General features: G+C 42.2%; 81 protein-coding genes and 10 pseudogenes (1 of these 91 only partly in view). 50 read left to right on the top strand and 41 right to left on the bottom strand.

The window, feature by feature from the left end:
- Positions 1-64: pseudogene (locus ACYRY3_RS30710) on the bottom strand (translation initiation factor IF-3); the annotation flags it as partial.
- 532 nt (positions 65-596) lie between these two features.
- Here ACYRY3_RS30710 and ACYRY3_RS30705 point away from each other — a divergent pair.
- Positions 597-1,529, top strand: a complete 933-nt coding sequence (locus ACYRY3_RS30705; protein WP_460205458.1) for an alpha/beta fold hydrolase — start codon at positions 597-599, stop codon at positions 1,527-1,529.
- A 79-nt stretch (positions 1,530-1,608) separates the two neighbouring features.
- On the opposite strand, the gene ACYRY3_RS30700 is transcribed toward ACYRY3_RS30705, so the two are convergent.
- From ACYRY3_RS30700 to ACYRY3_RS30690, 3 genes are all read right to left on the bottom strand, one after another.
- Positions 1,609-1,974, bottom strand: coding sequence for a BON domain-containing protein (locus ACYRY3_RS30700; protein ID WP_460205450.1), 366 nt, complete (start codon positions 1,972-1,974; stop codon positions 1,609-1,611).
- Positions 1,975-2,143: 169 nt separating this feature from the next.
- A complete protein-coding gene (locus ACYRY3_RS30695) occupies positions 2,144-3,061 on the bottom strand; it encodes an ion channel (protein WP_460205457.1) in 918 nt (305 codons plus the stop codon).
- A 124-nt stretch (positions 3,062-3,185) separates the two neighbouring features.
- Positions 3,186-6,797 carry a WD40 domain-containing protein gene (locus ACYRY3_RS30690; RefSeq protein WP_460205449.1) on the bottom strand — a complete coding sequence of 1,204 codons (3,612 nt, stop codon included), beginning with the start codon at positions 6,795-6,797 and terminating at the stop codon, positions 3,186-3,188.
- A gap of 619 nt (positions 6,798-7,416) precedes the next feature.
- Here ACYRY3_RS30690 and ACYRY3_RS30685 point away from each other — a divergent pair.
- Positions 7,417-7,938 carry a hypothetical protein gene (locus tag ACYRY3_RS30685; protein ID WP_460205448.1) on the top strand — a complete coding sequence of 174 codons (522 nt, stop codon included), beginning with the start codon at positions 7,417-7,419 and terminating at the stop codon, positions 7,936-7,938.
- A gap of 196 nt (positions 7,939-8,134) precedes the next feature.
- Positions 8,135-8,362 (top strand): hypothetical protein, encoded by a 228-nt coding sequence (locus tag ACYRY3_RS30680; RefSeq protein ID WP_460205447.1) that lies wholly within the window; start codon positions 8,135-8,137, stop codon positions 8,360-8,362.
- A 68-nt stretch (positions 8,363-8,430) separates the two neighbouring features.
- On the opposite strand, the gene ACYRY3_RS30675 is transcribed toward ACYRY3_RS30680, so the two are convergent.
- From ACYRY3_RS30675 to ACYRY3_RS30650, 6 genes are all read right to left on the bottom strand, one after another.
- On the bottom strand, positions 8,431-9,225 hold the full coding sequence (locus ACYRY3_RS30675; RefSeq protein ID WP_460205446.1) for an MOSC domain-containing protein: 795 nt from the start codon (positions 9,223-9,225) through the stop codon (positions 8,431-8,433).
- A 52-nt stretch (positions 9,226-9,277) separates the two neighbouring features.
- Entirely contained in the window at positions 9,278-10,225 is a 948-nt protein-coding gene (locus ACYRY3_RS30670; protein WP_460205445.1) for an FTR1 family iron permease, read from the bottom strand.
- 72 nt (positions 10,226-10,297) lie between these two features.
- Positions 10,298-11,335: a ComEA family DNA-binding protein gene (locus ACYRY3_RS30665; protein WP_460205444.1), complete on the bottom strand. Its 1,038-nt coding sequence runs from the start codon at positions 11,333-11,335 to the stop codon at positions 10,298-10,300.
- Between the two features lie 378 nt (positions 11,336-11,713).
- Positions 11,714-11,905 (bottom strand): hypothetical protein, encoded by a 192-nt coding sequence (locus ACYRY3_RS30660; protein ID WP_460205443.1) that lies wholly within the window; start codon positions 11,903-11,905, stop codon positions 11,714-11,716.
- Positions 11,906-12,477: 572 nt separating this feature from the next.
- Positions 12,478-12,951 (bottom strand): transposase family protein, encoded by a 474-nt coding sequence (locus tag ACYRY3_RS30655; protein WP_460205442.1) that lies wholly within the window; start codon positions 12,949-12,951, stop codon positions 12,478-12,480.
- 519 nt (positions 12,952-13,470) lie between these two features.
- Positions 13,471-14,499 (bottom strand): multicopper oxidase domain-containing protein, encoded by a 1,029-nt coding sequence (locus ACYRY3_RS30650; protein ID WP_460205441.1) that lies wholly within the window; start codon positions 14,497-14,499, stop codon positions 13,471-13,473.
- 398 nt (positions 14,500-14,897) lie between these two features.
- On the opposite strand from ACYRY3_RS30650, the gene ACYRY3_RS30645 reads away from it, so the two are divergent.
- The 4 genes from ACYRY3_RS30645 to ACYRY3_RS30630 are packed head-to-tail and all read left to right on the top strand — an operon-like array spanning position 14,898 to position 17,626.
- A complete protein-coding gene (locus ACYRY3_RS30645) occupies positions 14,898-15,635 on the top strand; it encodes an energy-coupling factor ABC transporter permease (RefSeq protein ID WP_460205440.1) in 738 nt (245 codons plus the stop codon).
- A 57-nt stretch (positions 15,636-15,692) separates the two neighbouring features.
- Positions 15,693-16,022, top strand: coding sequence for an energy-coupling factor ABC transporter substrate-binding protein (locus ACYRY3_RS30640; RefSeq protein WP_460205439.1), 330 nt, complete (start codon positions 15,693-15,695; stop codon positions 16,020-16,022).
- Entirely contained in the window at positions 16,006-16,821 is an 816-nt protein-coding gene (cbiQ, locus tag ACYRY3_RS30635; RefSeq protein WP_460205438.1) for a cobalt ECF transporter T component CbiQ, read from the top strand. The genes ACYRY3_RS30640 and cbiQ (ACYRY3_RS30635) overlap by 17 nt, the downstream gene beginning before the upstream one ends.
- Positions 16,796-17,626: an energy-coupling factor ABC transporter ATP-binding protein gene (locus tag ACYRY3_RS30630; protein WP_460205437.1), complete on the top strand. Its 831-nt coding sequence runs from the start codon at positions 16,796-16,798 to the stop codon at positions 17,624-17,626. The genes cbiQ (ACYRY3_RS30635) and ACYRY3_RS30630 overlap by 26 nt, the downstream gene beginning before the upstream one ends.
- On the opposite strand, the gene ACYRY3_RS30625 is transcribed toward ACYRY3_RS30630, so the two are convergent.
- The 4 genes from ACYRY3_RS30625 to cbiM all read right to left on the bottom strand — a co-directional run bounded on the left by ACYRY3_RS30625 (position 17,617) and on the right by cbiM (position 20,455).
- Complete coding sequence (locus tag ACYRY3_RS30625; protein ID WP_460205436.1) at positions 17,617-18,429, bottom strand: energy-coupling factor ABC transporter ATP-binding protein; 813 nt, start codon at positions 18,427-18,429, stop codon at positions 17,617-17,619. The genes ACYRY3_RS30630 and ACYRY3_RS30625 overlap by 10 nt on opposite strands.
- Before the next feature lie 81 nt (positions 18,430-18,510).
- Positions 18,511-19,287, bottom strand: coding sequence for a cobalt ECF transporter T component CbiQ (cbiQ, locus tag ACYRY3_RS30620; RefSeq protein WP_460205435.1), 777 nt, complete (start codon positions 19,285-19,287; stop codon positions 18,511-18,513).
- A gap of 40 nt (positions 19,288-19,327) precedes the next feature.
- On the bottom strand, positions 19,328-19,690 hold the full coding sequence (locus tag ACYRY3_RS30615; protein WP_460205434.1) for a PDGLE domain-containing protein: 363 nt from the start codon (positions 19,688-19,690) through the stop codon (positions 19,328-19,330).
- A 27-nt stretch (positions 19,691-19,717) separates the two neighbouring features.
- On the bottom strand, positions 19,718-20,455 hold the full coding sequence (gene cbiM / locus ACYRY3_RS30610) for a cobalt transporter CbiM (RefSeq protein ID WP_460205433.1): 738 nt from the start codon (positions 20,453-20,455) through the stop codon (positions 19,718-19,720).
- 200 nt (positions 20,456-20,655) lie between these two features.
- Between cbiM and ACYRY3_RS30605 the strand changes: the two genes are divergently transcribed.
- The 4 genes and pseudogenes from ACYRY3_RS30605 to ACYRY3_RS30590 all read left to right on the top strand — a co-directional run bounded on the left by ACYRY3_RS30605 (position 20,656) and on the right by ACYRY3_RS30590 (position 24,486).
- A complete protein-coding gene (locus tag ACYRY3_RS30605) occupies positions 20,656-21,132 on the top strand; it encodes a hypothetical protein (RefSeq protein ID WP_460205432.1) in 477 nt (158 codons plus the stop codon).
- Positions 21,133-21,485: 353 nt separating this feature from the next.
- A pseudogene (locus tag ACYRY3_RS30600) lies at positions 21,486-22,007 on the top strand (iron uptake porin); the annotation flags it as partial.
- Positions 22,008-22,687: 680 nt separating this feature from the next.
- Positions 22,688-23,284, top strand: a complete 597-nt coding sequence (gene ndhI, locus ACYRY3_RS30595; protein WP_460205431.1) for an NAD(P)H-quinone oxidoreductase subunit I — start codon at positions 22,688-22,690, stop codon at positions 23,282-23,284.
- A 17-nt stretch (positions 23,285-23,301) separates the two neighbouring features.
- Positions 23,302-24,486, top strand: a complete 1,185-nt coding sequence (locus ACYRY3_RS30590; RefSeq protein WP_460205430.1) for an NAD(P)H-quinone oxidoreductase subunit H — start codon at positions 23,302-23,304, stop codon at positions 24,484-24,486.
- 301 nt (positions 24,487-24,787) lie between these two features.
- On the opposite strand, the gene ACYRY3_RS30585 is transcribed toward ACYRY3_RS30590, so the two are convergent.
- Positions 24,788-24,940 (bottom strand): hypothetical protein, encoded by a 153-nt coding sequence (locus ACYRY3_RS30585; RefSeq protein ID WP_460205429.1) that lies wholly within the window; start codon positions 24,938-24,940, stop codon positions 24,788-24,790.
- Positions 24,941-25,345: 405 nt separating this feature from the next.
- Between ACYRY3_RS30585 and ACYRY3_RS30580 the strand changes: the two genes are divergently transcribed.
- The 6 genes and pseudogenes from ACYRY3_RS30580 to ACYRY3_RS30555 all read left to right on the top strand — a co-directional run bounded on the left by ACYRY3_RS30580 (position 25,346) and on the right by ACYRY3_RS30555 (position 29,637).
- On the top strand, positions 25,346-25,747 hold the full coding sequence (locus tag ACYRY3_RS30580; protein WP_460205428.1) for an AbrB family transcriptional regulator: 402 nt from the start codon (positions 25,346-25,348) through the stop codon (positions 25,745-25,747).
- Between the two features lie 165 nt (positions 25,748-25,912).
- Positions 25,913-26,173 carry a hypothetical protein gene (locus ACYRY3_RS30575; RefSeq protein ID WP_460205427.1) on the top strand — a complete coding sequence of 87 codons (261 nt, stop codon included), beginning with the start codon at positions 25,913-25,915 and terminating at the stop codon, positions 26,171-26,173.
- Positions 26,174-26,208: 35 nt separating this feature from the next.
- Positions 26,209-26,403, top strand: a pseudogene (locus tag ACYRY3_RS30570) (DUF892 family protein); the annotation flags it as partial.
- A 420-nt stretch (positions 26,404-26,823) separates the two neighbouring features.
- Entirely contained in the window at positions 26,824-27,051 is a 228-nt protein-coding gene (locus ACYRY3_RS30565) for a hypothetical protein (RefSeq protein WP_460205426.1), read from the top strand.
- Positions 27,052-27,056: 5 nt separating this feature from the next.
- The gene (locus ACYRY3_RS30560; RefSeq protein WP_460205425.1) at positions 27,057-28,049 is read left to right on the top strand and encodes a fatty acid desaturase family protein; all 993 of its coding nucleotides are present in this window, start codon (positions 27,057-27,059) and stop codon (positions 28,047-28,049) included.
- Between the two features lie 28 nt (positions 28,050-28,077).
- Positions 28,078-29,637 carry a B12-binding domain-containing radical SAM protein gene (locus ACYRY3_RS30555; RefSeq protein ID WP_460205424.1) on the top strand — a complete coding sequence of 520 codons (1,560 nt, stop codon included), beginning with the start codon at positions 28,078-28,080 and terminating at the stop codon, positions 29,635-29,637.
- 39 nt (positions 29,638-29,676) lie between these two features.
- Here the strand turns inward: ACYRY3_RS30555 and ACYRY3_RS30550 are convergent, their stop codons facing one another.
- Both ACYRY3_RS30550 and ACYRY3_RS30545 read right to left on the bottom strand, forming a co-directional pair.
- Entirely contained in the window at positions 29,677-29,937 is a 261-nt protein-coding gene (locus ACYRY3_RS30550; protein WP_460205456.1) for an SDR family NAD(P)-dependent oxidoreductase, read from the bottom strand.
- A gap of 164 nt (positions 29,938-30,101) precedes the next feature.
- Positions 30,102-30,218 (bottom strand): annotated as a pseudogene (locus ACYRY3_RS30545) (SDR family oxidoreductase); the annotation flags it as partial.
- A gap of 512 nt (positions 30,219-30,730) precedes the next feature.
- On the opposite strand from ACYRY3_RS30545, the gene ACYRY3_RS30540 reads away from it, so the two are divergent.
- Positions 30,731-31,582, top strand: a complete 852-nt coding sequence (locus ACYRY3_RS30540; protein ID WP_460205423.1) for a vitamin K epoxide reductase family protein — start codon at positions 30,731-30,733, stop codon at positions 31,580-31,582.
- Between the two features lie 155 nt (positions 31,583-31,737).
- On the opposite strand, the gene ACYRY3_RS30535 is transcribed toward ACYRY3_RS30540, so the two are convergent.
- The 5 genes from ACYRY3_RS30535 to glf all read right to left on the bottom strand — a co-directional run bounded on the left by ACYRY3_RS30535 (position 31,738) and on the right by glf (position 39,654).
- The gene (locus tag ACYRY3_RS30535) at positions 31,738-32,418 is read right to left on the bottom strand and encodes an RNA-guided endonuclease InsQ/TnpB family protein (RefSeq protein WP_460205455.1); all 681 of its coding nucleotides are present in this window, start codon (positions 32,416-32,418) and stop codon (positions 31,738-31,740) included.
- Positions 32,419-32,755: 337 nt separating this feature from the next.
- Entirely contained in the window at positions 32,756-33,493 is a 738-nt protein-coding gene (gene nuoB / locus ACYRY3_RS30530; RefSeq protein WP_460205422.1) for an NADH-quinone oxidoreductase subunit NuoB, read from the bottom strand.
- Between the two features lie 224 nt (positions 33,494-33,717).
- Positions 33,718-34,704, bottom strand: a complete 987-nt coding sequence (gene galE, locus ACYRY3_RS30525) for a UDP-glucose 4-epimerase GalE (RefSeq protein WP_460205421.1) — start codon at positions 34,702-34,704, stop codon at positions 33,718-33,720.
- Between the two features lie 92 nt (positions 34,705-34,796).
- Positions 34,797-37,022, bottom strand: a complete 2,226-nt coding sequence (locus ACYRY3_RS30520; RefSeq protein WP_460205420.1) for a family 1 glycosylhydrolase — start codon at positions 37,020-37,022, stop codon at positions 34,797-34,799.
- A gap of 193 nt (positions 37,023-37,215) precedes the next feature.
- A complete protein-coding gene (gene glf / locus ACYRY3_RS30515; RefSeq protein WP_460205419.1) occupies positions 37,216-39,654 on the bottom strand; it encodes a UDP-galactopyranose mutase in 2,439 nt (812 codons plus the stop codon).
- A 1,173-nt stretch (positions 39,655-40,827) separates the two neighbouring features.
- Here glf and ACYRY3_RS30510 point away from each other — a divergent pair.
- Positions 40,828-42,285: an MFS transporter gene (locus ACYRY3_RS30510; RefSeq protein WP_460205418.1), complete on the top strand. Its 1,458-nt coding sequence runs from the start codon at positions 40,828-40,830 to the stop codon at positions 42,283-42,285.
- Between the two features lie 49 nt (positions 42,286-42,334).
- On the opposite strand, the gene ACYRY3_RS30505 is transcribed toward ACYRY3_RS30510, so the two are convergent.
- A complete protein-coding gene (locus ACYRY3_RS30505) occupies positions 42,335-42,811 on the bottom strand; it encodes a hypothetical protein (RefSeq protein WP_460205417.1) in 477 nt (158 codons plus the stop codon).
- 703 nt (positions 42,812-43,514) lie between these two features.
- Positions 43,515-43,856, bottom strand: a pseudogene (locus tag ACYRY3_RS30500) (SagB/ThcOx family dehydrogenase); the annotation flags it as partial.
- A 489-nt stretch (positions 43,857-44,345) separates the two neighbouring features.
- Here ACYRY3_RS30500 and ACYRY3_RS30495 point away from each other — a divergent pair.
- The 11 genes and pseudogenes from ACYRY3_RS30495 to ACYRY3_RS30445 all read left to right on the top strand — a co-directional run.
- Complete coding sequence (locus tag ACYRY3_RS30495; RefSeq protein WP_460205416.1) at positions 44,346-46,226, top strand: isocyanide synthase family protein; 1,881 nt, start codon at positions 44,346-44,348, stop codon at positions 46,224-46,226.
- Between the two features lie 382 nt (positions 46,227-46,608).
- Positions 46,609-46,833, top strand: a complete 225-nt coding sequence (locus ACYRY3_RS30490; RefSeq protein WP_460205415.1) for a peptidoglycan-binding domain-containing protein — start codon at positions 46,609-46,611, stop codon at positions 46,831-46,833.
- 489 nt (positions 46,834-47,322) lie between these two features.
- Positions 47,323-50,676, top strand: a complete 3,354-nt coding sequence (locus tag ACYRY3_RS30485) for a ferritin-like domain-containing protein (RefSeq protein ID WP_460205414.1) — start codon at positions 47,323-47,325, stop codon at positions 50,674-50,676.
- 18 nt (positions 50,677-50,694) lie between these two features.
- The gene (locus ACYRY3_RS30480; RefSeq protein ID WP_460205413.1) at positions 50,695-52,290 is read left to right on the top strand and encodes an FAD-dependent monooxygenase; all 1,596 of its coding nucleotides are present in this window, start codon (positions 50,695-50,697) and stop codon (positions 52,288-52,290) included.
- A gap of 2 nt (positions 52,291-52,292) precedes the next feature.
- The gene (locus ACYRY3_RS30475; RefSeq protein ID WP_460205412.1) at positions 52,293-52,970 is read left to right on the top strand and encodes a glutathione S-transferase family protein; all 678 of its coding nucleotides are present in this window, start codon (positions 52,293-52,295) and stop codon (positions 52,968-52,970) included.
- 88 nt (positions 52,971-53,058) lie between these two features.
- On the top strand, positions 53,059-54,306 hold the full coding sequence (locus ACYRY3_RS30470) for a cytochrome P450 (RefSeq protein ID WP_460205411.1): 1,248 nt from the start codon (positions 53,059-53,061) through the stop codon (positions 54,304-54,306).
- A gap of 30 nt (positions 54,307-54,336) precedes the next feature.
- The gene (locus ACYRY3_RS30465) at positions 54,337-54,711 is read left to right on the top strand and encodes a VOC family protein (RefSeq protein ID WP_460205410.1); all 375 of its coding nucleotides are present in this window, start codon (positions 54,337-54,339) and stop codon (positions 54,709-54,711) included.
- A 100-nt stretch (positions 54,712-54,811) separates the two neighbouring features.
- Positions 54,812-56,140 carry a cytochrome P450 gene (locus tag ACYRY3_RS30460; protein WP_460205409.1) on the top strand — a complete coding sequence of 443 codons (1,329 nt, stop codon included), beginning with the start codon at positions 54,812-54,814 and terminating at the stop codon, positions 56,138-56,140.
- A gap of 280 nt (positions 56,141-56,420) precedes the next feature.
- Complete coding sequence (locus tag ACYRY3_RS30455; protein WP_460205408.1) at positions 56,421-58,061, top strand: MFS transporter; 1,641 nt, start codon at positions 56,421-56,423, stop codon at positions 58,059-58,061.
- 288 nt (positions 58,062-58,349) lie between these two features.
- On the top strand, positions 58,350-59,585 hold the full coding sequence (locus tag ACYRY3_RS30450) for an MFS transporter (RefSeq protein ID WP_460205407.1): 1,236 nt from the start codon (positions 58,350-58,352) through the stop codon (positions 59,583-59,585).
- Positions 59,585-59,738, top strand: a pseudogene (locus ACYRY3_RS30445) (helix-turn-helix domain-containing protein); the annotation flags it as partial. The gene ACYRY3_RS30450 and the pseudogene ACYRY3_RS30445, both read left to right, overlap by 1 nt.
- A gap of 238 nt (positions 59,739-59,976) precedes the next feature.
- Here ACYRY3_RS30445 and ACYRY3_RS30440 read toward each other — a convergent pair.
- Positions 59,977-60,291: pseudogene (locus tag ACYRY3_RS30440) on the bottom strand (NACHT C-terminal helical domain 2-containing protein); the annotation flags it as partial.
- A gap of 633 nt (positions 60,292-60,924) precedes the next feature.
- Between ACYRY3_RS30440 and ACYRY3_RS30435 the strand changes: the two are divergent.
- Positions 60,925-61,212 (top strand): hypothetical protein, encoded by a 288-nt coding sequence (locus ACYRY3_RS30435; protein ID WP_460205406.1) that lies wholly within the window; start codon positions 60,925-60,927, stop codon positions 61,210-61,212.
- A 4-nt stretch (positions 61,213-61,216) separates the two neighbouring features.
- Positions 61,217-61,645: a type II toxin-antitoxin system VapC family toxin gene (locus ACYRY3_RS30430; RefSeq protein ID WP_460205405.1), complete on the top strand. Its 429-nt coding sequence runs from the start codon at positions 61,217-61,219 to the stop codon at positions 61,643-61,645.
- A 47-nt stretch (positions 61,646-61,692) separates the two neighbouring features.
- Here the strand turns inward: ACYRY3_RS30430 and trpD are convergent, their stop codons facing one another.
- The 5 genes and pseudogenes from trpD to ACYRY3_RS30405 form a co-directional block, all read right to left on the bottom strand.
- A complete protein-coding gene (gene trpD, locus ACYRY3_RS30425) occupies positions 61,693-62,787 on the bottom strand; it encodes an anthranilate phosphoribosyltransferase (protein WP_460205404.1) in 1,095 nt (364 codons plus the stop codon).
- Between the two features lie 300 nt (positions 62,788-63,087).
- A complete protein-coding gene (gene trpB / locus ACYRY3_RS30420) occupies positions 63,088-64,317 on the bottom strand; it encodes a tryptophan synthase subunit beta (protein ID WP_460205403.1) in 1,230 nt (409 codons plus the stop codon).
- Between the two features lie 36 nt (positions 64,318-64,353).
- The gene (gene trpA, locus ACYRY3_RS30415; protein WP_460205402.1) at positions 64,354-65,145 is read right to left on the bottom strand and encodes a tryptophan synthase subunit alpha; all 792 of its coding nucleotides are present in this window, start codon (positions 65,143-65,145) and stop codon (positions 64,354-64,356) included.
- Between the two features lie 168 nt (positions 65,146-65,313).
- Positions 65,314-65,625 (bottom strand): annotated as a pseudogene (locus ACYRY3_RS30410) (hypothetical protein); the annotation flags it as partial.
- Between the two features lie 78 nt (positions 65,626-65,703).
- Positions 65,704-66,534, bottom strand: a complete 831-nt coding sequence (locus ACYRY3_RS30405) for a dienelactone hydrolase family protein (RefSeq protein WP_460205454.1) — start codon at positions 66,532-66,534, stop codon at positions 65,704-65,706.
- Positions 66,535-66,643: 109 nt separating this feature from the next.
- Between ACYRY3_RS30405 and ACYRY3_RS30400 the strand changes: the two genes are divergently transcribed.
- The 5 genes from ACYRY3_RS30400 to ACYRY3_RS30380 all read left to right on the top strand — a co-directional run bounded on the left by ACYRY3_RS30400 (position 66,644) and on the right by ACYRY3_RS30380 (position 73,166).
- The gene (locus ACYRY3_RS30400) at positions 66,644-67,048 is read left to right on the top strand and encodes a TMEM165/GDT1 family protein (protein ID WP_460205401.1); all 405 of its coding nucleotides are present in this window, start codon (positions 66,644-66,646) and stop codon (positions 67,046-67,048) included.
- A 63-nt stretch (positions 67,049-67,111) separates the two neighbouring features.
- On the top strand, positions 67,112-67,405 hold the full coding sequence (locus tag ACYRY3_RS30395) for a TMEM165/GDT1 family protein (RefSeq protein WP_460205400.1): 294 nt from the start codon (positions 67,112-67,114) through the stop codon (positions 67,403-67,405).
- A 35-nt stretch (positions 67,406-67,440) separates the two neighbouring features.
- The gene (locus ACYRY3_RS30390) at positions 67,441-69,423 is read left to right on the top strand and encodes a S9 family peptidase (protein WP_460205399.1); all 1,983 of its coding nucleotides are present in this window, start codon (positions 67,441-67,443) and stop codon (positions 69,421-69,423) included.
- A gap of 220 nt (positions 69,424-69,643) precedes the next feature.
- Positions 69,644-71,455: a hypothetical protein gene (locus ACYRY3_RS30385; RefSeq protein ID WP_460205398.1), complete on the top strand. Its 1,812-nt coding sequence runs from the start codon at positions 69,644-69,646 to the stop codon at positions 71,453-71,455.
- 79 nt (positions 71,456-71,534) lie between these two features.
- Positions 71,535-73,166, top strand: a complete 1,632-nt coding sequence (locus ACYRY3_RS30380) for a hypothetical protein (protein WP_460205397.1) — start codon at positions 71,535-71,537, stop codon at positions 73,164-73,166.
- Between the two features lie 30 nt (positions 73,167-73,196).
- Here the strand turns inward: ACYRY3_RS30380 and ACYRY3_RS30375 are convergent, their stop codons facing one another.
- The 4 genes from ACYRY3_RS30375 to ACYRY3_RS30360 form a co-directional block, all read right to left on the bottom strand.
- Positions 73,197-73,445 carry a DUF4926 domain-containing protein gene (locus ACYRY3_RS30375; protein WP_460205396.1) on the bottom strand — a complete coding sequence of 83 codons (249 nt, stop codon included), beginning with the start codon at positions 73,443-73,445 and terminating at the stop codon, positions 73,197-73,199.
- A 19-nt stretch (positions 73,446-73,464) separates the two neighbouring features.
- The gene (locus tag ACYRY3_RS30370; protein ID WP_460205395.1) at positions 73,465-73,818 is read right to left on the bottom strand and encodes a DUF6883 domain-containing protein; all 354 of its coding nucleotides are present in this window, start codon (positions 73,816-73,818) and stop codon (positions 73,465-73,467) included.
- Positions 73,819-73,939: 121 nt separating this feature from the next.
- Positions 73,940-75,541, bottom strand: coding sequence for a hypothetical protein (locus ACYRY3_RS30365; protein ID WP_460205394.1), 1,602 nt, complete (start codon positions 75,539-75,541; stop codon positions 73,940-73,942).
- A 488-nt stretch (positions 75,542-76,029) separates the two neighbouring features.
- The gene (locus ACYRY3_RS30360; protein WP_460205393.1) at positions 76,030-77,400 is read right to left on the bottom strand and encodes a lipid-A-disaccharide synthase-related protein; all 1,371 of its coding nucleotides are present in this window, start codon (positions 77,398-77,400) and stop codon (positions 76,030-76,032) included.
- A gap of 152 nt (positions 77,401-77,552) precedes the next feature.
- On the opposite strand from ACYRY3_RS30360, the gene ACYRY3_RS30355 reads away from it, so the two are divergent.
- The 3 genes from ACYRY3_RS30355 (at position 77,553) to ACYRY3_RS30345 (ending at position 80,421) form a co-directional block, all read left to right on the top strand.
- Positions 77,553-79,652 (top strand): BamA/TamA family outer membrane protein, encoded by a 2,100-nt coding sequence (locus ACYRY3_RS30355; protein WP_460205392.1) that lies wholly within the window; start codon positions 77,553-77,555, stop codon positions 79,650-79,652.
- 134 nt (positions 79,653-79,786) lie between these two features.
- The gene (locus tag ACYRY3_RS30350; protein ID WP_460205391.1) at positions 79,787-80,038 is read left to right on the top strand and encodes a type II toxin-antitoxin system Phd/YefM family antitoxin; all 252 of its coding nucleotides are present in this window, start codon (positions 79,787-79,789) and stop codon (positions 80,036-80,038) included.
- Complete coding sequence (locus ACYRY3_RS30345) at positions 80,035-80,421, top strand: type II toxin-antitoxin system VapC family toxin (RefSeq protein WP_460205390.1); 387 nt, start codon at positions 80,035-80,037, stop codon at positions 80,419-80,421. Before ACYRY3_RS30350 ends, ACYRY3_RS30345 begins: the two co-directional genes overlap by 4 nt.
- 92 nt (positions 80,422-80,513) lie before the next feature.
- Here ACYRY3_RS30345 and ACYRY3_RS30340 read toward each other — a convergent pair whose 3' ends face one another.
- Positions 80,514-80,720, bottom strand: coding sequence for a DUF433 domain-containing protein (locus ACYRY3_RS30340; protein ID WP_460205389.1), 207 nt, complete (start codon positions 80,718-80,720; stop codon positions 80,514-80,516).
- Positions 80,721-81,177: 457 nt separating this feature from the next.
- Here ACYRY3_RS30340 and ACYRY3_RS30335 point away from each other — a divergent pair, with 457 nt between their 5' ends.
- Entirely contained in the window at positions 81,178-82,830 is a 1,653-nt protein-coding gene (locus ACYRY3_RS30335) for a protein kinase domain-containing protein (RefSeq protein ID WP_460205388.1), read from the top strand.
- Between the two features lie 233 nt (positions 82,831-83,063).
- Here ACYRY3_RS30335 and ACYRY3_RS30330 read toward each other — a convergent pair whose 3' ends face one another.
- The 3 genes and pseudogenes from ACYRY3_RS30330 to cynS all read right to left on the bottom strand — a co-directional run bounded on the left by ACYRY3_RS30330 (position 83,064) and on the right by cynS (position 85,235).
- Entirely contained in the window at positions 83,064-84,068 is a 1,005-nt protein-coding gene (locus tag ACYRY3_RS30330; protein ID WP_460205387.1) for an SGNH/GDSL hydrolase family protein, read from the bottom strand.
- A gap of 351 nt (positions 84,069-84,419) precedes the next feature.
- Positions 84,420-84,734: pseudogene (locus ACYRY3_RS30325) on the bottom strand (site-specific DNA-methyltransferase); the annotation flags it as partial.
- A 60-nt stretch (positions 84,735-84,794) separates the two neighbouring features.
- On the bottom strand, positions 84,795-85,235 hold the full coding sequence (cynS, locus tag ACYRY3_RS30320) for a cyanase (protein ID WP_460205386.1): 441 nt from the start codon (positions 85,233-85,235) through the stop codon (positions 84,795-84,797).
- 130 nt (positions 85,236-85,365) lie between these two features.
- Between cynS and ACYRY3_RS30315 the strand changes: the two genes are divergently transcribed.
- Positions 85,366-85,515 (top strand): hypothetical protein, encoded by a 150-nt coding sequence (locus ACYRY3_RS30315; protein WP_460205385.1) that lies wholly within the window; start codon positions 85,366-85,368, stop codon positions 85,513-85,515.
- Positions 85,516-85,668: 153 nt separating this feature from the next.
- On the opposite strand, the gene ACYRY3_RS30310 is transcribed toward ACYRY3_RS30315, so the two are convergent.
- Positions 85,669-85,887: a hypothetical protein gene (locus tag ACYRY3_RS30310; protein WP_460205384.1), complete on the bottom strand. Its 219-nt coding sequence runs from the start codon at positions 85,885-85,887 to the stop codon at positions 85,669-85,671.
- 456 nt (positions 85,888-86,343) lie between these two features.
- Here ACYRY3_RS30310 and ACYRY3_RS30305 point away from each other — a divergent pair, with 456 nt between their 5' ends.
- Positions 86,344-87,399 carry an RNA-guided endonuclease InsQ/TnpB family protein gene (locus tag ACYRY3_RS30305; RefSeq protein ID WP_460205383.1) on the top strand — a complete coding sequence of 352 codons (1,056 nt, stop codon included), beginning with the start codon at positions 86,344-86,346 and terminating at the stop codon, positions 87,397-87,399.
- Here ACYRY3_RS30305 and ACYRY3_RS30300 read toward each other — a convergent pair.
- Positions 87,313-88,401, bottom strand: a pseudogene (locus ACYRY3_RS30300) (amidohydrolase family protein); the annotation flags it as partial. The gene ACYRY3_RS30305 and the pseudogene ACYRY3_RS30300 overlap by 87 nt on opposite strands.
- An 80-nt stretch (positions 88,402-88,481) precedes the next feature.
- Here ACYRY3_RS30300 and ACYRY3_RS30295 point away from each other — a divergent pair.
- Complete coding sequence (locus ACYRY3_RS30295) at positions 88,482-89,270, top strand: cysteine hydrolase family protein (protein WP_460205382.1); 789 nt, start codon at positions 88,482-88,484, stop codon at positions 89,268-89,270.
- Positions 89,271-89,274: 4 nt separating this feature from the next.
- Positions 89,275-89,733: a cupin domain-containing protein gene (locus ACYRY3_RS30290; RefSeq protein WP_460205381.1), complete on the top strand. Its 459-nt coding sequence runs from the start codon at positions 89,275-89,277 to the stop codon at positions 89,731-89,733.
- A 118-nt stretch (positions 89,734-89,851) separates the two neighbouring features.
- Here ACYRY3_RS30290 and ACYRY3_RS30285 read toward each other — a convergent pair whose 3' ends face one another.
- Positions 89,852-91,909, bottom strand: a complete 2,058-nt coding sequence (locus ACYRY3_RS30285) for a CHAT domain-containing protein (RefSeq protein ID WP_460205380.1) — start codon at positions 91,907-91,909, stop codon at positions 89,852-89,854.
- A gap of 190 nt (positions 91,910-92,099) precedes the next feature.
- On the opposite strand from ACYRY3_RS30285, the gene ACYRY3_RS30280 reads away from it, so the two are divergent.
- The 5 genes from ACYRY3_RS30280 to ACYRY3_RS30260 all read left to right on the top strand — a co-directional run.
- Positions 92,100-93,500 carry a hypothetical protein gene (locus ACYRY3_RS30280; protein WP_460205379.1) on the top strand — a complete coding sequence of 467 codons (1,401 nt, stop codon included), beginning with the start codon at positions 92,100-92,102 and terminating at the stop codon, positions 93,498-93,500.
- A complete protein-coding gene (locus ACYRY3_RS30275) occupies positions 93,497-94,642 on the top strand; it encodes a DUF1822 family protein (protein ID WP_460205378.1) in 1,146 nt (381 codons plus the stop codon). Before ACYRY3_RS30280 ends, ACYRY3_RS30275 begins: the two co-directional genes overlap by 4 nt.
- 34 nt (positions 94,643-94,676) lie before the next feature.
- Complete coding sequence (locus ACYRY3_RS30270; protein ID WP_460205377.1) at positions 94,677-97,103, top strand: CHASE2 domain-containing protein; 2,427 nt, start codon at positions 94,677-94,679, stop codon at positions 97,101-97,103.
- A gap of 324 nt (positions 97,104-97,427) precedes the next feature.
- Positions 97,428-98,201, top strand: a complete 774-nt coding sequence (locus tag ACYRY3_RS30265) for a hypothetical protein (RefSeq protein WP_460205376.1) — start codon at positions 97,428-97,430, stop codon at positions 98,199-98,201.
- Between the two features lie 131 nt (positions 98,202-98,332).
- Positions 98,333-100,723, top strand: partial view of a CHAT domain-containing protein gene (locus ACYRY3_RS30260; protein WP_460205375.1) — the 5' portion only. 426 nt of this gene lie beyond the right edge of the window; only the first 2,391 of its 2,817 coding nucleotides appear in the window; it begins with the start codon at positions 98,333-98,335; its stop codon lies off the right edge, out of view.

Genomic DNA, 100,723 nt, shown 5'->3' with positions numbered 1-100,723 from the left:
GGAAGCGAATTCGTTCGTTAATTTGGGGCAGATCGCGATTTCTTTTCTTTTCAATCACAGGCATTGGATTTTGTGGGAGCTGTTGTTAAGAAATTGGTTAGGTTTTGAGTGGTATGCCTCAGAGTAGAATACTAACAATAACTGAGGACTGAAAAAGAAAGCCATAGTTCTAGAGTAACTAATCCATAGGGCAATTTCATTGTCGTCCTTGTATCTGTCATTCTACTCACTCTGAGACGATTTCTGTCCAATAGTTAATCTAAATTACATAACAGTATTATTCTTTAACCATTGTAACAGTTTTTGTCAAGTCATTGACACTTTTCATCTTCCGCATATTTACGGTATCATATAGTTTTTACAATACATTCCAATTGTTTGATTGATGTACTGTAAATCACATTAAGATTTTTTAAATTAAGTAAATATTTGGTTAAGAGTTCGGGTGTGAATTCACCTAATCTAGAATATATATAGAAACTACCTTTTGTCAGCATCTTGTAGCTATCGCTTTGCACGACTTTGGCATAAGGCAATGTGATTCATCAAGAAAGAGGATGAAAAACGTTTTTGCACTGATAAAGTAGAATAGAATTATTGTGGAACACTGGCAGCAACGAGTAGGAAATCAAAGAGATTGGGTTTGGCGGGGTTGGCAAACTCGTTACACTTATATTCGTCACAAGCATAGCGATCGCAAAACAGCGCCTTTAATTTTGCTACATGGGTTCGGTGCCTCTATTGGTCATTGGCGACACAATTTAGAGGTGCTTGGGGAACACCATACAGTATACGCTCTTGATATGCTAGGGTGGGGTGCTTCTGAAAAAGCTCCAACCAAGTACAGCATAAAGCTTTGGGTAGACCAAGTTTACGACTTTTGGAAAACGTTTATTCGTCAACCAGTCATACTAGTGGGTAATTCCCTTGGCTCACTGGTGTCTATATCCGCAGCTGCCACCTATCCCGATATGGTTCAAGGCGTGGTCATGATGAGTTTACCCGATCCTTCATTGGAACGAGAAGCTCTTCCTCCTTTTTTACGACCCATCGTTTCGGGAATCAAAAGTTTTGTCGCGTCCCCACTGTTACTCACACCTCTGTTTAACGTCCTACGCAGACCAACTGTAGTACGTCGCTGGGTTAGTCTTGCCTATGCTAACCCAGAGGCAATAACTGATGAACTCGTAGAGATTTTAACTGGACCGCCGCAAGACAGAGGTTCTGCCCGTGCTTTTACTGCCTTATTCAGAGCAACCATTGATGCCAACTTTGGTCCTAGCGTCAAAACAGTTTTACCTACCTTAACCGTCCCAATGCTGCTGATTTGGGGACAAAAAGATAGGTTTGTACCGCCTGCACTAGCCCGTCAATTTGCTCAGTATAACGAGAAATTAGAAGTGCTAGATGTAGAAAACGTGGGGCATTGCCCTCATGATGAACAACCAGAATTGATCAACCAAGTCATTTTAAATTGGCTTAACAGATGTTCTGGTGAAACTCAGAAGTTTGTTTCTCGAGAACCGTAGAACCGTAGGGTGGGCACTGCCCACCATTCCAGCAATTTTCAAAAACCGTATCACTGCCTACCTGCATTCTTGAGATAGTTTAGCCAAATGTTACTTGGCTGGTATCAACAGCTGTTGCACCGTTTACCGAACGTGCTACAGAAACCATTTTATTCAGAATGTTTTGGTTGGGAACTTTGCCCTTCAATACTACAGTGCTACCAGTCTGAGCAACCCAAAGAGTGTCTACATCATCAAGTTGGGGATCTTGGTCAAAAGCAAGAGCTACACGCTTAGCCAAACCGCTTTGATCGTATTCCCCATTTAATCCCAGGCGTTCAGGAGCAATTGTCTGAGTCGCAGAGGGTGCAGACGCTTGTTGCGCTGGTTGTGCTGGCTGTGGAGTAGGGTTTACTTGTGCATTATGTGGTTTTTCTAATCCAAAAAGTCTTTTTAGCCAACCCATATATTTTTCTCCCATCTATAATTCCTAGTTTTCAAGGATAAAAGGTTAACTATAGAGTATCCTCTGCCTTGGAAGTGAGATTGCTCTGGGCAGTTTATGCATTCAGTATGATTTCGCCTTTTGTCATAAATAAAGCGTATCAGGCATGGAGATTGCGACTATCAGTTAACTAACAACCACCTATTCCATTGCTGACTTCATCCAAAGCCACAACATCATGAAACCGGGCGTAGTTGATGCAGCGCTTACCATTTTTTGTCTTCCCTAAAATATCCACAAATCGCATATTCCAAAAAATTTCCTCACTAATGTAGGAGTGACGGGCATGGATAGTTTGAGATACGGTTTCATCCAGCCCCGTTAGCGTTACCACAACTTCCATCTCATCCTCAACCATGTCCTCTGGTGTGACTCCGTAAAGGGGGCTATTCTCATCAATCGGGTGCATTACTGTCCAAGTCAGGGCAAACAGTGGCGATTGGCTGCGTACCAAGGACATATCGTAGAAACGACGCATAACGTCTCCTTCTTTGGTAATTTCGCTGCGTGCCAGAGTGACTCGGACTTGTGCCTCTAAAATCCAGTTTTGCCGTTCGTTTGCAACCCGAAACATGAAAGTCGGTACACCATTATGGGGTGTAATAACCGCGACATGACTAAACATGACTCGTGCTTTGGGAAGAGAAAATCGGGCGAACATCAGCCCACTCCCCATTGCTAACCCTATCAGCCCTAACACTGATTCAATGGTGACTAAGACATTTGCATAAGCTGTTTTGGGATACATTGCCCCGTAACCAATTGATGCCATTGTTTGGACACTGAAAAAAAAGGCATCGAAGAAATTACCCGGACGTGCATTTGCTATACCATCACCGGCAAGCATATATGCCAAGGCAAACAAAGCATTGGCTGTAATATAACCCAGGCTGATAAGCGCTAAGGTGTAATACCAAGGAAGAGTTAGTAGCAAATGGTACGGATCGTGCCAATGTTTGTGAGAGATTCCTTTACGCACGACATTAAAGCCTCCATGCCGATTAACCATCCGGCGGCTAGTTGGAGCTTTTCGAGGGTTTGTTTTCATTAATTGAGTTACGGTAGCAGGAAACCAAGGATAGGCAATTTCATTATCCAATTAAATTCCAACAAAATTTTCTCAAAGTACCCCCATACCTTGGGGCTACCGTGGTGGTGTACAAGATGGATTCTCAAAGAGAGGAATTATCAGCCTCAATAGCACCCAAAGCCTTTAAGGTCGCTTTTTCAGCATCTGTCAGACCAGTAACGCCTGTGATTTCCATTCCTTCATAAAGTCGAGGGGATTTGAGCAATTTCTGCCGGATACATTTTTGTACATCCCAAAGTTGAATATTTTCATCTTCGCTACCACTAGCGAGTAGCCGACCATCAGCACTAAACGCTACAGTACGAATTGCCGCCGTGTGCCCTGTAATTGTGTCAAAACATCTGCCTGTACTGACTTGCCACAACTTAACGGTTCCATCACCACTTCCACTAGCAAGGGTCTGACCATCAGGACTAAAAGTAACCGAGTAGACTTGTTTGCTGTGACCTTCAAGTATATTTAAACACTTTCCGCTATGGAAATTCCACAATCTGATAGTTTGGTCTTCACTACCACTTGCTAGCATTTTTCCATCAGGACTAAATGCGAGCGATCGCACTGCATCTTTATGGTCTGCCAAGGTTTTGATACATTGATACGTAGGAATATCCCATAATTTAATTGTATTATCAGTATCACCACTGGCAAGGATACTACCATCAACACTCAAAGCAAGGGTCCAAGCAGTATCATTTTGTGCTTCTAATATCTTGAGGCATTCCCCTGTCTTGATACTCCAGACCCGAATCGTTTGGTCTTCGCTAATGCTAGTAAGGGTTTGACCATCGGGACTGAAAACTACTGCCCACACCCAGTTTGTATGCCCTGTTAAGGTCTGAATGTATTTGCTCTGACTAATGTCTCTGATATCCCAAAGCTTGATAGTATTATCACCACTGCTACTGGCAAGAATTTCCCCATTGGGACTAAAAGTAACGCAGCGAATACGTCCTTGATGCCCCCTGATAGGGTAGCATTGATAGGTCTTCAAATCCCATAATCCGATGCTATGGTCATCACGACCACTGGCAAGGATTTGACTGTGGGGACTAAATGCCACCGAGTAAACACCACGGGTATTCCCTTGCAGTATATTTACGCAGTTGCCTATTTCTACATCCCAAAGTCTTGCTGTTTGGTCATCACTGCTACTTAGTAACAAACGTCTATCATGACTAAAGGCAATATCCCATACTTGGCTATTATGCCCCTGTAAGGTTCTCAAACATTGACCTGTTTCGATGTCCCATAACTTGATTGTCCGATCTTCGCCGCAACTGGCAAGTGTCTTGCCTTTAGGATTGAAACGCACGTTATAAACTTTTTCGCTATGACCTTTAAAAGTGAAAAGACATTTTTCTGTCAAAATATGCCATAGTTTTACAGTTTGGTCTTCGCTACAACTGGCCAGCATTTCTCCATTGGGACTAAAGTCAACGGAGTAAACTTGGCTGGTGTGGGCTTTGAAGGTTTTCAAACATTCACCTGTCACAATGTCCCAAAGTTTGATTGTGCCATCACTACTTCCAGTAGCAAGGAGATGGTGGTCAACAGGGCTGAAGATGACTGACTTTACCCACTCGGTATGTCCCTTAAGGGTTTTGAGGCAGTTTCCTGTATTCGCATCCCATAGTTTAATTGTTCGATCTGCACTGACGCTTGCCAAAATAGTCCCTTCAGGGCTAAAGGCAACCGAGTAAACTCTATTGGTGTGTTCGGTGAGCGTTTGGCAACACTCACCTGTACGAACATCCCATAATTTAACGGTGTGGTCTGCGCTTCCACTTGCTAAAAGTTGGTTGTTCGGACTAAAGGCCAATGCCCACACAGAGTTAGTATGTCCTCTGTAAATACCAAGTTGTTTAGTATCGGAAGTTTGCCATAAACGAATTTCTCCATTAATGAGACCTGTAGCGAAGTACTCTTCATTAGGGCTAAAACCCACTGATACCATGCTTGACATTGTCTCATTAAATACAGAATCACTTAAATCGGCGTTGCTAAAGCTTGTATCCTGTAACTTGACATCTTTGAAATAAGCTTGCCAAATAGTTAGGCTGGAAAAATTATGCCCACTTAAGTCAATTTGAGATTGACCAAGCTGAAGTTGACGCAGTAAATTTATCAGGTTCCCAGCAGCGAATCCTTTTTTGAAGCCAGCCTGCTGCCGTAAATTCCCCAGCAATCGACGTAACTGGGATTCGAGTTCATCACCGAAAACATTCCTTAGCTTATTTTTCAAAGGTTCAAGAATATGTCGTTCTTGTGCTTTGCGAATGCGGTCGAGGGACCTCGCCTTCATTAACGGATAGGTATTGACAAATTCCAAGCTTTTTCCTTGGCTGATTTCTTGAAAAACCTGTTCTATCAATCGTTCTGTAACATACTCCATGACGACGGATTGTTGTCGAAACCCACCACAACAACCTGCGTCTTTTTCAATTAAAGAACGGCGTAATAAGGACTCTACAGCTTCTAGTACACTAATTGCTGGTTCTGTTGTACTGAGAATGTCTTTCAATTCTTTTAATGAAACGTACTCCCGATGTATAGCCAACCAGTACATCAGTTGTTTCTCCAATTCTGACAAGCGATTAAATTGTTGGGCTAAAAGAGTCCTGATATCTCCATAAATTGCTGTTTCTTGGCTAATTTGATGCAAAAATTCCACGACATTATTATCAAACAAGTCGTAGAGCGTGGTGGCTACTATCTTTAACGCCAAGGGGTTGCCCGAGTACCGTTTAACTAATTTGCTCAGCTGGTTAGTTGAGCACTCACAACCCTTGTCTTTGAGAATTGCCCTCGCTTCTTCTAAATTTACGCCTGAAAGATACAATACCTTGACTGGCAAATTTTTGCCTTCTAGCGCTGCAACTTCCTTTGGCTTTTCACGGCTAGTTAATAACAAACAACTTTGATGTCCGGCTTCTGCTACCTGTTTAAACAAATAACCGTAATTCTGATATTTTTCTTGATACTCACCTGCTTGCTCATAAGCTCTACCCTGACCACTGCGAAGCACTGATTCTACGTTATCTAAAATCACCAAGCAACGGTGTTTCCTCAACGTCTCAATCAATCGCAGTATCTTGCTGTTATCGTTTTCTGATACATCAGGTTCTGTATCATGAGGTAAAAACCGCAGCAGTTGTGTGAGAATATCCCCTAACGGTGGCGCATTGCGAAGACTGCGCCAAATCAAATAATCAAAATCTGTTTGTACTTTTTTCGCAACCTGTGTTGCTAGCACTGTCTTGCCAATTCCCCCCATACCCAATACAGCTACCAACCGACAGCGCTGAGAATTAATACCTATAATCCATTGTCTTAAGTCTTTGAGTTCCCCTTCTCGACCCCAAAAACCTCCAACATCAACTGCCTCTCCCCAGTCCTCCTGCAGTGTACTGTTACTAATTTCACTCGTTTGTTGGAGTAGGGCTGATAGCTTTTGCCTGAGGTCATGGAGTTTTTTATTGCTACTGCCCGATATCCCAAATTTGCGGTAACTTTCTCCCAATCTTTTTCTCACTGCTGGTTGAGAAATGTTCAGCTTTGTCGCTATTTCGGCACCCGAACAGTTATTCAATGCTAAAAGCAGGGCTTCTAGCTCTGTTTGTGTAACACCATGCTTGGTCGCTACCTTTGTAATGAAACTTTCTGAAAGTTGAAACATATCGGTAGCACTCTCCATTTCACGTTAGCTCCACACAAAATATCGGTATGTGAGACAATCACTTACACATAACATGGTTCACTAACTGAGAAAAGGGTATTTATTACGAACTTCACAGTAACTACATATTGCGTTAGCGATTACTAACAATTCTGAAACAATTCGTTGTTTTCTCTTTTTGTTTTTCTCACATAAGTGAGGAAAATTTACAACTGGTAGATAGAAGTAAAAAACGCATAATGTGGTGACAGCATCCCTGGTACACCAAAACTAAGACAAGCTAGTTAAGATATTTTTTCTCAGGAGCCAACCGAGGTGGGTGTTAGTTTCAATTTTTACGTATCAACTTTATACACGTATTTTTTCAGCCACAAGTCTTAACTAAGGAACTAAATTCTTTTCCAAACAATGTTTTTCTTCTGATTTTTCCTCTCTTTGTACTAGATTTAATACTCATTAGATTTTCAAATTTTATGTATAAAGATTTACTTTTATTTTAGCAATGTGAGAAAACCTTATGTTATCAAATACAAAATAATTTACATAGATTTAGAACTATTGCAAAAAATTCTTGCAAAAGTACTTGCTATTAAAAGCCAGTCATAGTTATATATATGTATAGGTATATGTGAGATAGGTGGCGGTAAGCGACCGTGTTGCCGCGAGATATCAGTCAGACGTGTTTGCAGCTTTCCAGCACCACTCAGGGTACTTGCTATCAGTCAAGGCTCACACTCAAGCTCATGGAGAAACAGATATGACCTTCTCGTCATTTCCTGAATTTTTCAGCACTTCCAATGTCAAAATGTACTTGAAGATAGGAGATCTACCTCTAGACAGCCTACCCGTGGTTAAGCTGCAGAACAAAGAAATGCAAAGCACTTTGCCATATCAACCCTACTTAATTGAGTTACACCCAGTTTTTTCTCACATGAGTATACTACTGATAGAATCTTTAGTACAAACTGGGCATGGTGAGTTCATCACCCGTAGCAAGCAGGAAAAATACCAAACTACCGTTGACTTATCCGGGCATGTTAGTTATCGCTACCGTTTAGATAAACAGCAAGTCGAGGAAATTCAACAGGTTCATGAAAAAATGATTGAAAGTTGGATGGATTGGTGGAGGCTTCACAAAAAGTCATACAAAAATACCTAAAAACTAAAATCTATCATCCCAACCTCAAAGCCGTTTCAGAGTTGAGAAAACCGATGGTGCGATGAGGTGGCTTGCACAATTAAATACCCCTTTTGAACATGAGGCTTTCGATAAATGAGAAGTTTACAAGCCGGTGAAGTGATGAAATTGCTTCCCGGCTTTTTGTTGAGATTTTTTAAAACAAGGAGCAATTACTATGAAATCAGGTCAAGATAGTCGTTTACTCCAGCTAGTTTGCCATTTTCTCAAATATTTTTTACTGGCTTTATTTGGATTTGCGATCGCCTATGTTTTATCAATCACTTTTGGTATAGGGAGTTTCAGTATTCTTGTAATAGAATTTGTAACTTTTTGTATTTCGCGCTTGGGACTTCTCTTATTGTGTCTGATGGCTACAACAGTTGTTTTTGAGTCATTGCGTTAGTTCAGCGCCTCCGTAGAGTGGTTAGTTGTTCTCCCTGTCACTACTAACCACCAACAGTGATAACGAGTTTATATCGATTTACTCAACACATCACCAATCGCTACATTACCACTGGTAATAACCTGTGCTAAAACACCCGTTTGTGTATGTTGAAAATGCTTTTGTAGTAGGGTCAGTAAGGCGATATCCCTTTCTCCCGTCTCTGGATTGACTTCTATATTTAAGCAACGGTTAATTCGGGCTGTAACAGCAATTCGGGCTGTACCTAGTTGCACTTCTTGCCCTACCCAATCAAATTCTCCCCAAGCAGGAACACCTTCTAAAACAATATTGGGGCGAAAGCGCCGTACATCTACCGTACATCCTACCAATTCACTTAAGTCCTCAATAGTCGCTTTACTGACCAAGGAAATATGTACGCTTTCTCGGTCTGGATAGCGAGTTTTGCTAAACTCTCCTACTAGCTGTAAAGGTGCGCGATTTCGATGTCTGGCAGTTTGAGTGGGGTAAATTCCTGCTAAGTACCCAGTAAAAAAGGTAGCAATGCGATCGCGCCCGGTATGGCTATGAGTATCGGCTACTAATAACTCGACTCCTTTGCGTTTCACAGTCAAAATGCCTGTAGTTGCTTCATAACAACAATCCAATGCCGCTAGCCCCGACCAATCATTTTGCATTGCAAAGTGTTGCTTCTTCATCCACGGTACAGCGACCGTGTTCGCATATTGACCGTTTTCATCGAACATCAAAGCAAAAGCTCTATCACCTGGTATACCATGCCCCGATAGTAAGTCAACGCGATCGCACTTTTGAGGGCTCAAGCCTTTAAATGGGTGGATGAATAACTGTTCGACACGAATCATAATTGTTAGTGGTTAGTGGTTAGTGGTTATTCTACTAACTACTAACCACCAACTACTTTTGTGTAACTGCCTGATTTTTAGTGGGTGTATCAGCCGAACCTGCGATACTGCGGAAATACAAACCTCCCACTGTCACTAAAAACACAACATATCCAACTGCTTGCACAAGATAGAGATGTTCTCTATAACCAAATAAAGCTTTGAGAACAACACCAGGAAATTCCTGGTCGGGAAGGATTTTGGAAGTATTCCAAACCATTGGACCCAAGATGCAAGAGTGGATTTTGGTAAAGTGTTCGTAGTAAAAGCAAAGACTTTCTGAAGCACGATTGCTCAAGGCAAGAGTAGCAGTAGCTTGGTCAAACTTATGCAAAGCTGTAACCACTAGCCCAGCCACAATTAACACCAGTAAAACACCCATGACCTGGAAAAACTGCCTGATGTTAATGTTAACACCCAACCTAAATAAAAGCACACCTATGAAAACTGCCACTACAATACCCGCAATAGCCCCAAAGCTGGGAATTAGACCCTGTTGAAAGTTGGCAGCAATAAACAGAACAGTTTCAAAGCCCTCACGTACAACAGCAATCAGTATGAGAGTAAAAACACCCCAACCAGCATTGGAGTTCTGTTTTAAGGCATCTGTGAGTGTACCTTCAACTTGAGCTTTCATGAATCTAGCTTGTTTGGTCATCCAAATTAGCATCCAGCTGAGCATGACGATTGCTAAGACGCTAAAAACCCCTTCCATTAATGGCTCAACGACAGAGGTATATTGAGGATTAATTGCAGTGAGGGCTTGGATAATCCAAGTGAACAGAAAACCTATCAGCGCACTGATAGCAACACCAGCAACGACGCCAGCGTAAACCCAGGAATTTAGGCGGGATTGCTTGGCTTTGTTGAGCAAAGCTAGGACAATACCGACGACAAGGGCGGCTTCCACTCCTTCTCTAAGTGTAATGACAAAAGTAGGTATGGCAGAGCTAAAATTCATTGTTTGTCCTTTGTCCTTTGTCCTTTGTCATTTGGTTTTACTAATGAATTATGACTCATAACTTAATGACTATTATCGTTGTGCTTGGGTATTAGAGGTTTGAATAACTTTTTGAGAGTTTTGCTCAATAGTTTTTACCAGTTTAGTGACATCTTCTGGTGTTTTAACTAGTTTTGTCGGTGGGATGGCGCTGGGCCAAACTGTTGTTAGTTCAGCCATACTAGTTTCAATTGCTTTGTGTTCTGAGGGATGGGCTTGAGCCATTTTGCTCGCAATACTTTTGTATAGTTCGTTGGCGTAATTGACAAAGCCTCGTGAGTCTTGATATTCAATTTCTGCAGATACTTTTCCATTTGCAATTGCTGCACTATACTCTGAATTAGCTGCGTCTAGTAAACCATTGATGACTTGCAGCACAAATTTTGGTTCAGTTCGTTGCTCTGTGTTTAATGATGCTATTGCTGTATCAACAGATTGCATGGAAGAAGTAAAGTCAGTTTTAACCTTGGGATTTTTAGGATTGGATTTGACAAAGTCTTGTAAGCTCACCAAACTTGTCTTAAATTCTTTAACTTTCCGTTCATTTAATTGCTCTTCTACATCAACATAAATCTCTTCTACAGGGTGACCTATGTGAGGTTCTGCTTGCTTAGGCTGGTTTTGATCTAACAATTCTTTCGCAACTAAAAGATGTCCCTTCATAAGACCTAATTTGGTCATGTAGTCTACATCTTTTGCTTCTCCTGTTAAAACGACTTCCCGAACAGTCACTTGGTCTTTAATTTGGTCAAATTGCTCCTGAGAAATCACTTTTTTAGAAACTAATTCCTCAGGGCTAGCGTAGGGACGGTTTGCTTGTATTTTGTGTGACAATGCAGGAACTCCAAGTTGTCCCTCAAACTTATCTAACTCTGACAAGATACCTGTATTAATATTTATTTGCTTTTTGCTACTGTGTCCCCTATGGCTAACTGCTTCAGTGGCTTGAGTGTTGTTGCTTGCAGTTGGTACAGATGGATTTTCTGTGGTTGTCGTTGTATTGTTACAGGAACTGAGACCAATAATTAACGCCGTAGCAAGGGTTAGACAAATGTAGCGAAATCTTAACATTTTGGCTCCTAGAGACGCTTAAAAAGCAGTTGTTAAATCCAAGCGAGCGGCTCGGGAATTTGACAGTGCATAACAGATTTTGCTATGCTACTTTTGCACATAATGATATTTTTTTGCAACTACTAGCAGAAATTTTAACTATAATTCAAAAACTTATGTCAATTACTGGGTAAAACAAAAGCCATTCTATACACAAAAGTTCTAAGTGTTCAGCCATATATTATAGGGTTGACAGTGTCTGGCAACACCTGAGGAAGGAGGGCAATGCCTACCCTAGAAAAGAAAACCCCCTTGCAAGCAACCGAATTTGGTACTTCAAGGGGGAACAATCAAAACTGGGAGAAATAAAATGGCAAATGTTGTGCCAGTTAAAGAACGTTATTTAAAAGAGGGTTGTTCGCTCACCTCCTCTTTTGTCAAATATTTAACATGAGGGCTAAAAAAGTCCTCCTGGTTAACACGAACTGTGGCAAGATAATGAATGCCAGGGATCAGCGCACAAATCCCCATTAGTATCCACATATTTTTTTGCATTTTTCTGACTAGAGTCTCTTTTTTGTGTCTGTGCATTCCTCAAACCCCTCATATAGTTTCATTGAGCTATTTGTAGAGATTGCAATAGAGGATGCCAACTTATAGCGGTGGCAACAGTGATTAGGAGAAACATCCAAACAAATATCGTTTTGGCTTTAATGAGTTTGTTCCTCCATATAAAACAAAGAACTGCCCAACTAAGAAACCAGCCCACAAGAAACACCGTTTCTTTTCGGCAGGAAACAAAAACCTTGGCAAGACGTATATGTTTTGGAAACTCCCCAAAACCTGAATCAACACGCGAATCTCGCACCATTATAAAACCTCATCTGGTGTTCAAGAAACAGCTATTGATCGTGGGTGAAAGTTTTAATCAGCGCTCGGGAATCAGTTATGCTTGAATAACTGTTAACTGTTAACTGTTTAAAAAAGCTCTCTCCCATTAGGTAAATGGGTGCCCTGATACTTAAGAGAAACTTCATTTAAAACGCATGCACTTTACATACGCTTTACATACTTCTTACAGCATACAGACTTTTACAAAAAAAATCTACAGTCGCAGAATTAATACCTTTATTCTTCTGCGTATTGGTGATAACTTTTTTTTATTACCCATGCTTCTCCTGCCAAAACATTCCTTTACTTAACTCATAGCGGGTTTGCTTTTTGTGCTTTAGATTTATGTGGTTAAAAATGTTCTTGACCTGTTCAGTACCAAGGTGTTGTTGTTTGCTAACTTGTTCGATGTTAGAACGATTGACTTGAGAATGAATACTCTCCTCGTATCTTTTCGTGTATTTCCTACGCCAATCAATAAACTGCAATTTTTCAGTTATGTAGCGCTGGCAAACTCGGCAATAAAACTGACGGCGGGGAACTTTCAAGTAAACATTTTTACCACAAAAGGGTACATCTCTAACGACTATCGATCTCTTTTGATGTAACTCTTCTGTGTATCTACAGCAATGCAGGCAACGTGTCCCTTTCGCTGAAATACTTAACTGAAAACACACCGAATCATGAGAAGAATCGCAAGATTCTACAGTTACGCCAGGTAAATCTAGCACGTTTGTTAATTGCATATTCATTTGCAAATGTGAGAATAGCAGTACATTAAGCACCATCCACTTTTTACTGAATGGTGGCATTATTGTCCGCACTAAATCATGAAGAACTTGGATAGGGAACCGATATGCAACCTGTATGTGGCGATGCATCAGAAAATCGTCTTTGCTCCTCACAGGAGTTAAAGACACACGCAGTCTCTATGACTCCTTGGCTTAACACATCGCTTAGAAGTAATAAGCGATAGTACCAAATCTTTTTCTACCACATCACATGGTGAAAATTATCTTAAATAAAAAAAAATGATAGATTATTACATTTAGAACGAAACTAGAAATATAAGATTTTAAAAATTACATTTTGAAGCTAGTACAAAAAGGCTGTTCGCGTAGCCTCTGAGGAAGAGAAGTATAAAGGCTAAAGGATAAAAGTAACAGATTTGTACTGCAAGATTTATTCTGAAACCCTTACTAATGACCAATGAAAAATGACTGAGGACAATCCTTACGAGTTACTTTTCTTCTTAGCGACCTAACTTAGGCATTTTTTTTCGTCTTCTGAGAATCACGATTTGAGACAACTTCAAATTGACCCATGCATCCGTGCTCTGCGATCGCATCCTGATGGGGATGAAACATATACTTACCAGGATAGGGGCAAGCAAATTCTAGAATATGTCGTTCGGCTGTCCCCATAGTAATGACATCACTTTCAAAAGCAGGAGTGCTCGTCATACCTGTAGGATAGACTTTGAAAAAGTTGGCGTGCAAGTGAAACGTGACAGCCGGGTCTAATTCAATCAAATTGGCGATATACAGCCGCACCAATTGGTTTTGGTAAATCTGGATTGGATGATGCATATAGTGGTCAGGTACACCGTTGAAGGCGTAGAATTCGTTGCGTTTGTCATCATTGATGTCATACCCTGCCATAATCAGCACCATTTCATCAGCAGGCGCACGAGGCGTAGGTGGATCGATGATAAACATACCATACAAACCCTTACCAATGTGACGAGTCACTGGCTCAACATGACAGTGGTAAAGGTGAACTCCATAAGGTTTGGCATCAAATTCATAGATAGTTGCTTTACCGTGGCGAACGGGACGAACACCATCCATCTCTGAAATGTGAGTTCCGTGAAAGTGCATTGAGTGGGAATGCCCGCCTTGATTAAAGAACACGACTCGCACCCGTTCTCCCTGCTTGACTCTCAAAGTTGGTCCGGGTACGCGGTTGTTATATACCCAAGTGTTAAAGGAGACAGCATTATTGAGTTGAACTAGTGAATTGCCTGCCGTAATCCGAAATTCTCTTACGATCCGCCCATTTTCTCGCTTGATGGTGCCATAATCAAAATCTCGTAGCACCTTCATGGGAGTCACTAAGGTATCAGTTGATGCCATTGCCTCTATGGGTGGCACTCTGACCTGCGATCGCCTTTGAAAGTTAAATACTTGCCATAATGCCGCACCAGTCACACCAGTACCTGCTAATAATCCCAGCTTGAGTAGATGACGACGATTGAGGAGCTGTTCTGTTTGTACGGTAAAGTGGTTGGGCATGATGACGCGTCAGCTTTACAGCAAAAGAAGTTGCAAATTCTTTGCAATTACAACGTGAATGTTACAAGAATCGAGAATTATTGTCAATAATTTCTAAGATCGTTGACCCTGTACCCAGCTATAAGAAGCATGAAGTTTTACAGTGATTGTGATAAAAAATTTTAATAATTTTTTTGCTGCCTATTTAATTGACGTAGATTTAATTATTCCTAAAGTACATATTACTATACTGATGCTCTCACGCAGGAAGAAGGAACCTTTGCTGTTCAAGATTCTTCTTGAGTCAAAACCTCCAACGATTTAAACTTAAAGCTTTAGCAATGCATCTGCAGGTACCTATTGTGTCGAGAATTTTTTTGAAGTTAAGAAGCTGTCTAAGGTTAGTCAATTTAATATCAATGGCAGCCGTAAGCTTCTACTTAATTGTGTGTCTGCCCAAACCCGCTTATGCCATGCATATTATGGAAGGTTCTTTACCACCAGGTTGGGCGATTTTTTGGTGGGTAGTCGCATTACCCTTTTTTGCTCTGGGATTGCGTTCCCTGACTCGCATTACTAAAGCAACTCCTGAGCTAAAATTACTTCTGGCATTAGCTGGAGCTTTTACCTTTGTGCTATCCGCACTAAAAATGCCTTCAGTCACGGGAAGCAGTTCCCATCCTACAGGTACGGGATTGGGGGCGGTACTCTTCGGACCATTAGCCATGTCCGTACTTGGTAGTCTAGTACTGTTGTTTCAAGCAATTTTGCTAGCACACGGTGGTTTAACTACCCTGGGAGCTAATGCATTTTCAATGGCGATCGCCGGACCATGTGTCGCTTTTTGGGTATACCGCTTGGTCATGGGAACTGGTCAGCAAAGGTTAGCAATATTTCTGGGAGCATCTCTGGCTAATTTGGTCACTTACCTTATCACTTCGGTGCAATTGGCTTTAGCATTTCCCTCGGCTACAGGTGGTTTTATCGCTTCATTTGTTAAATTTGCCGGAATCTTTGCCGTCACACAGGTACCTTTGGCAATTAGTGAAGGCTTTTTGACAGTCTTGGTATGGAATTGGCTCGCTAATTATGGTCGTCAGGAACTGGAAATGTTAAACCTGATTAAACCAAAAAGTTCGTACTTGGTCGATAAGTAGTTATTTCTACTTTTTAACTACCAACTACTAACTACTAACTACTAACTCTATAATCTAATGACTCATTCAAAATCCAAACTTCAAAATTTGAAATGGAATAACTGGTTATTGATGTTGGCTGTCGTTGCCTTAATCACCACCCCTCTTATAGTAAAAAAAGGTTCAGAGTTTAGTGGTGCAGATGGTCAAGCTGAAGAGGCAATTAAAGAGTTACAACCCCATTATAAACCCTGGTTCAATTCCTTAATTGAGTTGCCTGGTGGAGAAGTTGAAAGTCTATTATTTGCGACACAAGCAGCCGCAGGTGCTGGTGTTATTGGGTATGTTATTGGCTTGTATAAAGGGCGTTTTGAGCATAGAAATAACGAGAATGAAAATTCAGATTGATACCCTAGCCTACACGAATCGCTTACGCTGGATACCACCGGAGCAAAAACTCCTATTTTCGACTGTCCTGCTAGTTATTGCTGCTTTTGCCCATCCGCTTGTTCAAGTTTTGATTGCTCTTTGGCTTGGGGTTTGGACAGTTGTTTATGCAGCAATTCCTCTGAAAACTTATCTTAAACTCATCTATTTTGCGGCTTTATTTTGGGTGACCAGTCTCCCAGCGTTACTTATTAGTGGAGTAGACATTTCTCAAGTACACTTAGTGCCACAAAATGACATAGCATGGGGATTAACTTTTGGCTCTTATTACCTATATATCAGTCATCACGGTATTGAACAGGGATTAACTATTTTATCCCGTGCAATAGCTTCCCTGTCCTGTTTGTACTTTGTCATGCTGACTGTTCCCTTTACCGAACTTTTACAAATCCTCCGTCGTATTGGAGTTCCAGTACTTTTAACCGAGCTTTTATTGCTGATGTACCGATTTATTTTCGTTCTATTAAATACAGCTACCGAATTATGGGTTGCCCAACAAGCTCGTGGCGGCTACCGCAATTTTACTGTAGGAATGAAAAGTTTAGCACTGTTGATTGGACAGTTGCTCCAGCGAACAATAGAAAATTACCGTCAAGTTTCTCTAAGCCTTGCAGCACGGGGTTTTAGTGGAGAATTGAGGGTTTGGCATCCCCATCGGTATCATCAATCCAAACGTTACGTTTTGGAAGCAACTTTTGGCTGTGGATTATTAATAAGTTTGGAATGGGGTCACTATGCAGGAATGGTTACTCGAATTTGAACAAGTCTACTACACCTACCCTGGAGCACAACAATCTGCCTTAAATGGTCTCACATTACGAATTCCTGCTAATAAAAGATGTGCGTTAATTGGTCAAAATGGTTGCGGTAAAACAACATTGTTTTTATTAGCTAATGGTTTATACAAACCTGAGAAAGGAAACATATTTTGGAAAGGTAAGCATCTGAAATACGATCGCAACTTCTTGATGAAGTTAAGACAAAAAGTTGGGCTAGTTTTTCAAAACCCAGAGCAACAAATAGTAGCTTCTACTGTGGAAGAAGATATTTCCTATGGTTTGTGTAATTTAGAGTTACCAGAGGCAGAAATTCAACAGCGAGTTGAACAAGCTCTAGTACAATTTGGGCTGACCGAACTTGCAGAAAGACCCGTACATCACCTTAGTTTGGGTCAAAAAAAGCGCGTTTCCATAGCAGATGTTATGGTGTTACAACCTGAATTGCTATTGCTCGATGAACCTACTGCCTATCTCGATAGATTACATACCCGTAACTTAATGGCAACTCTCAAAAAGATTCATGCCTCTGGAACAACAACACTTATGGCAACCCATGACCTCGATTTAGTTTACCGTTGGGCAGACTGGATTTTTGTCATGGATAAGGGGCAACTTGTGTTAGAGGGTAAGCCACAAGATGTATTTGCCAAACAGGATATTTTAGAAGAGTTACAGTTAGGAATACCACTTATATATGAAATGTTATTTGCTAATCGGATCTTTGAAGAAGAACCCGCTTTAGAACAGTTGCGACAACGAATATTAAAGTCGTTTCGTTACCTATGATACTCCCGCCACCCTGGCGTAATACTACTATTGAGAGCAATAGGTGCGTGTTCAAGGAGGCAATAAGGGCGACTGTAACTCAGAGGTGCTTCTAAAGCATGATCTCGCAAAAATTCTGAATCGTTCATCACCTGCTCAGTCTTACCATCAAACACAATTTGTCCTCTACTCAGTACAACAGTGCGGGAACACAGCTCTAATGCTAAATCTAAATCATGGGTGGCAATCAGTTGAGTAAGAGGCAAAGTTTGTAATAAATTAATTAACTGACGACGCGATCGCGGATCTAATTGAGCAGAAGGTTCATCAAATACCAAAACTTGGGGGTTCATAGCTAAAACACCTGCGATCGCAATACGTTTTTTTTCACCCCCAGACAAATTATCAGTATTGCGCTGTCCATACCATTCGGAATCGATATCAACTGCTGCCATTGCTTGAAGAACTCGCTCTTTGAGTTCCTTACCTCGCAATCCCAAGTTCATTGGACCAAAAGCAACATCTTCCCATACAGTTGGCATAAAGAGCTGATTATCTGGATTTTGAAACACTAGCCCCACAAAATTCCGAATTTCTTGCAAATTTTCCGGTTTGACAACCCACTCACCAATCATTACCTCTCCTTCCTGAGGCAAGATAATCCCATTAAGGTGATACTGCAGTGTGGATTTTCCCGAACCATTCGCCCCAATTAAGGCAACGCGTTCTCCTGGTTGGATAAATAGATTAATTCCCTTAAGGGCTTGAGTTCCATCTGGGTATGTATAGCTCAGATTTGTAATAGCGACTGGATTATGATGCATTATTAATAGTTAATAATTTAGTGGTTAATGGTTAATAGTTAGTGGTTAGTGGATAGTGGTTAACTACTAACTACCAACCAATTACAAAAACAAATAAATTGCTTGCCCAAAAAGTGACAAAATCAGGGTCAAAGTTAGAGCGATCGCATCACGTCTTCCACCCTGGGGTACTTGTTCTATCGGTGGGACTCCTTGATAACCGCGTGACAGCATTGCTTGATGGATGCGGTTACCTCGGTCGTAGGTGCGGATAAACAGCGCCCCAATTGTGTTGCCAACGACTAACCTGATAGTACGGTTGCTGTTCATTAGGTTGCGAGAGGCTGCTGCTCGCCGCATGGTGTTAAACTCGTTAATCAAAACGTTAATGTAGCGATACATTGATGCCAAAATTGCCACTAACAAGGGTGGAGTTCGCAGTTGAATCATGGCATTTAACAGTGATGGTACTGAGGTTGTTAAAGTCAGTAAATTCAACATCAATAGTGACAGCAATGCCTTGAACGTTACACTACCCAAAACAATCAGCCCCACGGTAGTGATTTGTAACGGACCCCAAGCCCAAAGTACTCTTCCACCACTTCGGAATAAAGTACCTAGAAGTACGACACCAATGAACCCGAACTCGACGGCTAACCGTTTCAATAGCGCGCTGAAGGTAACTTGACTGAGTATTATGACGCTTACCACAGTCAAACCATAAATTGACCAAGTCCACCAATGTCCATTGGGGGTAATAGCGGTGGCAAAAACGAGGATTAACGTACATAGGATGCGAGTACGGGGAGCAAGTTGGTGCCAAGGTGTGAGTTTTTTACTATCGAGATCGACAACTATTGCCCCAATATGCAGCAGCATCTAACGATTTTTACTTCCTTCATCCATCAAACTTTATACTTCATACTTCGTTGGAATCATCATACTCAGGGTGAGATGAACTCGAATTACGCACAACAAGTTTGCCAATTCCCCAAGCTAAGCCAAAAGTTGCTAGAGTTCCCACTAGCCCAGCTATAGGGGTAGCGATGCCTTCCGGGACACTTTTTAGAGCGTATTCGTCGAATAAAGCGTGGAAGGGAAGCTTTTTAGCTGGTGCATCCTCAACTGCTTTATCTTCAAATTTGAGATCTTGCGAGACTCGATCCAACCCATCGGGGTCTTGGCTGGCAAAAGGAGAGAGGAAAATTGCAATCAGTAGGGCAACACCCAGACCTGCGATGACAAAAGCACGATTGCGATCGCGCATCGTATTATGATTCATAAGATTTCTCAAATCACTCCTTAATCTTTATTGATGTGGAGACAAAGGTCGAGAGACAACGGATTTGCGTGGGGGATCGTAGAACATATCCGGTCGAGTCCGCCAAATAAAGGAAAGTGCGATGACAGTGATTGCGGCTTCACCTATACCAATAAGCACGTGCCAAGTTGTCATTGCCGTCAGCGCCACCGATAACGGAACTGTTCCAGATACAGCCAGTTGCACTGCACACACAAGTGCGGCAACAACTACACTTGTCCAAGCAGCAACTGCCGACCCAATGACCATTGCCGACAATCTATTGCGACCTATAGCAAATCGCATAGCCTTGTATAGGTAATAACCAGCAAATGTGCCAATTAATCCCATATTCAGGATGTTAGCTCCCAACACTGTCAAACCGCCATCTTGGAAAAAGACGCTTTGGACAATGAAGACAGCTACCATTACTAAGGAACCAGCCCACGGACCTAGTAACGCTCCCGCTAAAGTTCCACCTAAAAGGTGACCGGAAGTGCCGCCAGGAATAGGGAAATTAATCATTTGAGCAGCAAAGATAAAAGCTGCACACACTCCCATTAAGGGTACAGCTCGTTCCTGGTATTCTGACTGCGCTTTTGACAGTGAAACCGCAATTAAAGCGATCGCGATCGCCCACGTGACAAGAATAACAGGTAGATTCAAAAAGCCATCTGGAATATGCAATGCTAGATGGAGTTGAAATATTCCATGCATCCATCCTGAGTATGAAATAAAAGCCAACACGATTGTGTATCCGTAATTCAACGATTTCTTTAGTCAGATTATGCGAGATCTCTAAAATTCTAGTTAAGCTTAGAGTTTCTTTAGAATTCAATGCAATGGGGGGGCATTTGGAAGGAGAAAAGGATAAAGCAGGAACAATAGTAAGAACCGTGAAATTTTTGGGTACTATTATGTGGGTTTGATATATAACGAGACTGAATATGTTTATCTTACGTAAATATACGGTTATTGTTCCTGTTTCCTTGAGTGTTGCATTTCTAATGACTGCTTGTAATAACAGCAAAGTTAGCCAGTGCCAGCGGTTGATGGAAGTGGTCAATAAAGGAACCGAGCTTATTGAAAACAACAAAGGTCAGCAAGTCACAACAAGCATACAACTATCAAAAGATTTGGAAGGTGTTACCAAAGAGATTAAGGAACTGAACTTCAAAGACCCAAAAATACAGGAATTTCAAAACCGTTTTGTCAAGTTATTTGAGACTGTTAGCAAATCGATTGCTAAAGCAAGTCAGGCGCTGGGTTCAGCTAAGACAGCACAACCCTCATCAGAAGGTAGGGTAAAAATCCAAAAGGCGAGAGGCGATATCGATACAGCCCTAACAGCCGCTGCAAATGCTGCTAAGCAGTCAGATGCTGTAGCCTCAGACTTGAATAAGTACTGCAACCAGCCAGAGTAGTTCAAACCCAAAAATTTCTTGTGGGACGCACAGCAGTACGTTGCGGGGGTCTCTCCATCCCCACAGGGAACCCCAAAGCCCCCCGTTGTTCGCGTATAGCCCTTGCGGGCATAGCCTACGGCAACGCGGAGCGTGTGCGCTTAGCGTCTGGGCGCTTGAGATAGCAACTGCGAGGAGTCTCGCCCGTTCAGCCTCTCAACCTATACACATAGCTGTTGTAACTTTTGAATGCACCTCCATAGTTTGTCCAATTTTATGAGTAATTATTAATACTTTTTAATAAGCAATATTCCGGATTGACAAAGATTACATCTGTCAAAAGAGATGTAAATCTTAATTTATATCTAAATACAATGAGCGATATTGGTCTGCTAATGGCAGGCGTGTTGGCAGCAGGGCAACCATCTGCCCTAAAATCGCCAGAGCAGCTACCAGTTAAGGCAAAGAATGGAGTGCAGGAATCAGCAATCGGTCAGGTAACTCAAGTTATTCCACCTGCTGAAATAACACCACCTGAATTTATGCCACTGGATGAGAGCCCTCAAGCTACCCCATTAGCCAAAAAAGTAGTCAGTAAAAAACTATTCAGTAATTACACGGAAAAAAAACATCCTCAAACCCCCTATAGTTTAGTAAAAGCAGTAGAAGCACGGAGAGACCAGGAGACAGGTGGACGAGAGGAGAAGGATAACAAGGAAGACAAAGAAGACAAAATAGATTCTCCCACTCCTCCCTACCTCACCCCCTCCCCAGAAGACAATCCCATGTCCCAAGTCACATCTGTGTCGCAACTTGGTGATGTTCAACCCTCTGACTGGGCTTTTAGTGCTTTGCAATCTTTGGTGGAACGTTACGGTTGTATTGCGGGATATCCTCTGAATTAAAGCATAGAGGTTTTGCAATACGAGACTCTCTAAGTTCTAGAAGACAACTACGCCTCCCTGACTTTAACATAAAGGACTTTCCTAACAAAAACCCCCATCAGCTAGGTGGGGGCTAACTTTTATGACTGAGACAGTCATTTATTTGCCAACTTACTTAATTAGATGTTAGCGCTGTTCATTTTGCAGCCATATCCTTCTTTAGTTACAATCATGATTAAATTTAATTGTCTTGATTAATACATTATAAAGTCAATTGTTTGAAGCGTCTTGAGAGAATGAATTAGTACAGTTAAAGAGGCATTTTTTTATTGTAGCTATTGACACAAATATTTTCATGTAAAATCTGAATTTTGTATGACTCTTCAAAAACAGCAAAATAAATCTTAAGGAAGGGGTTAAGCATCCTTTTATCGAAATATTAAATTTATAAATAAATACATTCTGTTCTTGATATCAAAAATTAAAATAATTCTGCCTACTTAACAGAATCTGAATATATTTTGCTGTAAATAATTCAAGCTATAGCTGGTTTTAGCGTATGACGACATTGTAATTATTATCACAATCAAACTTAACTCTCAAGCCTTTCTTGAGACAGAAGTTCCAGATAATAGCAGCCATTACTATTACACTTTGGATTAAAGCTTCTGAAAATTGAGACGGCTTTACTAATGTTTAACTTCCTCAAACAAGTTGGTGATTACACCAAACAAACTGTTCAAGCAGCTAGATATATTGGGCAAGGGCTTTCAGTAACTTTCGACCATATGCGCCGTCGTCCGATTACGGTTCAATATCCTTACGAAAAACTCATTCCCTCCGAACGCTATCGAGGTCGGATTCATTTTGAGTTTGATAAGTGTATTTCCTGTGAAGTTTGTGTTCGTGTATGCCCAATTAACCTCCCAGTTGTAGATTGGGAATTTGACAAACAAACTAAGAAGAAAAAACTTAAGCACTACAGCATTGACTTTGGTGTTTGTATTTTTTGTGGCAACTGTGTTGAATTTTGTCCCACAAACTGTTTGTCATTCACTGAAGATTACGAAATTAGCGTTTATGACCGCCATCAGTTGAACTTTGACAATGTGGCAATGGGAAGACTACCTTACAAAGTGACTCTAGATCCAATGGTGACTCCGCTGCGAGAATTAGTGTATTTACCTAAAGGCGTGATGAATCCTCATGAAACACCGCTTGATGCTCGTCGGGCTGGTAGGCAGCCATCTGAAATTTTGGAGCAAGCACAAGAAGACGGCAAAGATTAGGTAAGGAGACATTTTTTATGCCAAGAATTGAAACCAGAACAGAACCCATGACGATTAACATGGGTCCCCATCACCCTTCAATGCATGGTGTTTTAAGGTTGATTGTGACATTAGACGGAGAAGATGTCATTGACTGCGAACCCGTTATTGGCTACCTGCACCGGGGAATGGAAAAAATTGTTGAAAACCGCACTATTCAAATGTATATCCCCTACGTTAGCCGTTGGGATTACGCTGAGGGAATGATGAATGAAGCTGTTACGGTTAATGCTGTAGAACGGCTGGGTGATATTCCGGTTCCCAAACGTGCTAGCTACATCCGTGTCATCATGTTAGAGCTAAATCGCATTGCCAACCACTTACTATGGTTGGGACCGTTTGCAGCAGATTTGGGTGCTCAAACTCCCTTCTTTTATATTTTTCGCGAAAGGGAAATGATTTATGACCTGTGGGAAGCTGCTACAGGCTACCGTATGGTGAATAATAACTACTTCCGCGTTGGGGGTGTTGCGGTTGATTTACCTTACGGTTGGGTAGATAAGTGCGAGGACTTTTGTGACTACATGATACCCAAAATTGATGAGTACGAGCGCTTGATTAGTGACAACCCTATCTTCCGCCGTCGAATTGAAGGTGTTGGCACCATTACTCGTGAAGAGGCAATTAACTGGGGTCTTTCTGGTCCCATGTTACGAGGATCTGGAGTCATATGGGATTTGCGAAGGGTTGACCATTACGAGTGCTATGACGACTTCAATTGGGAAATATGTTGGGAAACTAGTGGTGATATCTTGGCGCGTTATTTTGTGCGGATGCGGGAAATGCGAGAGTCAGTGAAGATTCTCCGTCAAGCACTCAAGGGGCTACCTGGAGGACCTTATGAGAATCTGGAAGCCAAACGTATGGCAGCCGGACGCAAATCGGAATGGGATGCATTTGACTATCAATACATTGGTAGAAAAATTGCTCCTACTTTTAAAATTCCTAAAGGAGAACACTACGTCCGCTTGGAGTGTGGCAAAGGTGAGTTAGGCATTTATATCATCGGAGATGATAGTGTCTTCCCTTGGCGTTGGAAAATCCGTGCCCCCGATTTTGTAAACCTGCAAATCCTACCCTACTTGCTAAAGGGCGTAAAGGTTGCGGATGTTGTGGCAATTGTGGGTAGTATTGACATCATTATGGGTTCGGTAGATCGTTAAACGAATTCCCTGATTTCTTTCAGAAGTCAGGGAGTTAACTACCGTAATTCGTGATACCTAACTTCGTGGGTGTAAAGTCATGAAAATACCATTACGCGGTCGTAAAGTTATCATGGGTAATTGTAGAAATTTCGTTGACACTAAAAATTTAGGAATACATCAATATTTAACTTGTCTTTTGCTGTTTATTTCCTAGGGTAAATGCATCAAATTATATTTAACAAATAAATCTAATTCCACTATAACTCTAGCTCAACTAGTCAGTTCAATGGCGCTCTGCGCCCGCTTCGGGATGCTCCCTTCAGGAGAGATCTTCATCAAAATAATCATCTTGCTGTTCTTGATTGAGATACTCGTCGTTCACAGTACTTTCTTGGGGGGCATGAGCTGCTGTGGTAAGGTCTTGGTTAAAGTAATCATCTTGTTGTCCTTGATTGAGATACTCGTCGTTCATAGCACTTTCTTGGGGGGCATGAGCTTGGCGTCATCTGGAAGCAAAGCCTCTTCCTCAAAATATTTTGTGTTGTTTGATACTTTTCGGATTAACACAAATGCCCATCTTCAGATAGGCACAAAGCAACTCAATAACACGCTATTCTTTCTTCTATGTGAGGAGCAAAACGCGAACGTTACAATGGAAAAGCTCTTGATGTCGAAACTCGGCAAGACTCCCAAGAGCTTTTTGACCTGTGAACCTATCGAAAAAAGATTAACTCAAATCGGATATTTTACTAGCCGTGTTTGATTCGGATAACCGCCAAAAAAGGCTTGGGTTTCAATCATGAAATTTTTGAAGCTTTTATCTACAATAAGAAATAAGAATCTTAATAATTTTATTGCATAATTAGACCTGATTTTTATGATGAGAAAGAAAGTACAGATACCCTTAGAGGGAGAGGCATTAATTCATAAAGTCAAAGCGCTGTCTCACTTGAGCAAAGAAGAAAAAGCTAGAGCCTGCGGCTACTATACCGTCACCAAAAATGGGGTAGAGCGGGTTAATATGATGAAGTTTCTCAATGCTCTGCTTGACGCAGAAGAGATTTCATTAGATGCTCAACATCAAGGCAATGGTCATGTGGGACGCAGCCCTAGCTTTCGGATTACAGTACAGTCCAATGGAAACCTGCTGGTTGGTTCAGCTTATACAAAACAATTAGGCTTAAAGCCAGGGGATGAATTTGCCATTGCTCTGGGACGAAAGCACATTAAACTGATACCAATTTCGGAACAAGAAAACGAATCCGTTAAAGCTGCCTAACTTGACTGAGTAACACTCTTTAAGTAGCAAGAAAACTGTCACAGGCAGGATGTTCTGCCATAACGCATTCAATCAGCCCGTAGCAAAGTAAACTCATACATCTGACAGAAGTGGCTAGAACCAGAGCTTTCTATCGTTGATATATCCCTTACCGAGGAACAGGTTATGGCAAAAAAAGAATCGTTTTCTCCTATCGAAGACCAGTTGACGTCAATCTCAGATTCTCCCGACACCAGTTCAACAGACTTGGATATGCAAGACGATAGCTCAGATCCTACTCATGTACGAGATACAGGTTTGCATGTCACTTTAGGCGATTCCGCAAGCGATCCTCTAAGCACTTTTCCGCTATCAGATAATGAAACGACCGCAGAACTACAAGCAGCTGAGGATACTGAACAAGCTCAAGACCCAGAAATGGACTAAGGCTGCTAGGAGATTTGTAGTCTCTACGGGATGGCGCGATCGCAGCAGGACAGGTTGCCGTTGAGTATGCAGAAATTGCTAGCTACGGAGCTTTGATTACCACTGCTATACAAATGGGACACAAAGAAATTCTCAATGTGCTGGAGAAAAACTGTCTGCAAGAGGAGAAGGCGTCTAAAGATTACGAGCTATGTCTGCTAGAGTTATCGAAGCAAGCAATGTCTAGCTGAGAGAGCGAACTTTACCTCTCTTCGAGATCTTAATCTTTGCGATCTATGCCAACGAGCGTCGGCATAGATCGCGAAGAAAATAAACAACTCTGCGTTTGTTCGCTGAACGCAGAGTTTTTAATGGTATCTTGTGCTTGGGAGGCAAATGCTTAAATTTGTTCTTCCTTCTTTACTTCTTTTTACTAATTTATATTAATACGTATACTAAATACTTTTGCTTTTTCTTTTTCTGTCTTTTCCCTAGCTTTATTGGATATCTTTAACTTATGTTACGTAAATTCTAACTCATACAAAGGGTGTTCACCTAATAAAACTTTAAGACTTTCTTTAAAATGTACACTTGATAGACATGATAAAATTTATGGAGATATTGGTTCTGATAAGCATTTAAGTTTTTTAAGTTAGCGAGCGACTGAAAATATGAATAACAAAGACACCAATAATACTGATACCGCCGCAGATAACGATAATCATTATAAATCAATTCAGCTACCTCCATTGCTTATGTTTATGGTTATAGCTGTAAAACGTTCTTTGTTTCCTTTGAGTGCAGTGGTAATTATTCTAAGCACTATTTGGTGGGGACCGTGGATGAGTTTTATCTTAGCGTTTACTTGGTTTTGTGTTGTGTTGATGTGGATAGGTTAACAAATATGAATACCGAAAAACAAAACACCACGACTGATAGAAAATCTATTTTAACCAATCCAGAAGACATCCATTGCCTGATTTTTCATATAATGTGTTTAATAGCCTATGGACTGGCTTTTTGGCTTTACCTGCATCCGGAAATTGCTCATATTAACAACTTAGGGTCACGTCTTGCTTTTGTTGGAGCATCAACACTAATGTTGGGCTGGATTTCTGGAGTTGATGTTGGAGTTAATTTTCACAATCACGTTCATCGCAAAATTTTCCATAATCAATGGCTCAATCGTTGGGTGAGCCGATTATGGGCTTTCTCTGGTGGTTGGCCTGGTTTTTTTTGGGAGTATCACCATTTAATCGTTCATCATCCCAACTTTATGCGCTCTTCTGACTGGACTGGACCTCACTTTCGTACTGCAGAACATTTTGAAAACATTTATCGATTTGCTTTCCTTCATTGGCCGTGGCGTTATGCATATCATCTGTGGCAAGATTTCCGCAAAGGGAGTAAAGGAGGTTACACTGGGCAACAAGCAATTGAAGAACTGGCAATTTTTTTAGTTCTGTGGTCAATTCCTTTCTTTATAGACCCATTGATGGCATTAAGTTTATGGGTTTTGCCTCATTATTTCGCTAACGTTGTCATTATCGCAACAGGTATGTACGTCCAGCATATTGGTTGTATGGAACCTTCAAAGGATCATCCTTACAGACACTCAGTCACCTTTTTATCTCCATTCTTCAATCTAACAATGTTCAATATCGGGTATCATATCGAACATCATACTACACCTTCCTTACATTGGACTTTGTTACCTGCGTATCACGCACGTTTAAAACCTGACCTAATTAAAGATGGTGCCCATGTAGTGCCTTTCGGTTACTACTACTGGGGTATTCGACTCTTGTTAGAGCCAGAAAAATCTGCTCAAGTCTGCGGAAAGTTTGCCGCAGCCCAACACCCAGATTATGTTTTAAATGCTGGAGATCAAACATAAAACTCTTGAAAAAAATCTTTTAGTGCATATGAAAGCTTTATTAATCTGGCCTATCCTGCCAAATTCCTTTTGGTCTTATCAAGAAACATTAAATATGGCAGGTCTTAGGTCAACCAATCCTCCCTTAGGTCTGATTACGGTTGCAGCATTGCTACCAAATGATTGGGAAATTCGATTGGTAGACCGTAATGTGCGATTTGAAACAATTGATGATTGGGAATGGTGTGACATTGTAATTCTGTCTGCCATGATTATTCAAAAATGGGATTTTCAAGAATTGATTAAAAAAGGTGTTGCTTTAGGGAAAAAGGTTGCTGTTGGCGGACCTTTCCCCACATCAATTCCAGAATTTGCACTTTCAGCAGGTGCCCATTATTTAATTCTTAATGAAGGTGAATGTACTATTCCTATGTTCTTAGAGGCTTTAGAACGAGGTGAAGAGCGTGGTATTTTCACTTCTTCTGAAAAACCCGATGTTACTCAAACCCCAATTCCTCGATTTGATTTACTCGAACTCGATGCTTATATGGCTGCAACGGTACAGTTCTCACGAGGCTGTCCATTTCAGTGCGAATTTTGTGACATCATTCATTTGTTTGGACGTAAGCCTCGTACCAAAACACCTCTTCAAATGCTGGCTGAGTTAGAAGTTCTCTATAAAATGCAGTGGCAACGCTTTGTTTTTATAGTAGATGACAATTTTGTTGGCAACAAACGTAATGCAAAGGTATTTCTACGAGCTTTAATTCCTTGGATGGAAGAACGAAATTATCCCTTTAGTTTATTGACTGAAGCTTCTCTTAATTTAGCTGAAGATGATGAATTAATGGAATTGATGGTCAAAGCTGGATTTACAAAAGTGTTTTTAGGAATTGAAACTCCAGACTTTGAGAGCCTTCATGGAATTAACAAAGAGCAAAACACGCGACACTCTTTGATAGAGTCTTGCAATAAAATTACCAAAGCAGGACTAGAAATTATGTCTGGTTTTATTATTGGCTTCGATGGTGAAAAATCTGGAGCCGGTCAGAGAATTCAGAAATTTATCGAGGAAACTGGTATTCCTCAAGCTCATCTGAGCCTACTTCAAGCACTACACGGTACACAAATGTGGAACCGTTTGAAGCAGGAAGACCGCCTCATTGATGGGCTTGGGACAGTTTATCAAGCGGCGATAATGAATTTTAAGCCAACACGACCAATTAAAGAGATTATCCAGGAATATATTGACTGTTTCTGGAATCTTTATGAACCTGTTCCCTACCTTAAACGCACATTCCGTCATTTTCTTAAAATACAAAGCCGACGACCTAGACCAAGTCGTAAAATAACGTGGCATGAACTGTCTTTTTTAAGAGCCCTATTTTGGCGACAAGGTGTTGTGAGCTCTACACGTTTTCGCTTTTGGGGACAAATGTTAGTAATTGCTCTCCGAAATCCCCAATGCCTATATGATTACTTGGTTGCACTAGGAATTGGCGAGCATTTTTTTAGTTTTCGACATATAGTAAAATCTCAGCTGGAAGCGCAACTTCAAGCATTGAAAGAAACACAACAAGAATATTCTCTTGTAACAAGCCCTGAGTAGGCTCAGGATTCAGTTGTCAGAAGTTACGTAGGTCGGGTATTATGGGATGTACGGGTATCTTTTGCCGTCATTGGTGCAAGTCATTCCAAACAAGTAGTAGATAATGCAGTCTCTCACATCCGCTTTGACAGCTAGCGCCTGACCTCCTTCTGATGCAATCTCTTCCACCACTTGCTCAGCAGCTGCTTCACTGCCGTAATAATTAACACCAACCGCTGCACCGTGGCGTCCTAACAGTTTAGCAGTGGCTGCACTAATCCCGCGACTTGCTCCTGTAATCAGAACGACGCGATTGTTCATCAATTTCTAATTGTCTAAAATTTGACCCTTTTGAGGCTGTGTAGCAACCATAGTTATTTCCTTTCACAGCTGTTGAGTATTTAATGGCTCTTGACTAGTGGTGAGGGCTGGTTCCACCTACCAGCGAAAACAAATTCTTCTAAACGCTTGCGGGTACGCGGAGGAGCAGACACAACTAGAGATGCTCCTTTTGTAGCAAATTTTCGAGCCGTTTCCCGCCCGATGCCACTAGAAGCTCTCACAATTGCGACAACCTGCTGATTTATAGGCTTGAGTTGCATTGGTATGGCTCCTTTAATACAAAGTTTTTTGACAAGGGTTTGTATTAGGTCTAAAGTATAAAATAAGTATCATAGATGCCTCTATATTTCCCAACTTCTACCAGAGGAATAGATTCATCATTAAGTTAGCCTGTATGAATGGATACAATTAACATTTTTTTATCTGGAAGTTCCTTATCAGAACTCAATGAGGGTTAATAACAAACTGAAGCTTTATCCGAGAGAAAGGGCAAAAATGGGTGTTGCTGCAAGTATTTCTCTAGCATTATCTAGATTAATTTTTAGCGCGGGCACAGACTTCAATTGGTCGATGAGTTCCAACATACTAAACGTTTCAACCTGAAATCCTCGCGCTTGAACAAATTGTTTTGCATTTTAATGAAAATGACTTTTAGATTTTGCGAAAAACTTGAAATATTATTGCTTTTGGTTGACGATAGTTTCATGTAGCTATGGCAGCGTTAAAATAGGTAACAAATTTAACAATTGAGCATAGTGAGTTAGTATATCTGATGTTTCCACTTTGGCTAAAAGCAGGCTTTTGGGGTTTGGTTGGTGGTTCAGCACTGCTATTAGGTTCAGCAGTCGGTTACTATGCCAAGATTCCCCAAAAAGCAATCGCCGCAATTATGTCTTTTGGTGCTGGCGTGCTCATTTCGGCACTGGCTTTTGAACTGATGGATGAAGCTTATAAGCGTGGTGGCTTTGACTCAACCGCAATCGGCTTTGTCAGTGGTGCAGTTGTATACACAGTCGCTACCTGGTTTTTATCCCATCAAGGTGCAAAGCATCGCAAGCGTTCCGGTACACAACAGCCATCGGAAGAGGAAGACAGTGGAAGCGGACTGGCGATCGCAGTTGGCGCATTACTGGATGGTATTCCAGAGTCTATTGTGATTGGAATTCGCCGCCGATGGATCGTTGGTCTGTCTATGGTAGGGGCTGCGATGGGCATCATCGTTTCCCTCTACCAGATCGGCATCCTTCGCCATTTGCCCGACCCACCAATACCGTATTTTGACTCGGATCGCGTTGACGCGTCTGATTACGCTTACAGTCGGCTGGCAACACCGGATGGGTTTATGATGGTGACCAATTACGCCATCACGGCTTGGCTAGCTGCAGCTGGTGGTCAGGATCGGGCACGGGAAAACCCACTTCTGCCGATCGCAATGGGCATTAAGCTCCTGTTTGATGCTGGGGTTGCTGCCGAGTTGGCGCGTGAGGAGTGGAACGAGAATCAGGCATTCTGTGCATATTGTCAAATGGCAACGCTTTGCTCGTTTGCATCGGTGGCGATTGCGATACCCGAGGTCATTAATGCATACAACACCTTGCAGGGTAAAAGCGCCACAAACGCATAAAAAGGAATGCTGAACAGGGACTGCATTTGGTGGGTGTTGTCTTACTTCCACCAATGCATACCACAGTATTAGCTGCTCCTATAAAGAATCCTCCCTATTTTAAAAATATGAGGCTTCTGCTTTCCTAAAGGTTATTACGTAAGCGAACCCCATGCCTAAAAGCAGGGGCTTTGTAGTAGCCCTGAAGCGTCGGTGCTGAGAGAACAACACAAACGGTTCGAGCCTCCGGGCTGGCTTACGGACAGCCCCAATAACTCAATCATCTTCGCTCCGTTCAAGGGAGCATCACAGGACAAAGAGCAATTACCACAGTTGAACTTCTTCTGGGAGCGCAAGCCAATATGTAGGCATCGGTGGCACGTTTGGCTCGTGTAAGCAGGAGGGGAGGCGATAACTTCCACGCCATCTTTCAATCCCTTGTATTCCAGGAACATCCGCAACTGGTAAAACGCCCACGAGTTGCTTCTACGGCGTTCTGTCTTGTGACGTGGCAATTGATTTGTCCTCTCACGAATACCCGTTAAATCCTCAATGGCTACAAGTGCTTGTGTACTTTTGGCTTGTTGGATGATTGTCTTGGAAATATTGTGATTTACCCACGCTTGAAATCGTCTCTCCCGGCCCGATAGCCGTGCCAAGACCTGACGGCAGCGACGCCGACTCGACCTTGTGCGTGTGGAAGCTTTTTGTTGGAGAGACGCTCTGACTGTGCTATATCTATCTCGAGTTTCAGTTAACTGTTTTCCGTCCCATGAGTCACCATTGCTGGTTACAGCTATATCTCGTCTACCAAAATCAACACCAATAACTTTTTTACTTGGCAGTGGGTCGGGGATCTCGTCTTTCAGAAGTTTTCCAGGGAAGAATCAGAGTTTGAACTACGTTTAAGGCGAGCGTCAATGACATCTTTAGCCCACTGAATACCTTTGTATTTATCATCAAATCGGTAAACACCTAAGTTCGGATGTCCGGGCTTTGACTCACCATAGTAAATGGTAATCAGCTACGGTAAGTTATGCTCTGACTGGTAATCGTAACAGATTCTGTAGATTCCATACTCTACAAAGGTATCGTAGTTTTGCTTTAAGTTCTCCATCACAACAATTGCCCTAGGGATGTCCAAGAAATAAATCCTGTTTTGCAGCTAAGTGTGACAGGCAGAACTCGGCTTATTCAATCGTTTGAGCGCTCTTCTTGTTGTCCCATAGTTAGAAGAGCAGGAGGTATGGCGGTTCCCATTGCTTGTGTCAATGCTTCTGTTGGCTTTTCGCGAGCGGGCGATCGCAGATATTCACCAGTCAGAATGCGAGACCCTGGCTTCAGATTGTGAGTGGTACTGTAATAACGATGGCTTTGAGTAATTTTACCTCGCTCCTGCATTGAGTCATTAGATATTTTTTTGCGAAGCTTGATGATAGCATCCATGATTGCCTCCGGGCGGGGGGGACAACCGGGGATATAAACATCTATAGGCAAAATTTTATCAGCACCTCGAATAGCAGTCGGGGAATCAGCACTGAACATACCACCAGTGATCATGCAGGCTCCCATTGCAATGACATACTTTGGCTCAGGCATCTGCTCGTAAAGACGCATTGTTGGCTGAGACATTTTCATGTTGAGAGTGCCTGCCAAAATGATTAAGTCAGCTTGACGCGGGCTAGCACGAGGAATGAGACCAAATCTGTCAAAATCAAATCGCGAACCAATCATGGCTGCAAATTCAATAAAACAGCAAGCTGTACCGTACATCAGAGGCCACAAGCTGGAGAGTCTAGCCCAGTTGTACAAATCGTCTAATGTTGTTAAGATAACATTTTCTGAAAGTTGATTAGTCACTCCATAACTGGCGGGAGACAATATTGTCTCTTTCTCAGATGCGCCATTTGGATTCATTTCATTGGGATTCATGAGTCTATTTAGTTGATGAACAACTTCAAAGCTCGTGTTGTCTTTTTCCGCGTCTCTTCTACAATAAGATAAGTTTTCTCATCAACAATTTGCTCCGTCATTGGAAATAGGACTGTATTAATTTCATTTGTATTATCCAATACTAATGTAGAGACGCGCCATGGCGCGTTTTTACTTCTCTAGAAGGGTATTAGATAATGCATAATTAATTTTAACGCCTATGTTTATTGATGCCGCGAGCAATGCCACTGCCAAGCATGGGTAATGATTTCTTTAATATCTGGGTACTCGGGATGCCAACCCAACACTTTACTGGCTTTATCGCTGCTTCCAACTAAAATAGGTGGGTCGCCCGGTCTCCTGTCGCACTCTACTATTTTGATTTCTTTTCCTGTCACTTCCTTTGCACTTTCTATAACTTCTCTGACTGAAAACCCACCCCCATTACCTAAATTAAAGACTTCGCTGTCTCCTCCCTTGAGCAAATACTCCAAGCCCAAAATATGTGCTTGTGCTAAGTCAGTTACGTGAATGTAATCCCGAATACAAGTTCCATCTTGGGTTGGGTAATCAGTACCGAAAATAGAAATGGATTGCCGCTTACCCAAAGCAGCTAGCAGCACCAGTGGTATGAGGTGAGTTTCGGGTTCGTGGTCTTCACCCAATAACCCATATGGATCGGCACCTGCGGCGTTAAAGTAGCGGAACCTGACAGATTTAAGATTATAAGCTGTATCAAAATCAGATAGTATTCGCTCTACCATCCACTTACTAGTTGCATAGGGGCTGATAGGGTCTTGCGGATGGGCTTCTGTAATTGGCACAAACTTGGGCACACCATAAAGAGCGCAAGTAGAGGAAAAGATGAACTTGCTTATTGAAGCAGCAAGCATTGCTTCTAAAAGCGTCAGGGTACCTGTGACATTGTTGCGGTAATATTTAGCTGGGTCAGTCACAGATTCACCCACAGCAATGAAGGCAGCAAAATGCATCACGGCAGCGATATTGTGGGTTTTAAATATATCATCAAGAAGGGCGCGATCGCTTATATCGCCAACAATCAACTTGACCTGCAAAACCTGTTCCACAAGTTCTCGATGACCATTTGAAAGATTATCAAGAACCATCACTTCATAACCTGCATTTTTCAGGGCTAATACAGCATGGGAACCAATATATCCTGCTCCACCTGTAACTAAAATAGTTGACATAATAGGAAATTGTTAGTGGTTAGTAGTTGGTAGTTATTAGTTAGTGGTTCTACTAACTACTAACCAATAACCACTAACCAATAACAAAGAATCTAAAATTGTTTTACTTCATCGAAATAGCGGGACATTGCACTGTCAAGGCAAGACATAAACTCACCTTTATTGCTACCAAGAACGCTGTAGGTTGGGCGAGGAGCAATGAAACCCAGTTCTTTTGAAGGACGGGCAATCAGACTGCTGACACTGATGCCAGCTTTTTTTGCCGCTAGCATTGCCAAGTCAGCCCATGCAATCGCACCCTTGTTAGCTAAATGCCACAAGCCACTTTCACCGTCAATTAACAAATCGAGACTGGCATGGACAAGATCCGGTATATAGGTGGGTGAAACAATCGTATCATCAGCAGCGACAAACGTATTTTTAGCACTAAGATGGCGCAGTGCAATTGTGACAAAATTGTAATCATCCCAAGGACCGAAAAACGCGCTTGTGCGAATCATCAGGGATGCGGGATGAACCTTCAACACCAGCTTTTCTGCTAAAGCTTTGCTGCACCCATATATATTCAGGGGAGCGACAGAATCACTTTCTATATAAGGATTGGAAACAGCCCCATTAAATACCAGGTCTGAGGAGAAAGTCAGTAGTGCGACATTATGCTGAGCACAAGCAGTCGCTAAATTAGCTGCCCCCTCAGCGTTAATACGCAGACATACATCAGGTTCCTGCTCCGCATCATCCACCCGCACGTATCCCGCCGCGTTCACCACTGCCCAAGGCTTTAACTCAGTTAAAACAGCATGAACAGAAGCGGAATCGGTAATGTCTATCTCTTGGCGTGATAGTAGGCGGTATGAAATACCTCGCACTTCACACAAACGCGCAAAAGCCTTTCCAAGAGTTCCTCTTGCACCTACAATGGCTAGAGGTGAAGAGGACGCAGTGACACGGGGACACGGGGAAAAATTTCCCGCCTTCTCACCCTGCTCTCCATGACAACTTACTGGTGGGTATAACAAGCGCTCTTGCCGATGCCACCATCCAGGTGCCTCAAGCAGAGGATGATCCGGTTTGCACCCAGTGGCTAAATCCCGCACCATCTTAGCAATCGCTGTTGGTCGCGGACGTGGCGATCGCAAGTCAAATACTCCCGACTCGTAGTAGCCAGCCGAGCGAGTCACTAAGCTGTTCCAATCGTAACTGCCGAGGAGCGCCCAAGCAGTGACAGCACGGACATCTACACCCTCATCTCGTAATTCTTGCGCCCCACACCAAACCTCATAAAGCCAGCGCAGTTGTTCCTCACGGGTGCAACTGAGGTGAGCTTCGGTAACAGCAAGAGGTAGTTTGTAACGTTCCCATGCTTCTTTGAGCAAGGTTCGCGGACCTGCGGCACCGTCAGCACAAACTCGCACTGCCTCTACATCTGCGTACTTATCTTTCCCATTGCCCCCATGAGAGCAAGCCGGATACCGTTCTTTGCGCTCATCTAAAAAGCGATCGCTTGTCAGGTAATGGTTGATCCCCATGATATCTGGCGGGCAACGATTTTCCAGAAATACCTCAACGTCAGCCTCACTGATGCCACACTTCTTGAGATAAGGCCATATCGGATGAGCCGGGGAGATGCGACCGCACAATAAATCGAAACTCAACCACCGGCGCTCATTCTCCAATTCAGCCTGATAAGCTAGCTTTGGCGTACTGTAAGTCTTACCCAAATCGTCGGTTTGCACCAGCTGGGCATTAGGATTGACTTCCCGAATTGCCTTCATGGAAAGGGCGATCGCACGGCATTGCCCCAACAAAGCACGGGCAAAAGAGAGATCGTCCCGTCCGTGAGGATACCAATGACCGTACATTCCACTAAATCGCGCCGTTGTCAGTGGTTCGTTCACAGGTGTGTAATGTGTCACCCAAGGGTAGCGTTCCGCCACTGCACGAGCGTACAAAGCTAGTTGTTCTGGAAATGACGCATCTACCAAGCTAGTGTGACGGGGTCCACTGCCATGATGCACCAATCCCACAATCGGGCGAATGCCCAATTCCCGCAACCTTTCGAGTCGCTCATCCGCCCAAGACCAGTCTGCATTTTCCAACCCGTTGGGCGCGGTTCGCTCCCATAGAACTGGGTAGCGGATTGCTTGTATCCCAAGTTCGGCGAATAAATCCAGATCTTCCAAGCGTCTGGCATGACCGTTGCGTTCCAACTGGTCGAAATACTCCTCACCTACACGATTCACCGTACACTCCACACCCGCCCAGAGTTCTAAGGGGGGTTTTGAATTGTCGAGTGTTGAGTTGAACACAAAAGCCATAATTTACAACTCAATTTTCATATTCTTTTTTCTTCCTTCCCGCTCTTTGCATCTAGCCTCAAGAACAGAAAAGCTTTCTGGCTTGAACCTCCTAAAGGGGCGGGCGCAAAGATACCCACCCCACAATATGGAGATTGATTGGTTGAAAGAACACCACGACGGGCGGCACTTCCCTCCCTCACTCAAGAGTTACTTAAGCCCGAACTGGAATTTGCTTGTAAACAGAAAGAGCCTGAGCAACGCATTGATCCATGTTGTAATACTTGTAGGTTGCCAGTCTTCCTACAAAATACACCCCTTGTGTTGCATCTGCAAGTTCCTTGTATTGTTTGTAAACTTCCTGATTTTCAGGACGGGGCACGGGGTAATATGGGTCTCCTTCCGCTCTTGGAAACTCGTAAACAATACTAGTTTTGTGGTGTTCCTGCCCCGTCAAGTACTTAAATTCCGTAACGCGGGTATACAGATGTTCGTTCGGATAGTTAATCACTGGTGCTTGCTGAAACACTGCCTGATTGTGTGTCTCGTGTTTGAAATCCAGGGAACGATATGGTAATTTTCCGTAGCGATAATCAAAGAACTCATCAATGGGTCCTGTGTAAACCATCTCGCGGCAAGGTATTGCTTTTTCAATTTCACGATAATCAGTGTTTAACATCACCTTAATATTGGGATGTGCTAACATCTTCTGGAACATCTCGGTAAAACCGTGCAGTGGCATTGCCTGGTAGCTATCGGTGAAATATCGGTCATCGCGATTGGTACGGGTGGGTATGCGGGCAATAACGGATTTGTCAAGTTCGGATGGGTCTAATCCCCATTGCTTGCGAGTGTAGTTCCGGAAAAACTTTTCATACAGTTCTCTACCTACTTTGCTCACCACTACATCCTCTGAGGTGCGAATGTATTCTTTCGGTTCAGCAAGGGACTTATAAAACTCTTCCACCTGGAATGAATTCAGGTTCATTCCATAAATTTTGTTGATGGTATCTAGGTTGATGGGAATTGGAACGAGTTGCCCATCTACACTAGCAAGAACGCGATGTTCGTAAGCCCGCCACTCGGTAAACTGCGAGAGGTATTCAAAGACTTCGCGAGAGTTGGTGTGAAAAATGTGGGGACCGTATTTGTGTACGAGGATACCATGTTTGTCGTAATGGTCGTAGGCATTACCACCGATGTGCGATCGCTTGTCTACAATCAGCACTTTTTTACCAGACTGAGTTGCCAACCGTTCGGCAATCACACTCCCTGAGAACCCAGCACCAACAATCAAGTAATCGAAGACAAACTCTCTGGTAATAACGTTTGGTGCTTGTTTAGCAGCGACAGTATTATTTGAGCTATTTGTGTGATTATCCTTCTGAGCAGAAATAGCAGAGTCTATCAATTTCATCATAGATACCCAACTACGATCCCAAGAAATTTGCTCCAAAAAAGCATCCACCCGACTCAACCATCCCGATGTTGGGGTATCCTCTTGCATTGCCTTTTCTGCAGCAGTAACGAACTCAGAAACCGTGTCTGCAATTCGCACCAGCTTTAACTCTCCATAAGGACGCACAACATCCCGAATTGAGGTAGACACGACGGGCTTTCCTGCAGCAAGATACTCTGGAGTTTTAGTCGGGCTAATAAAGCGTGTTGCTTCATTCCGCGCAAACGGCAGCATCGCCAAGTCCCAACCTGCTAAATATTTAGGTAAATCTTTATAATCTTTACCACCAAGATAGTGAATATTCTCGCGCTGTGGTAGGGTTGCTGGGTCGATTTTCGCAACGGGTCCAATTATCACCAAATGCCAGTCAGGGCGCGCATCTGCAACACCTGTTAGCAGTTCGATATCCATCCGCTCATCAATCACACCAAAGAATCCAAGGCGTGGAAGGGGAATGTTAGCTTGATCTGTTGGTTCTTCTTTAAGGGTTCTTCCTTGTCCAAAGTGTGCAACATCCACGCTGCTGGGAAAAGCATAAACATTTGGGTGTTGGTTTACTTTGCTTTCGTAGAGGCTTTGTCCCCCTGTAAATACCAAATCTGCCCGTTGGAAAAGTTCCAATTCATTGTTTTTTAAAGTAGGTGACGCTCCTTTGAATGCAGATAATTCATCCATGCAATCATAGACAATCGCCAATGGTTGCAAATGGCGAGTAAATCCTATCGCCATCGGTGTGTAGTACCAACAAATGTACTTGCGGATGTTATGTTCTGCAAACAAACTATCGATAAGCGTTTGTAATTCTGTGTTAACTGCCTCTTCATCCAAATTTTGTGATAAGTGTGGCACAACAACCACGACTCCATTCTTATCTTGGCTGATTTCTAGTCTTGCCAAGGATTCGGAAGTAAAAATTGGCTCCTCAATAAAGAAAACCCGGCGTCCCAAAGTACAACGAGATAGAAGATGTTGCGGTCTTTGATAAACGAAATTCCAACGTAAATGAGATAGGCATACTATATCAGGCGTATCTATAGAAGTTTCTTTGTAACTTTTATTAGATGCAGAAATATTCTGCAATGATGTACCTGATGATTGCAATTGATTTAACGCAGAGAGCTTCGTTTCACCCATTTTTCGAGACTTCCCGTTACTGATACCGTTATTTTTTACTTGACTTTGTTCGCCAGACATAGGTTATCTCAAATTGATTTGATAGAGAATTGATTTTTTACAATGTTCTTGACAGCAAAAAAATAGCTACTTATTACTTAATACTTTTAAATTGAGAGAAGTAATAAGTTTTGAACAAGGGTTTTGCCTCTACTAATAGCTAGAAATTATTAGCCAATCTCTCCTTTTGGCATTTTATTCTAATAATAAAAATATTAGCTTTTTTTGTTAATTCCACCTTCTATCAAGCGATATATTTGTCTCATTTGCTTTTAACTCAATTAATTTACAAAACTATATATTGTAAAGTTTGGTTGTGTTTGCAGATACAAAGAATTGTCATAATTTGAATTTTTTAGATCCTTTAACGTTAGACTACCGCTCTATCAGTCAAATTTGAAGGTCAAAAAATTCGATTTTTTTAAACCGAGTAAAGGAAAAATCGGTCTAATGATAGTCACAGAAATCGAATTTTTAGAATTATTTTACCGACTATTTAGAACATCCAGCTAGCACTCACACAGTAAGGCTTAAAAAAAACGGTTTCTTTGAGCTTGCTTATTTAATGAAAATTCGGTATTTGCGCCAAATAAAAACCGAGTTTTTGAGAGAACTCAATTGATGTTCTATATTACCCGAGCACCCTCACTGTTTGCCAAGAATGACGTTTCAGCGAACTATTTAATGTTCAAGATACAAATTGACTTTGCAAAAAGAATAACTCTTAAGATAGAGGGATTGAGAATTCTAGTTATATTATTGTATGAGAGCTAAATATTTTTGTATAAATTGATTTCTTCAGTTAGTAAAACTTATGAGCAATCTTTGAAAGATAGAACCTTCTCTGTTTTAGACGATCTTTAGTCATCACAATGCGTGTTAATATTGCTCTTTTTTACTGAGATAGCTATAGTTGCTATAATGACATCTTGCACCTTCTTAATAAAGGGGTGGTGGGCAATGCCCTACGTAACAATAAGCTTTTCAGCCTATTATTTTCGCTTGGGAAACGGTGGTGCAAGATATGAGTATAGCAATAGGAAATGTTTGCTGTAAAATACCTTACAGCTAAAGGTGCAGTTTTAATATGTCACAGTTAATTTATAGAATAGCTCTATAGCGTTTAGTCATTAATGCTGGTAGGGGAAGTAGTTGGCAATTCAGTTTAAACCTTTAAATCTTTGCTAGATAATTATGTTCGGGCAACAAGAAGAAGACTTCTTAGTAGAAGCCAGCCCTATTCCTATTCAGGAAGTTTCAGAGGATAGGGCATTAGTAGAGACGATACTTCCTCCAACTCCAAAACTGCCTTTTAAAATTTCCAAGGCAGAAATTCGGATAAGCCTTAAGGCATTAACTCTTGAGAGTCTCTTATCAACGCTTTTTTACAGTATTATTGGCGGTGCATTGCTCAGTAATTTCTTACTGGAACTAGGTGCCAACCCAGTAGAAATTGGTCTGCTTGCTTCGATTCCTCAGTTGGTGAATCTGCTCCAACCAATAGGAGCGTATCTGGTGGACAGAACTACGAGCTTCCGTTGGTATGCGATAAAAATTTTTGCCCCCTCAAGGCTGTTGTGGCTCATTTTATTGCCAGCAATTGGGTTGGTAGCCTCATCTCGTATCACTGGACACCACGTGGTACAGTTGACATTGGTAATTTTATTTGTTGTTAATATCATTGAAGCTTTTGGTCGCGCTCCCTGGCTTGGTTGGACGGCTGTGCTAGTGCCAGAGAGGTTGCGGGGGCGGTATTTTGGCTTTCGCAATAGTCTTTTAAGTTTGACGAATTTCATCAGTGTGCCACTGCTGGGTTTAGCAGTATCCGCTTGGCCCAGTGGCGCACTTCAAGGCTACGGTGTCATCTTGATTCTGGGAATTGGGCTGGGAATCATCAGCCAAGCCTGCCAGTTCTGGATGACCGATGTCAACCCACAGCTTTTAAAAGTTGTTGTTCCGGGGACATCCCGATCCGAACCTAAGGAAATGGAGAGCGGCTTCTGGAAAGATACCAATTTTTTAAAGTTCGTACTTTATCTAAGTATCTGGTGCTTTGCTGTAAACGTCAGCGCTCCTTTCTTCAACCTCTATTTACTGGATAATCTCAATCTAGATATTAGCGTGGTAACTGTTTATAACGGTTTAGGTACTGGTGCTAATATGCTAATGCTGCTTTTCTGGGGCAAACTGGCTGACCGCGTCGGCAATCGTCCGCTTCTGGTTTTAGTTGGAGTTTTGGTAGGGATAACACCTATATTGTGGCTGGGAGTCGGAACAGATAAAATTTCCCTTTGGGTCTGGTTACCTTTGTTGCACGTGCTGGCTGGTGGAACTTGGGCAGCTATTGACTTATGCACCAATAATTTTATGATGGCACTGGCACCCCATCGCGATCGGTCCACTTACTTTGCGATCGCCGGGGCGGTTGCTGGTGTCACAGGGGCAATGGGGATCACAATTGGTAGCTTGCTTGCAACAATGCCCGGTTTTGGTGGCTTGCTAGGGTTGTTTGCTCTCTCAGGCTTCCTACGCTTGACTGCGCTTTTACCCTTGGTTTTTGTTCAAGAGGAGCGTTCTGTACCTATGGGTCAGCTTATACATGTCTTGTTTCCTCTCAAACAACAAAAATTGCTCATTCAATCAGAGGATTGATGAATATTCCAAGTAGGTTTATTCTCATGCAGGAATGAGCGAAGGTTCTCTAATGTCTAATTTCTAAGTTGAGGATATAACTTCCTAACTGAACTTCTCCTGCCCACAATTCGTATTCTACGCGCAAATGTTCTGGGTACGCATCACCTTTGAGCATGAGATGACGGGTAAAATTGTGCAAGCGAATAGGTTCTTTATTTTGTGACATTTCATTAGGTAACCAATAGCGGCTCCTACCATACGCCCCCTGTTGCCAAAAGTGACGGTAACTCAAACGACCGTTACCTTGTAGGGTCATGATGACTTGCTCGGGCGTTATTTCCAACCACCACTGCTGGGGATTGTTGGGGGAATCAGTTTTGTTTTGCTCTTGGTATGGAAAATTTACAGGAGGTGCAGTCAAGAGTATGTGGAATCGATTGCGGTCTTTTTTATACAGCGTCGCAGCAGTTTCGATAACAGACTCAACTGGTAGGTCAACAGATATAAGTGATAAACACAGGGGCTTATGATAGTGAGTTAGCATCGGAGTGATAAGGGGTAGAATTCAATACAAGAACAAAGAATTCAGGAATAGCGGTCTTCTTTTAAGAATTGATATCTGGATTGATTAAACGCATCCATATACATTTTTACACGAGAATTTTTTTCTTAGTTAATTAAAATTATTTTGTTTTCAAACCAAGGATTGTTATATGGCTGCGCTCCCGTAACTCTAGGTGAGTATTTAATGGAGTAATTTGGAGTAATAACCCGTTAATCTGATATACTAAAAATAAGGAGTTGTTTTCATGCCATATAGGTTGATTATTAAAATTACACATGACCGGGTAAATGTGTTTAAAATCAATTCTTTCCCTTAAAGGAATGGCTTGAAATACTGATTAAAGCTCGATATGGCTATAACCACCACGGCGTAGGTGGTAGTGTCTAGATACGGTGTCCTAAGAGGTTTAGAAAGGATATAGCCATTTCTACTTTTTAAACGTTACCGTCAATCAGACTGCGAAACTTTTGAACAATCGTTTGATTTTGGGGTTTACTCCGAGAAAGCTGCGATATTTTGTTACGCCGAGCATAAGTACACTGAATTGTAGGGGATATACCTTAAACTTGGTGGTGGGCACTGCCCACCCTAATCTTGACAAATGGCAAATGACGACCAAAACTCGTTAGCTTGCATTTGTACCGATCGCTCTTCCTCTAATAGAACGGGAAATACAGAAACATTATCTCGGTCTCCCTAATGTTGTAACATATAGCACTGCTTCATCAGCAGGTATACCTAAAACCTCATTCACATTATCATCAAAAAAGCCGCCAATACCGCTGACACCTAAACCCAGGTGGATTGCCCCTAAATTGAGCCTTTGACCCAAATGACCGGCATCCATGTGCAGGTAACGGTAAACGCGATCGCCATACTGAGCTACAGATGATTTTAAATCCGATGTATGGAAAACGACTGCTGCCGCATCCCGTCCTAAATCTTGTCCCAAACAGAGAAAGTGTAATTCTCTTCGGAAGTTTTTAAACCTAATTTGTCGTACTTCTTGTGCTTTGGGTGCGTAAGGGTTAGGGAGGGGTATTTTTATTACAAGTGTTTAACCGAACATGATATGACTTCGTGTTTCAACTGTCCTTCTACAAGTAGGCTCAGCAAGCAACCTCCGGATTGAATCCGGGGGTTTGCTTGGGGACTTCCAAAAAATAAATGATTCTATCTTATGGGACGGGTGGGGACACCCGTCCCATGTTATTGGCAGGTAAGGACGCCCGTCCTATATGATTGGCGGGCGGGGACACCCGCACCACAAGATACAAGAAATACTAAGACAATTTTCCGGAGGATGTATCAGAGCTGCATAAACCCAATTTATCAACTGTGGTTAATAACATAAGGGGTTAAGGCGCTGTCAAAGCAACAGCGAATAAACCCGAAATTCAATCAGAATCATTTCTCAAGCAATATTTGTTCTACCGGCTCAATCGAGCTTCACGTATTGTTTTCTTGTTACTGCACAAATTCTATTATTTTTTCACAAAAATTGAGGTTATTTATGTCATTACAAAGATCAGATTCACTCTACCATAAATCAAATTTAGTTACAACCGGTCTTTCTCGAATGGTGGCTTCTCAATTTATAGAAGCCTTCCGCAAACTTCTTGTTCAAGGCAACGATGATTTATTTGAGCCAGAAGGAAGAATTTTTCTAACAGAGCAATTAATGTACTTTATCCAGTCCGGACAACCAATCGAGATGATTTTACCTGGATTTCCCTGCAAATCACCCAACTCTCTTTCCAAGGTATTTGGTTATTTACCCGATCGCGGAGAAGAACTTGCGCTGACTCATCTAGATAACTTCTGCGAACAAGTCAGAAAATTTTATGCACCTGGTTGTAAACTCATCATTTTTAGTGATGGAACTACCTTCTCCGATCTAATAGGAGTCTCCGAAGAAACTCAAGAAAGCTACAACACAACTCTCAAAAATCTTCTCCAACTTCGTCATATTTCCTGGGAATCTTTAGATAGCTTTTTCTCCTCAGAAAATGGATATGATGCTCTTAGAGAAGAATTCATGAGCAAATACTGTTCCCTAGATAAGAATCAAGTAGAAGTGCTGCTCAAGAATGATGAACAGATACTTCAAACTTACCAGGGTCTTAAAAATTTCCTTTTCCAGGATAATCCTTGGACTGATTTGAATTCTCCTGAAACCAAGAAAAAGCGACTGAAACAAAGTGGTGAATTCGCCAGAATTATGATTCAGCGGAATGACGCATTAACGAGACTGCTGAAGGAAAAATTTCCGCACCACATTCGGCTTTCTATTCACAGCCAGAATAATGCAGGACCAAAATTTGGTATTCATTTGTTACCCAATGACAATCGCTGCATAACCCCTTGGCATAATGTGGTTGTCAAAAACAAAGAGAATCAAGACATTTTAATGAAAAAAGAAGAAGCTGAAAAATTAGCCAATACTGCACTAGTTATGCGAAACAAACAACCTTGGTATTTTATTGAATCAACCGAAGAGATTTGGGGTCAATGTGAATTAGAAATTATTAAACCACCGAAGACAGGAATTCGCATTACCTATCATGGTAATGATAATGAGAAAAAGCCTTCCTGTTCTTTGCTCAACTCACAGACATTACAAAATCTCTGCTTAGAGTATGGTTTTGTAGCATTACGAGGCTTTCAAATTGACAGTAAAGAGCATCTTGTCGAGTTTTCATCAGAGTTTGGAAAACCAGTCATCTGGGACTTCGGACCCGTACACACGATTAGACCTAAAAAAACACCTGATGGCTATATTGCTTCTCGTGAAGCTGTCCCCTTACATTGGGATCTCAGTATGCCACCCTCTTACTTAGAAGCGAGTGGTCGTTACGAAGACTTTACCCCTCAGTTTTTTATTCTTTATTGCCATCAAGCACCAGCTAGCACAGGAGGACAGACCACCGTGGTTGATGGTCGAAGAGTGCTTGAAAATGCAGGTTCTCAAAAAGTTGAGGCTTGGAAACAAGTAATAATCGATTACTTCACCAAATTGACTTACTACGGCGGCAAACAACGTAGCTATCCGTTAATTATGCAACACCCTGTTACAGGTGAAGATATCTTGCGATATCAAGAAGGCTCCAATTCCAAGTTACAAACCTTTGAGCTTTCTTCAAAAAGCCTGCCTCAAGAAGATTTTCAACAACTGATTGTTGAACTCCAAGCATCTGTGTACGATGATAGCTGCTTCTATTGCCACGACTGGCAGCAAAGCGATCTGCTTTTGATAGAAAATCATTACACCTTGCACGGTCGAACAGCTTTCAACGACGATCGCACCGACGAACGAGAACTGTGGCGCGTCCAGATCCAACCACAAACATCTATCTCCCATTCTTGGGCTGTTACTTCAAAAGATGTAGCATAAGTGCGAATCGCGTTCGTGTTATACCAGGTTCGACAGATTTCTGACAATCTGTAAATTTTACCCCACAAATAAATAATTCCCAGAATGTGGGACGGGCGAGGACGCCCGTCCTATATTTATTAGTGGTAGGTGGGGACGCCCGCACCACAAGAAATTGCTACAAATCGGGGAACCCGCGATGGCACAATGGTTCCTTCCCGATAAAGAGTCAGCATATCCAATTCTCTCCCTTTATAAGGTCTGGGCTAGGGAGGGGTATTTTTATTACAACTGTAGCAACCTTATATAGGTCTTTAACTAGAAATAAATTTCCATACGACCTGCATATTTCTCAAAAAGCGATCGTTAGTAATAGATATCAAGCTTACAGGAGAAATACACCATGTCTCAAATGCCAACCTTACAACGCGGAATCACTGGTCTTGACGTAGAACGTCTGCAAAACGACTTATCTACATTAGGATACCAAGTGACAGCCAATGGTATATTCGACGAACTTACAGAAAATGCTGTTAAACAATTCCAACAAGACAACAACTTAACTGTTGATGGTGTAGTTGCTGCTCAAACCGGAAGAGCATTAGGAATGGCTTTAGCAAAAGCATAGAAATGCTAAAAAATGCGGGTTCTTCAAGATTATTAACTCTTTTAGGCAACCCGCTTTTCTTCTGATTTAACAGCGCTTGTATAGGATTACTATTTGATTGAAATACACCTAGGGTGGGCACTGCTCACCACAACTTAGATTTGGTGGGCTTTAGCCCTACCTACGAATACTTTTCTTCTGATTTAACAGCACTTATATGTCCCATAACCCTTGTCAAATCAACCACCAGCCACTGGTTACTAATTACTGTTAACAAGGTCATACAAAGTCAGGAAAGGTATGAAAAAGTCCGGACATCCTTGCAATGACTGCTAAATTTACGGAACATGGAAAACAAGTTTTGAAGTATGAAGTATGAAGTATGAAGGATAAATAAAACTTTATCAATCAACCGATTTTTCATCCTTTATCCTTTATATTTCATCCTTCATCCTTTATATTTCATCCTTTATTCTTATCGCGATCGCCGGAATAATCAAAAAGGTTATTATGAGTATCTTAGACTTTCCTCGCCTGCACTTTCAAGGCTTTGCCCGCACCCACGCCCCCACCGGACATAAAAACGGTTTGGTAGACCTCAGTACCAACACAGTGTATATGAAGGGTGAACCTTTCGATCGCAACCGTCCTTTATCTGAATACCACGAATATCTTCAAAACTTGGAACCTAGGTTTAATGCTGAAGGACAATGGGATGAAAACGGTTCTTTTAGCATGGCAAAGGGGTGGGACTTTGGAGGAAACGGTCACTTTGCGATCGAAGCAAAAATTGTCAGTACCCAACGGGAACCAGGAAAAGTTGACCAGCAAGACCCAGTAGTTGGACGCAGCATTGATATGTGGGGTCACTTCAATGATTACCTAGCCACAACTTTCAATCGCGCCCGTATCTTTGACTGCGATCCTGCTTCCAACTGGACAACCACAATCATGGTCGGTCAACTGACTTTTGGAAGACAGGGCGTATCCCATGAAGTCCCATATATGCTCTCAGCACCTGTTGAAGGCATGCAACCAGCTCGCTGGCAGAATTTTAACTACATCCGGGAATTGCCAGAACATTGCCTGAACAGTGAATTTAAGCGTGCAGAGGTCTATCAATTTGTTATCCCCAAAGACGCCAAAGATTTTCTCTGGGGCGAAGAGACAGCACTTTCACCGACAGTTTCCCTGTTACGTTCTGCAATGGATCGGGAAGATGTGTTGGGGGTAGTTGTACAATTCAGTTTAAGCAATATGTCTGCACCCTTACAACCCGATTCACCAGTCTTTTGGCATTTACATGGAACTATCGGTTTGTGGTGTGAAGGTGAACTGAAGACTTACCCCCAGGGTCGGTTGTTAACACCCCGTCATGTATTCCAAAATCCCGAAGACAGAACACTGTCCAACCTGACGGTTGAAATTACCCCTCAAGGCGCTAGCTTGAACACGATAACCGCAGTCCCTTGCACCGGACGTGCTACTCAAGCAGGACCGGGTCCAACTCATGCTATTGGTTCCAAGCTCGACCTGGGTGAATTAGAACTGCGTACAGTTAAAAGTCAAAGATTGGTAGCGCGAATCCCCAAAGAAGCATACCAACAACAAGCACATCAACTCACAAGCGGAATTGTAGACGTACCTTTGGCAGAACCCTTTGAGCATCTGTGTCCTGAGATCGAACAGCAGGGCTTGTGCATTGTTGGAACCCACCCCAACGGTCAGCGACAGATTTTAGTTCAAGAAGAGGAAATTAACCTCCAAGTGAATGACGCCTGCTTGTTTGTCGAATTTCCCGATCGCAAGCGGGGTGAAGACTACGCCGTAGAATTAGAGGTGCGGTCTTTTGTTCGGGGTTGTCCCGCACCAGTGGAAGCAGTCTACTTGCGCCAATTTTACAATCCCAAAGGTCTGCCCCAGTTACGTTATGACTTTGAACGCAATCCAGATAATGTCGGTAAAACTTTCCACTTTCCTCTCAGTTCAGAAATAGATATATTACACTTCAAACCCGGTAAGCGGGAAGAAAAGGGCGACTTTACTGCTAAAACTGCGATCGCAACTAACCATCAAGGATGCGGTTGGGTGACTGTACGCGGAGTTCAATCGGGGACAGCACGGGTACTCCTATCAACACACCCTGACGAAATACCGGGCGATGCTTCACCTACAAACCAAGCCCTCATTAGCTACGATAACGAAGATCGCCTTGGCTTCTGGTCTGGGGCTGGTTCCTTTGCGGTTCGAGTCCTCCCCAACAATTGGCACTTAGAAGACATTCCAGATGAGTCTGTAGACTTTAACCTCATTTACGAACACATCCTAGCTTTCTACGAACTTTCCTTTTCCTTCATGAAAGCGGAGGTCTTCAGTTTAGCGGACAAATGCAAGGTAGAAACCTATGCTCGTTTAATGTGGCAGATGTGCGACCCTTGCAACAAAAACAAAACCTACTATATGCCACCCACACGAGATATGTCCCAACCTCAGGCAATGCTTTTACGTAAATATTTGCAAAATCAACAGCGAGTGGGCTATCTTCCCGAAACCAAACCAACACCAAAGAGCACTCAGTACACCATTCAAACACGCGATGAACTGGTAGCCGCCCTACGTCATGCTGCAGAACTTGAGGTTGCAGTTATGTTGCAGTATGTCTACGCAGCATACTCCATTCCCAACTATATCACCGGTCAAGAGTACGTGCGTCGCGGCTTGTGGACTCCCGAACAACTGCATCTGGCTTGCGGTGATGGTCAGGAGGGACGCAACTATGGCATACGGGGTGTGTTGTTGGATATCTCTCGGGAAGAGATGGTTCATTTTTTGATGGTTAATAACATCTTAATGGCGCTCGGCGAACCTTTCTACCCAGCCATACCCAACTGGAATGAAGCCAATCGACGCTTCCCGATTGAAGTGGATTTTGCTCTAGAACCCTTTGGTTCATCTAGCTTGCAGCGATTTTTACAATTTGAATTGCCCGACTTTTTGGTAGAAGATTTGGCTCATGAAACTGAACCAAACGATCCAACCGTCGATAAGCTGCACGGTTATGGTTCCTTAAGCGAACTGTACCGCCAAATTCGTCATGCGATCGCAAACATTCCAGATTTAATTGTTGTTAAAAAGGGTTGCGCGGGCGGCGAGCATCACCTATTCTTACGTAAAGATACCAACAAATCTCACCCCGATTATCAATTTCAGGTAGACGACGTCAAAAGCGCTCTCTTTGCTATCGACTTAATTGTCGAACAGGGAGAAGGTTGTGAGGCAGATTCACCTAAATTTGAAGAATCTCATTATCAAAAATTCCGGCGCATTGCAGATGCACTGGCTCGCGAGCAAGCAGCTACTACCGGGCATAAATTACCTTGGAATCCAGCATACCCTGCACTGCGTAACCCCACCCTTTACCACAAAGATTACAACTCTACTGTTGTCACTGTCCCCCAAACTAGGGCTGTTATGCAGATTTTCAATGAGTGCTACTTTTTAATGATGCAACTCATGGTGCAGCACTTCGGGTTAATGCCTCATGGTAGCTTGCGGCGTTCAAAATTGATGAATCCAGCTATTGATGTGATGACGGGTATGATGCGTCCCTTGGGTGAACTGCTGATGACTATGCCTTCTGGGAAACGCGGGAAAACCGCAGGTCCTTCTTTTGAGATTGCCAACCCACCTATATACATTCCCACACCAGAAATTGCATATCAAGCGATCGCAAATCGATTTGAACGGCTGAGTCATGAGGCGAGACTTTGCCAAGTCATACCTAGCAACGTTTATGAGATGTTTGATTTCTACACGAGATATTTTGAGGATTTCGCCAAGAATCCCCACCATGTAATCGGTTAATCAACTTAGGGAAAAGCTATGAATAATATTAAAACAGATGTTCTGATTGTTGGCGGTGGACCAGTCGGCTTATCAACAGCACTTGAATTGCGTTACCAAGGTATTAATTGTATCCTAATAGAGCAATCCGACGGAGTTGTGACAGATCCCAAAGTCAGCACCGTTGGACCCCGCTCGATGGAGCTTTACCGCCGTTGGGGGCTCTCCCAGCAAATACGCAATGCTGGATGGCCTGTTGACCACACTCTAGATGTTACATGGGTGACGGCTGTGGGGGGTTATGAAATATACCGCGCTCATTTTCCATCCTATGCAGAAAGAACCCTACCTGAATACACACCAGAACCAGAACAAGTTTGCCCTCAAAATTTAGTCGCGCCAGTTCTGATAGATGCTTTAGGACAATATCCAACAGGAGCAATTAAGTTTCTGTCTCGTTTGGAAAGCTTTGAACAAACCGAGGAAGGAGTCACCGCCAAGGTAACAAATCTGCAATCGGGAGACACGGAAATTATCCAAGCCCATTACATGGTAGCTTGCGATGGTGCTCGCAGTACAGTTCGTAAAGCTTGTAACATTGAGGCTCCATCATTCCACCCCACCCAACTGTTTCAAAGCATTGTGTTTAATGCACCAGAGTTAGCAAATCAATTGGGACCGCGCAACGCTATGGTTTTCTTCCTGGTTAACCCCACGTTACAACAACCACTCCGGGCTGTGGATGGACGGGGATCGTATCGCCTGATTCTCAAACCACAAGAAGATGGTCAACTGCGCGATTCAGAAGAAGCAGTTCGAGAAGCGATCGCAATAGATACCCCCATTGAAATCGTTTCCAATATGAAATGGTATCTCACCCATCGCGTTGCTGACCAATTCCGTCAAGGTCGCATCTTCTTTGCAGGCGATTCTGCTCACACACTCTCGCCTTCCGGTGGTTTTGGTATGAACACCGGGATATGTGATGCACTCGACCTGGGTTGGAAACTGGCGGCTACACTCAAAGGCTGGGGCGGAGAAAAATTGCTCGATACCTATGAGATGGAAAGACGTCCTATTGCAGTCCGAAACCTCGAAGAAGCTAATGCCAACCTGCAACGCGGTCAAAAACGTGCTGTCCCTCCAGCAATTATGAGCGCCTCTCCCGAAGGGGAAGCAATCCGCCGTTCTATGGCTGAAGGTTTAGAGCGTAGTGGCGTTAAGCGCGAGTTCGACGCACCAGGAGTTCATTTTGGATTCCGTTACGAGTCACCTATCATTATCCCTGATGGTACCCCTCCCAACTCCGATCCCTTCCAATGGACTCAGAATAGTTATCCCGGATCGCGAGCACCCCATGCATGGTTAGAACCTGACAAATCTATATTGGATCTCTTTGGTCAAGGTTATGTGCTGCTGTGCTTCCAAGAAAAACAAGGAATTGAAACTTTTGCCAAAGCTTGCTACGAGAGACACGTTCCACTGACAATCAGCTTTCCCGAAAAACCCTCTGTTGCCAAACTTTACGAACGCGCCTATGTGCTGGTGCGACCCGACGGACACGTTGCTTGGAGAGGCGATACCTTACCTAGCGACCCAGGTACTCTTATCGATCGCGTTCGAGGCTGCTTTTAATTATGAAACTCTACTACGCCCCAGCCTCATCCTACTCCCAGCGTGTCCTCATCGCTCTTTATGAAAAAGATGCAGATTTTACACCTATAGAAGTTAACCTTTTTAATGAAGAAGAGCGATCGCACTATACAAAAATTAACCCTTTTGCCAAAATTCCCGCCCTGGAAACCGAATCCGGTCAAATACTGTTCGAGGCTTGCATCATTATCGAGTATCTCGACCAACGCTTTCAGAACAAACCCCATCTCATCCCACGAGATCCAAAGCTGGCTTTAGAAGTACGAATGCTCGAACGAATCGTAGATGTGTACATCAACCGAGGACGTGAAGCGTTATTTTCCGACTCTCAGCGTCCCGTAGAAGAACAAGGCAGTCATGAGGTAAATAAAGCACATCGACTACTAGAAACAGCATGCTTGCACCTAGAAGAACGATTGTCTGATAAAACCTGGCTGGCTGGAGAAGAGTTTTCCCTTGCAGACTGTGCAGCAGCACCCACCTTAAGTTACCTGCGTATGGTTTACAGCTACAAGCATCTACCCAACTTAACAAATTATGTTCGGCGTTTGGAATCCAGACCATCTGTAGCAAAAGTTCAAAACTCCGGACGCGAACAAATGATGCAAATGCTGTCTGCGTTAAAAAAACCACTTCAATTAGTGCCTTTAGATAATGGCTAATTGCATAAATCACTAACTCTAACCGCTAACTACTATTAGTATCCATCAACCACTAACAACTAACCACTAACTACTAACGGAGTCAAAAATGTCTATTACTACTGTTGAGCGACTAAACCCATTTCTGTATGAATTCATCTCAAATCCCTATCCAGTTTATCGTTACTACAGAGAAACAGATCCCGTTCATTGGGGTGTGTCCTCCAACCCCCAATTAGAAGGAGCTTGGTACATCTTCCGTTACGATGATGTCATGAAGGTTATGGAAGACCGCAGGTTTGGTCGCGAGTTTGTCCAACGAGAGGGAGTAGAAACTACACCAGTGCCGACGGAGTATAACACATTTCTGTCAATGGTCAGTAAGTGGATTGTTTTCCGCGAACCACCGAATCACACGCGTCTGAAATCCTTAGTAACTAAAGCGTTTACAGCAAAAGTTGTCGAAAACCTCCGTCCTGTCGTTTACTCTATTGCAGACGGTTTGCTTGATGCTGTCTGCGATCGTGGAGAAATGGATGTGGTTGAAGATTATGCATTCCCTCTACCAATTATGGTGATTGCGATTATGTTAGGAGCGAATCCAAACGATCGCGATCTCTTCCGCAAATGGGCATTAGCATTGCAGCATGCAAGCGCTTCCCGTATTAAACCCCCAAAAGAAGTTTACGAACGAGCAGAACAGGCAAGCAAAGAATTTATCGAATACTTTATTCCTATCATTGCAGATAGACGTGCTAATCCACGTGAAGATTTAATTTCTAATCTAGTCAAAGCTGCAGATGAAGGCGACAAGCTGACTGATGAAGAGATTGTTGCTACTTGTACCCACTTGTTAACAGCTGGTCATGAAACTACAGTCAATTTGATAGCTAAGGGAACACTAGCATTGCTCCGCAACCCCGAAGCATACACTCTCTTACGTTCTCATCCTGAACTCACTCCCGCAGCGATTGAAGAAATCTTGCGCTATGACACTCCCATTCAAATGATTACCCGTTGGGCATATGCAGATATCGAATTGGGTGGTAAGTTGATTAAGCGTGGAGATAGCGTGGGGATAATGCTTGGTTCTGCTAATCGCGATCCCGCGCATTTCAATAACCCTGAGGTTTTTAACATACAACGTCAAGATAACAAGCATAGCAGTTTCGGTGGCGGTATCCATTATTGCCTTGGTTCAACTCTTGCTCGTGCTGAAGGTCAAATTGCACTAAACGTACTTTTAAATCGTTTACCTCAACTTCGTTTGGTAAATGAGACAGTTGATTGGGCAAACAACATCATTTTCCACGGTCCCAACCATTTGCCAGTTGCCTTTGGACGGAGCAATAAATAATACCATGTCGCATCAAAAGGAGTTAATTAAATGAGTATTATACAAGGTTTGACAAAGACTATCATTTATGTCAAGGACATGAATACCCAAGCCCGCTTTTATCGCGATGTACTCAACTTGACAGTGATAGACCCGACTAATGTGGATGACTACAATAATGTAATTTGGGTAGAGTTTGCCACAGGGGAATGCAACTTAGTCCTCCATCTAGACAAAGATAAGCAACTCGGTCAGGATAGACCAAAGCTCGCATTTAGCGTCAATGACATGGAAACCGCTCACAAGATGTTGACTGAGCGTGGTGCAAAATTAAGTGAGATTCGTTCCCGCAGACCTGGTTTAAAAGTCGCAGATGGTTTTGACCCTGAAGGCAATCCTTTCTCAATTTACTATCAAGAATCATAAAAAGTCAGAAAAAGTCTGAACTCAAGTCACAAAGCGATTTTGTTTCCGAAAACCTGTCAGCGATCGCTGTTAATTAAATTATAATTTTGAGAATAAAAAAATGGACGAAATTAACAACTTGTCAGAACAGTATCCATCCTTAAAGCAACAACAAAATGAACACTGTAGTGAGGGAAAAGGGATAGAAAAACAGCAAAAAAGTTGCCCTCATCTTGGACAAGAGTTCCAACCCTTTGTTAATCCATTACTGGACGACCCTTATCCCTTCTATAAGCGTGCTAGAAAGGAAGAACCAATCTTTTTCAGTTCATTATTGAATGCTTACGTTCTGACTCGCTATGAAGATGTTTTAACGGTACTGAAAGATCCAGTACGATTTTCTTCTGCACAAAGTCTCCAGTCTGTTGGCGAGTTTGCTCCCGAGACAATTGAAGTTTTGCGTCAAGGCTTTCCCGTCGTTTCACTTATTGGTAGTGATGGCGAACAACACAGGCGCTTGCGTACTCCTTTCCTGAAAGCTTTCTCACCAGAGAAAGTTGTGGCGATGGAAGGTTCTATCCGTGCGATCGCTAACAGATTAGTAGACAGTTTTATCAATGATGGTCAGGTAGAAATCTTATCAAAATTTGCTTATCCTCTGCCCCTTGAAGTCATCTTCAATATGTATGGTGTTCCTTTAAATAAAATGGCAGAAGTTAAGCATTGGGGTAGTGAAGTGACGGCGTTGTTTTCTACACCATTAACGCCAGAACGACAAATTGAGTGCGCTCGCAGTTATGTTGATTTACAGTACTTTATGGCAAATCTAGTCGAAGAACGACGGATTGCACCTAGTGATGATATGATTAGCGATCTCTTAACTAGCGACCTAAGCATACCAGAAATAGTGCTGCTTTTATGTGAGATGATTGTAGCAGGACATAAAACAACTGCTAATTTAATAGGCAAAGCTTTAAAACTTTTTCTAGAACAACCTAATTTGTGGCAAAGACTCTGTGACGAACCATCTCTGATTCCTATTGCACTAGAAGAAGTCTTGAGGTACGATACCCCAGCTGCATCTATGATTCGCGTTACCACACAAGAGGTTTACCTCGCTGGAGCCACATTACCTAAAGACACGCGCATTCTTTTGCTGTATGGTTCTGCAAATCGTGATGAAAATCAGTATCATGATAGCGATCGCTTCAACATGGAACGATTCAAACAGACACCTGTTAACCACCTCGCATTTAGTCATGGAGTTCATCACTGCACTGGTTCTCATTTGGCTCGTCGGGAAGGACGGATTGCACTATCCGTCTTGTCCTCGCGGCTACCAAATCTCCGACTTCGTCCCAACCAACAACCAACTCATATTCCTGCATTGCTGAACCGTGGTTACGCAAAGCTCTATTTGGAGTGGGATATTGCTCATTCCACGACCTGAAAATTGTATTATAGCGGGTTAACTAAACTTACCCGCTTTAAACTTTCTAGTTCTATATATACGAAATCCGTTTCTTGAACGTGTAGTTATTCTTAGGAATGAGATAAATACTTTTTGTCTAATTCTTATTCTAACTTTATTTTTTAAGTTTGTAGCAAAATTATACAATTTTCAAAGCATTAATTTTCATTAATGACTGTAGCATTGAAAACCAATGTTTTCTGTCCTTCAACAAACTGAAGCTCTTTAAAGAATATTTGCAAATTAAGGAAGAAAATTGATGAGTTCTTCTACCAATCAAACCAAATCTAGACCCGCCAGTAATATATACCAGGATAAAAATTTTTACATCATTAATACCTTAACACTAATAGCAATTTTAGGAGGGACAATTTTTAACCCAGCGCTACCAACTATCTCGCAAGTTTTTAACGTTTCCAGCGAACAAGTAGCACTGGTAGCAACCCTCTTCCAATTACCTGGTGCAATTGTCACTCCAATCTTTGGAGTTTTAGCTGACACGTTTGGTAGAAAGCAAATCCTAGTTCCCTCACTGCTGATGTTTGCCCTAGGAGGGACCTTAAGTGGCTTTGCTCAAACCTTCCGCAGTCTTTTAGAGTGGAGAGTTGTGCAGGGCATTGGTACTGCAAGCCTAGAATCCTTGCAGCTGACTATCGTTGCTGACCTTTATAGGGGAAGACAACTCGGCGCTGTCATGGCATTTAATGCCGGCTTGATTGGTATGAGTTCAGCACTCTTTCCTCTCATTGGCGGGTTATTAACTGGATTTAGTTGGCGATTCCCGTTTATGATATCTCTTGTTGCTGTTCCGGTTGCACTGTTGGTATTATTCACCCTAAAGCTACCAAAGCAACATACTAACCCTCAAAGTTTTAAATTAAAACCATATCTTAAAAATACCTGGGGTAGCATTAACAATCGTCAAGTTATAGGGCTGATGTTTGCGGTAATGGTTCAATTCATGCTGCAAGTTGGAACCTGCTTAGTTTACATTCCAATTTTAGCAGGAGAGTTGGGAGCATCTGCTAGTTTTAATGGTTTTCTCCTTGCTAGCATATCAATATCTGTTGCCGTAGTTGCTTCTCAATTAGAACGGCTCACACAAAAATTTTCTGAAATTAAACTCATCAAATTTTCTTTCATTTTAGCTGCTTTAGCATTTGTCATTATTCCTACAATTAATAATGTTTGGCTGCTTTTTATTCCTATTTTTTTAATTGGCGCATCTCAAGGTCTTGCTTTTCCATCTACCCAAGCACTGCTAGCGGGACTTGCCGCACAAGAATCTCGGGCTGGTTTTATGGCAGTCAATTCAACAGTTCAATCATGGGGACAAACACTTGGCCCATTCTTGGGAAGCATCATTGATATAATATGGGGAACCCGAATTGTCTTCATAGGCAGTGCTATTATTTCCATCATCTCATTAGTCATTTTCAATACTCTGCTAACTGCTCAAAAACCAAGCTTCAGCCCCGTCCCAGAAAGCCCTACATCTGCTCTCAGCTTTGTTAACGCAGAACAAGCCACCCTCCCGCCGAACTTTGTTGAAACACCTACACTTGCAGAAAAACCCATTGCCAGATTATTCCATCTTCAAACCAATAGAGTTATTGAATTACCAGAAAATTTCTCTGTCCTTCGCATAGGAAAACCCAACAAACGCAGTTATCCCGATCTCGATTTGTCTGCATTACCAAATTCCGAGATTGTTTCTCGGATTCATGCAGAAATTAAGTTTGAGGGAGGAGAGTACTACATTCAGGATATGGGTAGTTCTAATGGAACTTATATTAACAAATATCCTCTATTACCTGGAATTTGGTACAAATTGAAGCCCGGTTTGACCTTCAGTATCGGTAGACGAGATGCAGTTTCTTTCAAATTTCAAATGAGTTAGTGGTTAGTAGTTAGTAGATAGACGTAGGGTGGGCACTGCCCACCAACAATCTACAAGGTAATTTTAGAACGGAAAAAAAGTAGTAGTTAGTTGTTAATTACCTATGAAGTCAGACTAACAATGAATAATTAGCAGAAAACCACTAACAACTAACCACCATGAAATTGCAACAGCCAACGGTGGGCAGTGCCCACCCTACTAACTAACAACTAACCACCATAAAATTGCAACAGCCAACGGTGGGCAGTGCCCACCCTACTAACCATCAACCACTAACAACTAACCACCATGAAAATTCAACAAGATAATTCAAATCCTATCTACAAAGATAACAATCTTTATATCATCATTAGTGTCACACTAATATCAGTTATGGGTGTGATGGCTATTAACCCAGCACTACCAGCCATTGGGGAAGTTTTTAAAGTTCCAAATGAACAAATTGGATTGGTTATGGCAAGCTTTTTGATACCAATTGCACTTGGAACTCCAATATTCGGGGTTTTGGCTGACCGTATTGGCAGAAAGAAAATTCTCATTCCTTCTTTACTGCTGTTTGCACTTGGCGGAATTTTATGTGCTTTCGCACGGGATTTTCGCAGCCTATTAGAGTGGAGATTTTTGCAAGGCGTTGGTGCTGCTAGTTTAGAGTCTTTGTCTCTCACTGTCATTGCTGATATTTATTCCGGAAAGATGCTGACTGCAGCGATGGCATTTAACGCCAGTATGATTGGCATTAGTGCAACAGTTTATCCTCTCATTGGTGGTGGATTGGCACAACTCAGTTGGCAATACCCATTTTTACTCTCAATTCTCGCTCTTCCAATTGCCTTGTTAGTGCTGACAAAACTAAAACTACCAAAGACCCAAAAGCATATTGAAGATTTTAACTTCAAAGTTTATTTGAGAAGTACGCTTAAGAGTATTAACAACCGTTCTGTATTAGCGCTGTTGTTTGCGGTGTTGTCTTTATTCATCTTGGAATTTGGTTCTTGTTTTATCTGCATCCCACTTCTAGCAGCAAATACTCTCGGTGCATCTGGTGCAGTCATTGGCATACTGCTTGCCAGTATGGAAATAACTCTTGCTTTGTTTGCTTCTCAATTGGGATGGTTTGCTCAGAAGTTCTCTGAAGTCACACTTATCAAAATGTCTTTCGTCATTTGTGGTTTGGCACTCTTGATTGCTCCCCTAATGACCAATGTATGGTTGCTTTTTATCCCTGTTCTAATATTTGGTGCAGGTCTTGGCATTGCACTTCCATCCACCCAAACAGTATTTGCACGCCTCGCACCTGAGGACAATCGTGCTGGGTTTATGGCTATGAATGTTACTCTCCAATCTTTGGGAAGGGCACTTGGTCCGGCTTTAGTAGGCATTGCCTTTGGATTTGTAGGAATTCAAGGAGCCTTATATGCTAGTGCTATTTTTGCCCTTGTCACATTCATAGTGCTCAATTTTCTTCTGTTAGGAACAACACAAAAACCTAAGTTTGCTACCAAAGGCGAGCATTACACCAGGTAAAGGGTTGGGAGATATTACGGTAAATGACTTTTAGACTACGAGTACCTCGCCCGTCTCATACAGAAAGCGATCTTTTCGAGCAAGAAGCCTTCAAAAAAACTAGCAACAGAAGTTGAAGAACTCCAAAACGCTTATCCAAAGGCTTATCTCAAAAAACCCTTTCTCCATAACAGTTTTGCAATTGTTAAGAAAGATGCGGGTAATAGATAGCTCCTTGTAGGGGAGCCAGTGCGTTGCTCTTCCAGAGTTGTAGCAACTGGCGTGAGAGGTTGGAGAGGGGTTTTCCAGATACCGTGAAAAGTCAGCGAAGTACCCGCATTGAGCGCAATGGCACGAATTGCCCGCCGGAGGAAAGCACGTGCGGTCTTCCATTGAAAGCGATGAATACGCGCTATAATTGCAGTTCTTCCGACAGTATAGGTAATTCCTTTCCTAACAGATGTGACGGAATGCTTTCCTTTGGAAGTAGTAGGTAATCAATCAGTTCATCGCGCAAATCTCTAGACACATAGCTATCTGCTTGAAGACAATCTAACAGAAGATTAATGACATAGAGGTACTTATCTAAAGCTTTAGTATCCTCTTCAGACAATTCCACATTATATCCAATATTCAGATACTGAATCATCACTTTCTGCAATTTGTCTGCCCAATCTTTCCATTCTGATGCCGGGGTATTATCGTCAGGTTGACAAGATTGTAAAGATGTTAAGGCATTTGCTAAATCAACATAGCCGTTATCTTTTGCTAAATTAACTGTTTCGGTTCTTCAGTACTTGTTATGCTAAAATAACAAGTACTGAAGAACCACTTTTTATAAAAATTAGGAAGAATGTCAAATCCAGGTTAATGTAGATTGGTTAGTGAAAAATCCAAAAGGCGCGATAACATTACCTAAATGGGTTGATTACCAAGGATCGGAATATACTAAGTGGCAGTCTTTTACGTTAGGTAGTTTTAGTCAAGAAGCATTTTGCCAAATCTGATTTTTATCTTAATTTGGATGCCTGCTGAGATACGTGTAATAACCAGATTCTCTTTAACTCATATCTTGCACCATCACCTTATTGCAAAAATCAAACCTCAAAAAGCTGATCCCGATCGTAGGTAGGGCTATGCCGCACACTCCCTTATTGAGAAGGTGCAAGATGTCAGTTAACGAGATCCAAGGTATTTTCTCAGTCCATTCTCGATACCGACAATAGCGGTAAGCCTATGAGTATAGATACTTAGCTTGTTGATTTAGTAGCAGTCCAAAAATTAGAAAATTCCTTTCGGCGAAAATTGAGACGTATTGAGACACAATGAACAATGTAAAGGATGAGTTAGCGGGGCTGATATGGAAACGATAAAGTTAAGAGCACATATTGGGGCAGATGGTATATTGCAAATCCAAACACCCACTGATTTTAACGATACCTCTGTTGAAGTGGTAGTGGTTGTACAGCCTTTACCCGATGCAGAAGTTGCAGTATCTGAGGAAACTCCAGTGCAGTATAACGCTTGGGGAAAGCCCACGACGAAAAAATCAATTACCGAAGCAATTGCCGGGATGCAACAACTGCGGCGAGAAGTTGCGTTGGACAAAACGTCAATCCGCTCCATGATAGAAGAGGGACGAAGATAATCAGATGCAGTTTGTTTTGGATTGTTCTGTAGCAATTAGCTGGTGCTTGGTGGATGAAAATAACAACTATTCTAATACGATATTGGCAATGATGCCGGATTGTGAAGCATTTGTACCGGGAATTTGGTCGCTGGAGATAGCCAATGTCTTGCTGGTGGCTGAAAGACGTAACCGCATGACTCAGGAACAATCTTCGCAAGCTATTGCCTTGTTACAGTCAATGTTAATTCAGGTTGATTCGGCTACAGATACAAATGCATTGGGTGCTACCCTGGTGCTAGGACGACAAGAAGGTCTGGCTGCTTATGACGCGGCTTACTTAGAGCTAGCGCTGCGGTTGGGATTGCCATTGGCAACACTTGATACTCGGTTAGCTGAAGCCGCTACTCGCTGTGGCGTGGAGTTGGTCGTTGTTGATGAGGAAACGCCTTAAAGCGGGGCTTGACCAAATCTAGTGGTGGATGCAGCTTCCTATCTCATTCACCTATTCCCAAATTCAACTAATTCCTGCAATTTTTTCCAAGGTTCTCCACTTTGTAAAGCTTCTTTGGCAACGCTCGCAGCCTCAGAAAAAGCTTTGATGGGATCGTGATTTGATGTTTTCTCGCCGACATATAATGCTAAAGCAGCATTCAAGATTACGACATCTTGTTGTGCTTTTGTTCCTCTCCCCTGCAAAACAGCCTGGAGAATTTCTGCATTTTCTTTAACCTCACCACCCGCTAATACACTAATAGGGGCAGGATTGATACCTAAATCTTTTGGATCTAATTCGATTCGATGTATTTGTTTATTTGAGAGTACAATTAAATCGGTTTTGTCTCCCAATCCAGCCTCATCTAATTTTTCCCGTCCGTGTAATGTAATTCCCCTGCGAGTTCCCATTTGATTGAGAACTTCGGCAAAAGTTTCAATTAAAGTTGGATTGTTAATGCCAATGACCTGTCCTGTTGGGGATAGGGGATTTAGTAACGGACCTAGTAAGTTAAATATAGTACGTACTTTAAGAGTTTTTCGCAATGGCGCGATCGCTTTTAATGCGGGATGCCAATCGGGTGCAAACAGAAAAGTAATGCCGACTTCCTCCAATGCTAATTGAGCAACTTCAGGATTAACATTCAAATTCACACCTAAAGCTTCTAAAACATCAGCAGAACCAGTTTTCCCCGACGCAGAACGATTCCCATGTTTGGCAACTTTCACTCCACAAGCAGCCACCACAAAAGCAACAGCCGTCGAAATATTAAACGTCGATGCACCGTCTCCACCAGTTCCGCAAGTATCTACAAGCGGTTGATTCTTGAGAATCCGATCCCGTAAATCCGGCTTTACCGATTGTCCGTGCAAAACCTGAACCATTCCCAACAACTCTTCGCTACAGACACCCTTCGCTTGAATCGCTGCTAAAATCGCACCCGACAGTACTGGCGGAATAGTTTCTCCCAACCAACCATGCATTAAATCTGAAGCTTGGGAAACAGATAACGATTCGCGATCGAGCAATTGCCGTAATATTTCAGACCAATTTTTACTGTTATTATTTACTGGCTTTTGTTCAACATTAACCTGTACCATTGTTTACCTCCAAATAGAGTTCTTGGTTTTTGCGTATTAGGGCTTTGATATCAAATCTGCTTAATTACTTACAATTCCCAACTCTACCCCTTCCTAACCCTCCCCTTATAAAGGAGAGGGAACTAGTTTCCCCCTTTATAAGGGGGGGATAAACAGGGGGGTACATTTTATACGAGAGCGATCGCAAACTACTCCCTTCGCGGTGTAAGATTACCGATCTTCTTTTCCTCTTTCTTTGTGTCCTTAGCGTCTTTACGGTTCATTTAAATAAATAATCTTCTGGCAGGAAAGGAGTAATATTTACCCAGGATTAAAATACTTCGCCACCGTTTGCACATCCTTATCACCGCGACCCGAACAGTTGATGACAATGCGCGGGCTACCAACAAGTTGCGGACACAAGGTTTCCAAATATGCGATCGCATGAGATGTTTCCAATGCGGGAATAATCCCTTCAAGTTGAGATAACCGTTGAAATGCAGCTAAAGCCTGTTTGTCAGTAACACTGTAATATTCCGCACGTCCCATATCCTTCAAATAGCTGTGTTCCGGTCCCACACCGGGATAATCCAAACCAGCACTAATCGAATGTGCTTCAATAATCTGACCATCACCATCTTGCAAAAGATAGCTTCGCGCCCCGTGCAAAACACCAACACGACCCAGTGTTAAAGTTGCTGCGTGCTTATCTGTATCAATCCCCTCACCTGCCGCTTCAATTCCAATAAGACGCACAGAGGGTTCATTCACAAACTCATGGAAAAGACCGATCGCATTTGAACCACCACCCACACAAGCAAGTACAATATCCGGTAAGCCCCCCCATTTTTCCTGAGATTGAATGCGAGTTTCCTTACCAATAACCGCTTGAAACTCCCGCACCATCATAGGGTAAGGATGGGGACCTGCAACGGAACCCAAAATATAGTGAGTCGTTTCCACATTCGTTACCCAATCGCGAATTGCCTCACTAGTCGCATCTTTGAGCGTTCCCGTTCCCGCTGCCACGGGACGAACTTCAGCCCCCATCAATCGCATGCGGAACACATTTAAAGCTTGCCGTTCCATATCGTGGATGCCCATATAAATGACGCATTCCAAACCAAAACGAGCGCATACTGTAGCAGTTGCTACACCGTGTTGACCCGCTCCAGTCTCCGCAATAATTCGCTTTTTACCCATGCGTTGAGCCAGTAACACCTGAGCCAGAGCATTATTAATTTTGTGAGCGCCCGTATGATTTAAATCCTCACGTTTTAAGTAAATCTGTGCCCCACTCCCATCCGGACGAGCATAGTATTTGGTTAACCGTTCCGCAAAATAAAGAGGAGTAGCACGTCCGACATAATCCCGTAAAAGATTTTGTAATTCAGATTGAAAATCAGCGTCATTGTAATACTTATAAAACGCAGTTTCTAATTCACTTAAAGCAGGCATCAGAGTTTCTGGAACAAATTTACCGCCAAACTGACCAAATCGACCGTTAGAATCTGGTTGACGACTTATTGAATTGTGTACATTAAATAGCATGAAATCTCCTAATTTTTTAAACAATGGGACAGATGTTTATATTACTGCTTTCAAATCGCTACAAAACTTGCCAATAGACCGCAAGCCATTATAAGGGGTGTTTTCTCCCAAACGCTGCACAAATGCACTACCAACAATGACAGCATCAGCACCCCAATCACGCATTTGACGGGCTTGTTCTGGGGTAGAAATACCAAAACCAACACCTATAGGCTTGCTGGTGACACTGCGAATATCCATGATTACATCTTTGACTCGCGTTTGTACTTGCTCGCGCATTCCTGTAACACCCGTAACGCTAACTAAATAAATAAATCCTTGGGACTGACGGGAAATTTCCTTAATTCTTTCTGGGGAACTATTGGGAGTCACGAGTAAAGTAACTTCAATCCCATAGATACTAGCAAAATTCATTAAATCGCTGGCTTCTTCTAAAGGTAAATCCGGTACAACCAAACCTTTAATTCCCGCATCAGCAACTCGTTTGAGAAATTTCTCAATTCCTACATTGAGAATTGGATTGTAGTAAGTAAAAAGAATAATCTGTGACTTCAAACTACGAGTAACCGACTGTGCCATATTCAAAACATCAGCTAAACGAGTTCCCCATTTTAATGCGCGGGTTGCAGCAGCTTGAATTATTGGTCCATCAGCCAAGGGGTCAGAATAGGGCACTCCCAATTCGATAAAATCAGCACCGCTTGCATCCAGAAGTCGCAAAGCTTCAGCAGTATTTTCTAAATCTGGGTCGCCAGCTACAATAAAAGGAATCAAAGCACATTGGTTTGCTTTGCGTAAGGATTCAAAGTGTTTGGAAATAGATGTCATAGTTAATTAAAAGATAAAGTGTGTTTGCGTAATTTATCCGAGAGGAGTATAAAGTATACAGTACAGTAAACCCTAGATAAAACTAGATACTTAAGTAAGTTGGTGTGAATAAACAGAAATACATTACAGAATGTAAATGTATCTGAAACCCTTACTAATAACAAATAACTAAGGATGACCCTTACCAGTTACATTTTTTCTTACCGACCTACTTATCTGAATTTGCTTAATTGCTTGCTCTATATCATCTTGCTTAACGAGAGATTCTCCAATTAAAACAGCTTCTGCACCTGCTTCTAAAACCAAAGCTAGATCGCTAGATGTATACAAACCCGATTCACTTACAACGGAAATACCTAATTTCTTCAAGATATCTCTACGCTGCGATAGCAATTCTTTTGTTGTTGCTAAATCGACGCTAAAGTCTTCTAAATTGCGGTTGTTAATCCCCACTAACTGAATCCCTGGAATCCCCAATACGGAAAGACGAAAACCTCTGCTTCTTCAGAAAAATGGCTTTTTTCTTTCATATTGGTGAAATGACTGATGAGAACAGAATTACACGCCATGCTGCTTCAACCATGCCTGCAGGCGTTGCCAACCGTCTTTAGCTTCTTTCTCACGGTAGGAAGGGCGGTAATCGGCAAAAAAGGCATGGGGTGCATCTGGGTAGACGATGATTTCAGATTTGCTGCTGCTTGACTTAAGGCGGTCTCGCATCTGCTCTACTGTATTAAGGGGAATGCCTGTATCCTGACCACCGTAAAGCCCAAGAATGGGAACTTTTAATGTAGATGCAATATCGACAGGATGCCTGGGTGTCAGTTCGCTGGCATTGCCCACCAGTCGTCCGTACCACGCGACACCTGCTTTCACCTTGGGATTGTGTGCTGCATACAGCCAGGTTATGCGACCACCCCAGCAAAAGCCCGTAATCCCCAACTTACTGGCATTCCCCTTTGCTGACTTGACAGCCCAGTTGACTGTAGCATCAAGATCGGATAGCACTTGGGCATCTGGCACTTTGGCTACCACCTTGCGAATATCTTCTATATTGGGTAACTTTGAGACATCGCCCTGACGGACAAACAATTCAGGAGCAATTGCCAGGTATCCTAACTTAGCCAAGCGACGGCAGACATCCTGAATATGTTCGTGTACGCCAAAGATTTCTTGGATTGTCAAAATAATTGGAAAATTTTTACCAGTCGCAGGCATTGCTCTGTAGGCAGGAATTTCGCCATCTTTAACGGGAATTTTTACCGCACCCGCAACCAATCCGTTGGTGTCGGTGGTGATGACTTTGGCAAACGTGGGTTCCACTGCCAATGCAAAACCTGTTGTCAGAGTGGCAGTTGCGAGAAATTTACGACGTGTCAATTTTTGCATCATCTTTAGTAAAGATAAGGTTCTGTTATGGCTACTGGGTTGCAATTTGTAAAAAACATTGAGAAAATGAGAAAAATATGAAAACAATCTAGCGAGAAAAACACTACCCGTGAAACTTGACTCTGCACCTCCCAACCTATCTAGTCTAAACGAAGAGAAAGATTACAGTTCAACGACTGCCCTAGTTGAGATTCCATCATCTTTAGCGTCTGAAGAATCCCCAAAGCCTCAGAAGGCGATTGCTGTGTTTGCAACGACTTTTGTCACCATCTTTTTAGCAGAAATCGGTGACAAGACACAATTGTCTACTTTGCTCATGAGTGCAGAATCTCAATCTCCGTGGGTAGTGTTCTTGGGATCTGCAACCGCCCTTGTGATGACCAGCTTAATAGGTGTAATTTTGGGTAGTTGGATGGCTAGCCGATTGTCTCCTAAAACTGTCGAAAAAGCATCTGGAGTAATGCTACTGCTCATTTCTGTCATGCTTTTTTGGGATTTATTCATGAGTTTTTAGTCATTTGTCATCAGTCAAAAGAAAGAAAAAAGAACAAAGGACAAAGGACAGAGGACAAAATTTATGGATTGGCATCTTTTAGGATTGAGCTTTATAACAGTTTTTTTATCGGAACTAGGGGATAAAAGTCAGCTAGCTGCTATCGCAATTTCAGGACGCTCTCAATCTCCACGTGCGGTATTTCTGGGAACCGCTGGGGCGCTGCTGTTGACTTCCTTTTTGGGAGCATTAGCTGGGGGCGCGGTGGCAGAGTTTTTGCCTACAAGGTTGTTGAAAGCGGGAGCAGCTGTGGGGTTTGCCATACTCGCTATTCGCTTGCTGTTTTTTAATAATGAGGAAGCCACAGATACAGAGTAATATTCTGTATATATATATTCCAAGGAGCCTAGTGCTTGATTGAGCCAAAAGTTGCACCTTACGGGTCGTGGCGATCGCCCATTACAGCCGACTTGATTACATCAAGCACTGTGGGACTGGGGCAGATAGCTTTTGATGGTGAAGACATCTACTGGAGCGAGTTCCGACCCTGGGAACAAGGGCGAACTGTCATTGTCAAACGGGCTGCAGATGGTCAAACTCACGGGGAAAGTCAATTGGGCGAGTCTCGCGACTTGAACCCGGTGTTATGTGATGTTACACCTACTCCCTTCAATGTGCGTACCCGCGTCCATGAGTACGGCGGTGCCTCTTTTCTAGTTGTTGATGGCACTGTTTACTTCTCCAACTTTGCCGACCAACGTCTGTATCGTCAGGATATCGGTCAACAGCCCTACCCCATCACACCGTTCGCAACTCTACGTTATGCAGACGGGGTGTTTGACCGCCAAAGAAATCGGATTATATGCGTGTGTGAGGATCTCACGGTTGGCGGACGCGAACCAATCAACACACTGGTTAGCCTGGATTTAGAAGCGAACGAAAATCCTCAACTCCTAGTGTACGGCAATGATTTCTATGCAGCCCCTCGCCTCAGCCCTGATGGAAATCATTTGGCTTGGTTAACTTGGAATCATCCAAATATGCCTTGGGATGCAGCAGAACTGTGGGTAGGGGAACTGCAAGCAGACGGTTCTGTGGGACATAGCGAACGAGTTGCAGGTGGTCCTGATGAATCAATCTTTCAGCCAGAGTGGTCACCCGATGGCAATTTGTACTTTATCTCGGATCGCACAGGCTGGTGGAATCTTTACCGCAGACGAGATGGAACTGTGGAACTGCTGACGGACATCAAGGCTGAGTTTGGCAAACCCCAATGGCTCTTGGGAATGTCCACCTATGCTTTCGAGTCAACTAACCGCATTATCTGTTCCTATACTCAGCAAGGCATTTGGTATTTGGCAAGCCTTGATACGACAACAGGCAAACTGGAACCGATAGAAGTTCCTTATACAAATATTGAGGCGCTGCAAGCCGCCCTCGGTCGAGTAGTATTTATTGGTTCTTCTGCTACTCAGTCAAGAGCTATTGTTCGGATGGATTTGAGGACGGCAGAACTTGAGGTACTGCGCCATTCCAGTGAGGTAACAATTGATACGGGTTATCTTTCGTTACCCCAAGCAATTGAATACCCCACATCTTATGGACAGAGAGCATATGCCCTGTTCTACCCACCCCAAAACCGCGATTACAATGCCCTTGATGGCGAAAAACCCCCTTTGCTTGTTAAAAGCCACGGTGGACCAACCGCAGCAGCTTCCAGCAGCCTCAACTTTGGAATTCAGTACTGGACTAGCCGGGGAATAGCGGTTCTGGATGTGAATTACCGTGGTAGTACAGGCTATGGACGGGAGTATCGGCAGCAACTAGATGGTCAGTGGGGAATTGTGGATGTTGATGATTGCGTCTATGGTGCGCTTTACCTTGTGGAACGGGGAGAGGTGGACGGCAATCGCCTAGCAATTTCAGGTGGTAGTGCGGGTGGTTATACGACATTGTGTGCTTTGACTTTCCGAGACACGTTTAAAGCGGGTGCAAGCTACTACGGAGTGAGTGACACCGAAGCTCTAGCAAGGGATACGCACAAATTCGAGTCACGGTACTTAGATCGTTTAATTGGTCCTTACCCGCAACAGCGCCAGCTTTATCAGGAGCGATCGCCAATAAATTATACAGACCGTCTTGCATGTCCGGTAATATTCTTTCAAGGATTGGAAGATAAAGTTGTCCCGCCAAACCAAGCAGAGGCAATGGTCGAAGTGCTGCGAAATAAAGGTTTGCCTGTAGCGTATGTTGCCTTTGAAGGTGAGCAGCATGGCTTCCGCAATGCTCAGAATATCAAACGTGCCCTGGATGGGGAACTGTACTTCTACTCCCGAATTTTTGGCTTTGAACTGGCTGAACCTGTCGAGCCCGTGGAAATTGAAAATATTTCTTAAAAAATATCGTTTACGGTTGCATTTAAAATAATAAAAACTCTATAGACGCAAAGAGCGCAAAGAGAAAAGAAGGAGAAATAATTCCGATCCAAATGGATTTGGTAGGATTTCTGGCAGCATTGCTTTTTTCGTTCAACTGCATAAGTCGTTTTAACTAGCAATTAGATAATCAGGCAAGCTCTGCCAACTTACACTGACAGAAAAAAGAAGGTGAGTAAAAATGCCCAAGATTGGTTTATCAAAATTTGTTATTCTCACCTTGTTCTTACTGTTTCTATCAGGAAGTTCGTGGTTTCTGAGTCATTCATTCCAATCCGAAGCTTTGGCGGCAAACCAAGAAAAATTAGCAACGGGTAATTTTCAATCAAGGAGTTCTTTTGTAGAAAAACACCCAGAGGTTCTCACGAATACCCAAGCACGAACCCTTAGCGTACAAACTAACACCAACTGTGCTCCAGTAGAAGCTGGCAAAATCTATCGTTTCATTGAGGGAGTGGATTCGTGTGTGGCACTTATGACGGAACAGGAAATTGGGGAAAATCTGAACGATCCCTTCGCCACAGCTATTCTTCGCAAAGGAGTTTTTCCGGACAGTGTTGATGCAATTGTGGCAGGGGTTTCCAACTCTGGGCTAAACCTCCAACAAGCCAATTACTTGGTAGGAGAAGGGAGTCAAATTCCAACTACAGTTGTTTCGCGGGAGGTACCTCGGAACTTACGTTATATCCTTACCTGGGGAACAAGCCCAACAAGCAGTGCTCAGATTTTGCTCAATGCACCACCGGGAGGAAATTCTAGTTTCCTGCAAGTGATTTCATGGAATGCTCAAGCGAAGAAATACAACTTTTATGAATTTTTGTCACAAGTAGGCGAAACCGAAAATATTCCAACTAGGGTGTGGGCTTGGGCAGGTGACTCACCTATGGCACGGGCACCCCAGACTATGGGGCATGGATGTTTCGACTGTCACCACAATGGTGTGGTGATTATGAAAGAATTGGCATTTCCTTGGAACAATTGGCATTCCCAACGTGCAACAATATCACCTCTGATTGTACCGATCGCTGTTGCTCAAGAGCAGATATTTCAAGATTTGAAAGGTGCTGAAATTCTTGAGCGGGTTATCAAAAGTGGATACCAAATTTACTATCAAAATTGGTTGCGCGATCGCGTAAAAAACGAGGACGGGACGATTAATCTCAGTGATGTAAACGAGATGTTGCGTCACCTTACCACCAATACTACCGTTAATTTGGCATCCACCAATATAGAAAGTAAAGCAGCAAATACCAGTCCAGTTAACAGTGATATCTCAGGAATTCCTAATGACTTTTTCCTGTGGGATTCAGCCTTAAGAACAGCACTAAACCTCAATTACAATATCCCTCTGATTAAGTTTAAACGCGATGATTACGACAATTACCTAAAAATCCATAACTTCAAACTGGTTCAGTCTGACTTTAGAAAACCAGATGGCTCACCCTTGTACGAGCAAGAGGGTTCCACCTACTTTGCGTTTTTCGTACCCGTACCATCTGCAGAGGATCTCTTCATGTTGACCCAAATGCGCTCTGCAAAAATTATAACTGACAAATTTATTGCTTCACTGTTGATGGTGGGCTTTAAAAATCCAGTTTTTTCAGAGACGCGAAGCAGTTTGCAGCAGTATGCCGAACAGATGAAAACGGGCACTATCATCAATGGTGTCAGTAGCGTACCTGATGAGTTTGCAGACAAAATCAAGGCTGTTGCTGCCAATCAACCAGACTGCGATCCTGGGAATTTAGACACCTGTTCTGCCGAACAACAATTTCTTTTCACTTGGAATCTACCCGATGACCAATGGAAAACATCTGTGCAGCAGCGAATTCAGACTTATATAGACGAAATTAACAATCTTTCTGAATCAGAACAGTTAGATCGACTCATGAGACTTGCTGTTAAACGGCGATCGCAGTTTCAATCTTGGCCAATTATCAACAACCTCCAAGAATTTACTCTACTGTTTCCTCAGACAGATTTACCCCAGTAGTGTACTGCTCAGTAGGGTTGCAATCAATTATGGTTGAAAAACCAACTTGTCATAAACATAACAACATAGGAGTAAAAAAATGCCCAAACTACCTCAATTCGATCCACCAGCAAATCAAAATGATTTCCGCTCAGGTGAAGAAGAGAAAGAGAAAGCCTTCCGCAGTCGTTGGAATAGTAACATCAATCGATATACAGAACAGACCATTAAAAACGACCCGTGGGATTCTGTAAACCAACCTGCCCTAACCGAGTACTACAACCCCCTCAATACAGATATTCCCGAAGGCACAAAGGGAGCAGTTATCAGATGGACGGCTTTTCCAAACAGAATTTTAATTGCATTTCCCAACGTCGGGGAGCGTACACAATGGCAACTTGCAGATGAAAGTCCATCATCATTAAATCCTAACTATAGTCCCAGAGGACCCCGTGGTTGGCAAGACGAGTACTGTGAGTGGAGTGTCACCCGCAACTCAGAGGGGAAGATTACCAAAGTCATGTTTACCTGCGAAAACCGAGAATATTGGTACGCCCTTTGGGATGTTGAGCCAGCAGTTGTGCTCAGGCTTTACCAAGAGCTAGTAGAACCTCAAGTACAACTTGAAGACCTTTACTTACGGGACGGTAATGGAGAACCTATTATTGACCCAGAAACTGGACGACCAGCTTATAACGATCGCAATAAGTGGAATAGCACGACAACCGATGGGGCGGTTCATTTAATCAGTAATCCCAATGCTCTCAGTGCTGAGATTTTTTTAGCAGGTCAAGCTACAGTTCTGCGACAAGATCCTGCGGGTAACCCCATTACCGATAAAAACCAGCTCATCAACTGCAGTCAGTATGGCGCTCCAAACCGTAACAGCGATCCAACCATTGGGGCGTCGGTAAATGCATTGGTGCGTGGAACTGGACAACCTGGTTCTGGTGTCAGGGTTTCCTTACAGAACCCAGTCGGGCTGTATATTCAAGAACCCAGTTTTGACACCTACCAGCTGCCCTTCAATGCTCCTGCAAATGCCCAGCCATCAGATTATTGGAAGGTTGTTCGAGGTCGCCGTCGGCAAAATGGAGAAGATATGGATTTTATTCTCCATGCAGTGTTCGAGGTACCAGAAGACCAAGGCTTTACCGTGAGTGATATCACGATTAATGGATTTAATATTGAATTTGGCTCTCAGATTGCACAAACTTTTGATATTGCCCTAGCTGGATTGCCTTTGCCGCAGCTAACACCACCAGAATCTTTTCTATGTGCGGATGTAGCACAACAGCCCCTACCGCGTCCATTTCTATTGAGGGACTCAGACTTGGTAGATGTAACTTCCCGTGGTAACCTGAATATGCGAATTGAGCCAGGAACAACAGTGGAAAATGTCGTGCTGATTGCGTTTAATAGCGATCTCGATGCCACCATTGAATTGATCGATGCTCCCGGAGTCACAGTGACAAAAGTCGATTTTCAAGAGCAAGGCGGGCAACAAATTTTCTTCCTGACAATTACAGCTTCCCCTGATGCACCTTTAGGCGATCGTTCCTTGCTTCTGACCAATTCCGATGGTTCCCAAGGTCCGGCTGTGTTTGGTCTATTGGAAGTCGTTCCACCCGGAACCCTTGCTAGGACTCAAGAATCAGGAACGCGAGCGGCGATCGCAGCAAAATCTCCTGTCCCATCAATTCCTGTCGTCAAGCCACCAAGGAGGTATTGACCTCTCCCCTTCTTTATTAAGAATCAGATGTCAAGCCTTGACAACTTCAGATTTTGTATCCGGAGATACTGGCTCAAAATGCAACACCATAATCTGATTTGGGCGTAAACCAATTGATTCGTAGGTGTGCCCATTGCGATCGCTAAACTCAACTTCAAAAGCAGCACCACTGGCTAAAACTTCAACCACCGTGCCAACTTGCCCACGCCAAAGGTTGTATTCGGGAAGATCGTATGTCAGAGCGACTACATCGAGCAATTTGACTGTTTTTTGTGTCATCTTGTTTCACTTTCAGATATTACAAAGGGTAGCAAGTGGTTAATTTTGGAATGTTGGAACCGGATTCAACGATCCAACCACTCCGAATAGTTGCACTTCTATTTTGCCATTCGAGGACAAAATCTAACGTGTAGCGCTGTCCAAACTCATCGTGTCGTCCTAGTTCAGCCAAATGAGTCTTGACAACTTCTAGAAGAATCTGGCGCAATTCAAAAGCATCGTCTGCGGTTATGCCAAGTCTTGAGAAAAACAACCGAGCTTTATGTTTTCCCTGATTGTGGTCTAGATTTAGGCAATAATCATGCAGTTTACGAATGTCAACGACGGCTTTTTCTGCGTTTGGAATCAGTTTGGCTGAATTGGAGGGCTCCATATTCTCAACAAGCTGCCGAAATTTAAAAGTATTGTAAGCGATCGCCTCCTGACATACATCAACGGCGATTTTGCCCTTGACAATTAAGTAATTTTGAAATTATTTATATAATGGTGTTTTCTCATGAATCATTTAGGATTGCTATAGCTGCCAATTCTTCATTTTGCAATTCCTCTACCAATTCATTCAAACCTCCTTCAATCTGTTCCTTTACTTGACTCATATTGTCAGTTCTTATAAACTGCTGCCCTACAAGGAACCTCTCAGCAACCAACATCTGTTGATCCCCAAGCAAAGAGAGAGAACCAACAATTGCCAGACAACAGCCAATAACATAATTTCCAATGCGGGCTTCTGCAAAGCCAACACTTGCAGCTTTGGCATCTTGTTGATATCCATCTACTCCATCTGGAAAGGAAACAACTACAGATTCTGCACTTCCACATAATGCTTGATATAGCAATCCAAGGTCTGTATATTGATAGAGGCTAAGTAGATCCTCAATCTGAACAAGTAAATCTTCTTCAGAAATATAAAGTTTTCTACATAATTCAATAACTTTCCTTGCCATGTCAGCAATAGCACTCCAGGTAAAGATTTGATCGCCACAGGTTTTTATCTCAAACAATGATGAAGGCAAATCTTTTGAATTTAAACTAAAACTTAGATTTGAGTCTCCACTTTCAGACTTAAGCTCTACTGTAATGGATTTAGATGTTTTTTCAAATATCGATAGAAGCTCGAGAAAATTTGTTAACTCTTTGATGGAAACTTTGTCATTAGAGTAAGGATGAATTGAGCAGTTTATCTTATCTGATTCAATAATTAGCTCAAAGAATCTAGACTCTACTCTAAACTTTAGACGTTCTCTTGGGAGAAATTGAGTGAGAGGAGAAATGTGTAACTTTGCGGCAAAGGAGATTCCTAATGGACGACCATGTTCTTTGAATGTCAATCTTGCTTCTTTTGGCTTGCCATAAATAGAAAGAACTCCACCATCATGGAGCATATTAGGATTACTCGACAAAATTTCAAATCTCTTATGATAGCTAATGAATTGATAAATATCAATTTCTTTGCGAATTCCTAGAGTTACATCTAAAATATCTCCAATAGGATCGGGGCTCATGATAGTGATTTTAGCCTGATATTTACCGTCCTCAAAACCCAAAGTATTCAATAAATGATTTTTATTTTCAATATATTTTATCATACCATCTGGAGCTATTTTCTCAATTGCAGACTTTAAACTTCTTCCGGTTAAACTCTCCAATTTATCAGCATCTCCATAAGTAATATCAAGAGTATGCTTGTTTAAATTATTTCCCTGTCCTTCATTTTCTAGCTCTCTAATCCTCTTCAATGTTTTTTCAATTATTTCCTTTCCAACATGAACTAAGTAAACAGCTTGTGCCATATCCTCTCCATCAAATTCAATGAAACAGAAGAAGACAGGCATTGGTGCTTTTACAAGTCTATCCAAATTAGATAATGTAATAGATCCTCTCTTCCTTTTTTTGTCAGTTGATTTAACTTGAATCTTGCACTCTAATGGAGCTAACAAAAGATCTTGAGGAAAGCGATTGTTCTGCTTACAGGGAAACTCTACAAGAAAATCCCATCCTGTCCGGTCCATTTCAGATTTATGTACTGTTAATCCAGCAGTGTGGCATAGCCTTTTGAATTCTGTTTCTCCCAGTGGACCTAAATCTCGATCTTGCATGGCTGTAGCAAATTCTAAATAAGTAAAATATTAGTACATTTTAACTATATCCTAATTTTTTTGAGTTAGCAGCAGGCGATATCAGAGGTATCTGTCTGTTATTGAATGAAGCTTTTTTAAGAGTTATGAATAAAACTTACAGCAAGTAGGAACCAGTTCCACAACTATGGGTGTATCTGCGCTTAACCAGGTGCAAAGTGCTATTCCGATTGTTAGCTTTCTTTATGAAGAAGAAATAGCACCTGACAAGTAATGAAATGCACAACTCTACCCTAAATTTAAAGGCTGTTATTATGTTGCGCTTGCACCTGCCAATTTTATATGTTGGGTTGGATGGTAGCGAAACTCAACACCATTGAGGCTTTTGTTGGGTTTCGTTCCTCAACCCAACCTACGTGCGATATCAACATTCGTCCAATAATTGGCATTTTAATCATCTTTATAAAGGTTGTATACGTTGCACAATTAATTTCTGAGGATGTCTATTTTTAACAACTTCCTAATTTCTCCATCAAACACTCGGCAATCCGCCTAGCTGCTCCTGGTTTCCCCATCCTTCGCAAGCCATTTTCTGCAATGGCTTGTAAAGTATCGGGATTGGCTAAGAGCGATCGCACCACACCAGCAACTGCTCCTGGCTCTTGGACTAAAATCACTGATGGACCCAAAAGACGACTTTGGGCTTCAGCAAAGGAGGCTGTGAACTGAGGTCCTTTTCCGGGAAAGATAATTGCCGGTTTACCCAAACCCACAAATTGTTCTGTTGCCGTTCCTGCCATTGCGATAGCTAAATCTGCAATGTGCAAACAATCATTATAAGCATTTTGAGTCAGGATAAAATATGCATTTTTCTGCTTAAATGTCATGGCAGTTGTATCGGAAATTTTGACTGGTGCTTCTGCAAAGGGACGCCAGCCTTGAGATTGAAGTATTTGGCGCATACTGTCAAAATGCAGGCTAGGTGCGATCGCGCCCAAAAACACCACTGTTTTGGAACTGTATCCCTTAAAATCTCGCTCTTGAAACAATGCCATCAATGCAGAGACAGCAATCATCATTTGGTGCCAGTTATTGTAGGCTTCTGGCGGACGGGAACCGGGTAAAAGAGTTACAACCAGAGGTCGAGCGACTTCTTGCTTTTCTGCATCCGGATTGTAAAATCGTTGAGTCGGAAACGATGGTTCCAACCCGTCCATCATTGGGTTGCCCAAATTAAATGCACGGATAGATAAATTTGTCAATACCTCTGTCGTTAGTGAATCTCTGGGAAACACGGCTTTGCAGTGAGGGCGGCTCATGAGCCAACGTTCCCAAGGATGGTAAACCGAACCCGAGAAGTGTTCCGACCATGCTACTTTGGTTTTCCGTTTCAATATTCCAATTTCATCTCGCACGTAATATTCCGATCTTGCCGTACCCACAAAAGCATAATTGGCACCACTTAGCCATGCAAATAACAGGGGAACAATATCTCCTACCGCTAAAATAGCATTCTTATTGCCCGATGTTTGTTGGGTGTTTACCCAGTTGCGTATGGATTTGATCTGGTTTACTGAAAGTTGTAGTAAGCCATCCTGCACATCTCGCACGAGTTGGCGTCCATCCATATATATAAATCCACCAGAAGGCATGGTGCGTACCGAACCAATGATAGGGATGTTCAACCGTTGGTAAGCGTATCCCTGTCCCACTATTGGCAATGCGACGATATCTGGTGCATTAGGTTGTTGCTGAAGTTCCTGCAAAATGCGAACGGCGATGGCATCTTCCCCGTGTCCGTTACTAATAGCAAGCAATCGCAAGCGAGAAGTTTCTCCTTGGTACTGAGAGGTTAGGGGTAACTTTGGTAGATCGCGCATAAGAAACAAAAACTTAAAATTAACTGTCTTGTGAGGCAAGAGGGATAAATGGGGGTATAAATCGGCAAAGCAGCTGGAAGTTAGTACTATCCCCATCACCTAACCTCTGTAGAAAACTACACACTAACTCCCAGTAAATCAGGCTACTTATTATGCGAGTTTCTTCTGCGGCAATTTTCACTCTAGCGACTTTGACGGCTGGCAACCTCACTCAACAAGCAATAGCTGCTCCTTCTGGTGTTCCCACTCAGGCTGATAATGCAGGTAATTTAGTAGTTCCCGTGACTGAAGAAACGCCGCCTGCAAAGTTAGAGGCGATCGCCAAACCAGAAACTATGGTCGTTGAACAATTTTCTCAAAAATTGGGAACCGCGCAAAGTGGTGCTGACAAGAATTCTGTCGTAATAGGTACGTCAGAAGAGCCGAAGACAGGGGAACTCTTGAGCAGCAAGGACTCGGGGTCTCCTCTTGTCTCATCTCCCCCACAACCCTCCAATCCCTCTAACAACGAGAATGATTTAGTCGTGACAGCGACAGATGTAAAGATAGAGGGAGCCACTGAAGAATTACAGCAGATTATTCGCCGCCGTATCAAAACTCAAGCAGGCGGAGAAACGAGTCAAAGCCAGCTACAACAAGATGTGGAAGCAATTTTAGAGACAGGGTTATTTGTTAACGCTCGGGTGAATAGTAACACCACACCAACAGGTTTGAATGTTGTCTATCTAGTTCAACCCGTGGTTGTGCGTTCCATACAACTTTCCGGGGCTAAGGCGCTAACCTATCAAGTGGCTTGGGAACGTTTCCAATCCCAAATAGGAAAAGCTATTAGCCCTGATGGTTTGAAGGCAGTCGTGGAACAAATCAATAAATGGTATGGTGATAATGGTTATAAGATTGCACGCGTCACATCAATTACACCAACCCCGGAGGGGATTCTGACTTTAAATGTTGGCGAAGGTGTGGTTGGTAGTGTCCAAATTCGATTCGTTAACGACGAAGGCAAAACAGTCGATGATAAGGGTAAGCCTGTTACGGGACGTACCAAACAAGATTTCCTGCGCCAGCAACTCAAACTCAAGTCCGGTCAACTTTTCCAAGAAAGCATTGTCAAGGAAGACTTACAGCAACTGTACAAGACTGGGTTATTTGAAAGTGTGAACGTTGCTCTAGAAGGCGATGCCACAAAACTTGATGTCATCTACCAACTTAAGGAATTAGGGGCACGTTCTGTTAATGTAGGTGGAAACTACAGCGCCGACCAAGGGATAGTCGGTACATTAACTTATAATGACCGAAATATTGGCGGTAGTAACGATAACTTGGGTGTGAATGTTCAAGTAGGTCGCCGTGACATCCAGTTTGAAACTAAGTTTACCAGCCCTTATCGGGAAACAAATCCAGACCGTTTGGGCTATAGCATAACGACCTATCGCAAACGGGGACTTTCTGACACTTTTGACGGTGATGTTAAGCTGGCAGATGGTGACAGAGTGCGGGAAGGTCGGTTTGGTGGAAGTATTAGTTTCCAAAGACCAATTGACGATTGGGACACTTCCTTGGGATTCAATTATACCCGTGTTAGTATTCGCGATCGCGAAGGCAGTATTACACCAACTGATGAACAAGGTAACCAACTCTCTTTCAGTGGAACTGGTATTGATGACTTGGCTACCGTGTCTTTCACTGCTACCAAAGACGAAAGGGATAACCCCTTGAATCCAACAAATGGTTCCATACTTAAACTCAGTACGGAACAATCTGTCCCCCTTGGAAATGGTGCTATTTCCATGAATCGCATCCGGGCAAATTACAGCCAGTTTGTACCGTTTCAGTTATTTGAATCTAAAAAACCTCAGGTCTTTGCTTTGAATCTCCAGGCTGGTACAGTCATTGGCGATTTACCGCCTTATGAATCTTTTAACTTGGGCGGTCCCAACTCAGTACGCGGTTATGATGGAGGCGACATTGGCAGCGGTCGCACTTATGTCTTGGCTTCAGCAGAATACCGCTTCCCCATTCCTGTTTTGGACGCATTGGGAGGGGTGGTGTTTGCTGACTTTGCCTCAGATTTAGGTTCTGGGGATACTATATTGGATAACCCAGCTGGAGTACGTAACAAACCAGGTACGGGTTTTGGTTATGGGGCGGGTTTGCGCTTCGATTCACCTCTAGGACTGATTCGGGCTGATTTTGGTATGAATGACCAGGGCGAAAGCCGATTGCATTTTGGTATCGGTCAGCGCTTTTAACAGAATCGTGGGTTGGGTTGGGCGACAGCAAAACCCAACACAATCCTGGCATTCAGCGAAAGCAAAAACTCTAACCTTTGTGCCAAGATATGAAGTATGACCATCAATAGTCATACAACATAGAGTGACTATAAATGTATAATGTAGAACTTCCGAAAGTACAGGCTGAGCTTGCGGAATTGCTCCGTCGAGTGTTATCCGGGGAAGAGGTGATTATTTCTCAAGCAGGCACTCCCATTGCCCGTATAGTGCCTATTACCGAGCAGTCATTACCCCGTATCCCAGGGTTGGATCGTGGTAAGGTACAGATTGCTCCTGACTTCGATGCTCCCCTACCAGAGGATATTCTGAATGATTTTCTTGGTTCGGTGGACAAATTAGAATGAGAGCATTACTCGATACTCATGCCTTTATTTGGTGGGTTACAGATGATACTCGACTTTCATCGACTGCCAGGAGCATAATTATTGACCCAGGTAACGTTTTGTTCTTGAGTGCAGCTAGTGCATGGGAAATCGTCATTAAGGTACGCTTGGGAAAATTGACTTTACCTGATGTCCCAGAACGTTATATTCCGAGTCGTTTGGAAATCAATCGATTCGAGAGCCTAGCAATTCAAATGGTTCATGCTTTGCAAGTGACAAATCTGCCGGATTTACATCGAGACCCCTTCGATCGGATATTGATTGCTCAAAGCCAAGTTGAGAAAGCGCCAATTATAACTGCAGATAGCCAGATCGCTCAGTATCCTGTTAATGTGATTTGGTAATTACAATTGTTAACACAAAATACAAACTTGAGGAAGAGCTATTTTGGAGTTGTTAAAACGCGATCGCCCATTCATGGCAATAACTCCAACTTTTATGCCAACGTATTGATAACTTCCAATATCTGAGCCTGCAAATGTGGGAAATCTTCCAAGAATTCGGCTAAGCCTGCTTCACCTTCAAGGTAATCAAAAAAGGTTTGCAATGGAACTCGCGTTCCAACAAAGACTGGATCTCCACTCATAATTTCAGGATCGCAGTGAATAATTTGTCGGTCACGTAAACGTGATTGAATGTCCATTTTAGAGCTGTTCACGTTCTTCCTAGTACAATGTGGCGTTTCGTTTCATTGTACCTTAACGTTTAGTTACCTGGGTGTTTTGCGGAAATGTCCATGTAGCTGGACTTGTAAAAAACTGTGCGATTTACTGACATTTGTTAGAGATATGTTGGGTTTCGGGCAACAACCCAACCTACGTTGGTTTTTGTTCCGCGATTGAGATATGTTGGGTTTCGGGCAACAACCCAACCTACGTTGGTTTTTGTCTAATCAGGATATGATAAGAGTTAAAAAACAAAATGGAGCATCTACGAGGTAAAGCGATTCGGGAATTTAATAATGGAGCCGGATTTGCGATCGCTGAAAATTCAGGTTAGACTCAGGACTCGAAACCGGAGCTTTTAGAGTTTCCGGTTACGTCTACTAAAATGCAGTACTAATATATTCTACTTGATTGACTCAGCACTCAGGACTCTATATGCTAGCAGGTACAACCTTGCAGGGTGGCAAATATACTCTAGACCAAGAAATTGGTCGGGGTGGCTTTGGGATTACTTTCAAAGCAACCCATCACTACTTACATCAGGTCGTAGTCATTAAAACTCTTAATGAAAAGTTGCGACAGCACCCTGATTTTGCCAAGTTTGAGCGTCAATTCCAAGATGAAGCAAGACGATTGGCGACTTGTATTCATCCAAATATTGTCCGGGTCAGCGACTTTTTTGTTGAAGATGGGCTGCCGTACATGGTCATGGAATATATTCCTGGTGAAACTCTGGCACAAGCATTTGTCATTCCAGGAATACCATTGCAAGAAGGAATTGCAACTCATTATATCCGCCAGATAGGAGCAGCCTTGCAGGTAGTACATCACAACGGCTTGCTACATCGGGATGTAAAACCGGACAATATTATCCTCCGCCAAGGAACTCAGGAGGTAGTGCTGATTGACTTTGGCATTGCACGGGAATTTAATCATGGAGTTAGGCAAACTCATACGGGAATTGTTTCAGAAGGTTATTCGCCAATTGAACAGTACCTGTCGCAAGCACCACGCACCCCTGCAACGGATGTTTATGGTTTAGCAGCAACATTGTATGCACTCCTGACAGCACAAGTTCCCATGCCAGCATTGCTGCGCGATCGCGAACCCATGCCCGCCCCTCGCGAGATACAACCCTACTTGAGTGCTGCTATCAATCAAGCGGTCATGCGCGGTATGGCAGTAGAATCTCGTTTTCGGCCCCAAACAGTGGCAGATTGGTTGCAGTTGCTACCTAACACTGGAGTGAGTACGGCACCTCAATCAGTTCCAACCCAAACAGTACCAACTATCGATTTATCGGCACAGCAGCATCAGGTCAACTTGGCTGAGAAGGTCACTCCTAAAGAAGCTGACACATCACCACCTGCAAGGAAATTTCCCAAGCTAAACAAACTGCGCTCGCCCAAAGTTTTGATTGCTACAGGTGTCGCTTTTGTAGCGGCTACAACAAGTTTTGCAGTCACTAGCATGATTGCAAAAAATCAGTCGCCACGCCCACAACAAACGGTGGAAAAGCGGGACAATAAAGAGGTTGTTGAGAATATACCCACAACAAACCCTACACCATTTGCCAATCAAGAGACTAACACCCCAAGAGGCAATAACACCAATACATCGACAGTTGAATCAACACCAACTTCTACAAGCACTTACAAACGGCGCAGGCGGAACCGCCGTACTTCCACTGAACAATATCCCAGCCAAGGTACAACACAAGAATTAACTACTACTAACTCAGGGGAATCCCGCAATCGCCAACCCGAAATTCCAGAACAAACGCGGGAATCTGCAGAACAAAGACAGGGTGCGTCTTCACCAAGTACTGGTGGCTCACCTACCCTTGTGGAGAAACTCAGGCAGTATCGCGATCGCAATAGTTCTCCATCATCTTCAGAAAATCAATCACCGCCTTCTAGTGGCACCTCTGAAACGTCGCCACCTGCCAACCAGTCAAATAATTCTTCAAATAATCCTGTGGTTATTCCCGCACAACCTTCTAATGTGGAATCCAAGCAGCCAGATTCATCATCAGTGGTCGTACCTACTCAAGAGCAAGTACAGCCAAATTCATCGGCTAATAATTAGATTATGGTTCAATCTCATGTCATCACCAATCATCGTGAATTAGCTTTCTTGTCCGATTTATGCTTTAAAACCTGTACTAGTTACATCTCTGATGCTGTTGCCAATTTCCTAAATTCTTTCAATTGTAGGGTGGGCATTGCCCACCACTACATATAAAATTACCAGGGCATTGCTGATGAAAATCAGTAGAGAATGACATAGTCAAATAAATATTTTAATTCTAGGATTGACGACTACTGTTCGTTGTGAGTTTTATTTCCAGCACTTAACTTAAATTCCACCTGCCGTAGTGCTGATTGCCAAACATCGTATCCTTCCCTACTGAGATGTAAACCATCTGTAGTCAATTCTTCACGCAAATTTCCTTGGAAATCTGAAAACCATTGATATAAATTTAAATATTCAGATCCTTCTTTTTTAGCAATAAGAGCTAGTTGATAATTGATATGACGAATACGATGATTGGGGATATTTTCTAAACGAGTTGGTAGAATTGATTGGACAAATATCTTAGCTTGTGGGTGAGTTTGTCGCAAGGTATGGATCATTTTGCGGTAATTGCGTAAAATAATTTCATCTGTCAGACCCCTGCGTAAATCGTTGATTCCTGCCATAATGTAAATCACATCTGGTTTCGTGGTAGAAAAAGCAGACAATCTCTTTAAAACACCACCAGAAGTATCTCCAGATATTCCCTGGTTCAACCACAATCTACCACCAGGTAGGTTTTCTTTAGGAAACCATAAACTTAAAGAATCACCAAGTAAAATACCTAAGCTGTTGGCACCTTGTCCTTGTGCGACTGCTTTGGCTTCCAAAGACAATAAGCGTTTCCAATCCTCATATGTAAGTTGGGTCTTATTCGCTGCAATCAACAGTGACTTCAATTGTTCCTCAGGAAAGCTAGTATTAGTTTGACCTGTTTGCAGTTCGATCAATCTTTGCTGGTAAAGTTGGCGTCCAGAAGTAGGTCGTCGGCTGGGGGTGAGTTGGGGATTGAGGTTAAAGGATGATGAGGCTGGCTTCAACAATCCCCGATTGCTAAATTCCGGTATAGAAGGTATCCCAACATCAATGCTAGGTACTACTTTTTCAGCTGCATCAGTTTGTGTCTTGTCCCTTAAATTCCATAGAACCCCACTATTTTCTGCTTGAATAACTGACAGCTGTGGAACAGTTGATGCTGGTATTACCACTCCTGTTAACAAGCCTGCTGCCAACAGATAAACGTCCTTCATTGTTTACAATTTCTCCTCCACTCGCTGCTTCTTCTTATTGACAGCATGAACTAACCGATCTCAGGACAATTCTTAGTACTTTCACTTATTATTTTTATTGATAGAATTTAGCTTTGTAAAGCTAGTTTGAATTTGATTTATCATCTCTTCAGAGGTTTTTCTTAAGGGTATCCCAGACATATTTGTAATAATTATTACTTCACGACAGTCATAAACTAACTCTCCGAACTCAGCAAGGAAATGTAAAACAATCCCGTGTTCCGTTACAAAATAGTTAAATAATATACCAGATACTGAAGGATGTCTACACGGTCATTTCTAGGGAAGTCACGCTTAATGATAATTTTTATTCTATAAATCAACAAACCTGTAACATAAAGCGATCGCATAATCTTCATCAATTTCAAAAGAAATCCATTGCTGCTGTCAAATTTCTGCTACAAAATCTCTTGTATTAGAGCCGACAAATGGATCCGAGCACTCATCTGTTAAAAATTTGATGAAGAATTCAACGAAGCCCTTGCGGAAAACGCGCAGAATGTGGTTAAATACAAAAACTTTTACAATGACGCAAGTAGCACTGCTTGATTCAGTATTGGCAATTGAAAACAAGTTAGGTGGAGTAGTAATTTTATAATCCTTTTGGAATCGATGGGAAATGTCATGAGTTCAGAAGTGGGGGTGAACGCACAAAGCCCGCACAGGCGGGCTATCAAGATTGAGATACTACCACTTTTTGTAGGGTAAAAATTTACCCGACATGATGACTTTCACGCGATCGCCTTTCGGGTCTTCTTCTTTTTCAATATCCAAGGTAAAATCGATAGCACTCATGATACCATCACCGAACTTCTCGTGAATGACGGCTTTCATCGGCATTCCGTAAACTTGCATTATCTCGTAGAAGCGATAAATCAGTGGGTCGGTTGGAACCACTGGACCCAATCCTTTCACCGGGAATTCAGTTAATTCTTTCACGTAACTTCCATCAAGACCTAATGCCTCAACCAATAATTTCGCCTCTTCCTCTGAAGCACTAGCTTGACGGTAGATAACAGCAGCAATCCAGACTTCGTCACGTCCGAGAACCTTTTCTAAATCAGCAAAGGTCAGTCCCTTCTCTGTTTTGGCTGCCAACAATTTTTCTGTAATTTCGGGAATCGACACCTAAGAACTCCTTTGGTGAAGTGCTTACGGAAAAAGTATACTCCTTATTGTAAAAATAAAAGCCCAAAAAGCTTATCCCGATCGTAGGGTGGGCACTGCCCACCACCCACTCCTACAAAGAAGGTGCAAGATGTCAGCCTCAAGCGTAGACCATGAAGAACTGAAAGCCAAAATCAAAGAATTCAGCCACCTTGCTGCTGAATTAAGCAATCAGGCTGTACAAGTTTCTAAGGTAAATCGCAAGCAAGGTCTTGATTTACAGCACTTTTCAGGTAAGTGAGGTACACCCTTAACGAGGCTAATAACCATATTAGTCCTTACAATCATGACTAGACGGTGTACCTCATGAACTTGCAATACGCTGTAATACTTATTTTGGTTTATTTACACTGATTTACTTATATTAGTTGGAATGCTTGAAGCAATATTGTGTTCAATTGCTGAATTTGATTAGCTCTCCATCTTCAAGAGTATATAAATCTGGTTCTTGGTGAAGAAAGTCGAAGATTCCGCTGTATTGTGCAAGTTGCATCATTTCTTGAGTAGATGGATAAGAGCTATTTAAAAACAGTTTTTCTTCTAATAAGCTCCGCTCTTCCTGAGAAAGAGATAAGATAACTTGCACTAGTGACTCAACCAATTTAGTGTTCATGTTAACATACAGGTATTTCTCCAAACCGGGATTGCCCGATTTTGCTATCGTTTTGATAGATTATATCCAAGGATAATTTTAGGCAATCACGTTGTCCAAAAACTTTACAAAGCTTCCGCTTACTTTTTGGCTTGCTTATACGCTAACCTTTCCTGGACAGCCAGTTAAACTTAAAATTTGGTTGAGTGTGGAAGAGTGTACGTATTCTTTGTAATTAAAATTTAGTAAATCGTAGTCCTTCAGAAACTCTATAAGCTCTTTCCTATCCTTGAAAGATTCCAAAATTTGCTAAGCCCTAAGCCGCTTCCTTTATAAGAAAACAAGCTGAAAACCTTGTGGCTTTAGCCCAAGGATGAAAGCCAATTGTGGTGTTTACGCCACAGTAACATTCTCTTTTTTTCTGGCAATCTTATGTAAAATGCAATAACATAAGATTGTAGTTGGTAGGTCGAGCCGATGATAATTTACGAGTTCAAAGTTAAAGGAAAAGATAAGCAGTATCGCGCAATAGATGACGCTATCCGCACGAACCAATTCATTCAAAATAAGTGCTTGCGCTATTGGATGGATAACAAGGGTATCGGCAGGTATGACTTAAATAAATACTGTGCAGTACTGGCTCTTGAATTTCCTTTCGCATCGGAACTCAATTCAATGGCAAGGCAATCTGCTGCCGAACGCGCTTGGAGTGCGATAGCTCGATTTTACGATAATTGCAAAAAGAAGGTTAAGGGGAAAAAGGGATTTCCGAAGTTCAAGAAAAATTGCCGTTCTGTTGAATACAAAACATCAGGATGGCAGCTTTCTGAGACTCGTAAAGCCATTACTTTTTCAGATAAAAAAGGTATTGGAACTCTTAAGTTGAAGGGAACCTATAACCTAAATTACTACAACCTCAAACAGATTAAGCGTGTTAGATTGGTACGTCGTGCCGATGGTTACTATGCTCAATTTGCTATTGATGTTGACTTGCGGATTGAAACCAAACCCACTCTTCAAGTAGTAGGCTTAGACTTAGGGTTGAAATATTTCATCGCCGATAACAAAGGCAATGTTGAAGAGTCACCCAAGTTCTACCGCAAATCTGAAAAGCAATTGAACAGAGCCAATCGCAAAAAATCCAAGAAGTTCAGTGCAGAACGCAAAAAAGCTAAACTTCGGCAATCTAACAACTACCACAAAGCTAAAAATCGATATGCCCGCAAACATCTAAGAGTAAGTAGGCAGCGAAAAGAGTACTGCAAGAGACTGGCATACTCCGTCATCCAATCTAACGATTTGGTCGCTTATGAAGACTTAAATGTTAAGGGCATGGTACGCAATCGACATTTAGCTAAATCAATATCAGACGCTGGCTGGTCAACTTTCCGGTCATGGTTAGAATATTTTGGTCATAAATATGGTTCGGTCACAATTGCCGTACCTCCCCACAACACCAGCCAAAATTGTTCTAATTGTGGCCTGACGGGGTGTAATCCAGTGCTGATAATCCATATCGGTGACATTATGTAGTATGGAACCAATTTTGATGGCTTCCAGTAAGTCTTGGGAATCATTGCTAGACGCACCATCGCAGCCAAAGGTTACGTTGACCCCAGCTTGGCGGTATTTTAAGATGGGGGCAATACCGCTACCCAAACGCAGGTTACTCAAAGGGTTGTGTACAACTGTGGATTGAGTTTCGGCTAGGAGATCGATATCGCGATCGCTTAGGTGAACGCAATGAGCTAGTGTTGTACGATAATCTAAGTAACCAATACGCTTCAAATGTTCAACGGCTGTACAACCATATTTTTCCTGGGCTAGTTTTTCTTGTGCTTTGGTTTCTAGTAGGTGGGAGTGACGGCAAAGATTGTAGCGCGTGCTTAATTCGCTACACCCCTCAAACAAAGCATCAGAACACAACTGTATTCCTGTTGGAGCAACGGAAATATTAACACCCTCATCCGGACGATGAAACTGCTTAACTGCTTCTTCTATCAGTTCTAATGTTGCTGCAGTTAAGCGAAAATAGGGCTCGTGAGTTTGTTGAGTTTCCCCGGATGGTATGCCAGCACTCAAGGATTCATCTTGAATGAGGGGAGCAACAAAGGCACGAATACCTACTTCTCTGTAAGCACGAACAACGGTAGCAATTGTTTCTAACTCTTGTCCCGGAATGAGTACCAGATGATCCACTACAGTAGTACCGCCGGAAAGCAGAGTTTCCACTGCCGTACCCAAAGCACTTAAGTAAACTTTTTCTGTATCAAGAGGAACAAAATCATAAAGCTCTGCCAGCCATAATTCTAAAGGTAAAGGTGGAATGGCTCCCCGTTGCCACATTTCTGAGGAGTGGGTGTGAGCATTGAAAAATCCTGGTAGTAGTAATTTGTTCTCACCGTTAATTGCGGTACCAACAACTTCTAAATGAGGTCCTACCTGAGCGATAGTTCCCTCTATGACTTGCACATCTACAGTGGCGCAATCATCGCCAGTGGCAATCAAAACATTCTGGATAGTGAAGTTCGCCATTTTAACCTTAATTAAGTAATAGAACGTTCAGAGGATTTTCACGTTAAAAAATAAGCAATGGATTCGGGTATTGCAGTGTTATGAATTTACCTCTTCGGAATTTAGGAATTGCACCAAACGCATGGTCAGTCAATCATACGTTTGCAGACATTACTCGTCCTCCCCAGCCCCCACAACCCGTTATCTTATCAACAGAAACGAAAACTCTGCGCCTTGACTTGGCAAAAACCGCCATTCTCGTGGTTGATATGCAAAACGACTTTTGTCACCCTGATGGTTGGTTAGCCCATATCGGTGTAGATGTCACCCCAGCACGTAAACCTATTGAACCGTTGCAAGCTTTATTGCCTGCACTTCGGTCTAAAGGTGTTCCAGTCGTCTGGGTGAATTGGGGGAATCGTCCCGACTTAGCTAATATTAGTGCCAATTCACTTCACGTCTATAACCCCACAGGGGAAGGAGTGGGATTGGGCGATCCTTTACCCAGCAATGGTGCTAAAGTTCTTATGGCAGGTAGTTGGGCGGCGGCGGTAGTGGACGAATTAGAACAACTACCTCAAGACATTCGTGTTGATAAATTCCGCATGAGTGGTTTTTGGGATACACCCTTAGACAGTATCTTAAAAAACTTAGGTAAAAATACTCTATTATTTGCAGGTGTTAATGCCGATCAGTGTGTCATGACTACCTTGTGTGATGCTAATTTCCTAGGTTATGACTGCCTGTTAGTCAAAGACTGCACTGCTACAACTTCTCCTGATTACTGTTGGCTGGCGACACTTTACAACGTCAAACAGTGCTTTGGCTTTGTCACTGACTCGCAAGCAATTTTAACAGCACTGAATACCCTCAATAACCACGGAGGATAAATAAATGCGTGCTACTCGTTGTGTCATTCCTGTCGTTAAGTCTCCCAAAGATTATCAGGCATACCGCATTAGTCCCCAAGATACAAACCGATTGGCTATTGTATTCGATCCAGCCAGCGCTAATACTTCCCTGACTTGTTGTGTGGAAATTTTTGATGTTGGTGGCAAAACACCTCCCAACCGCCATCAAATGGCAGTAGAAATGTTTTTTATCCTGAAAGGGGAAGGGGTAGCTATGTGTGATGGCAAAACTGTCCCAATTAAAGCAGGAGATAGTTTATTGGTTCCGCCTACAGGTACCCATTTAATTAAAAATACAGGTTCCACTCGCTTGTATACCTTGACTATTATGGTTCCCAATGAGGATTTTGCCGAACTGATTCGCAGTGGTACACCAGTGGAATTGGATGAGGAAGATATGTCAGTACTTGGTAGAGTAGATACTTTAGCACCGATATATTAATTCCACGCCGTGTGGATTTTGAGATAAGAAAATCTTCCAAAATTTTTTGTGTAACGCGCTGAAAAGCCTGCTATTAACCAGGGATGGGTATCCTCACCCGTCCCACATTCCGGTTGTATTATTCAGCCCTGCCAATTACGGTAAAAGCCGCCCACGCCTTAGGGTCAGGATCTTTATCTCTATCCTCAAGCATAGTCAACATTGCTTTACGCATCGCTGTAGCTTTATCGAATTTACGCTCAAGATTGGTGTAAAACTCCGTCATCAACTTCACTGTATCGTCATCCGGCACTTTCCATAGAGACACCACTAAAGTGGGGACACCGGAAGCCATAAAAGCACGGGACAAACCAACGACACCTTCCCCTTTGATATCACCTCTGCCTGTATCACAAGCACTTAATACGACTAACTCAGCTTGTAAAGAAGATTTCCCAGGTAACCCAAAACGCTCCATAATTTCACCAGTAGTGAGAAATCCATCATCTTTACCAGAAGGAGCTAGAGCAATAGCACCAGGAGAACCGATAGCATTGATACCATCAAGTAAACCGTGGGTCGCAAGATGAATCAGTTTGGCAGATGCCATTTTTCGCACAATGGCTGACTCAGTAGCTCGATCGCCAATAATGGCAGTAGTGCCAAGCATTTGAGCAATATCTTTCGCTTCCTTTTCTGCACCTTTTAAAGGCTCTAAAGGTTTTGCTTCTTTTCCTACTCCTTGTTTGGGCATAGTAGGATTCCCGACAATCAAAGCTTCCTCTCCACGAGGAAGAACAGATAGGTTCGGGTTTTTCTGAACTTGTTTACTTTGTTGAGTCAAACTTAGAGCTTGAATCGAAGGAGCAGTGAGGATAGTATGTTTCTCAATTAGGTATTTACCTTTATCATCTTGAAGTGCAGCGAAGGGAACCAAAAATAACTCTTGATGGGGAATAAAGATAACCCTCTGTTGTTGATTTTTAGGTAAAAATTCAGCAATAGGTTTGATGAGGAGTTGATGGAGTTGTTGTAAACGGGTTGTAGGATAATCTTTTTTGGTAGTGGAATCATTACTACCACGTCCCCTAGCACCAATAGAATCACGACTGATTTTGACTAATTCTTTGAGAGAAATATTTTTGGGAAGATTCACAGAGCGAAATTGAATTTCACCTTGTGGTGGGATAACCCAGATATGGAGGTAATTATCAAAAAGAATTGAATATTCAACTAAGATAGCATTTTGCTGTTTAGCAATTTGTTGAATTTCCACTACAGTTTGCAATGGTGGAGTCAGTTCCTCCTGTGATTTGTTGTTAATTCGCTGAAATAGTATTTCCACCAGGGCACGGTTTCGTCCCCTTTCGGAAATTTCCAAAGCTTGTTGGGGTTTATTTTGCTCCACAAGGACTAGTTGCAGTAGGTGATACGTTAGAGCTGGTCGTTCAAAAATAGATACTTTTCCGTCATCTTGCTTGACATCTCGCCTTATATTCTCGCGAATTTCCATTGCCTTACGTAACGCTGTTTCTGCTTCGTTGTACTTGCGAAGTCCCCAAAAAGCGTTTCCCAAACCTGTTAGAGCATAAGCCTGACCATCGCTTGTTCCTAGTTTTTCGGAGATAGCCAAAGACTGCTGCTGGTAATCGCGAGCTTGTTCGTACTGCTGCAAACGCTGGGAAGCATCTCCAAGACGCATCAAACACTCAGCTTCTTCAGAAAGATATTCTATTTTTCTGTAAATGACTAAAGCTTGCTGATAAGAATCAATAGCTTCCCGGTACTTCTCCTGCCGATGATAAACGGCTCCCAGACCCATTAAAGCATTAGCCTCAATCTCAGGGTTTTTTATTTCTCTATTAATAGCTAAAGATTGTTGGAAACAATCGATCGCTTGGCTATACTCCCCTAAGTTACGGTAAGAATCTCCCAAATGCGTTAGCGTATCAGCCTCACCCTTACGATTGTTGCTTTTCTTATAAAAATCTAAAATTTGCTGGTAGCAATTAACGGCTTGGCGATACTGTCCTAAACTATAGAAATTAATTCCCTGCTTTGGGGAACAAGCATCCTCTATAGCTTGAGCTATTGCAGCTGATTGCAAGGTATTTCGTAAAAAATGTTGTCCAAAAGACCCAGAAATGGTTAGTAATAGAGTAATTAGCGCCAAGAGAAAATACTGTTTCCATTTCATAGTATGAACAGTCCTATAATAAAGCAGATAATTTTCTGATTGCTTATATCTTTAAACTACAAGAGCCTATGCAATTTTCCGAATCAGATATTTTCTCTTACAGCTAAAAAACATCCCCAAAAATGCATAGGGTAAGACACTTCCAAGATATATAAGAGCGAGTTCAATAATTCTAACTGGAGCAATTGTAGTGAAATGGAAAAGTCTACCATCAAAATACTGGATACTGCACCGGATTGGTCTTGGCAGATGTCAGGCTGAAGAGGTGAAGGAGGCAAAAGAATTTTTATCCCAGCAAATTCCTGAAATAGCTGCAGGCGAAGAAGTTGGCGAGCGCGAGATAATCGGTCAACTGTGGCAACTTTATCAGTCAGAAGGCTCAGACCAACTGGCTGAAGTATGTTTGCGTTGTGTCATTTCTCACTATATTAAAGAATATTGCTATAAGTTAGCAGAGCAATACGGTCGCAAACATAATTTTACAGTAGACGATTTATTGCCCTTGGTGCTGGATAGTACTGATAGATCCTTAAATCATGGCAATAATAACTCCCTCACCATCCGCATTCTGCAAACCTTTAGTTTAGGCAAAAAAAGTAGTTTATCCACCTGGACTAAGATAATAGTCAGAAGCGATCGCGAATTAAAAAGATTTCTCCTGCAATATGGACTCGAACAGGTTACCGATTGGTTACTACTCAAACAATATAATTCTCGCCAATTGCAACGAATTTTATCAGATTATCACTATAGCCCAGCTAAACTTAAGCAATTAACCAAACTACTAGAAAGTTACCAAACAGTTTATCTAGGTCGGATTCAAGCTGCTCGCGACCAGATTAATCAGGAACGCCAACAGCAAGGATTGGGGAAAGTAAAATCTCCCTACCCTATGCCAGATCGCCAGCAGTTGCAACAGATAGCTGAGCAGTTATTACCTACCTGGAGATTATCTCCTGAGGAAGTTTTAGAAGAGTTACAAAATCTTGCCCAATTTATCAGAGAATATAAAAGCAGTCGTGCCAAAGGTATTGTTGCTACCCAATATTTAGGAAAGACAAAAACTATCGTACCTACTTCTACAGAAGATGAGGAGGATGAAGAAAAGCGATTTCTAGCATCCTTTAACCAGCAATATGATAGTTGTTTTCTACGAGCAGTCCGGGAAGTGATTGAGAACAGGATTCAATTTTATCAAAACAAGAAGAAACCTCAAGAACAGCAATTTCTGTCAGCACTTCACTTCTATCACTGTCAAGTAGTTCCTATGGGAGAGATTGCACCTAAAATTGGCTTAAAAAAGCAGTACCAAGTCAGCCGTTTATTAGAACAAAAAGAGATACGTGCTGACGTAGCAAGAAAAACTGTAAATTATTTGATTCTCGCTATTTTCCAGCTACTTCCTGAAGAACCCTCTCCAGAAAAGCAAAGCGAACTAAGAAAAAAACTAACACCAATTCTCTATGAAAAAGTGAATGCAGAAATGCAGAAAGCTCAAAAGGAAGATAGTGTTAGTAAGAATCGAAGTATGAAAAACAAATTATCACAAGCAATTTGTCAATATTTAGATCGAATTTATAAACAATCATGACTAATTATTTCAACGATATTCAAACCGATTTGCTGGCTTTTCCGGAATTAACAGAGATAATTCAATTAGAGCCAGAACAAAGCGAACAAGCATGGCAGATTACTGAAGAATTAGACGTTGAGCAGGGAAAGCTACAAATATATTTTCAAGCTTTGGCACTAGTTGCTTTTGAAGAATGGCTAAAAAAACGAGAACCGCATTTATCTGTACATCTAAGACATTCTTCTCTATTACAATCACGATCTGCCTTAGCAATTAATGCAGTTTGTAACTTACAAGTAGGAGAATTTAAAGTTTGCTTGATTCCTACAGTCAGTTTCAGTGATGAACTAGTAGCTATTCCTCAAGTCATCATTGATGTTCCAGAATTTGCCGCACATTTTTATATAATAGTTGGGCTAGAAGATGAATTAGAGATTGCCGCTATCCGAGGATTTAGTCGCTATGAAGAATTAGTGAGGATGACTGCTACCGTACCAGTTTTATCAGATGGTAGTTACGAAGTTAACTTAGCTTACTTTCATCAGAAAAGCGATGAATTATTACTTGAATTGCAGTGTTTATCCCCTGCAGAGATTACTTTACCAAAAGCCTTACCTAATCGTTGCGATTTTCTCAAAGATTTAATGCAAATACTCACGCAAAAGGCGGTTAATGTGGGGTTGTGGATGCAAAATCAATTAGATGAAGTGGCTCAAGAATTATCTTGGCAATTATTACCAGCGCCTTCTCCTTTACGAAGAGCGAAACTAAGTCCTGTTGAAGATTTAGACAGTATTTTGTTAGAAATTGATGATATAGAAATTCCTGCAGTTGCTGCTCGTAGTTATCGAGAGATAGAATTAGCTGAAACTAAACTGCGACTCTATGCAGTGACTTGGTTGTTACCGGAAACAGAGGGAGACTGGAGTTTACTGCTCATCTTGGGTGCAATTCCAGGGAATAACCCTCCTTTAGGAGTGAAGTTGCGAGTTAGCGATTTGACAGAGGTATTGGACGAGCAAGTATTACAAGGAGATAGCGATCATCTGTACGCTCAAATTGTAGGTTCTAAACAAGAAAAGTTTTTAGTGACGTTTACTTCTAGTGATGGGAAAGCCGAAACATCCATTTTATTTGAATTCCATTTGGAAAGAGAGTGAAAGCGCATAGTTAATCAAAACAGGAGGAAGCATAATGACTTTTATTCAAGTTTTCAAACTAAAAATTAACAAAAGTGGTAGATGTTGTAATTTTGAGTTATCTCGGGGAGAAGAACTAACAATTCCCACTCAATTAGATTATCCCGACTCCCTGGAAACTAGTTACGCAGACTGGCGACAGGCTTATCTTAACTGCTACGAAAACTTGCGAGGTAAAGTACCAAAAAAAGGTAGTATTAAAGCACCCGCCAAAGATTGGCAAGGAAAGCTCAGAGAAGCAGAAGACAATTTTTTGTCGGAGTTTCATCGCTGGTTGCGGAAAGAACAGTTATATGAAATTCGCGAGACAATTGCTAATGCAGCTAGATACCTACCAAACTCTGGTAGCCATTGGGTAGATGTTTTACTTACTTGTGATTCTCTAGAGTTAGCACGTTTACCCTGGGAAGCTTGGGAAATCAACACTAAGCTATCAGTTCCTGGAGCTAGAAATATCCGTTTAGCCCGTGTCCCTAGCAATATTCGCAACTCTACGGTATCTCCTATACGCCGTAAAGCTAGGGTGTTAGCTATATTGGGAGATGATAGGGGGTTAGACTTTGAAGAAGACAAACAAGCCTTACGTAGCTTATCGAACATTGCTAAGGTAGAATTTATAGGTTGGCAACCAAAGAAAGATATTACTCAACTGAAGGAAGAGATTGCTGAAAAAATAGGCGATCGCGAGGGTTGGGATATCCTGTTTTTCGCCGGACATAGCAATGAAACAGCTGATACTGGAGGGGAGTTAAGCATTGCTCCCAAGGCTTCCATAACAATTAAAGATATAGCAAAACCACTCAAGCAAGCACGCGATCGGGGACTGCAATTTGCTATCTTCAATTCTTGCAGTGGTATATCTATTGCTGAATCCTTAATTGATTTAGGTTTACCACAAGTGGCGGTGATGCGGGAACCCATTCACAACAAGGTAGCGCAAGAGTTTTTGGTGCAATTCCTCAACAGTTTAGCTGAGTATAAAGATGTCCACGAAGCTTTACTTGATGCTTGTGCTTTTCTAGAAGTTAAAAAAAAGTTTACCTATCCCTCCGCTCATCTCATTCCCTCTCTTTTTCGTCATCCTCAATCGGAACTATTCCGCCTGGAACGCTTTGGGATGTGGCATAGTATAAAAAGCTGGCTACCCACAAACAAAGAAGCTGTTTATTTAGGAATATTTCTGACTCTGAGTTTAGTCTCTTCCATTCAAGACTTACTTTTAGAGCCACGTCTGCTAGTGCAAGCCGCCTATCGTCAAATGACTCAAGCAAGTCAAAAAACTATATCAGCCTTCAATTCCCCATCCCCAATTTTGTTAGTTCAGATTGATAGCAGGTCGCTTAATCAAGATACAGTCCAACTGATTAATGGGCGGTATATGGACTACAGCTATTTAGCGAGAATTCTGGATGAATTAGTTCAGAGAGACGCTCGGCTGATTGGGGTAGATTATATTTTAGATCGCGATAAAGAACAGCCGGATAATACTAAAAAATTAAGACAATCTATTAATAAAGCTATTAAAAAGGGAACTTGGTTTGTTTGGGGTGCTAACGAAGAGGACAATGAGGAGATTAGTGCAGAGATAGCCAACCTCAATCAGAGCATGGCAGGGGATATCAGTTTATATGATTGGTATATGGAGTTACCTAAAGATAATTGTTCTGATACTTGCCCTTTTACCTATTTACTAGCAAAATCTCATTCTTTACTTAATCAAGAAGCACATACTACCAACTTACCTCAGCCACAGAAGAGTCAAACCGATTTTCGCTATTCAGTTATTAAGTTGATTACTACCCAAGGTAAAAGAATAGATTTTTTGCAGAGGCTTAAACTTCCTACTACTACCGATTTCTTACAATACTTTCAACCAATAATTGACTATTCCATTCCCCCAAAACAAGCATATGAAACCATTTCCGCTTGTGAGTTAATCGGTTCTTGTACCCCAACACCCGCGATCGCGAAGGCAAATCTCGAATCTAAAATAATTATCATTGCCGCTGGAGGATATAAGGAAGCAGGAGTAGATGAAGCTGGAGAAGATAATGCTTTCATTCCCCTTCCGGTAGCCTTCTGGCGGGGCGAAAAGGGGTGGGATGACTTTTCTAATGGTCGGCGTTCTTTCACAGGTGGTGAAGCCCATGCTTACACAGTTTACCATCTGTTAAATCAACATTTATTAGTGGCAATTCCAAATTTCTTGATGGTGTTGCTAGCGGCTGCACTAGGAAAACTGATTCAAAAAATACTACAAAATTATCCTCATAAGATGCACGTGAAGTTGATTGATTTAGGGACTACAACGGTAGTTTATGTATTTGTTAGTTTACAGGTTTATATCTCATTAGCAGTACTGATACCAATCGTGTTTCCCGTATTCACGTTTTGGACTTATGTGCCCTTAAGAAGAAGTTAGTAATGGAGTATAATTAATTTCATGTGTAACTTTTATCAATTGTCAATAACAATGCTTAAGGATGGGGATGGAGATCCTGACCCCAAGGCGTGGGCGGCTTTTACTGTAATAGGGCAGGCTGGGTGATTCCGCAATCAAGAATAATTACCCAAAAAGTGCATAGGGTCTGATTTTTAACAAATATATAAGGGCGATACAGTAATCAGTGAAAACACAATAGCTGGTTACTGTATTTCATGTAAATATATCAGTGGTATTACTTATACACATCTCATCAGTGGTGCTCATACAGTTCGCTTAACCTAGCTTTAAGGAAAGTATCTGATGATAAAATTCAGAAATGCCAAGCCCGCACTCTGGTTGATAGTTGTGGTGGTGGTTGGTTTATCTGCATTACCAATACAAGCAGCTATTAAACAAAATTTTCCCACTCAAGAGACGCTAAACAGCAGCGATCGCCAATTATTTGCTTTATCTTGGGGTGAGATTTGGGATAAACTGCGACGTAAAAGAGGTAAGCGGGGTTCGCGAGGCGATGACAACAAAGAATTTTTCTGCATGATTGCTCCAGGTAAGCTAGAAGACCAAAATAACGGTAAACAAAGTTTAGTCGTTTGGAGTACTCAACCTGTATTCTTGTGGCGGGGACAAATGGTGGGAATCGAGGTACGCCATATCCGCAGTGATGAATTAATGTGGCGTCAAACCTTCAGCCCAACAACTCGTAGCATTATTTATCAGGGAAAACCGTTACAACCAGGTGAAGATTACTTTTGGCGGGAAACAATTCCTCTGGACCAACTTCCCAGCAAGCGCTCGTTTAGGATGATGGACGCAAAAGAACGCGATCGCATTTCTACTGAGTTAAAGGAATTGGAAAGCGAACGAAAAGCTAAGGGCTCTCGTGAGGAGGAAATTGTTTTGTCAAGAGTTAATTACTTTGCAAAAAATGACCTTTGGTCAGATGTGTTACGGGAAATCTATTCAGTGCCCAATCCCTCTCCTGAGTTAAAAGAGAAGATTAAACAAATCCAAGGTCATGATTTTTGTTCTCAGGAGAAAGATGAGCAAAAACTTGGATTGGTGTTGTGGAAATAAGAGCTATCGTCGAGGATTATAATAGCTTCACAAATATCTCAAAAAAAGAGCAAATATATTTTCGGTTTTTAGATTAACTGTGCCTTTCTAAAAGCCGAGTTTTAAAGTTTAAACATCAAAAAAACGGAACTTTGACAAAGATTTTAGCCATGAAAGCTAACAGCTACTTTTTCTTGATATTAATAACTCTATCACTGACTGTTTCTGGGTATTATGGACTTAATTTCAAGCTGAAATTGTTTGATTCAACAGCAGTAGCTCAAACAGTAGCTTACCGGAAAGCACAAGCAAACCAACTACTTGAGCAAGGTAACCAGGAGTTTGAAATCAGTAATTTTAACAAGGCTTTACAGTTTTGGAAACAATCATTGAATATCTATCAAGAAATGAGAGACCGCCAAGGTGAGGCTGTATCTCTGGGAAATCTGGGACTTGTTTATCACGAACTGGGAGACTATCGTACAGCCATTGATTATTATGGGAAATCGTTAAACATCTCAAGGCAAATTAGAGACCGTAGAGGTGAAGCTGCGTCTTTAAACAATTTGGGATCTACTTACGCTAGTTTAGGAGATTATAATACAGCTATTGGTTTTTATGAAAAAAGTTTAGCGATCGCCAAACAAATCAAAGACAGCCAAAGTGAGGCTATATCTCTGGGCAATCTAGGTTACACTTATGCTAGTTTAGGAAATTATAAGAAAGCTAGTTTTTACCAAAAGCAATCTCAAGAACAAGCTTTAGCCGTTGTAAGCAATTCAGGCAAAGTCATTTCTATTGCTTCTCAAAGGCAATCTCAAAGTGGAAATGGTTCCCAAATACAGTCTCAACAGCAATCCGTAGCTGTCACAAGTAGTTCTGGTACAGCCATCACTACTGTTTCTCAAGGGCAATCTCAACAACGATCTACAGCCGTCACAAGTATCTCTATCTCTAGTGAGGCAGTTGCCATTTCTTCGCCACAACAATCCATAGCAGTTGCAGGTAACTCTAGTCAAGCTATTGCTATCATTTATCGACAACAAAATCGCAACATTTATCAGCAGCAATTTTTAGCTATTGTAGGTGACCATGACGAAGCGATAGACTATTTCAAAAAATCTTTGGAATTCAACCAAAAAAACAGAAACAAGCAGGGTGAAGCTGCATCTTTAATAGGTTTAGGAAATGCTTACCTTCAAAAAGGATATCATAATACAGCTATTAATTATGCCAGGAAATCTTTAGCTCTTACAAAGAGAATCGGAGACAAGCAGGGTGAAGCTGCATCTCTAATAGGTTTAGGAAATGCTTATTTTCAGAAAGGGGACTATAACAAATCTATTGATAGCTTTAAGCAATCTTTAAATATCTATTTAAAAATTGGAAATCGTAAAGGAGAAGCTGTTTCTCAGGAAAATCTGGGAAAAGCTTACCTTCAAAAACTTGAATATGACAAAGCTGTTCATTTTTTCCAAATCTCTTTAGAGATTACCAAGAAAATTGGATATCGTCAAGGAAAAGCGTCATCTCTTAACAATCTTGGAAAAGCACTATTTCTATCTGGGAAATTTGCAGATGCAGAGAAATATCTTAATGAGGCAATTAATAGTTGGGAAGCAATTCGAGAGCTTTTAGGTAACCAAGATACCTGGAAAATTTCTATTTTTGAACAACAAGCTGAGACTTACCGCCTATTGCAACAAGTTCTCGTTGCTCAACAAAGACCCCAAGACGCTTTACTCACTTCTGAACAGGGACGAAACCGTGCTTTAGTTGAAATTTTGATTAGGCGAAGATCTGAGAAACCAGACAATTTACTGACTCCACCACGCCCTACTATAACGAAACTTCGACAAATAGCTATAGAGCAAAACGCGACTCTAGTTGAATATTCTGTTACACCGGATGAAATTTTTATTTGGGTTATTCCACCTCATCAGGGTGAAATTAAATTTCATTCTTCTAAACTCACCAACAATATTTCTCTTAAAGAATTAGTGAAAGCCAGCCGTGAATCTATAGGTATTAGGGGACGTGGTAGCAATAACTCTACTTCTCAAACAAATAGTTCTAATAGCCGATTACGACAATTACATAAACTTTTAATTGAACCCATTGCTAGTTTTTTACCGACAGATGAACAACAACGTGTTATTTTTATTCCCCACCAGGAGTTATTTTTAGTGCCTTTCGTTGCACTTCTGGATAACAAAAATCAATATCTAATTGAAAAACACACTATTCTCACTGCTCCTTCGATTGAAGCGTTGGGCTTAACTCAAACAGATAAACAAACTCAGAAAAACTCAAACCTATTTGTTCTTCCTTTTGGTAAGGAAGTCTTGATTGTTGGGAATCCTACTATGCCTAAATTAAAAGTAGGGAAAGAATTAGAACCTTTAGAAGGTGCAGAACGGGAAGCGGAAATTATTGCTAAAAAGCTAGGTACTACTGCCATTATTCGCGATGGAGCTACGGAATCAGCCATAGTACAAAAAATGGCGTCTGCTAGACTCATTCATCTTGCTACCCACGGTTTA

Source organism: Scytonema sp. NUACC21 (assembly GCF_054684315.1).
This window is presented reverse-complemented; position numbering and strand designations above follow the sequence as displayed.

Coding starts and splice junctions, on each gene's coding strand:
- ACYRY3_RS30560 (WP_460205425.1), top strand. CDS start 27,057: ATGAATACCGAAAAACAAAACACCACGACTGATAGAAAATCTATTTTA.
- ACYRY3_RS30430 (WP_460205405.1), top strand. CDS start 61,217: ATGCAGTTTGTTTTGGATTGTTCTGTAGCAATTAGCTGGTGCTTGGTG.
- ACYRY3_RS30680 (WP_460205447.1), top strand. CDS start 8,135: ATGAAATCAGGTCAAGATAGTCGTTTACTCCAGCTAGTTTGCCATTTT.
- ACYRY3_RS30520 (WP_460205420.1), bottom strand. CDS start 37,022: ATGGCTTTTGTGTTCAACTCAACACTCGACAATTCAAAACCCCCCTTA.
- ACYRY3_RS30365 (WP_460205394.1), bottom strand. CDS start 75,541: ATGCAAGATCGAGATTTAGGTCCACTGGGAGAAACAGAATTCAAAAGG.
- glf (WP_460205419.1), bottom strand. CDS start 39,654: ATGTCTGGCGAACAAAGTCAAGTAAAAAATAACGGTATCAGTAACGGG.
- ACYRY3_RS30265 (WP_460205376.1), top strand. CDS start 97,428: ATGATAAAATTCAGAAATGCCAAGCCCGCACTCTGGTTGATAGTTGTG.
- ACYRY3_RS30505 (WP_460205417.1), bottom strand. CDS start 42,811: ATGCTAACTCACTATCATAAGCCCCTGTGTTTATCACTTATATCTGTT.
- ACYRY3_RS30350 (WP_460205391.1), top strand. CDS start 79,787: ATGTATAATGTAGAACTTCCGAAAGTACAGGCTGAGCTTGCGGAATTG.
- trpA (WP_460205402.1), bottom strand. CDS start 65,145: ATGACATCTATTTCCAAACACTTTGAATCCTTACGCAAAGCAAACCAA.
- ACYRY3_RS30290 (WP_460205381.1), top strand. CDS start 89,275: ATGCGTGCTACTCGTTGTGTCATTCCTGTCGTTAAGTCTCCCAAAGAT.
- ACYRY3_RS30645 (WP_460205440.1), top strand. CDS start 14,898: ATGGCAGCCGTAAGCTTCTACTTAATTGTGTGTCTGCCCAAACCCGCT.
- ACYRY3_RS30625 (WP_460205436.1), bottom strand. CDS start 18,429: ATGCATCATAATCCAGTCGCTATTACAAATCTGAGCTATACATACCCA.
- ACYRY3_RS30385 (WP_460205398.1), top strand. CDS start 69,644: ATGCCCAAGATTGGTTTATCAAAATTTGTTATTCTCACCTTGTTCTTA.
- ACYRY3_RS30695 (WP_460205457.1), bottom strand. CDS start 3,061: ATGAAAACAAACCCTCGAAAAGCTCCAACTAGCCGCCGGATGGTTAAT.
- nuoB (WP_460205422.1), bottom strand. CDS start 33,493: ATGAATCCCAATGAAATGAATCCAAATGGCGCATCTGAGAAAGAGACA.
- ACYRY3_RS30555 (WP_460205424.1), top strand. CDS start 28,078: ATGAAAGCTTTATTAATCTGGCCTATCCTGCCAAATTCCTTTTGGTCT.
- ACYRY3_RS30465 (WP_460205410.1), top strand. CDS start 54,337: ATGAGTATTATACAAGGTTTGACAAAGACTATCATTTATGTCAAGGAC.
- ACYRY3_RS30670 (WP_460205445.1), bottom strand. CDS start 10,225: ATGAATTTTAGCTCTGCCATACCTACTTTTGTCATTACACTTAGAGAA.
- ACYRY3_RS30495 (WP_460205416.1), top strand. CDS start 44,346: ATGTCATTACAAAGATCAGATTCACTCTACCATAAATCAAATTTAGTT.
- ACYRY3_RS30285 (WP_460205380.1), bottom strand. CDS start 91,909: ATGAAATGGAAACAGTATTTTCTCTTGGCGCTAATTACTCTATTACTA.
- ACYRY3_RS30550 (WP_460205456.1), bottom strand. CDS start 29,937: ATGAACAATCGCGTCGTTCTGATTACAGGAGCAAGTCGCGGGATTAGT.
- ACYRY3_RS30360 (WP_460205393.1), bottom strand. CDS start 77,400: ATGCGCGATCTACCAAAGTTACCCCTAACCTCTCAGTACCAAGGAGAA.
- ACYRY3_RS30395 (WP_460205400.1), top strand. CDS start 67,112: ATGGATTGGCATCTTTTAGGATTGAGCTTTATAACAGTTTTTTTATCG.
- ACYRY3_RS30375 (WP_460205396.1), bottom strand. CDS start 73,445: ATGACACAAAAAACAGTCAAATTGCTCGATGTAGTCGCTCTGACATAC.
- ACYRY3_RS30580 (WP_460205428.1), top strand. CDS start 25,346: ATGATGAGAAAGAAAGTACAGATACCCTTAGAGGGAGAGGCATTAATT.
- ACYRY3_RS30370 (WP_460205395.1), bottom strand. CDS start 73,818: ATGGAGCCCTCCAATTCAGCCAAACTGATTCCAAACGCAGAAAAAGCC.
- ACYRY3_RS30315 (WP_460205385.1), top strand. CDS start 85,366: ATGTCAGCCTCAAGCGTAGACCATGAAGAACTGAAAGCCAAAATCAAA.
- ACYRY3_RS30270 (WP_460205377.1), top strand. CDS start 94,677: ATGACTTTTATTCAAGTTTTCAAACTAAAAATTAACAAAAGTGGTAGA.
- ACYRY3_RS30605 (WP_460205432.1), top strand. CDS start 20,656: ATGTTTATCTTACGTAAATATACGGTTATTGTTCCTGTTTCCTTGAGT.
- ACYRY3_RS30475 (WP_460205412.1), top strand. CDS start 52,293: ATGAAACTCTACTACGCCCCAGCCTCATCCTACTCCCAGCGTGTCCTC.
- galE (WP_460205421.1), bottom strand. CDS start 34,704: ATGTCAACTATTTTAGTTACAGGTGGAGCAGGATATATTGGTTCCCAT.
- ACYRY3_RS30615 (WP_460205434.1), bottom strand. CDS start 19,690: ATGAATCATAATACGATGCGCGATCGCAATCGTGCTTTTGTCATCGCA.
- ndhI (WP_460205431.1), top strand. CDS start 22,688: ATGTTTAACTTCCTCAAACAAGTTGGTGATTACACCAAACAAACTGTT.
- ACYRY3_RS30345 (WP_460205390.1), top strand. CDS start 80,035: ATGAGAGCATTACTCGATACTCATGCCTTTATTTGGTGGGTTACAGAT.
- ACYRY3_RS30310 (WP_460205384.1), bottom strand. CDS start 85,887: ATGAACACTAAATTGGTTGAGTCACTAGTGCAAGTTATCTTATCTCTT.
- ACYRY3_RS30455 (WP_460205408.1), top strand. CDS start 56,421: ATGAGTTCTTCTACCAATCAAACCAAATCTAGACCCGCCAGTAATATA.
- ACYRY3_RS30690 (WP_460205449.1), bottom strand. CDS start 6,797: ATGGAGAGTGCTACCGATATGTTTCAACTTTCAGAAAGTTTCATTACA.
- ACYRY3_RS30655 (WP_460205442.1), bottom strand. CDS start 12,951: ATGCAATTAACAAACGTGCTAGATTTACCTGGCGTAACTGTAGAATCT.
- ACYRY3_RS30295 (WP_460205382.1), top strand. CDS start 88,482: ATGAATTTACCTCTTCGGAATTTAGGAATTGCACCAAACGCATGGTCA.
- ACYRY3_RS30305 (WP_460205383.1), top strand. CDS start 86,344: ATGATAATTTACGAGTTCAAAGTTAAAGGAAAAGATAAGCAGTATCGC.
- ACYRY3_RS30665 (WP_460205444.1), bottom strand. CDS start 11,335: ATGTTAAGATTTCGCTACATTTGTCTAACCCTTGCTACGGCGTTAATT.
- ACYRY3_RS30480 (WP_460205413.1), top strand. CDS start 50,695: ATGAATAATATTAAAACAGATGTTCTGATTGTTGGCGGTGGACCAGTC.
- cbiQ (WP_460205435.1), bottom strand. CDS start 19,287: ATGCTGCTGCATATTGGGGCAATAGTTGTCGATCTCGATAGTAAAAAA.
- ACYRY3_RS30590 (WP_460205430.1), top strand. CDS start 23,302: ATGCCAAGAATTGAAACCAGAACAGAACCCATGACGATTAACATGGGT.
- ACYRY3_RS30330 (WP_460205387.1), bottom strand. CDS start 84,068: ATGAAGGACGTTTATCTGTTGGCAGCAGGCTTGTTAACAGGAGTGGTA.
- ACYRY3_RS30675 (WP_460205446.1), bottom strand. CDS start 9,225: ATGATTCGTGTCGAACAGTTATTCATCCACCCATTTAAAGGCTTGAGC.
- trpD (WP_460205404.1), bottom strand. CDS start 62,787: ATGGTACAGGTTAATGTTGAACAAAAGCCAGTAAATAATAACAGTAAA.
- ACYRY3_RS30485 (WP_460205414.1), top strand. CDS start 47,323: ATGAGTATCTTAGACTTTCCTCGCCTGCACTTTCAAGGCTTTGCCCGC.
- ACYRY3_RS30435 (WP_460205406.1), top strand. CDS start 60,925: ATGGAAACGATAAAGTTAAGAGCACATATTGGGGCAGATGGTATATTG.
- ACYRY3_RS30585 (WP_460205429.1), bottom strand. CDS start 24,940: ATGAACGACGAGTATCTCAATCAAGGACAACAAGATGATTACTTTAAC.
- ACYRY3_RS30510 (WP_460205418.1), top strand. CDS start 40,828: ATGTTCGGGCAACAAGAAGAAGACTTCTTAGTAGAAGCCAGCCCTATT.
- ACYRY3_RS30540 (WP_460205423.1), top strand. CDS start 30,731: ATGTTTCCACTTTGGCTAAAAGCAGGCTTTTGGGGTTTGGTTGGTGGT.
- ACYRY3_RS30450 (WP_460205407.1), top strand. CDS start 58,350: ATGAAAATTCAACAAGATAATTCAAATCCTATCTACAAAGATAACAAT.
- ACYRY3_RS30565 (WP_460205426.1), top strand. CDS start 26,824: ATGAATAACAAAGACACCAATAATACTGATACCGCCGCAGATAACGAT.
- trpB (WP_460205403.1), bottom strand. CDS start 64,317: ATGCTATTTAATGTACACAATTCAATAAGTCGTCAACCAGATTCTAAC.
- ACYRY3_RS30380 (WP_460205397.1), top strand. CDS start 71,535: ATGCCCAAACTACCTCAATTCGATCCACCAGCAAATCAAAATGATTTC.
- ACYRY3_RS30575 (WP_460205427.1), top strand. CDS start 25,913: ATGGCAAAAAAAGAATCGTTTTCTCCTATCGAAGACCAGTTGACGTCA.
- ACYRY3_RS30660 (WP_460205443.1), bottom strand. CDS start 11,905: ATGCACAGACACAAAAAAGAGACTCTAGTCAGAAAAATGCAAAAAAAT.
- ACYRY3_RS30460 (WP_460205409.1), top strand. CDS start 54,812: ATGGACGAAATTAACAACTTGTCAGAACAGTATCCATCCTTAAAGCAA.
- ACYRY3_RS30470 (WP_460205411.1), top strand. CDS start 53,059: ATGTCTATTACTACTGTTGAGCGACTAAACCCATTTCTGTATGAATTC.
- ACYRY3_RS30405 (WP_460205454.1), bottom strand. CDS start 66,534: ATGCAAAAATTGACACGTCGTAAATTTCTCGCAACTGCCACTCTGACA.
- ACYRY3_RS30335 (WP_460205388.1), top strand. CDS start 81,178: ATGCTAGCAGGTACAACCTTGCAGGGTGGCAAATATACTCTAGACCAA.
- cbiQ (WP_460205438.1), top strand. CDS start 16,006: ATGAAAATTCAGATTGATACCCTAGCCTACACGAATCGCTTACGCTGG.
- ACYRY3_RS30640 (WP_460205439.1), top strand. CDS start 15,693: ATGACTCATTCAAAATCCAAACTTCAAAATTTGAAATGGAATAACTGG.
- ACYRY3_RS30650 (WP_460205441.1), bottom strand. CDS start 14,499: ATGCCCAACCACTTTACCGTACAAACAGAACAGCTCCTCAATCGTCGT.
- ACYRY3_RS30700 (WP_460205450.1), bottom strand. CDS start 1,974: ATGGGTTGGCTAAAAAGACTTTTTGGATTAGAAAAACCACATAATGCA.
- ACYRY3_RS30340 (WP_460205389.1), bottom strand. CDS start 80,720: ATGGACATTCAATCACGTTTACGTGACCGACAAATTATTCACTGCGAT.
- ACYRY3_RS30355 (WP_460205392.1), top strand. CDS start 77,553: ATGCGAGTTTCTTCTGCGGCAATTTTCACTCTAGCGACTTTGACGGCT.
- ACYRY3_RS30275 (WP_460205378.1), top strand. CDS start 93,497: ATGACTAATTATTTCAACGATATTCAAACCGATTTGCTGGCTTTTCCG.
- ACYRY3_RS30630 (WP_460205437.1), top strand. CDS start 16,796: ATGCAGGAATGGTTACTCGAATTTGAACAAGTCTACTACACCTACCCT.
- ACYRY3_RS30490 (WP_460205415.1), top strand. CDS start 46,609: ATGTCTCAAATGCCAACCTTACAACGCGGAATCACTGGTCTTGACGTA.